Origin of the sequence: Xanthomonas sp. LF07-6 (genome assembly GCF_034105445.1) — a bacterium.
In the GTDB taxonomy this organism is placed as follows: Bacteria; Pseudomonadota; Gammaproteobacteria; order Xanthomonadales; family Xanthomonadaceae; genus Xanthomonas_A; species Xanthomonas_A sontii.
Genome location: NZ_JAXGGI010000001.1, coordinates 684,706 through 798,652, shown reverse-complemented (window position 1 = coordinate 798,652; position 113,947 = coordinate 684,706). Strand labels below are relative to the sequence as shown.

The following is a 113,947-nucleotide window of genomic DNA, read 5'->3' as shown; positions in this document are numbered from 1 at the left end:
GCCAACTCCGACGATCCCGGTTCCAAGAACGCCGGCGGCGATCTGGGCTGGGTGGAGAAGGGCGTGATGGTGAAGCCGTTCGAGGACGCGCTGTTCGCGATGAAGCCCGGCGAGATCGTCGGCCCGATCAAGAGCGAATTCGGCTATCACGTGATCCAGCTGCGCCAGGTCAAGGGCGGCGAAGGCAAGTCGTTCGAGCAGGTGCGCGACCAGCTCGCCAGCGAGCAGTTGAAGGCCGACGGCGAGAAGGCCTTCAGCGACCTGAGCGGCAAGCTGGTGGACCTGGTCTACAAGAACCCGACCGCGCTGGCTTCGGCGGCGAAGGAAGTGGGCCTGCCTGTGCAGACGCTGGGGCCGTTCTCGCGCGCCACCGCCAGCGGCATCGCCGCACAGCCGGCGGTGCTGCGCGCCGCGTTCTCCGACACCCTGGTGCAGGACGGCACGGTCAGCGACCCGATCAACCTGGGGCCGAACCACAGCGTGCTGATCCGCGTGACCCAGCACCAGCCGGAGCAGATCCAGCCACTGGCCAAGGTGCACGAACAGGTCGTGGCCGCGGTGCATGCCGACCGCACCGCCAAGGCGGCCGCTGCCAAGGCCGATGCGCTGCTGGAGCGTTTGCGCAAGGGCGAGACCCTGCAGGCCCTGGCCGGCGCGGAGAAGCTGCAGATCAACCCGATGCCGGGTCTGCCGCGCAACGTGCCGATGCCGAGCGCGCAGGCCAGCCAGGCGATCTTCAGCGCGCCGCAGCCGGCCGACGGCAAGCCCTCGGTGGGCAAGGTCGAGCTGCCTGCCGCGCCGGGCACCGTGGGCAAGCGCTATGCGTTGTTTGCGGTCACCAAGGTGACGCCGGGCGACCTGAGCAAGGTGCCGGCCGAGCAGCAGACGATGTTCCAGCAGCAGCTGGCGCGGATCGAAGGCGAGGCCGATGCCAAGGCCTACGTCGATGCGATGCGCAAGCACTTCAAGATCAGCGTGCAGGAATCGCAGCTGTAACCGCGGCTTCGACAGCGCAAAGCGGCACGCAACAGGCCCGGCATTGCCGGGCCTGTTGCGTTTCAGGTGCGTGGTTTATCGGCGTGTGCGATTTGCTGTGGGGGAGGCGCGCAACGTTGACGCAAGTGTGGACGTGCGCCTGCCGATGGCCGGCATGCCTTCAGTGGCGCGAATGGGCGGCAAGCGCGTTACGTCGCTACCTTGGTCGGCGCGATGCGCTGTCCCTGCTGGCGGCCATCGAAACAGAGTCTGTTGCCGATGGCGCGTGCGCGCAGTTGCGCTAGCTGCTGGACGTGGCGATACGCCTGCCTTCCAGGCGCTCATGCTGATCGTAGGTGCCCATCGGGCCGAGGAAACGGGTGGTCATCCCCGCAGCGTGGCTACACATCCGCGGACGTTGCAGCATGGGCCGGAGCTCGTCCCGCCGCAGCGGGAGTGCGATCAGTCCTCGTAGCTCAGCACCATGCCGGGACGCAGCACGCTGCGCGCGGACAGGCCGTTCTTCATCAGCAGCGCCTGCACGGTGATGCCGTAGCGCTTGGCGATGTTCCAGGCGGTGTCGCCGTCGCGCACGGTGTGCGTGTGGCGGGAGCGTGCGCCGGCGCGCGTGGCACGGTTCGGCGCGGGAGTGTCGTCGGCGCTGGCCACGGTGGCGACGACCGGGGCGTCGTCCTGCGCCGGCGGCGCGGTGTCCTGGGCCAGCACGGGGCCGCCCAGACTGCGCGGCGCCAGCACCGGCAGCGCGCGCTTGGTGCTGCGGCCACTGCCCAGGGCCGGGTTCAGCCGGGCGAGCTGATTGCCCTGCAGCGCCTGGCGCCGCGCCCATTCGTCCAGCGCCATGCCGGCGGGCAGGGTCTGCGCCTGCAGGATCGGCACGTCGCGGTCCAGCGAGGCCATCCATTCGTCGCGGGTCTGCGCCTGTTCCAGCACGCAGGCCAGCGCGTGCAGTTTCTCGACGTAGGCGTAGGTGACCGAGGACAGCCCGGGCAGCTTGTCCGGCTGCGCGTTCTGCGCGTTCATGCCGGCGCGGCGCATCGACTGCAGCACGCGGTATTCGCCGGCGTTGTAGGCCATGATCGCCAGGCGCCAGTCGCCGCCGAACATGCCGTGCAGGGTCTTCAGGTAGCGCACCGCGGCGCGGGTGGAGTCCACCGCGGACAGACGGCCGTCGTAACCGTTCTCCAGCGGGACATCGTGGTTGCGCGCGGTACCGGGGATGAACTGCCACAGGCCGGCGGGGCCGCTGCTGTTGCGCGCCGCCGGGCGGTAGCCGCTCTCCACGAACGGGATCAGCGCGAATTCGGTCGGCAGGTTGGCCGCACGCAGTTCGTCGACCACGTAGCCGAACAGCGGCAGGACGTCCTCGTCCTCGTCGGCCAGCCGCGACGGCGCGCGCGAGAACTGCTGCTGCCAGCGCGCATCGGTGGCGCCGGCGTCGCAGCGCGCATCGGCCAGGCCGTCGCGGAAGCGGGCGAGGATGTCGTGCCCGTTACGGGTGGTCGGCGGCGGCAGTGCCGCCGCGTCCGTCGGCAGGCCGTTCAGGCCAGCCACGGTCTGCTCGAGTGCCGCCGCAAGCGGGGTCGCCGCCGCCACGGGGGGCGCCGCCGACGCTATCGCCAGCGTCAGCGCCGCCGTCAACGCCAGCGCCCTCATGCGCGGAAATCGTCTTTCCAGCGCCTCAATTCGGCGAAGACTTCCACTTCGTCGGACACCCCCCGGCCGAGCCGGGCGCCGATCGCCTGCTGGATCGCCGCCGAAGCGGTGCGCAGGAACGGATTGGTCGCCAGTTCGCTGGCGAGAGTGACGGGAACGGTGGGGCGGGCAGCGTGACGCATGGCCTGGGCTTCCTGATGGCGCTGCCGCAGGGCAGCGTTGGTGGGATCGACCGTGACGGCGAATGCCGCATTGGCCAAGGTGTATTCGTGTCCGCAGCAGACCAGCGTCTGCCCCGGGAGGGCGGACAGGCGCTGCAGCGAACCCAACATCTGGGAGGGCGTACCTTCGAACATGCGCCCACAGCCCAGGCTGAACAGCGTATCGCCGCTGAACAGGTGGCCCTGGCCGACGTAGGCCAGGTGCGAGCGGGTATGGCCGGGGACGGCCAGGGTAGCGAACTGCCAGTCCAGCACCTTTACGACGTCGCCATCGCCGACCCGCTCGCACGAAAATCCGGCAATGCGCGGGTCGTCCGGCGCGTACACCGGCAGATCCGGCCAGCGTTCGCGCAAGGCGGCGACGCCACCGATATGGTCGTCGTGGTGATGGGTGAGCAGGATGGCGGCGGGTTGCAGCCCTTGGGCCGCGGCCTCCAGCACCGGCTCGGCCTGGCCTGGATCGACCAGCAACGCACGCCCGTCGTCCGTGGCGATCGCCCAGATGTAGTTATCCTGGAATGCGGGCAGGGCGATCAGTCGCATAGAATTGGCACCATGCCTGCCGTGTCGCTCCCTCGTCAAGCCAACGTCTCATCCTGGTTTGATACTGCCGGGGCGCAGGCGTTGCTGCAGGCCGAGCAGCCGCTGATCCTCGACGCCTTGCTCAAGCGCCCCGCGCAGCCCTGGCTGTGGCTGGCCCCGGTGCCGCTACCGCCCCCCGCGCGCGAGCTGCCGGGGCGGGGCGTGCGCCTGCACCGCAGCGCCTGCGGCTATGCCGGCGACCTGGTGTGCACGCTGCCACTGCCGCTGCCGTCGGAAAGCGTCAACGCCATCGTCCTGCAGCACGTGCTCGCCGCCGACGCGGCGGCGCTGCTGGAGGAATGCGAGCGCATCCTGATGCCGGGCGGGCGGCTGTGGCTGTTCGCGCTCAATGCGGTGAGCCCGTACCGGCTGCGCTGGCGCCGCCAGGGCCTGGTGGCGCGTCCGCCAGGTAGCTGGCGCGGCCTGCTCGAACAGGTCGGCCTGCCGAGCGTGGAGCAACTGCGCTATCTCGGGCCGGTGTGGCCGACCCGCGGCGGCGTCGGCCCGGCCACCTCCACCGCGCCGCTGCGCGCGGTCTGCCTGCTGCAGGCGGAAAAACGCACCGCCGCCGGCATCGGCCCCATTCCGCTGCGCGCGCCGGTCCGCTGGCGCGGCTCGGTCGCTTCCATCTGAACACGGAGTTTCATGAAGACTGTCGACATCCATACCGATGGCGCCTGCCTCGGCAATCCCGGCCCCGGCGGCTGGGCCGCGCTGCTGCGCTACAAGGGACTGGAGCGCGAGGTGGCCGGCGCCGAGGCGCACACCACCAACAACCGCATGGAGCTGATGGCCGCGATCATGGCGCTGGAGACGCTCAACGAGCCGTGCCAGATCGTGCTGCACACCGACTCGCAGTACGTGCGCCAGGGCATCACCGAATGGATGCCGGGCTGGGTGCGCCGGCATTGGAAGACCGCCGGCGGCGATCCGGTCAAGAACCGCGATCTGTGGGAGCGGCTGCATGCGGCCGCGCAGCGGCATACGATCGACTGGCGCTGGGTCAAGGGCCACAACGGCGATCCGGACAACGAGCGGGTCGACCAGCTGGCGCGCAACCAGGCCCTGCACGTGCGCGCCGGCGGCGCCGCCGTCGCGACCTGATCTTGTCTTCCTTTTCCGCTGCGAGTCCCATGCGTCAGATCATCCTCGATACCGAAACCACCGGCCTGGAATGGAAGAAGGGCAACCGTGTCGTCGAAATCGGCGCGGTGGAACTGCTCGAACGCCGCCCCAGCGGGCGCAACTTCCATCGCTACCTGCGCCCGGACTGCGATTTCGAACCCGGCGCGCAGGAAGTCACCGGCCTGACCCTGGATTTCCTTGCCGACAAGCCGGAATTCCACGAGGTGGTCGACGAATTCCTGGAGTTCATCGACGGCGCCGAGCTGATCATCCACAACGCCTCGTTCGACCTGGGCTTTCTGGATTACGAACTGTCGCGGCTGGGCGAGTCCTACGGCCGCATCCTCGATCGCGCCACGGTGATCGACACCCTGCTGCTGGCGCGCGAGCGCTTCCCCGGCCAGCGCAATTCGCTGGACGCGCTGTGCAAGCGGCTGGGCGTGGACAACTCGCACCGGCAACTGCACGGCGCGCTGCTCGATGCGCAGATCCTCAGCGACGTGTACATCGCGCTGACCTCCGGCCAGGAGGAAATCGGCTTCGCCCTGGCCGAGGACGGCGCCGCGCATGCGGCGGCGCAGGGTCCGGCATTCGACATGACCAGGCTGCTGCCGCGGCCGCGGGTGTTGCCGACGGCCTCGGAACTGGAAGCGCACCAGGCGCGGCTGGAGAAGCTGCGCAAGAAGGCCGGCCGCGCGCTGTGGGACGACGCCGAACCGGTCGTGGTGGACGCGGTGGCCGGCTGAAGGGCACCTCGAATGACGGTGGGACGTCTGTTGTAGAGCGGCGTCAGCCGCGACGGGGCGTTCCCGGTAAAGCCCTGTCGCGGCTGCAACTGCTCCTGCAGGGCAGCCTGGCCGGCTTGAGCGTTGAGAATGCAGTATCCAGCGGTGCCCTGACGTGGCTTGCGCGGCCGGAGCCGCCGCGCCGCACCGAATTCAGTGGCAGCGCACCAGGATCGCGGTGATGTTGTCCGAGCCGCCTTCGTCGAGCGCGGCGGCGACCAGCATGTCCACGCACTCCTGCGCGCTGCAGTCGTCGTGGCCCAGCGCGTTGGCCAGGCCGGCATCGTCCACTTCCTCGGTGAGCCCGTCGCTGCACAGCAGCAGGCGCATGCCCGGGCGCAGCTCGCCGGTCATCGTCGCCACGTTCAGGTGCTGCGGATCGGTGACGCCCAGCGCCTGGGTGACCACGTTGCGGTGCGGATGCGCGCGGGCCTGTTCGGCGGTGAGCGCGCCCTGCGCGATCAGTTCCTGCACGTAGCTGTGGTCCTGGCTGAGCTGGGCCAGCTTGCCGTCGCGCCACAGATAGGCGCGGCTGTCGCCGACCCAGGCGACCTCGAAGCGGTTGCCCTGGACCCGCGCCGCCACCACCGTGGTGCCCATCGGCAGGGTGTCGTTGCGGCGCTGCGAGGCGCGGATGATCTCCTCGTCGGCGATGCGGATGGCCTGCGCCAGGGCGGTGCCGCCGCGCACTTCGCGCACGATGGCCTCGCGCGCCAGCGCGCTGGCGACCTCGCCGCAGGCGTGTCCGCCCATGCCGTCGGCCACCAGCCACAACCCTAGTTCGTGGTCGCCGTAGTAGGTGTCCTCGTTGAGGTCGCGGCGCAGGCCGACGTGGGTGAGATGTCCGAATTCGATCATTGCGCGCCTGCGGCCGGCCGGTGTTTTCTGGGGTCGATGGGCATCATCGCGGTCGCGCGCGGATCAGGCAATCGCCGCGCGCAGCACGCAGCAGGCGGGGTTCATCGCCCCGCGGCGCCGGGGCGCTGGCGGGGGCTCGGCGCCTGGCCGCTTGTCCGCGCGCGGCGGGGACCGTATGATGCACGCCCCCGGTCCGCCGGGGACCACCCGGGAAGGTGGCAGAGTGGTTGAATGTACCTGACTCGAAATCAGGCAGGCGTTTATAGCGCCTCGGGGGTTCGAATCCCCCCCTTCCCGCCAGTTTCATCGCGCGCTCACCCTCCAGCGGTCGCAGAGTGTGATCGGTGCAGGAGTGGGGGGGTGAGAAGCCCCGCGGGTTCGACCCATCGGCGACAGCCGATGCGCACGGCGCAGCCGCCCGCAGGGCGAGGTGCAGCATGCACCGAGTGCATCCCCCCTTCCCGCCAGTTTTGCATGAGGCCCCGTCAGGGGCCTTTTGCTTTTTGGCGCTCGCGACAGTGTGCCGACGCTGGCTTAAGGCGTCGCCGTTACACTCTTCCTTCTCCTGTTTTTGGTGTCTGCCATGTCCGAAATCCTGGTGCCCGTGTCCTTCGGCGAATTGCTCGACAAGATCGCCATCCTGCAGATCAAGTCCGAGCGCATCGAAGATCCGGGCAAGCTGGCCAATGTGCGTGCCGAACTGTCGGCACTGGAAAAGACCTGGATGGCGCATCCGGCGGCCGGCGGCGACGTGGCGCGCCTGCGCGCGGAACTGAAGGCGGTCAACGAGCGCCTGTGGGTGATCGAGGACGAGATCCGGATCAAGGAGAAGGCGCAGGCCTTCGACGAGGAGTTCATCAAGCTGGCGCGCAGCGTGTACTACGAAAACGACGAACGCGCGCGGCTCAAGAAGGAAATCAACCTGGCCCTGGGCTCCAGCTACGTGGAAGAGAAGTCCTACCAGGACTACCGCAACGCCTCGGCGTGAGGGCAGAGTTCCGGGAGGCGTTGCCGCCTCCCGGAACGCGCCGCACCTCAGTTGCGTGCGACCACCAGGCCGGTCAGGCGCCGCACCAGCGGCAGCACCAGCAGCAGGGTGGGGAAGGCCACCAGCCAGGACAGCGCCCAGGCGCCGAGCCAGAGCGTGCCGACGCCGGGCGCCAGCCCGACGCTGCGCAGGGTGCTGATCATCGAGACGATGCAGGTCATCAGCACCGACAGCAGCAGCGGGGTCACCCAGGCGGCATGGCGCGGGGACAGCTTGCGGGAAAACAGCGGGGAACGTGACATTGCGGACTCTCCGTAAGCCGGTCGATCGAAGGCGCCACCCGCCAACGGCCTGCCAGGCCTGGGCGGGAAACAGCCCCGGACGGATCCGGCGCAGTTGGCGCGTTGATTGACGTAAACGCTTACGGCGGCTCCTGCGGGCCGGGTCGGCGGCAGGACGCGCGGTGATGGTAGAGCGGCGCCGCGGGCGCCGCAACCGGGCTCAGTGGCCGTGGTCGGCGCGATAGCGCTCGAATGCGGCGATCGCATCGTCCACCGCGATGAGCTCCATCACGCCGTCGAATTCGATCTTGCTGCCCCACTTCAACTGCGCGGCCGGCTTGCCCAGGTACTTGCGCGCGGCGGCGTCGTACTTGTCCACGCAGTAGCGGATGTCCGAATACGGGCCGCTGCGGCGCGGGTTGCTGGCCGCGTGCAGGCCCAGCACCTTGGTGCCCATGGCGTTGGCGATGTGCATGGGGCCGGAGTCGGGTGTCATCACCAATGCGGCGCGCTGCAGCAGCGCCGGCAGTTGCTTGAGCGTGTCGCGGCCGACCAGGTCGAGCACCGGCGTGCGCGCCGCCGCGACGATGGCGTCGGCGGTGCTGCGCTCCAGGTCGCTGCGGCCGCCGCACAGCACCACCCGCCAGCCCTGCGCGGCGGCATGGTCGGCCACCGCGGCGTAGCGCTCGGCATACCAGTTGCGACGCTGATGGCTGGAGCAAGGTGAGATCAGCAGCGCCGGACGGCCGTCCTCGGGCCATTGCGCACGCGCCCAGGCATGGGCGTCCTCGGGCACTGGCAGGTCCCAGCGCACCTCGGTCTGGCGCAGCCCCAGCGGCTCGCAGAAGCTGCCGATCGCCTCCAGTACGTGGATGCCGGGGCGGTCGGGGATGCGTTCGTTGACGAACAGGCCGTGCAGGTCCTTGGAGCGGCTGCGGTCGTAGCCGATGCGGCGGCGCGCCGGCACGAACGCCGACAGCACGTTGGCGCGCAACGCCACCTGCATCTGCAGCAGCGCGTCGAAGCCTTGCGCCGGCAGGGCGCGGCGCAAGGCGCGCATGCCGGCCAGGCCGCTGCGCTTGTCGTACGGGTGGAAGACCACGCCCGGCAGGCCGTCGAGCAGCTTGTGCCCGGCCTTGTCGATGATCCAGTGCAGTGCCGGCGCCTGCGGCCAGGCGCGTTGCAGGGTCCGTACCAGCGGCACCACGTGGGTCACGTCCCCCAGCGCCGACAGGCGCAACAGGCACAGCGAAGGGAGCGTTGCCGGCATGGTGTTGTTAGACTCGCTGGATGGTTGCATTCGACGCCACCGAAGCACTGACGCCGTACCGCGAGGGCCGCGGCTACGGGGCCATTCTGTTCGACCGCGAACGGCTGCGGCAAGCCGAGCCGGCGCTGTTTTCCGCCGCCGCCTGGGGCGAACGCGCCCGCCCGGTGGATGCCGGCGGCCGCGGCGGCGCCTGGTTCGTCGATGCCCCGTTCGGCAGCTGCGTGCTGCGCCAGTACCGCCGCGGCGGGCTGGTCGCCAAGCTGGTCCGCGACCGCTACCTGTGGACCGGCGCCGAGCGCACCCGCAGCTTCGCCGAATTCCGGCTGATGCGCGCGCTGATCGCGCGCAAGCTGCCGGTGCCGCGGCCGCTGGCGGCCTGTTATCTGCGCCAGGGGCTGCGTTACCGCGCGGCGATCCTGATGGAGCGGCTGGAGGGCGTGCGCTCGCTGGCCGATCGTGCGCATCTGGCCGGCCGCGGCGCGCCGTGGGAGGAGGCGGGACGGCTGATCGCGCGCTTCCATCGCGCCGGTCTCGACCACGCCGACCTCAATGCGCAGAACATCCTGTTCGATGGCAACGGCCGCGGCTGGCTGATCGACTTCGACCGCGGCGTGCTGCGCATTCCCGCCACCCGCTGGCGCGAGCGCAACCTCAAGCGGCTGCGCCGTTCGCTGCTGAAGCTGCGCGGCGAGCGCAGCGTCGATGCCGTGGAGAAGGACTACGCGCGCCTGCGCCGCGCCTACGACCTGGCCTGGGAGCGCGGCTGCTGATGACGGACTGGGCGCTGCGCTTCCAGGGCGTGGGCAATGCCTCGGCGGTGGCGCTGGGCTCGCCGATGGCCACCATCGAGCGCGACGGCCGGCCGTGGCTGACCATCGACTGTGGCGGCGAGGGCCTGACCGCCTATCAGGCGCACTACGGCGAGATGCCGCAGGCGCTGTTCGTCACCCATGTGCATCTGGACCACGTCGCCGGCTTCGAGCGGCTGTTCGTGGACAGCTATTTTTCCGAGCGTCGCGGCAGGGTGCGCCTGTACGTGCCGGCCACGGTGCTGCCGCTGCTGCACCGCCGCGTGGCCGACTACCCGAACGTGCTGGCCGAGGGTGGCGCCAACTTCTGGGATGCGTTCCAGCTGATCGCGGTGGGCGATGCGTTCTGGCACGAGGGCGTGCGCCTGGAGGTGTTCCCGGTGCGCCACCACTGGCCGGAGACCGCCTACGGCCTGCGCCTGCAGGGCGCGCTGGTGTGGAGCGGGGACACCCGGCCGATCCCGGAAATGCTGAACCGGTATGCCGACGACGGCGAACTGGTGGCCCACGACTGCGGTCTTCACGGCAACCCGTCGCATACTGGCGTGGACGACCTGGAGCGGGAGTACCCCGCAGAGCTGCTGCAACGAACCATGCTCTACCACTACGCCAGCGCCGAGGATGCCGAGGCCCTGCGCGCCCGCGGCCACCGCGTGGCGCGGCCGGGCGAGCGCGTGGCGCTGGCCGCGCCGCGCGCGCCGCAGGTGCCGGCGGGATGAACGCGCTGCCGCGCCCGCCGCTCGCGTCGGCGACGCCGGCGGACCGGCGCGGGCGGCCGTTGCGCGACCTGCGCCTGTCGGTGATCGAGGCCTGCAATTTCCGCTGCGGCTACTGCATGCCGGCCGACAAGGTGCCGGATGATTACGGCTTCGACGCCGCATCGCGGCTGTCGTTCGCGCAGCTGGAGACGGTGGCCCGCGCCTTCGTCCGCAACGGCGTCAACAAGCTGCGCCTGACCGGCGGCGAACCGCTGCTGCGCCGCGATCTGCCCGAGCTGGTGCGGCGGCTGGCGCGCATCCCCGGCGTGGACGATCTGGCCATGACCACCAACGGCGCGCTGCTGGCGCGGCATGCGCAGGCCTTGCGCGAGGCCGGCCTGCGCCGGGTCACGGTCAGCCTGGATGCGATCGAGCCGACGGTGTTCCGGAAGTTGTCCGGTGACCGTGGCGAGATCGCGCAGGTGCTGGAGGGCATCGACGCGGCGGTCGCGGCCGGGCTGGGGCCGGTCAAGCTCAATTGCGTGGTCCAGCGCGGCATCAACGACGACCAGGTGCTGCCATTGTTGGCGCATTTCCGCGGCAGCGGCCATGTGCTGCGCTTCATCGAATACATGGACGTGGGCACCTGCAACGCCTGGCGCCGCGAGCGGGTGGTGCCGGCCGCCGAGTTGCGTGACCGCATCGCCGCACGTTGGCCGCTGCAGGCGCTGGCGCCGCACTACCCGGGCGAGGTCGCCGCGCGCTACGCCTTTGCCGATGGCGGCGGCGAGATCGGCTTCGTGACCTCGGTCAGTGCGCCGTTCTGCGGCGATTGCCACCGCGCCCGGGTCTCGGCCGACGGCCATCTCTACACCTGTCTGTTCGCGGGCGAGGGCACCGATTTGCGGCCGGCGCTGGCGGGGGGCGAGGAGGCGCTGGCCGAACGCGTGCGTGCGCTGTGGGAGCGTCGCGACGATCGCTACAGCGAACTGCGCGGCGCGGCGACCGCCACGCGCGGCAAGCACGTCGAAATGTTCCTGATCGGCGGTTGAGCGATGGACGCCGCCGTGCAACGCGCGCTGGTCGCGCTGGAACTGGAATTGCTGGAGCCGGCGGTGCGTGCCTCGGCGGCGCGCGTGGCCGAACTGCTCGACGACGCCTTCGTCGAGTTTGGCGCCTCCGGTCGCCGCTTCGACAAGCCGGCAGTGCTGCAGGCGTTGGCGGCGGAGTCGGGCGCATTTCGCTACTGTGCCTTCGACATCGATGTGCAGCTGCTGGAACCGGAGTTGGCGCACCTGCGCTATCGCAGCGAGCGCAGCGGCGGTGGCGAACCGCTGCGACAGGCGCTGCGCAGTTCGCTTTGGCGGTATCGCGACGGCCAATGGCGCATGCTGTTCCACCAAGGCACGCCGATCCCCGGCGGCGCTTGAAGATCGCGCCGTGGGAGCGGCAGCGCAATCCATGACCAAGAAGACCTCCGCCACGTCCGCGCGCGCCGCCGCGCCGGCGCTGACCCATCTGGACCCGCAGGGATTGCCGACCATGGTCGACGTCTCCGCCAAGGCCGCCACCGCGCGTGTGGCGGTGGCCGAGGCGCAGGTGCGCTTCCCCGCCCGCGTGGCCGCGCAGTTGCGCGCCGACGCGTTGCGCAGCGCCAAGGGCGGCATCGTCGACACCGCGGTGATCGCCGGCACGATGGCGGTCAAGCGCACCCACGAACTGATTCCGTTCTGCCATGGGTTGCCGATCGACGGCTGCCGCTTCGCCATCGACTGGCGCTCGCCGCAGGTGCTGGGCATCGAATGCACGGTGCGCACCGTGCACCGCACCGGCGTGGAGATGGAGGCGCTGACCGGCGCCAGCGTCGCCGCGCTGACCGTCTACGACATGTGCAAGGCGCTGACCCACGCGATGACCATCGGCCCGGTGCGGCTGGTCGGCAAGCGTGGCGGCAAGCGCGACGTCGGGAGCGTGGCATGAGCGTCCAGGTGAGCGTGCTGTACTTCGCCAGCCTGCGCGAGGCCGCGGGCCTGGAACGCGAACAGGTGCATACCGATGCGCCGAACCTGCGCGCGCTGTATGCCGAACTCGATGCCCGCCATGGCCTGCGCTGGCCGCTGGATCGCTTGCGGGTGGCGGTGGACAGCGCCTTCGTCGGCTGGGACGAGGCGGTGCGCGACGGCAGCGAAGTGGTGTTCATCCCGCCGGTCTCGGGAGGCTGAGCCATGTCCACCGAACCGCGTTTCCGGCTGGCCGACCGACCGCTCGACATCGCCACGCTGCGCGCCCCGCTGGCGCACGCCCAGGCAGGCGCCTATGCCAGCTTCGAAGGCTGGGTGCGCGACCACAACGACGGCCGCGCGGTCGACGGCCTGCACTACGAGGCCTACGCCGCACTGGCCGAGGCCGAAGGCCAACGCATCGTCGACGAGGCCCTGGCCCGCTTCGCCATCCTCGACCTGCGCTGCGTACACCGCGTCGGCGAACTGGCGATCGGCGACCTGGCGGTGTGGGTGGGCGTTGTCGCTGCGCACCGCGGCGCCGCGTTCGACGCCTGCCGCTACGTCATCGACGAGGTCAAGGCGCGCGTGCCGATCTGGAAGCGCGAACGCTATCGCGACGGCGATGCTGGCTGGCTGCATCCGGAGGCGCAGGCGCCGCAACGCGAATAGCAGCGCGCGCGATCAGGCGTTGATCGTGTCTTCGTACAGAAGGGTGGTAACCCCGCCGGCTGACCGCGCCAGGCATAGCCTGCCACCGTGCGGATTTCTATGCCGTCGCCACGGCAGGAACGAATGACGCGCCGGGATGGCGGTTGCTTTCTGCAGGCGCAGCCGCTGCTTGCGATCTAGGTTGATCGTTCGTCGTCGAGAAGGGTGGTAACCCCGCCGGCTGACCTCGGCGCCCGCGTCGATCGATACCGTTGCTGCCTTCCGGCCCTGGCGGGGTTTTCGACCTAGCGTCGCGAGGGGCCGACGGGGCCACCATAGAGACGAAACCGCGCCGTGGCGCGGTCTTCTCCTCATCGAAACGCGCTACTTGCGGCAGAGCGTTTCAGCGGGGAGGTGCATTCGGAGTTGCCGAAGAAGTAGGCACGCTGCCCAGTCCCTCAATTCCAGACGCGGCAGAGCGTTCTTTGTCCCGCACTGCCGCGCGCATTGTAGCTGGTTGGTCTAGCTCCAGGCTAGTCTGCGCTGCGGTTGACCGGCCGCGCAGTGGGATGGGGCGACGAGGGGCAGAACTCGCCTCCTACCCGGTTCTCCTACCCTGTTCGAACGCGGGTGTTCGATCAAAGAGGCAGGCGCCTGATTGGCGCCTGCCCTTCATTCCGCGGCCTACCTATGTACGATCTCGGATAGCTGGACCTTTCAGGCCGGGTAGCTCTGGTTCGTGCCGCCAACCAAGGTTCCACCTTCCAAGCCCAGTCCCAGGCTGCGCTCGTTGGATGCGGTGCCTAGCGAACTGTCTTGGAATGCAATGCCCCATCGACAGTAATTGGCGCTCGATGGGTTGTTGATCCCGCCACCCCATAGATTCCCATGAGAATGCACCATGGACGAAGCGGAGCCGACAAAGCACCCCGATTGGGTTGTCAAGTCTCGGTTCGTGCTGCCATCCGAATTATAAGCGGATACATGGTTGCCGAATATCGAAACGCCAACGGCATTGTCGATATAGATTGGGCATCCCCTGTAGTACTGGAGGATGTTGCTATTGATGGAGATTTGCCATCCGCCGGCAACGCCTTCGAATTGCTGTACCTTCACGAATCCAAGATCGAAGCCATAACCTACGCCTGTGTTATGGTGAATGTTGATGAAATTTGGAACGCTGGATGCGTTCAGCGCTCTGATGAGGATGCTGTAATTAAATGCGCCATCGAGCATGTTGTCATGAATTTCTCCATGGGCCACGATGGACTTGGATTCAATCAGGATGCTGTTTTCGGCTTGTCCGCCGATATAGTTATCCGAGATGGTGAAACGCTCCGCGCTCCTGATCCTGATGCCGAAGCGAATGCCGGCATTTAATACCTTGGATACCGTTACGCCATTCGTGGTGACGTCGGTGGGTTCGCTGGGTCCGTAGCCTCCGATCCTGCAGTGCGAAATGTTGATATTGTCGTTGCGGGTGGAATTGGAGGTGGTATCCATGTAGATGCCACACTCGGTATCCTGCAATCCTTCGCGGTTGGCATCCCATATCCCATTGAAGTTGCAGCGATCGATCCAGATGTTGTAGCTGTCGCGCATGTAGATGTTGTTGCGGTTTCCTTCGAACCAGCAGTCTGTTATGCGTACATTCTGGCCGCTGAGGATTTGCAGGTGCGATCCCGTGGTGTTCCTGTTGGTGACGCTGGTCGACGTGCCAGGGACATACGTATTGCCGTTGTTGAACGAGTAGTAATGCCAGAAAAATACTCCCGATACCGTGACATTGCCGGCGCTCGCGGAAGTGCTCCCGACTTGCAGGGTGTCGCCGTACGTGTTCGTCCTGAGGATCCTGCAGTTCTCTGGCGTCGATCCGATCAAGTGGAGACCCGGTCGCGCGACGAGGGTGGCGCTGACTTTATAAACGCCATCCGGGAGATATACCTTGTTGGATGCATCCAGAGCGCGTTGAAACGCGGCAGTGTCATCGGTGGTGCTGTCTCCAACTGCACCGAAGTCTCTTACGCTGACGAATTCGGTGAGCTTGTTCATGACGCTGCGCGTAACCGAGCCCGCACCTGCCTGATTGAACGTGATGTTGGATGCGTCGATGTCTGCCATGGGATTTTCCTTCGATGGGAGGACGGCTGAATGATTGAATGCCTATCAGCTTCTTTTTTGCGTTTTCTTTTTTGGGGAGGGTTGGTGAGGTGTTGCTTCTAGGCTCGGCTCGCCGCTTTGCAATTGCGTAAATGGCGGCTTGTCGCCTGTGGTGCATTGCTTGGTGGACTTGGAGTTTCCATCTTGGCACTCCCGTCTCTCACGGATTGAGACGGTGATGGCCGCCGTGCTGCGCGTTCGGACTGGGACCAAGCACCCTGGTCTAGAAGGAACTATCGAAGAGCAGAATCTGCCAGCGAATGTCTGCGCGGTGCGGGCGTCCGATACGCTTCTGCTTGATGCGGGGCAGGGCGGTGTCAGCCCGCGTTCGACCTCGCCGGCGGCCGGCGATTGGACGTGCGTCTAAAGCCCATGGGGAGCCGCATCAGTCGAGAGGAGGGGCAGATGCGGTGCGGCCGGTGTCCGACAGCCTGCGCGTATGCCAAGCCGTAATGCAAAAAAACCCCTGCATGCGCAGGGGTTTGTTTACTTCGGAGAGAGGGGGGATTCATTCGGCATCTTGGATGCCTTGAGCTGCGCGCGGCTTCGCCGTGTCGGTCACTAGGTCAGCTTTAGAATCCCGGGGCTTTCATCCCCTCCCAGACGCACGCAAAACGCGCGCGACTGAGCCATCTCAACACTTTCAATCTGGCGGAGAGAGGGGGATTCGAACCCCCGAAGCGCGGTTTAGACGCTTACACACTTTCCAGGCGTGCTCCTTCAACCACTCGGACACCTCTCCGGGTCTTGCGCGGGCCATGCGGTCCGGGCAAGGGCGGGAATTCTAGCCGTCATGGCCGCCGTTCACAAGGCGAATCGCGGCTGCCGCGTGGACCGGCGTCACCTTTGCCCTGTTCATCGTCGCAGGCAGCCCTGCGCCAAAGGTCGGCGCGCGCGTGATTGCGGATGACCGGGCGACTGAACGATCGCGATGGCCCGGCGTGGCACAATGGCGGTTCAGATGAAGACGGTCGCCTGATGTCCTATCTCGTTCTCGCCCGCAAGTGGCGCCCCAAGCGTTTCGCCGAGCTGGTGGGGCAGGAGCATGTGGTCCGCGCGCTCACCAACGCGCTGGACAGCGGCCGGGTGCACCACGCCTTTCTGTTCACCGGCACCCGCGGCGTCGGCAAGACCACCATCGCGCGCATCTTCGCCAAGTCGCTGAACTGCGAGCAGGGCACCAGCGCCGACCCGTGCGGTCAGTGCGCGGCCTGCCTGGACATCGACGCCGGCCGCTACATCGACCTGCTGGAGATCGACGCCGCGTCCAACACCGGCGTGGACGACGTGCGCGAGGTGATCGAGAACGCGCAGTACATGCCCTCGCGCGGCAAGTTCAAGGTCTACCTGATCGACGAAGTGCACATGCTCTCCAAGGCGGCGTTCAACGCGCTGCTGAAGACCCTGGAAGAGCCGCCGGAGCACGTGAAGTTCCTGCTCGCCACCACCGACCCGCAGAAGCTGCCGGTGACGGTGCTGTCGCGCTGCCTGCAGTTCAACCTCAAGCGTCTGGACGAGGAGCAGATCCAGGGGCAGATGACCAAGATCCTGGCCGCCGAGCAGATCGAGGTGGATGCCTCGGCGATCGTGCAACTGGCCAAGGCCGCCGACGGCAGCCTGCGCGACGGCCTGTCGCTGCTCGACCAGGCCATCGCCTATGCCGGCGGCGCGCTGCGCGACGACGTGGTGCGGACCATGCTGGGCACGGTCGATCGCACCCAGGTCGGGGCGATGCTGGACGCGCTGGCCGATGCCGACGGGCAGCGGCTGCTGCAGGTGGTGGCCGGCCTGGCCGAGTTCTCGCCCGACTGGGGCGGGGTGCTGGAGGCGCTGGCCGAGGCCTTGCACCGCATCCAGGTGCGGCAACTGGTGCCGGGCGCAGCCATGCCCGCGCTGGACGGACTGGACCCGGCGCCGCTGGCCGAGCGCCTGCGTCCGGAGATCGTGCAGCTGTGGTACCAGATGGCGCTGAACGGGCGCCGCGACCTGTACCTGGCGCCGAGCCCGCGGGCCGGCTTCGAGATGGCGCTGCTGCGCATGCTGGCGTTCCGGCCGATGGGCGCCACGGTGCTGCCGGCCGGCACGACGACCGGCGCGGCCACCCCCACCCAGGGGCACGGCAATGCGACGGCGGCCGCTGCCAGTGCGCCTGCGGCGGCGATGGCGGCACCTGTCGCGGTGGCGGCCGCTGCCCCGGCGGCGCCTGCCGTTGCCGCGCCAGCGCAGGTTCCCGCTGCGCCCGTGGCGGCTGCGCCCAGTGCGGCGGCGGCCCCGCTCGATCCGCCATGGGATCCGCCGGCACCGCCGGCGGCACGCCCAGCGCCGTCCGCGCCCGTCGCGACGCCGGCGCCAGCGGTCGTTCCGGCCGCGGCTACGGCTGCGGCCGCCGAGCCGGAAATGGCGATGGTGCCGCCGCTGGCGCCGCCGCGCACCCACGCCGCCGTGTCCGATACGCCGCGCGCGCTGCACAGCGCCGAGGACTGGCTGGAACTGGTCGCCGATTGCGGCCTGAGCGGCCCCTCGCGGCAACTCGCCGCCAACGCCGCCTTCGTCAGCCATGCCGAGGGCGTGCTGCGGCTGTCGCTGTCGCCGGGCTTCGAGTATCTGCAGTCCGAGCGCTCGCTCGGCGAACTGGCCGCGGCGCTGGCCGATGCGCTTGGGCAGCGGCCGAAGATCGTCATCGAAAGCGGCATCGCGGTCGATGCCGAAACCCTGCATGAGCGCTCGCACCGGCAACGCGGCGAGCGCCAGAACGCGGCCGAGACCGCGTTCATGAACGACCCGGCGGTGCAGGCGCTGATCCAGCAGCAAGGCGCGCGGGTCGTCCCCGATTCCATCCGTCCCTACGATGAGTGAACCACGATGCGCGGCAATATCGCCCAACTGATGCAACAGGCGCAGAAGATGCAGGAAAACCTGCAGCGCGCCCAGGAAGAACTGGCCAAGCTGGAAGTCACCGGCAGCGCCGGCGGCGGCATGGTCAACGTGACCCTGACCGGCGCCAAGGAGTGCCGCAAGGTGCGGATCGATCCGAGCATCCTGGCCGACCAGGAAATGGCCGAGGACCTGATCGCCGCCGCCTTCAACGACGCCTCCAACAAGATCGATGCCGAATCCAAGGCGCGCATGGGCGCGGCCACCGCCGGCATGCCGATCCCGCCGGGCATGAAGCTGCCGTTCTGAGGGGCCGGGATTCGGGATTCGGGAGTGGGGATTCGCGGTGTCTCGCGAGTGCGCTGCCTTTCCTGCTTCGGTGAATTCCTCTTGCAGGAGCGGCTTCAGCCGCGACCGGTCAGGTCACGCCGTCGCGGCTGAAGCCGCTCCTATGAAAACATCGCGTGACAGCGATGTTTCTTTTACGAATCCCCAATCCCCACTCCCGAATCCCCAACCACAATGAGCTCGCCGCTGCTCGAACAACTGATCGATGCGTTCCGCGTGTTGCCTGGCGTCGGCCAGAAGACTGCGCAGCGCATGGCGTATCACGTGCTCGAGCGCGAGCGCGAAGGCGGGCAGCGCCTGGCCGAGCGGTTGCACGAGGCGATCGAGCGCATCGGCCATTGCGCGCAGTGCCGCGATTTCAGCGAGACCGAGGTCTGCGCGATCTGCGCCAGTCCCGCGCGTGACCGCCAGCAGTTGTGCGCGGTGGAGTCGCCGGCCGACCGGCTGGCGATCGAGCACGCCACCGGCTACCGCGGGCTGTACTTCATTCTGCAGGGCCGGCTGTCGCCGCTGGACGGCATCGGCCCGCGCGAGCTGGGCCTGGACCGGCTGGCCGCGCGGTTGGCGCAGGGCGAGGTGGCCGAACTGATCATCGCCACCAACTCCACCGTCGAAGGCGAGGCCACCGCGCATTACCTGGCGCAACTGGCGCGCCAGCATGGCGTGCGGCCGAGCCGGTTGGCGCAGGGCCTGCCGCTCGGCGGCGAGCTGGAGTACGTGGATCGCGGCACGCTGTCGCACGCCTTCGGCAGCCGCAGCGAAGTGCCGCGCACCGGCACCGGCGAGTAACCGCCGCACGCGGCTGCGGTGCGACGCCGAATTGGGCTATAACGGCGGCCCCTTCTTTCGTTCCGGGCGCGCTCCATGGACACCATCTTCGGCAAGATCATCCGTCGCGAAATTCCGGCCAACATCGTCTACGAGGACGACGCCGTGCTCGGCTTCAAGGACATCGCGCCGCAGGCGCCGGTGCATGTGCTCTTCATCCCCAAGCAGGTGGAGATTCCGACCCTGGACGACTTGGCGCCGGAGCAGGCGACCCTGGTCGGCCGGCTGGTGCTGGCCGCGGCCAGCTACGCGCGCGAGCAGGGCCTGGCCCAGGACGGCTACCGGGTGGTGATCAACTGCCGCGAGCACGCCGGGCAGACCGTGTTCCATCTGCACCTGCATCTGCTCGCCGGTGCGCCGCTGGGGCGCTTCGGTACGCCCTGAGCAGCGGCTGGCGCGAACGTGCAGGCATAAAAAAACGCCGCTGGATCAGCGGCGTTTTTCGTTGCGGCAGAAACGCAGGGCTTACCACCAGCCCCAGCGCGGGCCCCACGGACCCCACGGGCCGCCCCAGGGGCCGTACGGATAGGCGGGCACCACTTCGACCTGGCGCACCACCGGCCACAGGTACACCACGTCCGCGTCCATCTTCGGCAGGCGGTAGTCGTACTCGCCGATGCGGGTGTTGTCGTAGCCGGACACGTGGCCGATGAAGGTCACTTCGCGGCCGGGCTCGAACACCGCCGGGTCGTAGAAGCCGGCGCGGCAGGCGATGAAACGGCCATCGCTGGCGTCGGCGGCATCGCTGTCCGGACGGCCGCTGGCATTGAGCGGACGCGACAGCATCTGGAAGCAGGTCTGGCCCTGGCCGGGCGTGGTCTTGATGATCTTGCCGCCCCAGCGCACCGGCGCGCCGGCCTGCTGGCCGGCGACCGAGTCGCGCGGGCTGACGGGCGCGAACTGGCCCTGCAGCGGCTTGGGGGCGGTGGCGCAGGCGCCGAGCGCCAGCGCAGCGATCACGGGGAACAGCAGGCGAATCTTCATCGGGATGCTCCAGTGGGCGGACGGTGCCTGCGCAGGTCGCGCAACAATGAAGCGCTGTCCGAATCAGCGTCAGCGTAGCGCGCATCGGCGAAACGCCGGCTGAGCGGAATCAGGCTCGCATCGCCGGTTTCCCGCTGTACGCGCGCCGCCCACGCCAGGGCCGGTTCGTGCGGGTCGCGGCCCAGCCCGCGCCGGGCGTAGCGCCGGCCCAGCGCCCGCCATGCCCGCAGCAGCGGATCGCGTTCGCGCTCGCCGCGCGCCAGCCACCAGGCCATCGCACCCAGCAGCACCGCGGCGAATCCGGCGAACAGCGCCACCAGTTGCCCGGGTTCCAGGCGGGCGATGCCGAACTGGCTGAGCAGGCGCTGCTGGCGGTTGGCGTCGAAGGACAGCACCAGGTCGTTCCAGCCGCGTCGTGCCCAGTCGGCGAGGTCGCGCCAGCGCCAGTCGGCGCCGCCGCCCTGCGCGCCGGCATCGCTGCCCAGACGGTCCTCCAGGGTGTCGTAGATGCGTTCCGGCGCCACCGCCGCGGTCGGGTCCACCCGCACCCAGCCGCGTTGCGGCAGCCACACCTCGGCCCAGGCGTGCGCGTCCATGCGCCGCACCACCCAGTAGTCGCCGAACGCATTGCGGGTGCCGCCGGCATAACCGGTGACCACACGTGCAGGAATGCCGGCGCCGCGCATCAGCACCACGAACGCCGAACTGAAGTGCTGGCAGAACCCGGCCTTCTGCTGGAACAGGAACTCGTCCACGCCGTCGCGGCCGGGCAGCGGCGTCTCCAGGGTGTAGGCGAAGTCGCGGCGGATCCATTGCAGGGCGCGGGCGACGATCGCCGCATCGTCGGCGCCGGCCTGCTGCCGCCACTGCCGGGCCAGCGCCAGGGTGCGCGGGTTGTAGCCGGGCGGCAACGCCAGCGCGCGCTGCCGTTGCGCCGGCGCGAGATCGGCCTCCACCCGTTGCGGCAGCGCCGACCGCAGCCGCCAGCGGGTCAGCGCGCTGAGCGGGCGCTCGGTCTGCAGCACGGCGTCGGCCGTCAGCCGGGTGCCGGGCGGTGCCTGCCGCGGCAGGTCCAGGGCGACCAGTTGCCGGCGGTCGGTCGGTTCCACCTCGAGCTGGTAGTCCCAGCCGCCGGGTGCGAGCTGGATCGTGGGTGCCGGCGCGAAGGCGTTCTCGCGCTGCGCACGCCAGGTGCGGCCGTCGAAATCCCACAGCACCGGGCCGCGCCAGTAGCGCTGCGCCGGCGCCGGCACCGGGCCGAAGAACTGCACACGCAATGCGGGGGTGTCGTCGGCCAGTAGGTCCAGCCACTGCCCCGGACTCATTGTGTCCGACAGGCCGGGTCGGCCCAGCGCACGTTCCGGCACGCCCCACAGCGGCGAACCCAGGCGCGGGAACAGCCAGAACGCGGCCAGCGCCAGCGGCAGGCCCAGCGCCAGCAGGCGGCCGACGCCGCGCAGTTGCCCACGCAACGGGCGCCGCGCGCTGTGGCCTTCCTGGTCGGCCAGGCGCTGCATGCACAGCAGGGCCGCGATCACCGCGGCCAGCCCCAGCGCCATCGTCACCGGCCCCTGGTCGAGCAGGAAGGCGGCGAACGGCGCGAACAGGGCGAAGCCGAGCAGGCTGCGCGCATCGCGCAGGCTCTTCAGTTCCGAGGGCTTGATCGCCAGCATCGCCGCCAGCAGTGCGCAGCCGGTGTCGCGGCCGAAGCGCAGGCCGACCTGCCAGTACAGCGCCGCGAGCATGACTGCGACCAGGACCAGTCGCAGCAGCGCCGGCAGCGGCCGCCACGCCGAACTGGCGCCGATCAGCAGGGCGGACAGCGCGATCAGCCAGGCTAGGGTGCCGGGTAATTGCAGCAGCAGCGGCAGCAAGGCCAGCAGCGCCGCGCCCAGCGCCCAGGCGCGGCTGGCGGCGTGCAGTGCGGGCGAGTGTGGCTCAGTCATGCGGCAGCAGCGCCAACGCGCGCAGGCACAGATGCCGGTGCTGCGGGCCGCGGCCCGGCCCCAGCGCCGGCTGCCCGGGCAACAGCAGGCGGTAGCGGCGGCCGTCGCGTTCGGCTTCCTCGACCCAGCGCGCCAGCCGCGCGATGCGGCGTTCGTGCGGCAAGGCCGGCAGCGTGCGCCAGTCCAGTACCACGTCCACGCCGATCGGGCGTTCGTACTCGCGCACCAGCAGGGTGTCGCGGCGCGCCGAGTGCTTCCAGGCGATCGCCCGCGGTGCGTCGCCGGCCCGATACGGGCGCAGCTGGTGCAATTCCTCGCCGAGCGCGTGCAGGCGGGTCTGGGTCGGGGTGCCGGCGCCGGCCGGCAGCGGCGGACCGTCTGCCTCCGGTTGCGGGTAGACCAGCAGCGGGGCGTCCGGCCAGAACCAGGCCCAGGCGCGCAGCAGGCCCAGCGGCTGGGTGGTGGAGACCTGGATGCGTTGCAGGTCGAGCCAGCCGCGGCGCTCGGTGGGCACCTCCAGGTCGGCCTCGTTGCGATCGTCGCGGTGCAGGTCGAGGTAGGTGTGCGCGACGCCGTGGCGCACGCGCAGGCCGCGCCGTCGGCGCCCGTCGGCCGTTGCCAGCGCCAACCGCAGGCGCAGCGGTTGCCCGGCGGCGACCGGCTCGGCCGACAGCGCCTCCAGCCGCAGCCCGGACAACTGCAGGTGCGCGACGATGGCGCTGGCCATTGTCGCCGCGCCGAGCAGCATCGCCAGCAGCAGCGCCGGGTTGTTGTTGTAGTTCAGCGCGCCGAGCAGCATCGCCGCCAGCAGCAGCGCCAGGAAGCCGCCGAACGGCGTGGGCAGGATGTAGATGCGGCGCCGGTCCAACTGCACCGGCAGCGCTTCCGGCGCGCGCGGCGCGGCCAACTGCGCCAGTCGCTGCCGCCAGTCGCGCCGCCCGCTCGGCATCGGCGTCAGTCCACCGCGACGCTGTGCAGGATCGCCTTGGCCAGGGCCTGGCCGGAGGCCGATTCCTGCTCGGCCACCAGGCGGTGCTCGGCGACGGCCACGAACAGCGCCTGCACGTCCTCGGGCAGCACATGGCCGCGGCCGAGCAGCAGCGCATGCGCCTTGGCCGCGCGCAGCAGGGCGATGCCGGCGCGCGGCGACAGGCCCACCCGTACGCCCGGATGCTGGCGGCTGCGCGCCAGCAGCGCCTGCACGTAGCCGACCAGCGCCTCGCTGGCATGGATCTGCTCCACGCCCTGCCGCAGCGTGGCCATGTCGGCCTCGCCGAGCAGCGGCTGCGCCTGCGCGATCAGGTCGCGGCGGTCGCTGCCGCTGAGCAGTGCGCGTTCGGCCTCGGCGTTGGGATAGCCCAGCGCCAGCCGCAGCAGGAAGCGGTCCAGTTGCGAGTCGGGCAGCGGGAACGTGCCGGACAGGTCCACCGGGTTCTGCGTGGCGATCACGAAGAACGGCGACGGCAGCGGATGGGTGGTGCCGTCGAGGGTGACCTGCTGTTCGGCCATCGCTTCCAGCAGCGCACTCTGCGTGCGCGGCGGCGCGCGGTTGATCTCGTCGGCGAGCAGCACGTGGGTGAACACCGGGCCGGGATGGAACTGGAACTGGCGCGACTGCGCGTCGTACACCGACACGCCAAGCACATCGGCCGGCAACAGATCGGAGGTGAACTGCACGCGCTGGAAGCCCAGCCCCAGGCTCGCGGCCAGCGCATGCGCCAGGGTGGTCTTGCCCAGGCCGGGCAGATCCTCGATCAGCAGATGTCCGCCGGACAGCAGGGCGACAAACGCCATGCGCACCTGTTGCGGCTTGCCCAGGACCAGCGCGTTGACCTGCTGCTGGGCGCGCGTGAGCGCCTCGCGCAACGTATCGGTTAGCATTTCCGGCAAGCGGGGCGGAGTAGGCATCGCAGTCTCGCAACGGTTTCAAGGAGTGTACGGGCAATGCAAGGGGAACAACGTGCACGCAGCGTCTTCATCGTGCTGTGGACGCTCGTCACCGCCGCCAAACTGCTGGTCGCCGCGCGCCTGCCGTTGTTCGTGGACGAGGCATTCTATTGGCAGGAAGGCCAGCATCTGGCGCTGGCCTACTCGGACCTGCCCGGGCTGACCGCGTGGCTGGCGCGGCTGGGTGTGGCGCTCGGCGGCGACCACCTGCTGGCGCTGCGCGCGCCGTTCCTGCTGCTGGGCGCGGCCGTGCCGTGGCTGATCGCACGCATCGCCACGCGCTGGTTCGGCGCAGTGGCGGGCTGGCGCGCCGGCAGCCTGGCCTTGCTGATGCCGCTGTCCGGCACCCTGGGCATCCTGGCGCTGCCGGACGTGCCGATGGCGCTGGCGACGATCCTGTGCATCGACGCCACCGCGCGGCTGCAGCGCCAGACCGAGGCGCTGAGCGCGGTGGAGCTGGCGCTGGGCCTGGTCATCGGCGCGCTGAGCCATTACCGCTTCGTCGGCGTGATCGGCGTCGGCGCGATCGCGCTGCTGCTGATCCCGCAGGGCCGGCGCATGCTGCGCGATCCGCAGGTATGGGTCGCGCTGGCGCTGGGCATGGTCGCCTGGCTGCCGCTGCTGGCCTGGAACGCGGACAACGGCGAGGCCGGTCTCAAGTTCCAGCTGGTCGACCGCCATCCCTGGAGTTTCCAGCCCGCCGGCATCGCCTTCCTGCTGATCCAGTTGCTACTGGTCACGCCGCTGCTGGCGGTGGCGATGACCAAGGTGGCGCTGATGGCCACGCGCGGCGGCAGCAGCGGCACGCGCGTGCAGTGGCGGTATTTCGGCCTGCTCGGCGGGGTGTCCACGCTGGGCATCTTCCTGCTCGGGTTCTTCACCGACGCCGAGCGGGTCAGCTTCCACTGGCCGCTGCCGGGTTATCTGGCGCTGCTGATCGCCACGCCGGTGATCCTCAACGGCTGGAGCAAGCCGCTGCGCCGCGCCACCTGGCTGCTGGCCGGGCTGGGCCTGGTCGGTGCGTTCGGCTACTACCTGGCGGTGTCGGTGCCGGCGGTGCGCGAGCACACCGCCGGCGACAAGTACTACCCGCGCAACTTCGCCGGCTGGCGGCCGCTGGCCGGCGCGGTGCGGCGCGAACTGGCGAGCATGCCGCCCGGCACCCAGGTGCTGGCGGACAACTTCAAGGTCGGCGCCGAACTCGGCTTCGAACTGCGCGATCCCAACATCCAGGTGCTGCCGCATCCGTTGAACGACAAGCACGGGCGCAGCGCACAGCTGCAGCAGTGGGGTCTGCTCAGCGACGGCCACCGCGACGGTCCACGGCTGCTTGTGCTTTCGCCCAGCGACATGAAGTACCGGCTGCTGCTGCAGCGCTACCACGCGGTCTGCGACCTGGTCGGTCCGCTGCCGCCGCCGCGGGTGGTGTCCAGCGACCACGGCAGCCAGCGTTTCCTGCTGTTCGCGCTGCCGGCGCAGCGCGCGAGCGGGCCTTGCACCACGCCGGCGATGGCCTGGTTCAACACCCCGGACGTGGACGCCAGCGTCGGGCGTCGCTTCGACGTGTCCGGCTGGGCGTTCAAGGACGGGGTGGGGATCGACCGGATCGAGGTGCTGCTCGACGGCAAGGTCGCGGCGCAGGCGCACTACGGCGACGTCTACGACGTCACCAGGTTCTGGAAGATCTCCACGGATCCCAATCATCCGAACATCGGCTTCCGTGCCACCGTCGATGCCAGTGGCCTGGCACCGGGCACGCACTGGCTGGGCCTGCGCCTGCACGGCCGCGACGGCAGCGTCGAGGATTGGTGGGAACAACCGATCGTGCTGCGCCCGCACTGAGCTAGGATGGCGCGCCTTTCCACGCTGCCGCGCAGGACCGCACGCCGCCCATGTCCAGTTTCCCCTCCGATCGCCCCGCGGTCGCGCCGCGGATCGCGGTGCTGGTGCCGTGCCACAACGAAGCGGCCACCATCGGCCGGGTCGTGGCCGATTTCGCCACGCATCTGCCCGGCGCGCAGGTCCATGTGTTCGACAACAATTCCAGCGACGCCACCATCGCCCGTGCGCGTGCGGCCGGCGCGGTGGTGCGCGAGGTCGCGCTGCAGGGCAAGGGCAACGTGGTGCGGCGCCTGTTCGCCGACATCGAGGCCGACGTCTACGTGCTGGTCGACGGCGACGCGACCTACGACGCGGCGATGGCGCCGGCGCTGGTCGAGCGGCTGCTGCGCGACGGACTGGACATGGTGGTCGGCGCGCGCCGCAGCGACGAAGCGGCGGCGTACCGCGCCGGCCATCGCACCGGCAACGTGCTGCTGACCCGCTGCGTGGGCTTCCTGTTCGGGCGCAGCTTCGACGACATGCTGTCCGGCTACCGGGTGTTCTCGCGGCGCTACGTGAAGTCGTTTCCCGCGCATGCCGCCGGCTTCGAGACCGAGACCGAACTGGCGGTGCACGCGCTGCAACTGCGCATGCCGGTGGCGGAAGTCGACACTGCCTACGGCGCGCGTCCGGAAGGATCGCAGAGCAAGCTTCGCACCTGGCACGACGGCACCCGCATCCTGTTGACCATCCTGCGCCTGTTCAAGGCCGAGCGGCCCTTGCTGTTCTTCTCGCTCGGCTTCGGCGCCTGCGTGCTGCTGGCGCTGGCGCTGGCGGTGCCGCTGTTGCTGACCTATGCGCAGACCGGCCTGGTGCCGCGGTTTCCCACCGCGATCCTGTGTTCGGCGTTGGTGTTGCTGGGTGTGTTGCTGCTGGCCTGCGGGCTGATCCTGGACACGGTCACGCGCGGCCGCATCGAGGCCAAGCGCCTGGCTTACCTGGCGATCCCGGCCTGGCCGGCGGCGGACGCGCAGGGTGCGCATCATGGTGACGGCGCATGAGCACCACTGCTGCTGCGGCGCTGCCGCGCCCGACGCGCCGCCAGCGCCTGCTGGCCGCGCTGGATCGCCGCTTCGCCTTCCACAGCCGCGGCAATGTGATCGCGGCGGGTGTGGCGGTCGCGCTTTTGGGTGGGCTGCTGTCGCTGTGGCTGGGCCAGGACGCCAACTGGGACCTGCGCAACTACCACCTGTACAACGGCTACGCCGTCCTGCACGGCCGCCTCGGCATCGACCTGGCGCCGGCGCAGATGCAGAGCTACTTCAATCCGCTGCTGGACGTGCTGCATTACGCGCTGTTCGTCGGCCTGCCTGCGCCGCTGGCCGGGTTCGCGATGGGCGTGCTGCACGCACTGGCGTTCCTGCTGCTGGCCGGCATCGTCTGGCAGGTGCTGGACCCGCGGCTGGACCGTGCGCGGCTGGTGCCGTGGCTGGCGCTGGCCGGGCTGTGCAGCGCCGCGTTCCTGTCCGAGTTCGCCGGCACCATGGGCGACAACACCAGCGCGCTGCCGGTGTTGGGCGCGCTGCTCGCCGCACTGCACGCGCAACGCCGCCAGTATGCCGCGGGGCAGGGCGTGGCGCTGGGCTGGTGGGCGCTGGCCGGCGCCCTGCTCGGGCTGGCGATGGCCTGCAAGCTGACCAACGCCCTGTTCGCGCTGGCCCTGGGCGTGGCCGCGCTGGTCGCCGGCGGTCGCCCGCGGCAACGGATCGGCGGCGCCGCAGTGCTGACTACGGTGACGGTGCTCAGTTTCGCGCTGCTGGCCGGGCCGTGGCTGCTGCGGGTGTGGCAGACCTTCGGCAATCCGCTGTTCCCGCAGTTCAACAGCCACTTCATGGCGCCGCTGGCGCAGCCGGTGGCGGTCAGCGACACGCGCTGGTTGCCGAAGACGCTGTGGGAGTGGCTGACCTGGCCGCTGCAGTTCTCGCTGGCGCCGAACCGGGTCAGCGAGGTGCGCCTGCGGCAACTGGTGTGGCCGCTGCTGTATCTGCTGGGCCTGGTCGCGCTGCTGCGCTGGATGCTGCGGGGTTTGCGCGGCTCCGCGCCTGCGGAGGTGGTCGCGCCGGCGTGGCGCGCGGTGCTGGTGTTCGTGGTGGTCGCCTTCCTCGCCTGGCAGGCGGCCTTCAGCATCCAGCGCTACCTGGTGGTGCCGGAGTTGCTGGCGCCGTTGCTGCTGTGGGTGGGGCTGCGGCGGCTGCTGCCGGCGCGCATCGCTGCCCCGGCGGCGCGCTGGACGCTGATCGCCTGTGCGGCCTTTGCGCTGTACGGCTGGGGCGAATGGGGGCACGAGCGCTGGGCGCGCGAGGCGTTCCGGGTGCAGGCGCCGCCGATGCCGCAACCCGAGCGCAGCCTGGTGCTGCTGGTCGGCGATGCACCGGAGTCCTGGCGCGTTCCGTTCCTGCCCGGGCAGGCGGCTTACGCGTCGGTCGCCTCCAATTTCCCGGAAACGCCGGCCTACGCCGCGCGGGTCCGCGAGATGCTGGCGGCGCGCGGGCAGGGCTATGCGCTGTTGCCGGCGGAAGTGGATCGCAATGTCGAGCGCCTGCAGCGGCTCAATGCGGTGGCCGCGCGCCTGGGCCTGGATCGCGGCCCCGACTGCGCGTTGATGCGGCGCCTGGCGCGGCGCCCGGTGCGCGCCGGTGTGGAGGTGGATGCCGGTCGTTGTCGCTGGGTGCTGCTGCCGGAACGGGCCGTGGATGTCGCCGCCGCGGATCGCCAGACCCAGGCGCTGGCGGCGCAGCAACTGGCGCGCTACGGTCTGGCGCTGCAGCCGGGGTCCTGTCAGATCTACCAATCCTGGGTCGGGCAGGCGCGCTTCCCGTACCAGTGGTGCCGGCTGCAGTGAGCTAGGGCAGCACGAAGCCGGCCTCGCGCAGCAACTCGGACAGCGCGATCAACGGCAGGCCGATCAGCGCGGTGGGATCCTGGGTCTGGATCGCGCGGAACAGGCTGATGCCCAGGCCCTCGCACTTGAAGCTGCCGGCGCAGTCCAGCGGCTGTTCGGCGGCGACGTAGCGGGCGATGGCGTCGGCCTGCAGATCGCGGAACTGCACTTCGGTGAGGTCGCAGGCGTGCAGGGTGCGCGCGCCGCGCTGCAGGCACACCGCGGTGTGGAAGCGCACGCTGCGCCCGGACATGGCGGCCAGCTGCGCGTGTGCCGCGGCGACATTGCCGGGCTTGCCCAGCGGTTGGCCGTCCAGTTCGGCGACCTGGTCCGAGCCGATCACCCAGGCCTCCCCGGCAGTGGCCGCGACCGCCGCCGCCTTGGCTGCCGCCAGTCGCTGCGCCAGCGCCAGCGGCGCTTCGCCGGGCAGCGGGGTCTCGTCGACCTGCGGGCGCGCGCAGTCGAAGGGCAGGCGCAGCCGCTGCAGCAGTTCGCGGCGGTAGGTGGAGGTGGAAGCCAGGATCAGCGCGTGCATCGGCGGAAGGGCGGGCGGCGGCAGGCCGGGGCCGGCAGTCTGCGGCGGCCGGCGCGGACCGGCAAGGCGGTTCGGGGCCGGGCTGGCAGCGGCCCATGTGGCGGTTTGACAGCGGCCCCGGCAGTCCTTAACATTCTGCGGCTTATGTCCGCGAACGTGCCCGAACTGTTGGATGCCTGGCGGATGGTCGCAGCGCGCAGGGTCTTCGAAGACCGTCTGCCGCTCTCGGCGATGACCCGTCTGCAAGGCAGCCTGGCCGACACCGAAGGCGAATGCCGCTACACGCTGGAATTCGGCCGCGACGCTGTACTGCAAGTGTCCTATGTCGAACTGAAGATCGAAACCGAGCTGCCGCTGATTTGTCAGCGCAGCCTGCAGCGCTTCCTGCTGCCGGTGTCGAGCGTGCAGCGGCTGGGGCTGATCCGCAGCGAGGAAGAAGAAGCCGCGCTGCCGCCGGATCACGAGGCTCTGCTGGTGCCGGAAGACGGCATGCTGCGGCCGGCCGATCTGGTTGAGGACGAGCTGGTGCTGGCGGTGCCGTTGGTGCCGGTGGCGCCCGGAAGCGAGGCGGTCGATCGCGACTGGCCGGCGACCGAGGAAGAAACGAGCAAGGTCAACCCGTTCGCGGCGTTGGCGGCGCTGAAGAAACAGTAGCGGTCGGTCCGCCTGCCGCTGCCTGAGGTTGTTGCCGGACGCGCGCGTCCTGCGCGACGTAATGACGACAGATGTAAACGAACCGAGTTTGGAGCAATCCCATGGCTGTGCAGAAATCCCGTGTCACCCCGTCCCGCCGCGGCCAGCGCCGTTCGCACGACGCCCTCAGCGCCAAGCAGCTGTCGACCGATCCGACCAGCGGCGAGATCCACCTGCGCCACCACGTCACCGCCGACGGTTACTACCGTGGCAAGAAGGTGATCGCCACCAAGACCGCGCAGGTCGAAGAAGATTGATCCGTGCCCGTCCACCGCGCTGCGGTGGATGGAGTCACCCATCTTCACAGGCCGCGCCGCACCGGGGCGGCCTGCGTAACAGGCAACAGGAACCAGCATGAGCAAGCGGATCTATTCCAGGATCGCGGGCACCGGCAGCTATTTGCCTGAAAAAGTGTTGACCAACGACGATCTGTCGCACATGGTCGACACCAGCGACGAATGGATCCGCAGCCGTACCGGCATCCGCGAGCGGCACATCGCCGCCCCCGGCCAGACCGCCGGCGACCTGGGCTACGAGGCCGCGCTGAAGGCGATCGAAGCCGCCGGCATCGATGCCGCCGAACTCGACATGATCGTGGTCGGCACCACCACGCCGGACCTGATCTTCCCGTCCACCGCCTGCCTGATCCAGGCCCGCCTCGGCGTGGTCGGTTGCCCGGCGCTGGACGTCAACGCCGCCTGTTCCGGCTTCGTCTACGCGCTCAGCGTGGCCGACAAGTTCATCCGCAGCGGCGACGCCAAGACCGTGCTGGTCATCGGCACCGAAACCCTCAGCCGCATCGTCGATTGGACCGAGCGCACCACCTGCGTGCTGTTCGGCGACGGTGCCGGCGCGGTGGTCCTGCGCGCCGACGAAGACACGGGCATCCTCAGCACCCATCTGCATGCCGACGGCAGCAAGAAGGAGCTGCTGTGGAATCCGGTCGGCATCGCTACCGGGCTGGGCGACGGCACCGGCGACCCGGCCGCCGGCGGCATCCAGATGAAGGGCAGCGAGGTGTTCAAGTACGCGGTCAAGGCGCTGGACGCCGTGGTCGACGAGACCCTCGAGGCCAACGGCCTGGACAAGCACGACCTGGACTGGCTGATCCCGCACCAGGCCAACCTGCGCATCATCGAAGCCACCGCCAAGCGCCTGGAACTGCCGATGGAGCAGGTGGTGGTGACGGTGGACATCCACGGCAACACCTCCTCCGCCTCGGTGCCGATGGCGCTGGACGTGGCGGTGCGTTCGGGCCGCGTGCAGCGTGGCCAGTTGCTGCTGCTGGAAGCCTTCGGCGGCGGCTTCACCTGGGGCTCGGCGCTGCTGCGCTACTGAGCCTGTTTCCGCGCCCGGCGCCGTTGGCGGCGTCGTGGCGCGCGATCGCGATCCGATGCCGGGCGCCGTGCGTCGTCGCCACGACGCGCGGCAATGCGCTCGCCGAACCCAATTCTCATGACGCCAGCGCGTCCGGCGCGTGCATCGCGGTGCGTGGTCGCGCGCGGCCTGTGCCGCGATGCGTCCGTGTCTGTCTTCCTTTCGCGACATCACGCCGTACGCGAAAAGCGCGATTCGCCCAGCGTGTTCGCCTGTGGGTGCGCGCTTTTTGCGTTGTCGCCTGGGCGTCCAGCCGCGCCCATCGGACATGCCCCAAGTTCCGCCTCTCCGCGGTGACGCGCTGCCAGCACCCTTGCCCGCGCGCACGATCGCAACGCCTTGCGCTGGCGTGCGTCCCGCGCGTCACGTGTGCTGTCGGCCTGACACCGGGCGCCGCCGAGCGAGGCGCGACCGGCGGCAGGCGATGGGGCGGTCGCCATTTCACATACGCCCGGGTACAGACGCCCGGCCGGTTTCGCCCGTATCATCGCCGCTCGATTTTCGCAGGGCCGACCGCGTGACCGATTCCACACTCGCCTTCGTCTTCCCCGGCCAGGGTTCGCAATCGCTGGGCATGCTGGCCGAACTGGCCGAATTGCATCCGCAGCTGCGCGACAGCTTCGCCGAAGCCTCCGAGGGCGCCGGCGTGGACCTGTGGGCGCTGAGCCAGGGCGGCCCGGAAGAGATGCTCAACCGCACCGAGTACACCCAGCCGGCGCTGCTGGCCGCCAGCGTGGCGCTGTGGCGGCTGTGGCTGGCCGAGGGTGGGGCGCGTCCGGCGCAGCTGGCCGGGCACAGCCTGGGCGAATACAGCGCGCTGGTCGCCGCCGGCGCCCTGTCGCTGCACGACGGCGCGCACCTGGTGCGGCTGCGCGGGCAACTGATGCAGGACGCTGCGCCGGCCGGCGTGGGCGCCATGGCCGCCGTGCTCGGTGCCGAGGACGCGCTGGTCGAAGAGGTCTGCGCGCAGGCCGCGGGCAGCCAGGTGGTGGTGCCGGCCAACTACAACTCGCCGGGGCAGGTGGTGATCGGCGGCGATGCCGCGGCGGTCGACCGCGCCCTGGCGCTGCTGGCCGAGCGCGGCGTGCGCAAGGCGGTGAAGCTGGCGGTCAGCGTGCCGTCGCACACCCCGCTGATGCGCGAGGCGGCCAACCGCCTGGCCGAAGCGATGCGCGGGCTGGCCTGGCAGGCGCCGCAGCTGCCGGTGGTGCAGAACGCCGATGCGCAGGTGCACGAGGGCGTCGAGGCGATCCGCCAGGCGTTGGTCGAGCAGTTGTATCTGCCGGTGCGCTGGACCGGCTGCGTGCAGGCGCTGGCCGCCGGCGGCGCCACCCGCCTGGCCGAGTGCGGCCCGGGCAAGGTGCTGACCGGGCTGGTCAAGCGCATCGACAAGTCGCTCGACAGCCGCGCCCTGGGCACGCCCGCCGAGTTCGCCGGCGCGCGCGAGGCCTGGGCCTCCTGATCGCCGGTCGCCGCGCGGTGCGCCGTTCGCCCGCGCTGGTTTCCTTCCTTTCCCCCGGCGCCATGCGCCGTCCGTCTCCAAGGAAACGCAGATGAGCAAGCCATTGCAGGGCGAGATCGCGCTGGTCACCGGTGCCAGCCGCGGCATCGGTGCCGCCATCGCCGACGAACTGGCCGCGCAGGGCGCCACCGTCATCGGCACCGCCACCTCCGACGCCGGCGCGCAAGCGATCGGCGCGCGCCTGGCCGCCCACGGCGGCCACGGCCGTGCGCTGGACGTCACCGACGGCGCCGCGGTCGACGCGCTGATCGAGGCGATCGCCAAGGAATTCGGCCCGGTCTCGATCCTGGTCAACAACGCCGGCATCACCCGCGACAACCTGCTGATGCGGATGAAGGACGACGACTGGCAGGCGATCATCGACACCAACCTGACCAGCGTGTTCCGCACCTCCAAGGCGGTGCTGCGCGGCATGATGAAGGCGCGCAAGGGCCGCATCGTCAACATCGCCTCGGTGGTCGGCGTGACCGGCAATCCGGGCCAGGCCAACTACGCCGCGGCCAAGGCCGGCATCATCGCCTTCTCCAAGTCGATGGCCAAGGAAATCGGCTCGCGCGGCATCACCGTCAACGTGGTCGCGCCGGGCTTCATCGACACCGATATGACCAAGGCGCTGCCGGAAGCGCAGCGCACCGCGCTGCTGGAGCAGATCGCGCTCGGCCAGCTCGGCCAGCCGTCCGACATCGCCAACGCGGTGGCGTTCCTGGCCGGGCCCGGCGCCGGCTACATCACCGGCGAAACCCTGCACGTGAACGGCGGGATGTACATGCCGTGAGCCTGCGGCGCAGCGGACGCGCCTAAGTGGCTGATCGGCCGGCATTTGTGCAGTGCTGCAAGGGCCAGTCGGTTTCCACTACACTACCCAACGCGGCCATCGCAGCCCGATGGCGTTTTGTGAGTCCCTCACAGGAGCACCGCACATCCGTGTGCGGGGATCCTAAAACTCGAACCACCACTACTCCATCTGGAGCGATATCCCAATGAGCACCATCGAAGAACGCGTCAAGAAAATCGTCGTCGAACAACTCGGCGTCAAGGAAGAAGAAGTCACCAACAACGCATCGTTCGTCGATGACCTGGGTGCCGACTCGCTGGACACCGTCGAGCTGGTGATGGCCCTGGAAGAAGAGTTCGAGTGCGAGATCCCGGACGAAGAAGCCGAGAAGATCACCTCGGTGCAGCAGGCCATCGACTACGTCAAGGCGCACGTCAAGAGCTGAGGCTGCGTTCGCGATCGCCATCGGCGCCTGCGTGGGCCCGATGCGCGTGACAATCCCATGGGGCCGCGCATGCGGCCCTGTGTTTTTACAGCGTCAAGGCCGCGCGTATCGCGGTGAGGAGATTTCGCAATGAGCCGTCGTGTCGTCGTAACCGGCATGGGCCTGGTGTCGCCGTTGGGCAATGACCTGGCCAGCAGTTGGGAAGGGATCGTCAACGGACGCTCCGGCATCGGCCCGATCACCCAGATCGATGCGTCTCAGTTCACCACCAAGATCGCCGGCGAGATCAAGGATTTCGATCCGACCAAGTTCATCTCGTCCAAGGACGCGCGCAAGATGGACTCGTTCATCCATTACGGCGTCGGCGCCTCGTTCATGGCGCTGGACGATTCCGGCCTGGAGATCACCGAGGCCAATGCCGAACGCATCGGCGCGATCCTCGGCTCCGGCATCGGCGGCCTGCTCGGCATCGAGGAACAGACCGTCAAATTCCACGAGGGCGGCGCGCGCAAGATCTCGCCGTTCTACGTGCCCAGCACCATCATCAACATGCTGCCGGGCCAGGTGAGCCTGATCAAAGGGCTGAAGGGGCCGACCTTCTCCGCGGTCTCGGCCTGCGCCACCTCCAACCATTCCATCGGCACCGCGATGCGCATGATCCAGCACGGCGACGCCGACGTGATGCTGGCCGGCGGCGCCGAGCGCGGCTCCTCGCCGACCTCGGTGGGCGGCTTCTGCTCGATGAAGGCGATGTCCACCCGCAACGACGATCCCGCCGCCGCCTCGCGGCCGTGGGACAAGGAGCGCGACGGCTTCGTGCTCGGCGACGGCGCCGGCGTGCTGGTGCTGGAAGAGTACGAACACGCCAAGGCGCGCGGCGCGCGCATCTATGCCGAGCTGGTCGGTTTCGGCGCCAGCTCCGACGCTTTCCACATGACTGCCCCTAGCGAGGACGGCGAAGGTGCCGCGCGCAGCATGGTGGCGGCGATGAAGGACGCCAAGCTCAATCCGGACCAGATCGACTACCTCAACGCGCACGGCACCTCCACGCCGCTCGGCGACCTGGCCGAGACCCTGGCGATGAAGCGTGCGCTGGGCGATCACGCCTACAAGACCATGGTCAGCTCCACCAAGTCGATGACCGGCCACCTGCTCGGCGCCGCCGGCGGTGCCGAAGCGATCTTCTCGGTGATGGCGATCCACGCCGGCATCATCCCGCCGACCATCAACCTGCACGAGCCGGGGGAAGGCTGCGATCTGGACTACGTGCCGAACGTGGCGCGCGAGAAGAAGATCGACGTGGCGATGTCCAATGGGTTCGGCTTCGGCGGGACCAACGGGACGTTGGTGTTCAAGCGGGTCTGAGGGCCGGGAATCGGGAATAGGGAATCGGGAATCGTCACAGCCGGCGCCTCACTCCCATCGCGCGCGTCCATCTATCGGGCGGCGCGCGTGAGGTCGGCGCGCGTTGCTGTGGTATCGCTTGGAGCTTGTCTGGCGACGCCTCCCGTTCCCTGACGTTTCTTTCATTCTTCCAGCGGATCTTCGATGCTGCGTACCGTTCCCTTGCCGGCCGAGGTCGATCTGCTGGCGCTGCATCGCCTGGCGCCGCAGCGGTATCCGGTGTTGCTGGAATCGGCGGCGTCGGGCACGGCGCAGGGGCGCTGGGATCTGTTGCTGGTCGCCGACGGGCAGGGCCTGCGGCTGGATCGCGATGGGGGCACCCGCGCGCTGGATGGCACGGCGGTCGCCGGCGATTTCCTCGATGCGCTGGACACGCATTGGCAGGCCGAACGCTGCGAGCGCGACGAGCCGCGCTGGCCGTTCCGTGGCGGCTGGGCGCTGCTGCTGGACTACGAACTGGCCGCGCAGGTGGAGCCGGTGCTGCAGTTGCCGCCCTCCGCCGCGGCCACGCCTGCGGCGCTGGCCTTGCGTTGTCCCGCCGCGCTGCTGCGCGATCACGTCACCGGCGACTGCGTGGCGCTGGCCGAACCTGCGCATGCGGCGCTGCTGGACGCCGTACTCGCTGATCTGCAGGTGCTGCCCGCAGCCGCACCGGCGCCGGCGTGGCAGGCGCCGCTGGCGATCGAGGAAGACCCGCCGCAGCGCTTCGTCGACGGCGTGCGCCGCATCCTCGACTACCTGCGTGCCGGCGACGTGTTCCAGGTCAACCTGTCGCGGCGCTGGTCGGCGCGCTTCGCCGCGCCGCTGGCGCCGGCGGCGCTGTACGCGCAACTGCGCCGCGCCAACCCGGCACCGTTCGCCGGCCTGTTCGTCGGCCACGGCCGCGCCGTGGTCAGTTCCTCGCCGGAACGGCTGGTGTCGGTGCGCGGCGACGTGGTCGAGACCCGGCCGATCGCCGGCACCCGCGCACGCGCGCCGGGCGACGACGAGGCCGCGCGCATCCGCGAACTGGTCGGGCACCCCAAGGAGCGCGCCGAGCACGTGATGCTGATCGACCTGGAGCGCAACGACCTGGGGCGGATCTGCGCGCCGGGCAGTGTCGAGGTCGACGAACTGATGACCGTGGAGAGCTACGCCCACGTGCACCACATCGTCAGCAATGTGCGTGGCCGGCTGCGTGCGGGCACCACGCCGGGCGAGACGATCCGCGCCACCTTCCCGGGCGGCACCATCACCGGCTGCCCCAAGGTGCGCTGCATGCAGATCATCGCCGAGCTGGAGCAGACCCCGCGCGGCGCCTACACCGGCGCGTTCGGCTGGCTCAACCGCGACGGCGACATGGACCTGAACATCCTCATCCGCACCGCCGAGGTGGATGGCGCGCAGGTGCAGTTCCGCACCGGCGCCGGCATCGTGTTCGACTCGGACCCGGAGCGCGAGCTCGACGAGACCCGGGCCAAGGCGCGCGGCCTGCTGCGCGCGCTGGAGCCGTGAGCGGGGCCGCGCGATACCGGGCCATGCCGGCCGCGCGGTATCCTGCACGTCATTGAATTCGCTCCGAGGTGGTCGTGGCTTGGGCTAAACGCGGGTGTCTGACCCTGCTGGGGACATTGCTGGTGCTGGCGCTGCTGGTGGCCGCGGCCGGCGCTTGGTGGTGGCACAGCTATCGCGCCTTCGCCGAGCAACCGCTGCAGGCGAGCCAGCCCAGCGTGGAAGTGGCGCGCGGCGCCTCGCTCAACGGCGTGCTGCGCAAGCTGCGCGCCGCCGGCGTGACCCAGGGCAGCGACCTGCAGTGGCAGGTGCTGGCGCGCGAACTGGGCGTGGCCGGCAAGCTCAAGTTCGGCGAATACGCACTTCAGCCGGCACTGAGCCCGCGCGAGCTGCTGCTGCGCATGCGCAAGGGCCAGGTGATCCAGTACCGCTTCACCATCGTCGAAGGCTGGAACGTGCGCCAGCTGCGCAGCGCCTTGAACGCGGCCACGCCGCTGGTGCACACCACCGCCGACCTCAGCGACAGCGAACTGATGGCCAAGCTCGGCCAGCCCGGCCAGCACCCGGAAGGCCGCTTCCTGCCCGAGACCTACCTCTACCAGCGCGGCGACACCGATCTGCAACTGCTGCGTCGCGCGCATGCGGCGATGGACAAGGCCCTGGCCGAGGCCTGGGACGCGCGCGCCAAGGACCTGTCGTTGCAGTCGCCGGAGCAGGCGCTGATCCTGGCCTCGATCGTGGAGAAGGAAACCGGCCTGGCCGCCGAGCGCCCGCAGATCGCCGGCGTGTTCGTGCGCCGCCTGCAACTGGGCATGAAGCTGCAGACCGATCCGAGCGTGATCTACGGCATCGGCAGCGCCTACGATGGCAACATCCGCAAGCGCGACCTGGAGACCGATACGCCGTACAACACCTACACCCGCACCGGCCTGACCCCGACCCCGATCGCCATGCCCGGCCGCGACGCGCTGCGTGCCGCCACCAACCCGGCGCCGGGCGACAGCCTGTACTTCGTGGCCATCGGCGACGGCAGCGGCGCGCATGCGTTCTCCGCCAACTACGCCGAGCACAACGCGGCGGTGGCGCGCTACCTGCAGCGCCTGCGCCAGGCGCGCAGCGACGCGGCGGTGTCGCCATGAGCGAGGCCGTGCTGCGTCACCATCGCTTCGTCAGCCTGGAAGGCGGCGAGGGCGCCGGCAAGACCACCGCGATCAACGCGATCCGCGATGCGTTGCAGGCGCAGGGCCATGAAGTGGTGCTGACCCGCGAGCCGGGCGGCACGCCGTTGGCCGAACGCATCCGCGCGCTGCTGCTGGACAAGACCCCCGGCGAAGTCGCCGAGCCGCTGGCCGCCGAGACCGAACTGCTGCTGGTGTTCGCCGCGCGCGCGCAGCACGTGCGCGAGGTGATCCGCCCGGCGCTGCAGCGCGGCGCCTATGTGGTCAGCGACCGCTTCACCGATTCCAGCTACGCCTACCAGGGCGAAGGCCGCGGCCTGGATCGCGCCTGGATCGCCGACCTGGAGCGGCGCGCGGTCGGCCTGCAGCCGGGCCTGACCCTGCTGCTGGACCTGGACGTGCAGATCGGCCGCGCCCGCACCAGTGGCCGCGATCTGTGGCCGGACCGGATCGAGAGCGAGCAGGACGATTTCTTCCAGCGCGTGCGTGCCGGCTTCCGTCAGCGCGCCGCGCAGGATCCGCAGCGCTTCCGCGTCATCGACGCCAGCCAGCCGCCGCAGGCGGTCGCCCAGGCAGTCGCTGCCGCGCTGGCGGCGTGGGTGCAGCAGCAACAGGAGCCGACGCCATGAGCGACGTGCCGTTCGCGCCCTGGCAGCAGCGCGCCTACGACCAGACCGTGGCCGCGCTCGACGCCGGCCGCCTCGGCCACGGCCTGCTGATCTGCGGGCCGGAAGGCCTGGGCAAGCGTGCGGTGGCGCTGAAGCTGGCCGCGCACGTGCTCGGTCAGGGCGAGCCGGCCGCGGCGCTGCGCAGCGCGCAGTTGATCGCCGCCGGCACCCATCCGGACCTGCAACTGATTTCGTTCATCCCCAACCGCACCGGCGACAAGCTGCGCACCGAGATCGTCATCGAGCAGGTGCGCGAGATCTCGCAGAAGCTGGCGCTGACCCCGCAGTACGGCGTGGCCCAGGTGGTGGTGGTGGACCCGGCCGACGCGATCAACCGCGCCGCCTGCAATGCGTTGTTGAAGACGCTGGAAGAGCCGCAGCCCGGCCGCTATCTGTGGCTGATCAGCGCGCAGCCGGCGCGCCTGCCGGCGACCATCCGCAGCCGCTGCCAGCGCCTGGAGTTCAAGCTGCCGCCGGCCGACGAAGCGATCGCGTGGCTGCTGGCCCAGGACTTTCCCGAGAAGACCGCGCGCGAAGCGCTGGACGCCGCGCGCGGCCATCCCGGCCTGGCCGCGCAGTGGCTGCGCGAGGACGGATTGAAGCTGCGCCGGCAGGTGGCCGCGGACCTGGAACAGGTCGCCGCCGGCAAGCTCGGCGCGCTGGACGCCGCGCAGCGCTGGAGCGGCGACGCACTCGCCGAGCAGCGCCTGGGCCATGCCGCCGACCTGGCGCTGGCGCAGGCCTCGCAGGCCGGCTTGACCGACCCGGCGCGATTGCACAAGCTGGCCGCGTGGTTCGATGCCGCCAATCGCACCCGCGATCTGCTGCGGACCACCGTGCGCGCCGACCTGGCGATCGCGGAACTGTTGCTGGCCTGGCGCGATGGCGATCGCCCGGCCCGGAGAGGGGCACAACGATGAGCGCGATGAGCGGACGCCAGGGCATCCTGTCGCTGGCGGTGAAGGACAAGGCGGCGCTGTACAACGCCTACATGCCGTTCGTGAAGAACGGCGGCATCTTCGTGCCCACCCCCAAGCGCTACTTCCTCGGCGACGAGGTGTTCCTGCTGCTGACCCTGCCCGATTCCAGCGAGCGCCTGCCGGTGGCCGGCAAGGTGATCTGGGTGACCCCGGTCGGCGCCCAGGGCAACCGCGCCGCCGGCATCGGCGTGCAACTGCCGGACAACAGCGAAGGCGAGACCATCCGCACCAAGATCGAGACCCAGCTGGCCGGCATCCTCAACGCCGACAAGCCCACCCAGACCATGTAGCGGCCGCGCGGCGACGCCGCGCAACGGACCTCGCAAGGACCCATTGACGCCGCGCGCCACAGCCCTATAATGTGCGGCTCGCGACACGGGCGGTTAGCTCAGCGGTAGAGCATTGCCTTCACACGGCAAGGGTCGCAGGTTCGAACCCTGCACCGCCCACCACGAATTTGAGTGTCAACCAAAAGCCGGCCTAGTGCCGGCTTTTGCTTTGCTGCAACCTTCCTGCAAATTGATGAATTTTTGGGAGTGGTGCTGATGATCTGTCCGATGGCTGTCGATTGGGGTGATGTCGCCACATGGTTTAGCGGAGTTGCAGCCTTTTCTGCTGTGGTTGTTGCTCTAATGACTGGTAAAGAGGCTAGAAGGATCGCTCAGGAGGCTCGAAACGCAGCGGATGAAGCAGCGGCTGCGGAGCGTGCTAGGAGTAAAGCTGCCAGGCATGATCAGGCGGTGTGCTTGGCATTGGTCTTTCACCATGAGTTGTGGTTATTACATGGCCTGCTCTGCGACTATGCCGCTGCTCTGCGTGATGGAATCGAGCGCGCTGATAGAGATGAGCTTCTTCTGATCCTCATATGGCGCAAACCACAAGATTCCTTGACTCTACTCACGCGGATGGCTGAGTCGTTTGAGGTTTTTGAGCGTGACACAAGGGCACTACTTTTCACTGCATTGAGTGGATGGGTATCCATTCGTCAGGCTCCCAGCGCGGAAGATCTCCGGGGCGCTCCCATGGAAATAGTAAAAGCAGGTGCGATTTCTACGGCAAAGACGGCTGATGCCATTGCTACAGCTTGTGCCAGAGCAATACGGGCAATTTTGCCGTTGGCGCAAGAGGTCCGTCCTGAACTGACTGCTCCCTAAGCTGTAATTGCTATTTCAGCGTCGATTTTTATGTGGATAGATTTCGGCAAGCATTGCGCATTCTTTGGCCTGCGTAGCAGACAGATAGGCGGTTTCCTCCATCGCCTTGTAGTCTTCTAGCAACAGCATGACCACGGCTTGCTTGCGGCCACGCGTGATGATCACCGGCTCATGGTTTTTGATCACGCGGTCCATGATGCTCGCCAGAGAAGAACGTGCGGCGCTGTAGGAAATGATGTCCATCGTTGTACTCAGGGTTGTACAAGAATTTGTACGCTCGCTGGGAGGTCTATCAATGGACATTATCAAATTGCACTGATGGTGGCTGGCGATCTTCAGTCGAGCGGATGGTGCTGTATTTGAACGCGTTGGGCTCACAGCCCGCTCACGCCAGCGCTCGATACCGCAGGCATGCCCGAAGGTCCGCTTATCCTGCGTCAGGAAGGCAGCGCCACCGCCTCGTCTTCAAACCGGCGAATGCCCAGTTCGGCGAACAGGCCGGCCCAGCCGAGATCGGTCACGACGAATGCGCGCGAGCCGTCGACGCGGCGCAGCCAGTGTCGGGCCGTGAACTGATCGAGCAGGGCGGCGCCCAGGGCGCCGGCGAGGTGGTGGCGGCGTTCGGTCCAGTCCAGGCAGCGCCGGGCCTGGGCGCGGCGGCCTTGGGCAAGCTGTGGCAGATCCACGCCCATGCGCGCGAACCATGCCGCGCCTTCGGAAGAGACGGCGTAGCGTGTGGTGTCGTCGTCGCCGGTCAGCCAGGCGCGCTGTTCCAGTGCCTCGGTGATCGCCACGCCGAGACGCCCGGCGAGGTGGTCGTAGCAGCAGCGTGCCAGGCGCAGCGATTGGGCGTCGCGATGCGGGGTGCGGCGGCGTGATGTCTGTGGTGGCGCGAGAGTGGCCAGCGTCTCGAGCACGGTGGCGACGTGCGCGTTGGCCAGGCGGTAGTAGCGGTGGCGGCCCTGGACCTCGACCGCCAGCAGGCCGCCGTCCAGCAGCTTTGCCAGGTGCGCGCTGGCGGTCTGCGGGGTGACGCCGCCGGCGAAGGCCAGTTCGCCGGCCGGCAGTGCGCGTCCATCGACCAGCGCCATCAGCATGGCGGCGCGGGCCGGGTCGGCGATCAGGAACGCGGTCGCTGCCAGCTTAGGGTGTTCCAGATGCATCGTCACGCTCCCGATGGACGTGGTGATCATAGGACTGGCCGCGCCGCGACGTTTCGATGCGCGCCGAAACGATGTGCCTGGCGGATTCCTAGACTGCGCGGATTCCCATCGGAGCCTGCCGATGCAGACGAACGAAACGTCGCCGAACCCCACCGAGCGCGATGCGCACCTCGTGTTCGAACATTGGCATCGGCATGTGGTCGCGCGCGATCTGCCGGAGTTGATGGAGTTGTATGCGCCGGATGCGCGGTTGGAATCGCCCTTGGCCTATGTGGCGTCGGCGACGCGCCAGGACGGGCGGTTGCAGGGCCGCGATGCCATCGCCGCGTTCTTCGCCGCGTCCTTCGCCCAGCCCGAGAACGGCCTGGGCCGCTGGTACCGCAGCGGCCGCCGGCATGTGTCGGGGCGGCAATTGGTCTGGGAGTATCCGCGCGAAACCCCGCAGGGCGACCAGGTCGATCTGGTGGAGGTGATGGATCTGGACGCTGCCGGATTGATCGCCTGCCACCGCGTGTACTGGGGCTGGAAAGGCGTGCAGACGTTGCTAGCGGCGTTGGGCAAGCAGTCCTGAGCTTGCAGGTAGTCCTATCGCGCGGCAGCGAGTGGTTGCGCGTGCGCCGGCGTCGCCTCGATCTGGCACGCAACGCGGTGCCGCGTCAGTGGAAATCCCGGCTGCGGATATCCAGGCCGAGCAGCATGGGCGTCAGGTCTTCCAGGTGGGCGGCGATCAGGTGGCGGACCTTGCCTTCGGTCTCGACGCGACCGCGTACCAGCAGCAGCCGGGATTCGAGCAGGGCCTGGCGCTGGCGTTCGGCCAGGCGTCGCCACACCACCACGTTGACCAGGCCGTGCTCGTCCTCGAGGGTGACGAAGGTGACGCCGCTGGCGGTCTGCGGGCGCTGGCGCATGGTCACCAGGCCGGCGATGGCGACGGCGCTGGCATGCGGCAGTGCGTGCAGTTCGCCGGAGTGGCGGTAGCGGCGCGCGCGCAGTTGCGCGCGCAGCAGGCTCAGCGGATGCTTGCCCAGGGTAGTGCCGAGCGTCGCGTAGTCGGCGCGGATGTCTTCGCCCTGGCTGGGCAGCGGCAGCGCGACCTGTTGCTCGGGCGTCGCTGCGAGCGCTTCGAACAGGGGGCGCTGCGCTTCGACGCCGGCCACGGCCCAGCGAGCACGATGGCGATGGCCGGCCAGCGCTTTCAACGCGCCGGCGTCGGCGAGCGCGGCGCGCGCCTTGTCGTCGAGCGCGGCGCGGTGGCACAGGTCGGCGAGGTCGTGGAACGGGGCCTGCGCGCGCGCCTGCTGCAAACGCAGCGCGGCGTCCTCGGCCAGGCCGCGGACCATGCGCAGGCCCAGGCGGATCGCCGGCTGCACCTCGGGATCGGGGCTGTGCGCTTCCAGGCTGCATTCCCAGTCGCTGTAGCGCACGTCCACCGGCCGCACCTGCAGGCCGTGGCGGCGCGCGTCCTGCAGCAACTGGTCGGGGCTGTAGAAGCCCATCGGCCAGCTGTTGATCAGCGCGCAGGTGAAGGCGGCCGGTTCGTGGCACTTGAGCCAGCAGCTGGCGTAGGTGAGCAGGGCGAAACTGGCGGCGTGGCTTTCGGGAAAGCCGTAGCTGCCGAAGCCCTTGATCTGCTCGAACATGCGTCCGGCGAATTCGGCGGTGTAGTTCCTCTCCAGCATGCCCTGCAACAACTTGTCGCGATGCGGTTCCAGCCCGCCGTGGCGTTTCCAGGCCGCCATCGAACGGCGCAACTGATCGGCCTGGCCCGGCGTGTAGCCGGCGGCGACCACCGCGAGTTGCATCACCTGTTCCTGGAATAGCGGCACGCCAAGCGTGCGTTTGAAGACCTCGCGCAACTCGTCTGGCAGATCGTCGGTGGCCTCCTCGCCGCTGCGCCGGCGCAGATACGGATGCACCATGCCGCCCTGGATCGGGCCGGGGCGCACGATCGCCACCTGGATGACCAGGTCATAGAACTCTTTCGGCTGCAGCCGCGGCAGCATCGCCATCTGCGCGCGCGATTCGATCTGGAACACGCCGATGGTGTCGGCGCGTTGGATCATCGCGTAGGTCTGCGGGTCTTCGGCAGGGATGGTGGCGAGCGTGTAGTCGCAGCCGCGGTGTGCGCGCAGCAGGTCCAGGGTGCGCCGCAGCGCGCTGAGCATGCCCAGCGCGAGCACGTCGACCTTCATCAGCCCGACCAGTTCCAGGTCGTCCTTGTCCCACTGGATCACCGTGCGCTCGGCCATGGTCGCGTTCTCCACCGGCACCAGGGTGTGCAGCGCATGCTCGGAGATGACGAAGCCGCCGGGATGCTGCGAAAGGTGACGCGGGAAGCCGATCAGTTGGCCGGCGAGCACCAGCAGCCGGCGCATCACCGGCGTGTCCGGGTCGAAGCCGCGTTCGCGCAGCAGTTCCTGTGCCGACTCCACCGGATCGCGCTGGCCCAGCGCGGACGACAGCGCGTCGACGGTGTCGCTGGGCAGGCCCAGTGCGCGCGCCACGTCGCGCACCGCGCTGCGCGTGTGGTAGCTGATCGCCACCGCGGCCAGTGCGGCGCGCTCGCGGCCGTAGTGGCGGAAGATGTACTGGATCACTTCCTCGCGGCGCTCGTGCTCGAAATCGATGTCGATGTCCGGCCGCTCCTTGCGTTCCTCGGAGATGAAACGCTCGAACAACATGCCGATGCGGTCCGGATCGATCGCGGTGATGCCCAGCGCGTAGCACACCGCCGAGTTCGCCGCCGAGCCGCGGCCCTGGCACAGGATGTCCTTGGAGCGCGCGAAGCGCACCAGGTCGTAGACGGTGAGGAAGTAGGACTCGTACTTCAGCCGCTCGATCACGCCGAGTTCGTGTTCGATCAGGCGCCGCGCCTTGTCCGGCACGCCGTGCGGCCAGCGCTCGGCCGCGCCGCGTTCGGTGAGGATGCGCAGCCATTGCGTGGGCGTGTGCCCGGGGGGCACCAGTTCGTGCGGGTATTCGTACTGCAGTTGGCCGAGGTCGAACGTGCAGCGCTGGGCAATGCGCACGGTTTCGGCGAGCAGTTCCGGCGGATACAGCGTCGCCAGCGTGGCGCGCGGGCGCAGGTGGCGTTCGCCGTTGGGATACAGGTGGGCGCCGGCTTCGTGTAGCGGCAGGCGCTGGCGGATCGCGGTCAAGGTGTCCTGCAACGCGCGGCGGCCGCGCGCATGCATGTGCACGTCGCCACTGGCCACGGCCGGTAGCTGCAGCGCATGCGCCAACTGCAGGCGCGCCTGCAGCAGCGCGGCGTCGTCGGGACCGCGCAGCAGTTCCACCGCCAGCCAGAGCCGCTGCGGGAAGCGCGCCTGCAGCCAGACACCGTCCGCGGCGTCGTCGCCATCGCCGCGCGGCAGCCACAGGCACAGCAGGCCGGCGCCGTCGTCCGCGCTGGCCAGATCCTCGCGCAGCGCGCGGTAGCTGCCTTTGTCGGCGCGGCGCCGGGCCAGGGTGATCAGCCGGCACAGCCGCTGGTAGCCGTGCAGGGTCTCGGCCAGCAGCACCAGCTTGGGGCCGTGCTCGAATTGGATCTCGCTGCCGACGATGAGGTGCAGGCCCATGTCCCGGGCCGCCTGCCACGCGCGCACGATGCCGGCCAGGCTGCATTCGTCGGTGATCGCCAGGGCGCGGTAGCCATGGTGCAGCGCGCGCTCGCACAGTTCCCAGGGATGCGAGGCGCCGCGCTGGAAGCTGAAGTTGGACAGGCAATGCAGTTCGGCGTAGTCGGGCAGGGTGGAGTCCACAGGAGTGGACGGCACGCTGGCGGCGGGCGCGCTGGTTGGCGCAGGGGCAGGCGTCGGCAGCAGCCGCAGGCGCGGCGGCATGCGCGGATGCGGCGGGGTGTGGCTCATGCGAACCAGCCGTGCAGCATCAGTGCGTCCGGCGCGTCGGCCGGGGCGAAGGCCCAGGCGCGCTGGCCCTGGCGGGTGCGCACGACGTAGTAGTCGCGACGCACGTCGCCATCGTCCCACCAGCCGCTCTCGATGCGCTCCGGACCGGCCAGACGCTCGGGCGCGCGCTCGCGCAGCGGAATTGGCTGCTGCAGCAGCCAGCCGGGGCGTGGCGGTGCGTCGGCGGCGGGTGTGGCCGTGCTGCGCGCCGTGCTGGATTCGGCGCGCCAGGCCAGTTCCGGGCGATGGTCGGCGTGCGCGCGCAGGCCGTGCACGGCGTCGTCGCCCAGGCGCGCGCGCAGGCGTTCGCGCAGTTGCTCCCACGGCAGCGCCTGTTGCGCGCGCTCGTCGAACAGTTCGCGCGCAGCCGGCACGAACGGCGGCAGTTCGTCGGCATACAGGCGCAGCGCCTGCACCGATGCCGGCACGCTGGCCTGCTGCAGGCGCCCGCGCGCCAGTTCGAACAGCATCGCCGCATCGCGCTCGGCGGCGAGCAGGCCCACCGGCACCACGCTCGGTTCCAGATCCTCGTGTTCCAGCAGCAGGCGGAAGCGCTGCACGCCGCCGTCGCGTCCGGCCAGGAACGCGGCCAGGTCCTGGGTCAGGCGACGCAGCGGGAACAGCAGCGCTTGGTTGGATTCGGTGGCATAGCCCAGTTCCACGCGCGCATCGAAGCGGTCCGGCGGCAGGTAGTACTGCAGCGGCAGCGGCGCCTGCCCGCGCAGCGCATCCAGGTGCTGCAGCAGGGCCGGCGGATAGCGCCGCGCCAGCGCGGTGCGCGGCAGTGCGAACAGCTGCTGCAGGCGGCGCAGGCCCATCCGCGCGAAGCCCTCGGCCAGGGCCGGCGACAACCCGGCGCGGGCGATCGGCAACTGCCCCAGCGCGCGCTGCAGCGCGGCGTTGTCGAGCAGGGCGATGCCGTCGTGGGCATTGACCAGCGCGCGCGCGGCCAGCGGATGCGGCGCGACCACGATGCGGTGGCGGAAGCCCAGCGCGGTCAGTTCCTCGCGCAGTCGCGCCTCGAAACGCGGCCACGGCCCGAACAGGCCGAGGCTGGCTTCGATCTCAAGTAGCAGCGCGCCGGGGTAGTCGGTGCTGACCAGCGAACTGAAGCGGTACGCCCACGCCGCAAGGAACTGCTGGCTGCGGCGGCTTTCTTCGGCATCGTGCAGGGCGGTGGCGAAGCGATCGCACAGGGCCTGCGCGGTGACCAGCGATTGTCCGGGGCGCAGGCCGCGGGCGCGCGCGGCGGCGTTGACCGCCTTCAGCGTGCGCCGCTGCGGCGGACCGTCGAGCAGCGCCAGCGGTTCGTCCGGTGATGGCCAGCGGCGCAGGACGGTGTCCAGCGCCAGTTGCGGCAACAGGATGCAGGCCCAGCGCACGGCAGCGGCCTCACCCGGTCGCCAGGGCGGACAGCGCGATCGGCTGCGCCGGCGGCAGCCCGCCGCGGCACTTGAGCACGCGCAGTTGCGCCGGCGCGGCGTCGATGGCGATGCGCAGCGCGGCCGGCGACGGATTGGCGGCGGCCTTCAGCGGCCGGTAGGCGAAGCCCAGGGTGCGCCCGGTCTCGGCGGCCACCTGCAGCCGGCGCAGGGTCTTGTCGCCGGCCAGCCCCGGCCAGCACAGCACCGCCGCGCAACTGCCGGCGCGCAGGCACTGTTCGGCGGCCCAGGCCGCGTCGGCGCCGGCACGGACGATCTGCAGCTGCGCCAGCGCCACCCCGGCCTGCGCCCAGGCGGCGGGGTAGGGCAGGTAGGGCGGGTCGACCAGCACGATGCGACCACCGCCCTGCGACAGCCGCGCCAGCGTCGGCCACAGCAGCTGCAGTTCGCCGATGCCGTCGGCGGCGTGCAGCAGCTCGGTCAGCGCCATCTCCGGCCAGCCGCGCGCGGGCAGCACCGCGTCCAGCGCGGCGTGCCCGGTGGGCTGGGCGCTGGGCGGCAGCGCCGTCGGCTGGCCGCGCCAGACCAGGCGTTCGGCCAGCAGGCGGTCGAGGGCGACGACGGCGGCCATCAGCCGGGCCGGATCAGGCCGCAGTAATGCCCTTCGATGGCGAAGTCCTGCCCGTGAGCGACCACGATCGGCGCATAGGCGGGATTGCGCGGCAGCAGCGCGATGCCGTTGCCATCGGCGCGGTAGCGCTTGATGGTGAGCTCGCCGTCCAGCCGTGCCACCACGATCTGGCCGTTGTGCGCATCGGCGGCGCGGCGCACCCCGACCAGGTCGCCGTCGAGGATGCCGTCGTCGATCATCGAATCGCCCTGCACCCGCAGCAGGTAGTCCGGGCGCAGCGCGAACACCGCGCGGTCCAGGCGCAACTGCTGGTCCAGGCCGATGTCGGCACCGATCGGCGCGCCGGCGGCGACCCGACCCAGCACCGGCAACTGCAGCAGTTCGCTGCGGCTGCCGGCCTGCGCCGGGCGCAGGCTGCGCGCCTGCTGCGGCACCTGCTCCAGCAAGCCGGCCTCGACCAGCGCCTGCACGTGCTTGCGCGCGGCATTGCGCGAGGCGAAGCCGAAGCGTTCGGCGATCTCGGCCAGGCTCGGCGGCCGCCCGTCCTGCTCGGCGCAGGCATGGACGTAGGCGAGGATGGCGGCGCGCTGCGGGGACAGGGTGGTCATGGTGTACATTTGTACACCGAGGGCGCGGCCTTGGCGAGATGGGGCGCTGAACGCGTTCGGCGTCTCTCGGCGGTGTCAGCCGCGCCCAGCGCCATCCTCCGGCATCGCCCCGGTGTAGCGCGCCCGTGGCCGGATCAGCTTGCCCAGGGCCTGCTGCTCCAGGGCGTGGGCCAGCCAGCCGGCCTGGCGGGCGGCGGCGAACAGCACCAGGGCGTGCGCGGCGGGCAGGTCGTGGACGAAGCAGAGCGCGGCCAGCAGGCAGTCGATGTTCGGGCGCTGGCCGCTGCAGTCCTGGGCGGCGGCGATCACCGTTTCCACGTGCTGCATGCGCGCGCTGCCGGCGCTGCGTTCGCGCAGCAGGCGCAGCACTTCGGCCGCGCGCGGGTCGCCGTCGGGATACAGGGCGTGGTGGAAGCCGGGCAGGTCGTCGCCGCGCTGCCAGCGTTCGGCGATCAGGGCGGTGGCGCTGGGCGCGTCCTGGGCGTCGCGCAGCAGGGCGTGGGCGCGGGCGGTGGCGCCGCCGTGGCGCGGGCCGGACAGCGCGGCCAGGCCGGCGCTGACGGTGGCGTGCAGCGGCGCGCCAGTGGAGGCGACCACGCGGGCGGCGAAGGCGGAGACGTTGAGTTCGTGGTCGGCGCACAGCAGCAGCGCGGCGCGCACCAGTTCGGCGAAGTCGGCGTCGCCGGGACGCCAGTGGTCGGCGATCAGGCGATGCAGCGGGCGCGCGTCCGGCGCGGTGCCGACCAGCAGCGTGGCGTTCTGCCGCAGCAGGGTGGCGGCGATCTCGCGGCGCACACCGGGGGCGGCGTTGAGCGACTGGCGCAGGTCCAGGGCCAGCAGCGGGATGCAGGCCATGGCGCGTTCCAGCGGCGGCAGCGCGGCATGGCCGGCCAGCGGCGCCACTACCTCCGGCCAGGGCGCGACCGGGGCGCTGGCGAACGGGTCTTCGCCCTCCGAGCAGTCCCACAGCAGCCGCGCGACGTCCTCCAGGCTGGCGCCGGCGCGCACCATGGCCACCGCCGAGCGCCCGCGATAGTAGGGGCCGTCGGGGCGGATCAGCGAGATCCGCGTCTCCAGCACCGGCAGGCCGCGGTCCAGGCTCTGTGCGGCACCGCGCGCGGCGCCGCGGCCGGCGCGCTTGCGCTGCGCCAGCCGCTCCACTTCGGCCCGCAGGTAGGCGCGGCTGCGGTGGTCGGGACCGGCGCGCGAGCTGAGCAGGCCGCGGCTGACGTAGGCGTACAGGGTGGCGCTGCTGATGCCGAGCAGGGCGCAGGCCTGCGCGGCGGAGATCAGGTTGCGGTCGGGGCTGTCGGACATGAAGGGACGATAGGTTGATTCATTGAATCAAGATTGATCCATGCCGGCGAGAGTGCCAGATTGGCGCCCATCGCGGAACGCCCGGCGGGGCGCCACCGCCTCTTCGTCAGGAGCCGTCCATGTCCCTCGTTTCCCCCGGCGCCGGTTTCCGCGCCGCCCTGGCCGCCGAAGCGCCGTTGCAGGTGATCGGCGCGATCAACGCCAACCATGCGCTGCTGGCGCAGCGCGCCGGCTACAAGGCCATCTACCTGTCCGGCGGCGGCGTTGCCGCCGGCTCGCTGGGCCTGCCGGACCTGGGCATCAACACACTTGAAGACGTGCTGATCGACGTGCGTCGCATCACCGACGTGTGCCCGCTGCCGCTGCTGGTGGACATCGACACCGGCTTCGGGCCGAGCGCGTTCAACATCGAACGCACCATCAAGGCGCTGATCAAGGCCGGCGCGGCGGCCTGCCACATCGAGGACCAGGTCGGCGCCAAGCGCTGCGGTCACCGCCCGGGCAAGGAGATCGTCAGCCAGGGCGAGATGGTGGACCGGGTCAAGGCCGCGGCCGATGCCAAGACCGATCCGGACTTCTTCCTGATCGCGCGCACCGACGCGATCCAGACCGAGGGCGTGGACGCGGCGATCGAACGCGCCATCGCCTGCGTGGAGGCCGGCGCCGACGGCATCTTCGCCGAGGCCGCGTACGACCTGGACACCTACCGCCGTTTCGTCGACGCGGTGAAGGTGCCGGTGCTGGCCAACATCACCGAGTTCGGCAAGACCCCGCTGTTCACCCGCGACGAACTGGCGTCGGCCGGCGTGGCGATCCAGTTGTTCCCGCTGTCGGCGTTCCGCGCCGCCAACAAGGCCGCCGAGGACGTGTACACCGCGATCCGCCGCGACGGCCATCAGCAGGGAGTGCTGGAGCGCATGCAGACCCGCGAGGAGCTGTATGAGCGCATCGGCTACCACGCCTTCGAGCAGCGCCTGGATGCGCTGTTCGCCGGCAAGGGCGCATGATCGGCGGCGATTTTCCTGCCCGGGCCTGCCCATGAATACCCACGCCAGCGCTGCCTCGTTCCTGCGCAGCCGCATCGACCGCCGCCAGACCGCGCGGCAGCTGCTGCAGACCGAACTGGACAAGCTGTCCGAGGCCGAGCGCGAGGTGGTGGAGCGCTTCATCGCCAAGCGCCACGTGGCCCGCGACATCGTCACGCAGGCCGACCGCGACCGCTCGCTGGGCGAGCGCGTCGCCGACCGCGTCGCCGCGATCGGCGGCAGCTGGACGTTCATCATCGGCTTCTGCGTGGTGCTGCTGGGCTGGATCGTGCTCAACAGCCTGGTGCTGGCGCACGCCTTCGATCCGTATCCCTACATCCTGCTCAACCTGTGCCTGTCGTGCCTGGCCGCGATCCAGGCGCCGGTGATCATGATGAGCCAGAACCGCCAGGCGGCGGTGGACCGCCTGCATGCGCAGAACGACTACGAAGTGAACATCAAGGCCGAGCTGGAGATCCTGCAGGTGCACGAGAAGCTCAACCAGCTGCGCGAGCAGGACTGGGCGACGCTGGTGGATCAGCAGAACCGCCAGATCGCCATGCTGCAGCAACTGCTCGAGCGCGCCGGGGCCTGGCCACCGGCGCCGCACGCCCCCTGATCCACTGCGTCCATCCGACCGCAACACCGGGAGATTCGCCATGAACGACACCGCTCCGCAGACCGCCCCTACCTTCAAGCCGAAGAAATCGGTGGCCCTGTCCGGCACCGCCGCCGGCAACACCGCGCTGTGCACGGTGGGCCGCAGCGGCAACGATCTGCACTACCGCGGCTACGACATCCTGGACCTGGCGCGCAGCAGCCAGTTCGAGGAGATCGCCTACCTGCTGGTGCACGGCAAGCTGCCCAGCAACAGCGAGCTGCGCGGCTACAAGGCCAAGCTGCGCTCGCTGCGCGGCATCCCGGCCGCGGTCAAGGCCGCGCTGGAGCAGTTGCCGCCGTCGGCACATCCGATGGACGTGATGCGCACCGGCGTGTCGGTGCTGGGCTGCGTGCAGCCGGAGAAGGACGACCACAACCATCCCGGCGCGCGCGACATCGCCGACAAGCTGATGGCCAGCCTCGGTTCGATGCTGCTGTACTGGTACCACTACAGCCACAACGGCCGGCGCATCGAGGTGGAGACCGACGACGATTCGATCGGCGGGCATTTCCTGCGTCTGCTGCACGGCTTCAAGCCGCACGAGGAATGGGTGCAGGCGATGCACACCAGCCTGATCCTGTACGCCGAGCACGAGTTCAACGCCTCCACCTTCGCCTGCCGGGTCATCGCCGGCACCGGCAGCGACATGTACAGCGCCATCGCCGGCGGCATCGGCGCGCTGCGCGGGCCCAAGCACGGCGGTGCCAACGAGGTCGCCTTCGAGGTGCAGAAGCGCTACGACACCCCGGACGAGGCCGAGGCCGACATCCGCGCGCGGGTCGAGCGCAAGGAAGTGATCATCGGCTTCGGCCACCCGGTGTACACGGTGTCGGACCCGCGCAACCAGGTCATCAAGGACGTGGCGCGCGAACTGTCCGAGGCGCAGGGCAGCCGCAAGATGTACGACATCGCCGAGCGGCTGGAGACGGTGATGTGGGACATCAAGAAGATGTTCCCGAACCTGGACTGGTTCAGCGCGGTCAGCTACCACATGATGGGCGTGCCGACGGCGATGTTCACTCCGCTGTTCGTGATCGCCCGCACCGCCGGCTGGAGCGCGCACATCATCGAGCAGCGCGTCGACGGCAAGATCATCCGCCCCAGCGCGCACTACGTGGGGCCGGAGGATCAGGCGTTCGTGCCGATCGATCAGCGCAAGTGATGCGCCTGCACGCCTCGACCCCGAGTGACACTCCCCTCTCCCATCGGGAGAGGGGTCGGGGGTGAGGGCACGGGCGCAGCCTCGTGGTGTTGGGTTGCACAGGGCTTCGCTCGTACCTCATCCGCCCCTCATGAGGAATCGGATTGCACCAGGCTTCGCCTCTTACCCTCATCCGCCCTCATGAGGAGACTGAGTGCACTAGGCTTCGCTCGTACCCTCATCCGCCCGCATGAGGAATCGGATTTCACCAGGCTTCGCCCGTACCCTCATCCGCCCCTCATGAGGAATCGGATTGCACCAGGCTTCGCCCCGTACCCTCATCCGCCCCTTCGGGGCACCTTCTCCCGAAGGGAGAAGGGGTCCTGTCTTCGCTTTTTTTCTACTGTAGCCAGCCATGAACAGCCACTACCGTAAATCCCTTCCCGGCACCGCGCTGGACTACTTCGACGCGCAGGCCGCAGTCGATGCGATCAGCCCGGGCGCCTATGCCGGCCTGCCCTATGTGGCGCGGGTGTTCGCCGAGAACCTGGTGCGTCGCTGCGATCCAGATCTTCTGCAGGATGCCTTGCTGCAGTTGATCGAGCGCCGCCGCGACCTGGATTTTCCGTGGTTTCCGGCGCGGGTGGTGTGCCACGACATCCTCGGCCAGACCGCGCTGGTCGACCTGGCGGGACTGCGCGATGCCATCGCCGAGCAGGGCGGCGATCCGGCCAAGGTCAATCCGGTGGTGCCGGTGCAGTTGATCGTCGATCACTCGCTGGCGGTGGAGTGCGGCGGCGACGATCCGCAGGCCTTCGCCAAGAACCGCGCGATCGAGGATCGCCGCAACGAGGACCGCTTCCACTTCATCGACTGGAGCAAGCGCGCGTTCCGCAACGTGGACGTGATCCCGCCGGGCAACGGCATCATGCACCAGATCAACCTGGAGAAGATGTCGCCGGTGATCTACGTGCACGATGGCGTCGCCTTCCCCGATACCTGCGTGGGCACCGACAGCCACACTCCGCACGTGGATGCGCTGGGCGTGATCGCCATCGGCGTCGGCGGGCTGGAAGCGGAGAGCGTGATGCTCGGCCGCGCCTCGTGGATGCGCCTGCCGGACATCGTCGGCGTGGAGCTGAGCGGCCGGCCGCAGCCCGGCATCACCGCCACCGACGTGGTGCTGGCGCTGACCGAGTTCCTGCGCCAGGAGCGTGTGGTCGGCGCGTATCTGGAATTCCTCGGCGAAGGCGCCGCCGCGCTGACCATCGGCGACCGCGCCACCATCTCCAACATGTGCCCGGAATACGGTGCCACCGCGGCGATGTTCTACATCGACCAGCAGACGCTTGACTACCTGCGCCTGACCGGGCGCGAGGAAGCGCAGGTGGCGCTGGTGGAACAGTACGCGCGCATCACCGGGCTGTGGGCCGATGCGCTGGCCACCGCGCAGTACGAGCGCGTGCTGCGCTTCGACCTGTCGCAGGTGGTGCGCAACATGGCCGGCCCCAGCAACCCGCACAAGCGCGTGGCGACCACCGAACTGGCCGCGCGCGGCATCGCCGACGCCACCAAGCTGGCCGCCGGCCAGGCCGAGCAGGCGCAGGGGCGCATGCCCGACGGCGCGGTGATCATCGCTGCCATCACCAGTTGCACCAACACCTCCAACCCGCGCAACGTCATCGCCGCCGGCCTGCTGGCGCGCAATGCGCGCGCGCGCGGCCTGGCCCGCAAGCCATGGGTGAAGACCTCGCTGGCGCCCGGTTCCAAGGCGGTGCAGCTGTACCTGGAAGAGGCCGGCCTGCTGCCGGACCTGGAGGCGTTGGGCTTCGGCATCGTCGCCTTCGCCTGCACCACCTGCAACGGCATGAGCGGCGCGCTGGATCCGCGCATCCAGCAGGAGATCGTGGAGCGCGACCTGTACGCCACCGCGGTGCTGTCGGGCAACCGCAACTTCGACGGGCGCATCCATCCCTACGCCAAGCAGGCGTTCCTGGCCTCGCCGCCGCTGGTGATCGCCTACGCCATCGCCGGCACGGTGCGCTTCGACATCGAGAAGGACGTGCTGGGCACCGACGCCGACGGCCGCGAGGTGCGGCTGAAGGACATCTGGCCCAGCGACGCCGAGATCGATGCGGCGGTGCGCGCCGCGGTGAAGCCGGAGCAGTTCCGCCGCGTCTATGCGCCGATGTTCAACGTGCGCGTGGAGCAGGGCGCGCCGGTGGCGCCGCTGTACGCCTGGCGCCCGCGCAGCACCTACATCCGCCGCCCGCCGTACTGGGAAGGCGCGCTGGCCGGCGAGCGCACGCTGCGCGGCATGCGCGCGCTGGCGGTACTCGGCGACAACATCACCACCGACCACCTGTCGCCGTCCAACGCGATCCTGGCCGACAGCGCCGCCGGCGAATACCTGGCGCACATGGGCGTGCCGGAGGAGGACTTCAATTCCTACGCCACCCATCGTGGCGACCACCTCACCGCGCAGCGCGCCACCTTCGCCAACCCGAAGCTGATCAACGAAATGGCGGTGGTCGATGGCAAGGTGCAGCAGGGCTCGCTGACCCGGCTGGAGCCGGACGGGCAGGTGCTGCGCATGTGGGAGGCGATCGAGACCTACATGGCGCGCAAGCAGCCGCTGATCGTGATCGCCGGCGCCGACTACGGCCAGGGTTCCTCGCGCGACTGGGCGGCCAAGGGCGTGCGCCTGGCCGGGGTCGAGGCGATCGTGGCCGAGGGCTTCGAGCGCATCCACCGCACCAACCTGATCGGCATGGGCGTGCTGCCGCTGCAGTTCCTGCCGGGCACCACGCGCACGACCCTGGGCATCGACGGCAGCGAGACCTTCGACGTGGTCGGCGCGCGCACCCCGGGCGCCACGCTGATCCTGCGCATCGTGCGCAAGGACGGCGGCGTGGTGGAGGTGCCGGTGCTGTGCCGCCTGGACAGCAACGAGGAAGTGTCCATCTACGAGGCCGGCGGCGTGCTGCAGCGCTTCGCCCAGGATTTCCTCGAGGACGCCCGCAGCGCCTGAGCCGGCTGCCGCTGTCATCGGGCGCGTGCCATGCTGGCCGCGCCCGCCACCGCCGAGGAGACCGCCATGACCACGTCCGCCGCCACCACCGGAAACGTCCACCTGCATCGCGTGCTGCGCGCGCCGGCCGAACGCGTCTACCGCGCCTTCCTGGAGCCGGCGGCGCTGGCCAAATGGCTGCCGCCGCATGGCTTCGTCGCCACCGTGCATGCGCTGGACGCGCGGGTGGGCGGCAGCTTCCGGATGAGCTTCACCAACCTCGGCACCGGCACCAGCAGTGCCTTCGGCGGCACCTATCTGGAACTGGTGCCCGGCCAGCTGATCCGCCATACCGACCGCTTCGACAACCCGGACCTGCCCGGCGAGATGATCGTGACCGTGCGGCTGCGGCCGGTGGCCTGCGGCACCGCGCTGGAGATCGTGCAGGAGGGCATCCCGCCGCAGATCCCGGTGGAGTTCTGCCATCTCGGCTGGCAGGAGTCGCTGGCCCTGCTGACGCAACTGGTCGAACCCGAAATTCCCGATTCGCCCTGATCCGCCGTCTCTTCTTTTCGTACGCACCCCGGAACCGCCATGGCCCACGCTCCGCAACTCCGCATCCCCGCCACCTACATGCGCGGCGGCACCTCCAAGGGCATGTTCTTCCGCCTGCAGGACCTGCCCGCGGCGGCGCAGACGCCGGGCTCGGCGCGCGACGCGCTGCTGCAGCGGGTGATCGGCAGCCCCGATCCCTATGCCAAGCAGATCGACGGCATGGGCGGGGCCACCTCCAGCACCAGCAAGGCCGTGATCGTGGCGCCGAGCACGCGCCCGGACCACGACGTGGACTATCTGTTCGGCCAGGTGGCGATCGAGCGCGCCTTCGTGGACTGGAGCGGCAACTGCGGCAATCTGTCCGCCGCGGTGGGACCGTTCGCGATCGCCGCCGGGTTGGTGGATCCGGCGCGGATTCCGCGCGATGGCGTGGCCACGGTGCGGATCTGGCAGGCCAACATCGGCAAGACCATCGTCGCGCAGGTGCCGATGACCGACGGCGCGGTGCAGGAGACCGGCGATTTCGAGTTGGACGGGGTGACCTTCCCGGCGGCGGAGATCGCGCTGGAATTCCTCGACCCGGCCGCCGACGAGGACGGCGCCGGCGGCGCCATGTTCCCCACCGGCAACCTGGTCGACACGCTGGAGGTGCCCGGCGTCGGCAGCTTCCAGGCGACCCTGATCAACGCCGGCATTCCCACGATCTTCCTCGAGGCGCAGGCGCTGGGTTACCTGGGCACCGAACTGCAGGACGCGATCAACGGCGATGCGCAGGCGCTGCAGCGCTTCGAGACCATCCGCGCGTACGGCGCGCTGCGCATGGGCCTGATCGCCACCCTGGACGATGCGGCGACCCGCCAGCACACGCCCAAGGTCGCCTTCGTCGCGCCGCCGGCCGACTACACCGCTTCCAGCGGCAAGCCGGTGGCGGCTGCCGACATCGACCTGCTGGTGCGGGCGATGTCGATGGGCAAGCTGCACCACGCGATGATGGGCACCGCGGCGGTGGCGATCGGCACCGCCGCGGCGATCCCCGGCACCCTGGTCAACCGCGCCGCCGGCGGCGGCAAACGCACCGCGGTGCGCTTCGGTCACCCCTCGGGCACCTTGCGGGTCGGCGCCGAGGCGCGCCAGGTGGACGGCCAGTGGACCGTCACCAAGGCCTTGATGAGCCGCAGCGCGCGCGTGCTGATGGAAGGCTGGGTGCGGGTGCCGGAGACGCCGGCGGGCTGAGCTGGCAGGCCGTGCGCAGGCACAGCTCCGCACGGCGCTGCCAACGCTGGCGGGACCGCTCAACTGCAGTCCGCGTTGAGCGACGGGTAGGCCGTGTTGAGCAGCCACTTGCCCGCCGTGCCTTTCGCGCCTGGAGAGTTGGCGTACCAGAAGCAGACCTTGACCGGGGTGAACTCGGTCCACTCGGTGCAGATGTTGTTCTTGCCGACTGCGGTGCAGGTCCAGCCCGACGTGACGCCGACGGTGGCCGCATCGGCGATGTCCCTTTTGCCGCCGCTGGTGCCGCATTCGGCATGTGTGCCGGCTGCGCCACGCCAAGTGTCGAACGCGCCCTTGAAGGTCGCCCAGTTGGCGAAGGCCGATTTCCCAAGCTGGCTCTGGTCGCCGCTTTTCGGAAGCTGGCTCTGTGCATCGCGCATGTGCAGGCCGACATGGCCGCCCTGGCCGCCGGCAGCGCGGTTGGCGGTATCGGACGCGGCGCTGGCAATGATGTTGTCCTTGTCGGCGCAGGGGGTGAGGGCTTGGGCGGAGCAGGCGACCAGCGTCGCGCAGAACGCGGCGACGAGGGACAGGGATCGGGGTGTGAACATCGGGGTCTCTCCAGGGCAGCGCGGATGCGCGCTCTTCAGACGTCAGTAGCGGTCGCTGTGTGAAGCGGCGCGCGGTATGCGATGCGATTTCGTGCGGCCCGGGTGGACTTGCGGCAGCGTGATGGCCTTTTGCCGCTGGCCTTTCGGTCGCGGGCGCAGGACATGCGGTTTGGTGTGGGCGTTTGGAAGAGCGGCGTGGCATGGATGGAGCATCGTCGCGGCGGGTTGGTGCCACCCGTGCGCCAAAGCGGTCTGGAGCCTGAGGACTTCGCGCGTCGGGACTGAAGTCCCCCCCACAAGGCATCTCGCGGTTCCATGCTCCGCCGCCGCCGCCGCCGCCGCCGCCGCCGCCGCCGCCGCCGCCGTCGTCACCGGCGACTGCGACTGCGCGCTGTGCATGCCCTTGTGGGAGGGACTTCAGTCCCGACGCGACCAAAAGCGGCTGCGGCCATCCGAGAAGGGAAGCCGGCCCGGGCCGGCAGGCGAGCAGCCCCCGCATCAGCCCCGCTTTTGCCAATCCCGACTCCCCAATCCCAAATCCCCACCCCGGCAGATGACGCCAGCCGCCACAGCTTGTATATTTTGTGTTAATTATGCTGCGGCGCGGCAAGGACTCGGCGCGCTCCCGATCACGTCCACCCATCCCGGAGTTCCCATGTCTGCCAGTTGGTCGCTGCGCGCCAGTGCGCTTGCCGTTGCCGTCGTTTCCGCGCTTTCGTTCCCCGCCGCCGCCCAGCAGGCGGACAGCACCGACGGGGTCGCCCGTCTGGACACGATCAAGGTCACCGCCGAGCGCCGCGCCGAGGACTCCAAGGACGTGCCGGTGTCGGCCAGCGTGCTGCGCCCGGAATACCTGGACGCCATCGCCACCAGCGGCTCGGACGTGCGCGTGCTCGCCGGCAAGGCGCCCAGCCTCAACGTCGAGTCGTCCAACGGCCGCGTGTTCCCGCGCTTCTACATCCGCGGCTACGGCAACACCGACTTCAACACCTACGCCTCGCAGCCGGTGTCGCTGATCTATGACGACGTGGTCGCCGAGAACGCGTTCCTGAAGGGCTTCCCGATCTTCGACCTGCAGAGCCTGGAAGTGCTGCGCGGTCCGCAGGGCACGCTGTTCGGCCGCAACACCCCCGCCGGCGTGGTCAAGTTCAACTCGGTCAAGCCGACCATCGGCGCCAACGACGGCTACGCCAGCCTGTCCTACGGCACCTACGGCACCATGACCATGGAAACCGGCCTGAGCGTGGCCATGGGCGACAAGTGGGCCGCGCGCCTGTCGGCGCTGGGCCAGCGCCGCGGCGACTGGGTCGACAACACCATCGACAACCGCTCCTTCGAAGGCTACATGGACTCGGCGGTGCGCCTGCAGGTGCTGTTCCAGCCGGGCGAGGACTTCAGCGCGCTGTTCAACGCGCACGCGCGCCACCTCGACGGCACCGCGCGGCTGTTCCGCGCCAACATCTTCCAGCCGGGCACCAACCAGCTGGTCGCCGGCTTCGACCCGGACAAGGTGTCCATCGACGGCAAGAACACTCAGGAACTGCAGACCTACGGCGGCAGCGCCAACCTGACCTGGGACCTGGGCGACATCGTGCTGCACTCGATCACCGGCTACGAGGGCATCGGCAAGTACTACAGCCGCGGCGACATCGACGGCGGCTACGGCGCGGTGTTCGCGCCGCCGTCCGGCCCCGGGGTGATCCCGTTCCCGGTGGAGACCGCCGGCGGCATCAAGAACCTGGACCAGTACTCGCAGGAGCTGCGCGCCGAGTCGCAGTACACCGGACCGCTGAACTGGCAGGCCGGTCTGTACTACTTCCACGATTCGGTGGAAGGCGAGAACTACACCTACAACACCCTGGCCGGCGGCACCCTGTCCAGCTATCAGTTGACCCGCCAGCGCAACACCTCGTGGGCGGCGTTCGGCTCGCTGAACTACGCGGCCACCGAGCGCCTGAACCTGCGCGCCGGTATCCGCTACACCTACGACAAGAAGACCTTCGACGTGCTCGCGCTGGACCGCGTGACCCTGCAGCAGCCCTCCAGCGGCAGCACCGACAATTCCAAGGTCACCGGCGATCTCAGCGCCACCTACACCATCAACGACGACGTCAACGTCTATGCGCGCGCCGCCCGCGGCTTCCGCGGCGCCAGCTTCGGCGTGCCGTCGGCCACCGCGCCGCTGACCGTGGCCGCGCCGGAGACCGTGGATTCCTACGAGATCGGCATCAAGTCCGACCTGTTCGACAAGCGTGCGCGCCTGAGCTTCGACGTCTACGACTTCAAGGTGAAGAACCAGCAGCTGACCGCGGTCGGCGGCGCCTCCAACGACGTGCGCCTGCTCAACGCCAAGGCCTCCAAGGCGCGCGGCGCCGAGTTCGACTTCGAAGCGCTGCTGACCCAGAACCTGCGCATGACCCTGGGCGGCGCCTACAACTGGACCCGCATCGAGGATCCGACCCTGTCGGTGGGCGTGTGCCGCACCTGCACCGTGACCGATCCGATCAACGCCTCCGGCCGCGCGCTGATCGACGGCAACGTGCTGCCGCAGGCGGCCAAGTGGATGGGCAACGCGACCCTGCGCTACGGCATCCCGGTCGGCGACGACGCCGAGTTCTTCTTCTTCACCGACTGGTCCTACCGCAGCGAGATCAACTTCTTCCTGTACGACTCGCGCGAGTTCGTCGGCCAGCCGCTGCTCGAGGGCGGTGCCAAGATCGGCTACAACTGGGGCGCCGGCGCGTACGAAGTCTCGGTGTTCTGCCGCAACTGCACCAACCAGATCCGCGCCACCGGTGCGATCGACTTCAACAACCTCACCGGCTTCATCAACGATCCGCGCATCGTCGGCGCACAGTTCCGCGCCAACTTCTGATTCGCGGCCTCGCCGTCGCAACACCGACCGCCGGCTATCATGCCGGCGGTTCTTTTTTTGGGAGACGCGCATGCGCGTGCTGAAGCAATGGGCGGCGTCGGCGCTGCTGATCGCGGCCACCTGGGCGGCCGATGCGGTGGCGGCGCCAGCGCCAACGACGAGCGCACCGGTGCAGAAGGTGGTGGTGTCCACCGACGTCGGCGACGACATCGACGATGCATTCGCGCTGGCACTACTGTTGCGCAGCCCGGAGCTGCAGGTGCTGGGCATCGCTTCGGCCTGGGGTGACACCGGCCTGCGCGCACAACTGCTGCAGCGGCTGCTGCAGCAGGCCGGCCGCAGCGAGATTCCACTGGCGATCGGCCAGCGCACCGACAGCACGATTCCCTTCAGCCAAGCGCGCTGGGCAGCCAAGGGTACGCTGCCGCGCAAGGCGCCGGATGCGGCGCAGTTCATCCTGGACCAGGCGCGGCGGCATCCCGGCGAGGTCACTCTGCTGGTGCTCGGCCCGCTGACCGACGCGGCGCGCGCGCAGCAGCGCGACCCGGCCGGTTTCGCGCAACTCAAGCAGGTGGTGTTGATGGGCGGCTCGGTGCGCGCGGGCTACGGCAAGTCGCGCTACCGTCCGTCGAATCCGCCGGCGGCCGAGTACAACATTGCCGCCGACATCCCCGCTGCGCAACGCGTGTTCGGCGCCGGCGTGCCGATCGTGATGCTGCCGCTGGACGCCACCCAGGTGACCCTGGAGGAGCCGGAGCGGGTGGCGCTGTTCGCCCATGGCGAGCCGCTGACCGATGCGCTGGCGCAGCTCTACTACCAGTGGCGCGACACCGACCAGCCCTGGGCCAGCGCCACCCCGACCCTGTTCGACGTGGTGCCGGTGGCGCAGTTGCTCGACCCGGGCCTGTGCCCCACCGTGCCGCTGCGCATCCTGGTCGACGACAAGGGCTATACCCGTGAGACGCCGACAGCGGACGCGCCGGGCGCCGCGGCCAATGCGCAGGTCTGCCTGGCGCTGGACCGGCCGCGGCTGATCGCGCTGTACATGCGGCGGATGCTGCACTGACGTGTCGTCGCGACGAGCGGGGCAGTTGGCTGCTTCGTTGTTTTGCAGTCGGGACTGAAGTCCCTCCCACAAGAGGTCTCGTGCCGCCGGTGCTGTGGGTGTCGGCATGGCGCATGGGATTGCCCGCTGTGGGAGCAGCTTCATCGCGACAAGCGGAGCCACTGGCCGATCCGTTGCGCTGCAGTCGGGACTGAAGTCCCTCCCACAAGAGGCTCGCGCCCTCGGTGCTGTGGGGGTCGGCATGGCGCATGGGATTGCCCGCTGTGGAAGCAGCTTCATCGCGACAAGCGGAGCCAGTGGCTGATCCGTTGCGCTGCAGTCGGGACTGAAGTCCCTCCCACAAGAGGCTCGCGCCGTGGGTGCTGTCGGCATGGGCGATCGGATTGGCTCCCCTGTGGGAGGGACTTCAGTCCCGACGAGTGGAGCCATCGGCGCCTCCACTGCCGCCGCGCCGGGACCGAAGTCCCTCCCACATGACCTCGAGCGAAGGTGCGCGGGTACTCAGGGTAAGAGCGGCTTCGGCCGCGACGGGTGTTCCCGGGGCTACCTGTCGCGGCCGATGGCCCGAAGCCATGTAGAGCTGGGGGGGCTCCACGGCGGCCGGTGGCGCGGTTGCGGTACGTGCTTCCGCGCCGACGGTGGCCTGCCGCGCACACGCCGACGGATGGCGCACCTTCGCCTCTCCAGCCGTCGCGCCGGCGCTTTATACTCGCGCCACATTCACGGAGCGAACGCATGCACACGGATTCGAAGCGGCGCTGGGCGGGCCTGCGCGCAGGGTTGATGGGAACGTTCTTGCTGCTGGGCCTGGCGTTGGCGCTGGGCGGCTGCAAGCGCAACGAATCCGGGCAGCTGCCCGAGGCCAGCGGCGAGCCGGTGAAGGGGCAGAAGGAAGCGATGAAGGGCTTCGGCCTGGTCCGCGCCTATCCCGACCAGAAGAGCGACGGGCTGTCGCTGGCGCTGGAGTTCTCGCGGCCGCTGGTCGGCACCCAGGATTTCGACAAGCTGCTGCGCTTCGAGGAGAAGGTCGGCACCGACGAGAGCGCCTGGTCGCTGTCCGACGACGGCAAGACCCTGCGCTATCCCTACGTGGAGGCGGCCAAGGACTACACCGTGGTGATCTCGGCCGACCTGCTGGCCGCCGACGGCAGCCGCCTGGGCAAGCCGCTCAAGCAGAAGGTCTACACCGGCGAGCTGACCCCGGCGGTCGGCTTCGCCTCGCAGGGCAGCGTGCTGCCGGCGCGCGAGAGCCGCGGGCTGCCGGTGGTCTCGCTCAACGTGCCGGAAGTGGACGTGGAGTTCATGCGGGTCAAGGAGGGCGCGCTGCCGACGTTCTTCGCCCAGTACCAGCGCGGCGGCCGCCGCGGCACCTGGGAACTGGACAGCGACTACGGCGAGCACACCCCGATCTCGCAGATGGCCGACTCGGTCTACGTCAACCGCTTCGTGCTCGGCGGCGACAAGAACGAGCGCGCGCTGACCTACCTGCCGATCCAGGAAATCAAGGAGCTGCAGGCGCCGGGCCTGTACTTCGCGGTGCTGCGCCGCCCCGGCAAGTTCGACAACGAATACGACACCGCCTTTTTCACCGTCAGCGACATCGGCCTGCACGCGCGCGCCTACAAGGACAAGCTGTTCGTGCACACCGCCTCGCTGCAGAGCGGCGAGCCGCTGAAGAAGGTGGAGCTGCGCGTGCTCGGCGCCGACGGCGAGCTGTTCCTCAAGGGCCAGACCGACGACAACGGCAACGCGCTGCTGAACTACACGCTCGACGCCGGCCAGGTGCTGGTGGCGCGCAGCGGCACCGACCTGTCGATGCTGCCGTTCAACCAGCCGGCGCTGGACCTGAGCGAGTTCGCGGTGGCCGGGCGCGAGAACGCCTGGTTCGACGTGTTCGCCTGGTCCGGCCGCGACCTGTACCGCCCCGGCGAGACCGTGCGGGTGTCGGCGCTGCTGCGCGACAACGACGGCAAGCCGGTGCCGACCACCGGCAAGGGCGCACAGCCGGTGTTCCTGCGGCTCAAGCAGCCCGACGGCAAGATCTTCCGCGAGACCCGGCTGCAGCCGGGCGAGCAGGGCTACTTCAGTTTTGAGCAGCTGATCCCCGCCGATGCGCCGACCGGGCGCTGGCAGGTGGAGTTCCGCACCGACCCGAACAGCAAGGAAGCGGTGCAGGGCATGACCCTGCGCATCGAGGAGTTCCTGCCCGAGCGCATGAAGCTGGACCTGGACAGCGCGCAGAAGACGCTCAAGCCGGGCGAGCCGTTCAAGCTGCAGGCCACCGCCGCCTACCTGTACGGCGCGCCGGCGGCGGGCAACCGCTTCACCGCCAAGCTGGCGGTGGCGGTCGAGCAGCATCCGGTGGAGGCGCTGCCGGGCTACTTCTTCGGCGACCCGACGCTGCAGTTGCCGCGCGAGGCCAAGGACGTGGTCGATACCGAGTTCGGCGCCGACGGCAAGCTCAGCGAGGACCTGGCGCTGCCCGACGAGGCCAAGCCGACCAGCACCATCGCCGCGCTGGTCTCGGCCAGCGTGTACGAGACCGGCGGCCGCACCGTCACCCGCACGCTCAAGCGCGTGCTGTGGCCGGCGCCGGCGCTGGTCGGCGTGCGCCCGCTGTTCGACGACAAGGACGGTGCCGACGCCAACGCCAACGCGCGCTTCGAGCTGATGCGGGTGGATGCGCAGGGCAAGCCGCAGCCGGCCAAGGGGCTGAAGGTGACCCTGGTGCGCGAGCTGCGCGACTACCACTGGGCGTTCGCCGACAACCGCTGGGACTACGACTTCACCCGTCGCTTCGAGAACAAGCAGACGCTCACCGTCGATGCCGGCGCCAGCGCCGCCAAGTTCGATTTCCCGGTGGAGTGGGGCGAGTACCGGGTGGACGTGTTCGACCCGGCCACCGGCCTGACCACGCGCTATCCGTTCCATGCGGGCTGGAGCTGGAACGACGACAACCGCGGCCTCGATGCGCGTCCGGACAAGGTCAAGCTGGCGCTGGACAAGACCGGCTACAAGGCCGGCGACACGCTCAAGGTCACTCTGACCCCGCCGCACGCCGGCCCCGGCCTGCTGATGGTCGAGAGCGACCGCATGCTGTACGTGCAGGACATCGACGTGAAGCCGGGCAGCACGTTTGAGATCCCGGTGACCAAGGACTGGGAGCGCCACGACGTCTACGTCACCGCGCTGGTGTTCCGCGGCGGCTCGGCACCGAGCAAGATCACCCCGGCGCGCGCGGTCGGCGTGGCCTACGTGCCGATGGACCGCAAGGCCCGGCGCGTGGCGGTGGGCCTGGTCGCGCCCAAGCAGATGCGTCCGGAGCAGCCGCTGCCGGTGACGGTGAGCGTGCCGGAACTGGCCGGCAAGCAGGCGCACGTGACCATCTCCGCAGTGGACGTGGGCATCCTCAACATCACCCGCTTCCCGGTGCCCGACGCCAATGCGCAGTTCTTCGCGCAGCGGCGCCTGGGCGTGGATGCGTACGACATCTACGGCCGGGTCATCGAGAGCTTCGAGGGCGGCACCGGCAAGCTGCGCTTCGGCGGCGACATGGCGCTGGCGGCATTGCCGCAGGCCAAGCGGCCGACCGCGCGGGTGCAGACAGTGGACCTGTTCTCCGGTCCGGTGCAACTGGACGCCAAGGGCAACGCCCGCGTGCAACTGCCGGTGCCGGACTTCAACGGCACCCTGCGCGTGTCGGCGCTGGTCTATTCGGACGAGCGCTACGGCAACCGCGACGTGGAGACCCTGGTGCGCGCGCCGATCGTGGCCGAGGCCAGCATGCCGCGGGTGATGGCGCCGGGCGACCGCAGCACGGTGACCCTGGACGTGCAGAACTTCACCGGCCAGCCGGGCGAGTTCAAGGTGCGCGTGGACGGCGAAGGCCCGCTGGCGATCGCCGACAACGCACGCAGCGCCAAGCTGGGCAAGGACGGCAAGGCCACGCTGAGCTTCCCGCTGGTGGCGCAGGAGGGCTACACGGTGGCCAAGGTGCGGGTGCGGGTGGAAGGCAATGGCTATGCCGCCGACCGCCGCTACGACCTGCCGGTACGCGCGGCGTGGCCGTCGGTGCTGCGCACGCAGACCCGCGTGCTGGACACGCTGGCGCCGGTGACGCTGGGCGCCAGCGATGCCGAAGGCCTGATGGCCGGCTCGGTCAACGCGCGCATGCTGGTCAGCGCCTTGCCGCCGATTCCATTCGCCAGCGCCCTGCAGGGCGCGCTGGAATACCCCTACGGCTGCGCCGAGCAGACCACCAGCAAGGGCTACGCCGCGCTGCTGCTCGACGACGCCACCGCGCGCCTGCTCGGGGTCAAGGGCCTGGATGCGGCCACGCGCCGCGCGCGCATGGAAGGTGCGTTCGGGCGGCTGGCCTCGATGCAGGTGTCCAGCGGTCACTTCTCGATGTGGGGCGACGACGGCTACGTCAATCCGGGGCTGACCCCGTACATCGCCGAGTTCCTGCTCGACGCCAAGGACGCCGGTTTCGCGGTGCCCGACAACGTGCTGCAGAAGGCGTTGAACCGGCTCAGCGAGGACCTGCTGTCCGGCGGCAACAACTTCTACGGCCAGGACCGCCGCGAGAACCTGAAGTTCGCCAACCAGGCCTGGTCCGGCTACGTGCTGGCGCGGGTCAACCGCGCGCCGCTGGGCACGCTGCGCGCGCTGTACGACAACGACCGCAGCAAGGCGCTGACCGGCCTGTCGCTGGTGCACCTGGGCGTGGCGCTGTCGCTGCAGGGCGACAAGAAGCGTGGCGAGGCGGCGATCGCCGCCGGTTTCGCCAAGGACAGCGCCGACCGGCCGCGCTACTTCGGCGACTACGGCAGCGTGGTCCGCGACGACGCGCTGATGATCGCGCTGCTGCACGAGCGCGGCCTGGCCAAGCCCGAGTACGACGCGCGGGTGATGGCGCTGGGCCGCGAGCTGGACGCGCGCCGCCGCGGCGGCTGGCTGTGGCTGAGCACGCAGGAGCAGGTGGCGCTGGCGCGCATGGGCAAGGCCTTGCTCAACAGCCAGACCGCGCAGGTGTCCGGGCAGTTGAGCATCGGCGACAGCAGCGAGGCGATCGCCCCGGCCAAGGCCTTCGGCCGCCAGTTCGGCGAGGCCGAGCTGGCGCGCGGCGTGCACTTCGTGCCGCAGGGCCAGCCGCCGCTGTACGCCAGCCTGGAAATCGCCGGCGTGCCGCGCACCCCGCCGGCGGCCGACGACAGCACGCTGAAGGTGGAGCGCAGCTTCTACGGCACCGACGGCAAGCCGTGGACGCCGCAGCCGTTGAAGGAAGGCGAGGCGCTGATCGTGCGCGTCACCATCACCTCCGACACCAGCATGCCCGACGCGTTGCTGACCGACCTGCTGCCGGCCGGCCTGGAGATCGAGAACTTCAACCTGGGCGACGCCAAGCAGTGGGCCGACGTGGTGGTGGACGGTATCGAGATCAGCGACCGCTCCAACGCCGCCGACGTCAAGCACGAGGAGTTCCGCGACGACCGCTACGTGGCCGCGCTGAGCCTGTCGGCGGGCAGCAAGGCGCAGGTGTTCTACCTGGTGCGCGCGGTGACCCCGGGCACCTACACGGTGCCGCCGTCGCTGGTCGAGGACATGTACCGCCCCGACCTGCGCGGGGTGGGGCGCAGCAACCCCGGCACGATCAACGTCGTGCAGCCCTGACGAAAGCCCCCCTCTCCCTCCGGGAGAGGGGCCGGGGGTGAGGGTCCGACCGCCAGAGAACCCCACCAGCAACCCCGCACCAACTCCCCTCTCCCTTCGGGAGAGGGGCCGGGGGTGAGGGTCCGACCGCCAGGGAGCCCAACCAGCACGCCGCACCAAACTCCCCTCTCCCTTCGGGAGAGGGGCAGGGGGTGAGGGTCCGACCGCCAGAGAACCCCACCAGCAACCCCGCACCAGCCCCCAGGGGCCGGGGATGAAGGGACGCCGGCCAGCACTGTCAGCCAGAAGGGACGGCTACCATGACCGCCGCACCCAGCGCGCCGCCGCCGGCGCACGCCTGGTCCGCCGCTGCGTCCCCCTCTCGTTCCTGGAGCCAGTCATGCCCCCCGCATCCTCGCCGTCCGCTGCACCCCACCTGGACACCGTGGTGTTCGATCTCGGCGGTGTCCTGATCGACTGGAATCCGCGCCATCTGTACCGCCGCCTGTTCGACGACGAGGCGGCGATGGAAACCTTCCTGCGCGAGGTCTGCAGCCCGCAGTGGAACGAGCGTCAGGATGCCGGACGTCCATGGCAGGAGGCGGTGGCCGAACTGAGCGCGCTGCATCCGACGCATGCGCCGATGATCGCCGCCTACCACGCGCGCTGGCCGGAGATGCTGGGCGGCGCGCTGGACGCCACGGTGGCGGTGCTGGACGAACTGCGCGGGCAGGGCGTGCGGCTGTACGCGTTGACCAACTGGTCGCACGAGACCTTCCCGATCGCGCGCGAGCGCTACCCGTTCCTGCAGTGGTTCGAGGGCGTGCTGGTGTCGGGCGAGGAGCGCCTGGTCAAACCGGACCCGGCGATCTTCGCGCTGCTGTGCGAACGCTATGCGATCGACCCGGCGCGGGCGGTGTTCATCGACGACGCGCCGCGCAACGTGCACGCCGCCGCGGCCACCGGCATGCATGCGCTGCAGTTCCGCGACGCCGTCACCTTGCGTGAGGACCTGGTCGCGCTGGGCCTGCTGCCGCCGCGCGCGCCAGCGCCCTGATCCGCGCCGCGCCGTCGCCGCGCCCTGGCGATCACGGTGCCGGCGCCGTTGCGCCGGCAGCGATGCCATTGGCCGCTCCAAGCCCTGCGAGCGGCCGGCCGTTGGCCGATGCCGTACGAAACGCCGTGGCCACTGCCGCGCGGGCGCTGTCGCCAGGCTTTCCGCTGGCCGCCATCGCAGCGTCATATCCCTGGGATTAAATAACGAACTTTAAGTTACTTAATTCGGTCAACCAGGGGACATCGCCATGCAACCACTCACCCATCGGCGCCGCGTGCTGATCGTCTGCGCGCTCGCCGCCAGCTGCCAGGCCGCGCTCGCGCAGGACGCCGCGTCCACCACGGCGACGCTCGCTGCCGACGCCAGTGCCGTCGCGGCCGCCACCGCACCGGCCGTCGGCGACGCCACGCCCGACACCACGCCCAACGCCGCCGCCAGCGACGACGGCACCACCACGCTGTCCAGCGTGATGGTCACCGGCGTGCGCAAGGCCAATGCCGCCGCGATCGAGAGCAAGCGCGCGGCCACCAACATCACCGACGTGGTCAGCTCCACCGACGTGCGTGCGCTGCCGGACACCACCATCGTCGAGGCGCTGCGCCGCATCCCCGGCCTGTCGGTGCTGCCGGCCACCGACAACGAACATCCGCGCGACGAAGCCGCCACCCCGGTGCTGCGCGGCCTCGGCCCGTCCTACAACAACGTCACCATCGACGGCCTGACCGTGGCCTCGCCGGGCACGCCCAACGGCACGCTGGGCTCGATCACCCGCGGCGTGCGCCTGGACATCCTGCCGGCCTCGATGGTCAGCGAACTGCAGGTCATCAAGACCTTCACCCCGGACCTGGACCCGAACGCCACCGGCGGTGCGATCAATCTCAAGACCCGCAGCGCGTTCGAGAACGGCGGCAAGCCGTTCTTCACCGCCGAGGCCTCGCTGGGCCATGCCAACGACGTCGGCAAGCCGCGCGACCAGGACGACCCGGGCTATCGCCTGCTCGCCACCGGCAGCCGCACCTTCGGCAGCGAAGGGCAGTACGGCCTGACCCTGTCCGGCAACTACCAGACGCTGAGCAGCTACACCGAAACCCACATGACCACCGACACGGTGCACTACGGGTTCTACGACAACAGCGGCGTACTGCAGAGCGGCAACAACCTGGGCAACGGCTGGGCCGTGCCGCAGCAGGACAAGTACTGGTACGTGATGGACAAGCGCGACCGCTACGGCCTCACCGGCAAGTTCGAGGCGCGGTTGAGCGAATCCCTCCAGGCCTACGCCATGGCCGGCTACTACTATTTCCGCGACAACATGGAGCGCAACGAGGTCATCCTCGATCCGCGCAACCGCAACCGCGTCTACAACCAGACCGCCACCAGCGGCACCTACCCGGTCGGCGACGTGGAAGTGGGCTACTCCAACCAGATCACCACCACCCGCACCAAGCTCGGCCAGACCGGCTTCGAGTGGCGTCCGGACGACCGTCAGGTGCTGTCGGCGCGCGCGTCCTGGTCCGATGCCACCTATGCCGAACCGATCAAGATGATCAAGTACGTCACCGGCGCGCAGCGCCCGGCGGCGGTGCCCACCGGGCAGACCGGCGCCGGCGTCACCGTGGTGCCGACGGCGGCCTATGGCTTCAACTACGACACCTCCGCGCTCAACCAGCGTTTCCCGATGGCGGCGCAGGCGTACTACAACTACGACAACTACAGCCTGCTGTACTGGCGTCCGGACTACCAGCGCAATGCGCGCGACAAGGTGCTCACCGGGCGCCTGGACTACGCCTTCAACCGTGGCGAGATGGACCGCGGTTTCGGCTTCGGCGGCGGCCTGAGCTACACCCGCGACGAACCCGGTTTCGATATCTACCGCGTCGAATACCAGCCCAACCGCAGCGCGCCGCCGCTGAAGATCGCCGACGTGCTGGCGCCGTCCAATGCGCCGATGCGCTACCTGGGCCTGAACCTGATCGCGATCGATCCGGACAAGGCCAACCAGGTGCTGGGCGCCACGCCGTTGAGCGCGTTCAACCGCACCGACCAGAGCGCCTTCAGCAACCAGGACAACTTCAGCCATCGCGAGGAGATCTTCGGTGCCTACGGCCTGTTCGGCTATCGCGCCGACGATTTCGATGTGGAGGCCGGCCTGCACTACGACCATACCGACCAGTCCACCGTCGGCCGCCAGCGGCAACTGGACGCGGCCACCGGCAGCTACGTCTACGTCGATGCGCCGACCGAGTCGCGCTACGCCAAGGTGCTGCCGTCGGCGGTGATGACCTACCACGTCAACGACCGCCTCGACCTGCGCGCCGGCGCCAGCCGCACGCTCGGCCGTCCGCCCTACGACGCCTATGCCGCGCGCACTTCGATCGGCTTCGTCAACAGCAGCGACATGGGCAATCCCAACGCCCAGGGCGTGACCGTCACCATCGGCAATCCCGACATCAAGCCGCGCGTGTCCACCAATCTGGACCTGTCGCTGGAATGGCGCCTGCCCGACGACTTCGACGGCATGCTCGCCGCGGCGCTGTTCGACAAGCGCATCCAGGACGAGATCTTCACCCTCTCGCGCACCGACCAGTTCAGCTTCAACGGCACCACCTATTCCAACGTGCTGATCAGCACCCCGGCCAACGCCGCCAAGGCGCACGTGCGCGGCCTGGAATTGAGCGCGGTGTTCAACACCTTGTTCCCGGGCGTGCCGGCGCTGTCCGGCCTGGGCGCCAGCGCCAACCTGGCGCTGCTCGATGGCGGCATGGACGTGCCGTTCACCAGCGGCAGCGCGCCCAACCTGGTGCAGAGCCAGCGCACCGTCGATCGCCTGGTCGGGCAGCCGGACTACACCGCCAACGCCTCGCTGTTCTACACCGTCGGCGGCGTCGAACTGCGTGCGGCCTACAACCGCCAGGGCAAGGCGCTGCGCGCCATCGTCAGCAACATCGCCTGGCAGGATCTGTACTGGGCGCCGCGTTCGCAGCTGGACCTGTCGGCGACCTGGGCGGTGAGCAAGCAGCTCAGCGTGGTCGGCCAGATCAGCAATGTCACCCACAGCCGCCTCACCAGCTTCACCGGCCCCGGCGAGAACCTGCTGAAGGACAGTTATTCGATGCCGACCACCTACTGGCTCGGCCTGCGCTTCACCCCGTCGCTGTGACCGTTGCCGGAGACCTTCCATGAACCTGCTTTTCTCGCGCGGCGCGATCATTGCCGCACTGCTGACCGCGACGGCCCCGGCCATCGCCGCCATCGCCCCGATCCAGGCGCGCCTGGCCGCACCCGACGGCGGCATCTTCGTCGTCGCCCACCGCGGCTGCCACAATCCCGCGCCGGCGCATGGCTTCGCCGGGCATGCGCCGGAGAATTCGCTGCTGGGCCTGGAGCGCTGCGTGACGCTGGGCGTGGACATGCTCGAAACCGACATCCGCCGCGCCGGCGATGGCACCCTGGTAATGTTCCATGACGCCACCGTCGACCGCACCACCGACGGCACCGGCAAGGTCGCCGAACTGACCTGGCCGCAACTGTCGCGGTTGCGCCTGCGCGACGACGAGGGCGGCGCCGACGCGCCGCTCACCGACCAGCATCCAGTGACGCTGGCGCAGATGCTGGCCGCGGCCAAGGGCCGGATCATGCTCAACCTCGACGTCAAGGCGCCGATCTACGCCGAGGTGGTCGACGCGGTGCGCCGCGCCGGCATGGAGCGCCAGGTGGTGGTCAAGACCGAGGTCGGCGTCGCCAGCCAGGACCTGGCGTCGATGCCGCCGTTCGACCGGATCAACTTCACCCCGGTGCTGCTCAACCCGCCGGGCACCGACGACCTGGTGCAGACCGTGCGCACCCAGACCGACGGCAAGGTGCGGCCGGTGGCGATCGAACTGCCGCGGATGCGTCTGGCCCAGTTGCCGGCGGTGACAGCGCTGGCCAGGCAGCGACAGGTGCGGCTGCTGGTCAATACGCTGTGGGAAGGCTTCGTCGCCGACGTCGGCGGCGATGCCGATGCGGTGCGCGATCCGGAGGCGGTGTGGGGGCGGCTGTACCGCGCCGGCATCGGCGCCTTCCAGACCGACGAACCGGAAGCGCTGCTGCGCTATCGCGCGTCGCTGGAAAAGCCCTGACCGGCGCATGGCCGTTCAACTGTCCGTAATCGGTCGCTGCGCGACCGCTTGCGGACGCAGCGACCGCGCGCGCCGCGGTCGCGGCGCAACGGATTCAATGGGTTAGCGCGGTTCGCCGATTGGCATGCAGCCTGCTGTACAGCAGGCATGGATATCGCGAAATCCCCGAACCGTTCGTTCTGGCGCCACCGCCGCCGCTGGCTGATGGCAGCCGCTGCCGTGGCGATCGTGCTGGGCGTTGCGCTGCTCGGCAGCGGCCGCGCCACACCAAGGGTGGCGCGCAGCGAAGTGTGGGTCGATGCGGCCACGCGCGGCGAGATGCGTCGCGAGGTCCGCGCCAACGGCGTGCTGGTGCCGCGGCAGATCCGCTGGATCACCGCCGGGGCCCCGGCCACCGTGCAACAGCAACGGGTCGAGGCCGGCGCGCGCGTGCTGGCCGATACGCCGATCCTGCAACTGGTCAATCCGGAACTGGAGGCCGGCCTGGATCGCGCACGCGCCGCGCTGGCCGGCGCCGATGCCGACCTGGCCGCACTGCACGCCGCGTTGGCCTCGCAACTGCTCGACCAGCAGGCGCTGCAGGCGCAGGCCGAGTCCGAGTTGCAGATCGCGCAGATCAAGGCCAAGGCCTACCGGCGCGGCCACGACGGCGGCGCGATCTCGGCGATCGATCTCACACAAAGCCAGATCGTCGAGGCGCAGCAACGCGGCCGCGCCGACATCGAACGCAAACGCGTCGCCGCGTTCCGGCAGAACATGGCCGCGCAACTGCGTGCGGCACAGGCACGGCGCGAGCAGGCCGCCAGTGCGCTGGCCATCGCCACGCAACAGGCCGACTCGCTGCAGGTGCGTGCCGGCAGCGACGGCATCCTGCAGCAGGTGGACGTGGAGCCCGGCCAACGCGTCGAGGCCGGCGCGAAGCTGGCGCGGGTGGCGCGCCCGGACGACCTGCTGGCACGCCTGCAGGTGCCCGAACTCCTGGCCAAGGACGTGATCGAAGGCCTGCCGGTGGCGGTGGACACGCACAACGGCGTGGTCGGCGGGCAGGTGGCACGGATCGATCCGGCGGTGCGCAGCGGCAGCGTGGCGGTCGATGTGCGGCTGACGCCGCCGTTGCCGCCCGGCGTGCGCCCGGACCTGTCGGTGGACGGCCGCATCGTGCTCGGCACGCTGCGCGACGTGGTCAGCATCCCGCGCCCGGCGCTGGCCGTGCCCAACGCCGCCGGCAGCCTGTTCGTGCTGCGCGACGGCGGCGACACCGCGCAGCGCATCCGCGTGCGCTTCGGCGCCGCCTCCAGCGACCGTATCGAAGTCCGCGCCGGCCTGCGCGCCGGCGACCGCGTCGTGCTGTCCGACACCAGCCAGTGGAATGCCGACGCCACCTTGCGCTTACGCTAGCCTCACCAGGAGAGATCCCGCATGACCGCAGTTCCCGCACCATCCGCCGCGCCGCTGATCCACCTGCACGGGCTCAGCAAGGTGTTCCACACCGAGGAAGTGGAGACCCACGCCCTGGCCGAGATCGCACTGGACGTGGCGCCTGGCGATTTCGTCGCCATCACCGGCCCGTCCGGCTGCGGCAAGTCGACCCTGCTGTCGATCCTGGGCCTGCTCGATGCGCCCAGCGGCGGCACCTACCGGCTCAACGGCCGCAGCGTCGCCGAGCTGGACACGGTCGGTCGCGCGCGCATCCGCAACGCCGAGATCGGCTTCATCTTCCAGGCCTTCAACCTGATCGCCGACCTCACCGTGGAAGAGAACGTGGCGCTGCCGCTGACCTACCGCGAGGGCGCCCAGCGCAACCACATCCGCCAGCGCGTGCGCGAGGTGCTGGAGCTGGTCGGCATGCAGCATCGCCACAAGCACTATCCGGGGCAGTTGTCCGGCGGCCAGCAGCAGCGCGTGGCGGTGGCGCGCGCACTGGCCGGCAATCCGGCGATCCTGCTCGCCGACGAACCGACCGGCAACCTGGACAGCCGCAACGGCGAGTCGGTGATGCAGTTGCTCGAACAACTGCACGACAACGGCACCACCTTGTGCATGGTCACCCATGATCCGGCATTCGCGCGGCGCGCGCAGCGCATCGTGCACATGCTCGACGGCCGCATCGTCGACGAGGATACCTTCGAGCGGTTGCGCCACGAACAGGACGTGGCGCTGCCGGCGCGCGCTGCGGGGCAGGCACGATGAGCGCCGCCCTGCAGTGGGCCGAGATGCGGCAATCCTGGCGCACGCTCGCGCGCAGGCCGGGCTATCTGCTGCTGGCGGTGCTGACCCTGGCGCTGGGCGTGGCCACCACCACCGCGGTGTTCGCGCTGCTCGACCAGGCCTTGCTGAAGCCGCTGCCGTTCCCGCAGCCGGAGCGGCTGGTCACCCTCGGCCTGTCCAGCGACCCTGGCCGCAATGTCGCCGCACCCGGCTATTACCCGGTGTTGCGGCGCATGTCGAGCCTGCAGTCGGTGGGCATCGCGCGCGGGTTCCCGGTGCCGGCCAACGTCGCCCGCGGCGCTGCCAGCGAGGTGGTCGCGTCGATCAGTGCCGATGCCGGCTTCCTGCGCACGCTCGGCCTGCCGATGGCGGCCGGGCGCAACTTCAACGACGAGGAAAGCCGGCCCGGCGGGCCGCAGGCGGTGATCCTCAGCCATCGTTTCTGGCAGCGCTATTTCGATGGCGACCCGTCCGCGGTGGGACGCAACCTGCAGGTGGAAGGCAAGCCGGTGCAGATCGTCGGCGTGCTGCCGGCGGCCTTCCCCTGGGCCGAGCCGTTCGACCTGATCCGCAACATGCAGCCGGACCTGGCCGCGACCAACCTGTCCACCAACGAGATCGTGGTGGCGCGGTTGCGGCCCGGCATCAGCGTGGCCGCGGCGTCCGCGCAGACCGCGACGACGCTCCAGGCCTTGTTGCGCAACAGCCCGCACATGGACGCGTCGTGGTGGGCGTCGCTGCAGCGACGGCCGCCCAACGCGCTGCCGCTGCAGGACAGCCTATACGACGCCAACAGCGGCAACACGCTGTGGCTGTTCTTCGCCGCGGCTGCCTGCGTGCTGCTGATCGCCGCGATCAACCTCACCAGCCTGATGCTGCTGCGCGCGCTCGGGCGCAGCCACGACAGCGCGGTGCGTGCCGCGCTGGGCGCCTCGTGGCTACGCTTGAGCCTGCCGGCATTGGCCGAAGGCGTGCTGATCGGCGCGCTCGGCAGCCTGGCCGGCCTGGTGCTGGCCTGGCTGGGCCTACGTCTGCTCGGCGGCTGGGTGCCGCTGATGTGGATGCGCGGCGAGGCGCCGCATCTGAGCGGCGCCAGCGTGCTGTTCGCGCTGCTCGCCGGCGGTGCGACGGCGCTGTTGGCCGCAGCGCTGGGCATCGTCCGCGGCCGCCGCCGCAATCTGGTGACTGAACTGGCTGGCGGTGGGCGCGGCGGCTGGAGCCTGCAGGCCGGCCGCCTCGGCCGTGTCCTGGTGATCGCGCAGGTGGCCATCGCCGTGGTGCTGCTGATCGGCGCGGCCCTGTTCACCCGCACCCTGCAGAAACTGGCGGAGGTGCCCATGGGCTTCGAGAGCCGCTCGGCGGTGGTGTTCACCCTGGCGCCGGTGAAGGAGCGCTACGTCACCGCGGCCGATGCGGTGGAGCAGACCCGGCGCATCGTCGCGCGCTTGCAGCAGGTACCGGGCATCGACCGCGTGGGGGTGTCGACCAATCCGCCGACGGCGACGCGGTTGAGCTGGAGCGTCGAGATCGATGGCGCGCCGTCCGTCGACAGCCAGTACCGGTTGGCCACGCCGCAGTTCCTGGAGGTCTTCCGCATTCCCTTGCTGGCCGGGCGCGGGATTGCCGACAGCGATGTGGCCGGAGGCGAGCGGGTCTGCGTGGTCAGCGCCAGCTTCGCTGCGCGTTACCTGCACGGGCAGGCGCTCGGCAAGATCGTCAGCTTGCCCGACGACGGCGGCGACCAGCGCGTGTCGATGCGCGTGGTCGGCGTGGTCGGCGACGTGCGCCACACCAGCCCGGCCGAGCCACCGGAGCCGACCGTGTACCAGCCGCTGGCACAGATGAGCGAGCCGATGTGGCAGATCCTCCGCGGCTTCGGCGCGCTGACCTATGCGGTGCATCTGCGGGCCGGCGCACTGGGTGCCGACGAGCGCGCGCTGCGCGCGGCGATCGACGAAGTGGCGCCGCAGCAACCGATCGCCGATCTGCAGCCGATGCAGGCGCTGGTCGCCAGCACCACCGGCGAACAGAAGCTCAACCTGCTGCTGGTCGGCCTGTTCGCGGGGCTGGCGCTGTTGCTGGCCGCGGTCGGCCTGTATGCGGTGATGGCGGTGGCGGTGGCCGCGCGCCAGCACGAGTTCGGCGTGCGCGCCGCGCTCGGCGCACCGCCGGCGCGGCTGCGGCGGCAGGTGTTGGGCGAGGCCGGCGTGCAGATCGTGGTGGGCCTGCTGCTGGGCCTGGGCGTGGCGATGGCGCTGTCGCGGCTGCTGCAGCGGTATTTGTTCGAGGTGCGCGTGGCCGACCCGCTGGCGATCGGCGCGGTGCTGCTGGTGCTGGCCGCGGCCGGCCTGCTCGCCGCGCTGGCGCCGGCACGGCGCGCGGCGCGGGTGCCGCCGATGCAGGCCTTGCGCGCCGAATGATCGCCTCGTTTCTCGATGCGGCAGGCCGCTAGACTCTGCGCCATGACCGACGCCCGCACATCGCCCTTGCCGCGCATCCTCGTCGTCGACGACCAGGCCGACGTGCGCGAAGCCTTGCGCATGCTGCTCAAGAGCGCCGGCTACGGCATGGTCGGCGCCGAGTCGCCGGAGCTGGCGCTGGCCTGCCTGCGCGGCGACGCGTTCGCCGCGGTGCTGGTGGACATGAACTACGCCCGCGACACCACCTCCGGCGCCGAAGGCCTGGCCTTGATCGCGCAGATCGCCGCGCAGTGGCCGGGGCTGCCGGTGATCGCGATGACCGCCTGGGCCAGCATCGAACTGGCGGTGGCGGCGATGCGCGAGGGCGCGGTGGATTTCATCGAAAAGCCCTGGCAGAACGCGCGGGTCCTGGCGGTGCTGGAGAGCCGCATCGCATTGGATCGCAGCCGCCGCGCCGCGCAACGGCTCGGCGAGGCGCAGGCGCTGTTGCTGCAGGACGGCGCGGCCGGCTTCGTTGCCGAATCGGCACCGATGCAGCGCCTGGTCGAGGACCTGCTGCGCATCGCCGGCAGCGGCGCCAACGTGCTGCTGCTGGGCGAGAACGGCACTGGCAAGAGTCTGCTGGCGCAGTTGCTGCACCAGTGGTCGCCGCGCCGCACGCAGGCCTTCGTCAAGGTCAACATCGGCGGCCTGGCGCCGACCCTGTTCGAGGCCGAACTGTTCGGTCACGTGCGCGGCGCCTACACCGACGCGCGCCAGGACCGCGCCGGCCGTTTCGAACTGGCCGATGGCGGCACCCTGTTCCTGGACGAGATCGGCAACCTGCCGCTGCAGCAGCAGCCCAAGCTGCTGCGCGCGATCGAGGACGGCGAGTTCGAGCGGCTCGGCTCCTCGCGCACGCAACGGGTGGACGTGCGCATCGTCGCGGCGACCAATGCCGATCTGGAGGCGGACGTGGCGGCCGGACGCTTCCGCCAGGACCTGCTGTACCGGCTCAACACCTTCCAGGTGCGGGTGCCGCCGCTGCGCGAGCGCGGCGCCGACATCCTGCCGCTGGCGCGGCATTACCTCGCCGCCGCCTGCACCCGCTACCGGCGGCCGCTGCCGACGCTGGCGCGCGACGCCGAGCGCGCCCTGCTCGGTTACGCCTGGCCCGGCAATGTGCGTGAGCTGGCACATGCGATGGAGCGTGCGGCGCTGCTGGCCGACGGCAGTACCCTGGGCAGCGACGATCTGCGCCTGCAGCCGGCGACGAATGCCGCGCCGGCACTGTCGACGCAACTCACCCTGGAAGAAGCCGAGGCGCTGCTGCTGAAGCAGGCGCTGGCGCAGCACCAGGGCAATCTGCAGCGCACCGCCGACCAGCTCGGCATCACCCGGCAGAGCCTGTACCGGCGCCTGGGCAAGCACGGGCTGCGCAGCGATGACGCCGGCTGAGCGACAGCGCTTCCGGCCGCTGTGGCTGGTGGCGCCGGCCGCGCTGGCCTTGGTGCTGGTGCTCGCCGCCGGCGCGCCGCGGTGGCCCGAGGCGATCGTGCTGCTGCTGTGCGTGCTGCTGCTGACCATGGCGCTGTGGCGCTGGCAGCAGCGCGACGCCGGGCAGCGTCTGCGCACCCTCGGTGGCCTGCTGGACGCGCTGCGCGAGGGCGACTACAGCGTGCGGGCGGCGCAGGACGCGCGCGATGCCGACGGCCTGCTGGCGCGGTTCAACGCCCTGGCGCAGCGCCTGCAGGACGAACAGCGCGATTCGCACGAAAGCCTGCAACTGCTGAGCAAGACCCTGGCGGCGCTGGACGGGGCGGTGTTCGCGTTCGAACAGGACCAGCGCCTGCGCCTGATCAATCCGGCCGGCGAGCGCCTGCTCGGCGTCGCCGCCCAGCAGGCGATCGGGCAATCCGCGCAGGCATTGGGACTGGCCGCCCTGTTCGATGTGCCGTCGGGCAGCATCCAGGCGCATGCGTTCGCCGGACAGCAGGGGCGCTGGCAGATCGGCCACGCCGCCTTGCGCAGCCGCAGCCAGGCCGGGCGGCTGCTGCTGGTGCAGCCGATGGAGCGCGCACTGCGCGAGGAGGAGGCGCAGGCCTTCCGCCGCCTGCTGCGCGTGCTCAGTCACGAGATCAACAACTCGCTGACGCCGATCGCCTCGATCGCCGACACGCTCGCGCGGCTGCTGGCGGCCGCGCCGCAGGCGCTCGACGCCGAACTGCAGGCCGATCTGCACAACGGGCTGGGCATGATCGAACAGCGCAGCGCGGCGCTGCAGCGCTTCCTGGGCGGCTACGCGCGGTTGGCCAGGCTGCCCGCGCCGGTCCCGGCGCCAGTGGCGCTGGCGCCGCTGTGCGCGCGCGTGCAGCGGCTGCTGGACGATGCACGAGTGCAGGTCGAGGTCGCGCCGTCGCTGCATGCGTGCGCCGACGCCGACCAGCTCGAACAGGTGCTGATCAACCTGCTGCGCAACGCGCTGGAAGCCGGCGGCAGCGCGCCGGTGACGCTGCGCGCGAGTGCCGACGGCGCCAGCGTGTCGATCGAGGTGTGCGACGGCGGTGCCGGCCTGCCGCCCAGCGACAATCTGTTCGTGCCGTTCTTCACCACCAAGCCCGGCGGCTCGGGCATCGGCCTGGTGCTGTCGCGGCAGATCCTGGAAGCGCAGGGCGGCAGCCTGAGCCTGGAGGCCCGTACGGACGCGCAAGGCAGCGTGGCGACGCTGCGATTGCCGCTGGCGTAGTGGCAGAAGGAGCGCATTGTTGCTGGTGCCCCGGAGCAGTTGGGCACCCATCGTCGGCGATGCCGAACGGGCAGAGGATATCCCGCTCGCCGCGTCGCCACCGCAACAGGCAAAATGGCCGCTTCCATCGGGAGCCCGCATGCCACTGGACGACACCGCCGCCCCGCACGCCGCGCGGCGCCCCCGGCGCTGGACGCGCCTGCTGCCGTGGCTGCGCTGGGGCACGGTGGCGCTGCTGTCGAGTCTGTTGTTGCTGGACCTGGCGTTTCCGCTGCCGCTGCCGAAGTCGCGCGACACCTCGACCCTGGTGGTGGCCGCCGACGGCACCCCGCTGCGTGCTTTCGCCGACAGCAACGGCGTCTGGCGTTATCCGGCCACGCCGGACAGCGTCTCGCCGCTGTATCTGCAGGCGCTGCTGAACTACGAGGACCGCTGGTTCTGGCGGCATCCCGGGGTCAATCCCTGGGCGCTGCTGCGCGCGGCCAAGCAGTGGCTGTTCTCGCGCCACATCGTCTCCGGTGGTTCCACCCTGACCATGCAGGTGGCGCGCATCCTGATGCCGCCCGAGGTCAGTACGCGCACGCCGTGGGGCAAGGCCCAGCAGGCGCTGCGTGCGCTGCAGCTGGAAGCGCACCTGAGCAAGCGGCAGATCCTGCAGCTGTACCTGGAACGCGCGCCCTACGGCGGCACCATCGAAGGCGTGGAGGCGGCGAGCTGGGCCTACCTGGGCAAGCCGGCCGCGCGTCTGTCGCAGGCCGAGGCGGCGTTGCTGGCGGTACTGCCGCAGGCGCCGAGCCGGTTGCGTCCGGACCGGCATCCGGAGGCGGCGCGCGCGGCGCGCGACAAGGTGCTCGAACGCATGGTCGCGCTGCGCGTGTGGCCGCGCGCACAGGTCGACGATGCGCGCATCGAACCGGTGGTGGCGCGCTCGCTGCAGACGCCGCTGCACGCCGCGCTGCTGGCCGAGCGCCTGCGTCAGCAGCGCCCGCATGCCGCGCACATCGTCTCCACCCTCGACGCCGACCTGCAGCGCACCCTGGAGGACCGGGTCAGCGCCTACTTCTCGCAGTTGCCCGAGCGCACTTCCGCGGCCTTGCTGGTGGTGGACAATCGCGACCTGCAGGCGCGCGCCTACATCGGCTCGGTGCAGTTCGGCGACCGCCGCCGGCTCGGCGACGTGGACATGGTGCAGGCCTGGCGGTCGCCCGGCTCCACGCTCAAGCCGTTCCTGTACGGCATGGCCCTGGACGATGGCCTGATCCACTCCGAAAGCCTGCTGGTCGACGCGCCGCAGAGTTTCGGCGACTACCGCCCGGGCAATTTCGACGAAGCCTTCAACGGCCCGATCGGTGCGGCCAGCGCGCTGCGCCTGTCGCTCAACGTGCCGGCGGTGGATCTGCTCGACCGTGTCGGGCCGGCGCGCTTCGCCGCGCGCCTGAGCAACGCCGGCATCGGCCTGAAGTTCCCGCGCGGCAGTACCCCTAACCTGGCGCTGATCCTCGGCGGCACCGGCGCCAAGCTGGAGGAACTGGTCGGCGCCTTCGCCGCGCTCAACCGCGACGGCATCGCCGGCCACGTGCGCTACAGCGCAACCGACAAGCGCATCGAACGGCGCCTGATGTCGCCCGGCGCGGCCTGGATCGTGCGCGAGATGCTCGAGGCCAATCCGCGTCCGGGCTACGGCGTCGGCACCTTCGACGTCGGGACGCGCCCGCGGGTGGCCTGGAAGACCGGCACCAGCTACGGCTACCGCGATGCCTGGGCGATCGGCAGCACCCGCCGCTACACCGTCGGCGTGTGGGTTGGCCGTCCCGACGGCACGCCGCTGCCCGGCCAATACGGCGCGGTGACCGCCTTGCCGCTCATGTTCGAGACCATCGACAGCCTGCCGCGCCTGCGCGGCGACAACGCACCGAGGCCGATGCCGGCGACGGTGCAGCAGGTGGACGTGTGCTGGCCGCTGGGCATCGCCGCCGAGCAGACGCCGCCGGCGTTGTGCCAGCGCCGTTTCTCCGCCTATGCGCTGGACGGCGCCGTGCCGCCGACCTTCGCCGAGCGCGACGCGCGGCTGTGGAGCGCCGGCCGCGAGACCGTGCAGGTGGACGCGCACAGCGGCCTGCGCCTGTCGCCGGACTGCGCGCAACCGCATGAGGCGGTCACCCGCGATTTGGCGCGCTGGCCGGCGCTGCTGACGCCGTGGCTACACGCCAGCGAGCGCCAGGCCGGGCAATTGCCGGCGCTGTCACCGGACTGCCGCGACGACGGCCGCGGCCGCAGCGACGTATTGCGCATCGAAGGCCTCAACGACCGCGCCACCCTGGCACGCGCGCCGGGCAGCACCACGGTGCGTCTGCAGGTGCGCGCGCTGGGCACGAGCACGCCGGTGGACTGGCTGCTGGACGGTCGCTGGATCGCCCGCACCGAGGGCGCACGCACCTTCCAGCGCGACTTCGCCGACGCCGGCGACCACACCCTGACCGCCCTGGCCAGCAACGGCGCCTGGACCCAGGTACGGTTCCGGGTGCTGCGTTGAGCCGCGGTGGCGCGCGCTCGTAGAAGCCAACTGTCACGCAACGACGACGATCAGAGTAGGCGGATGATCAGACCTCGGAAGCAGTCGGGACTGAAGTCCCTCCCACATCGCTCCCGGACACCGATAACTGCGGTCCCTGTTGGGGTGACGGTCGCTTGGCTTTGGCTGTTGCTGTCGCTCTTGCTGTTGCTTTTGACTTGCCGGGTTCCCTTCCGAAGCGGCGGCCATCGCGGGGAAACACCCGAAGGGCGGCGCACATGGATGTGCGCCGTCCGCGGCAGGGGCAGGATGCCCCTTCCGCGGATCCCCGGGATGGATGCGGACCCGGAGCGCGTTAGCGCGGAGGGCGCGAGGCAGGGTGTGCTTGACCAGCCTTCGGCTGTGGTAAAGCGCTTCTTTTGGTTACTTTTCTTTGCACAAGCAAAGAAAAGTGACTCGCCGCAAGGCGAAAGCCTTTGCAGTTGCTTCAACTATGTGTGTCAGACCAGAAGGACAGTAGGAGCGGCTTCAGCCACGACAGGCGTCATCGAAACGGCCTGTCACGGCTGAAGCCGCTCCTACGAAAGCGCTTGAATGCGGAACCGGCTTACTTGCCGATCCAGCCTTCCAGCATGTCCGAGAACTCGTCGGCATGCTCTTCTTCCTGGGCCAGGATGTCTTCCAGGATGCGCTTGGTGGTGGTGTCCTTGTCGCCGACGAAATTGATCATCTCGCGGTAGCTGTCGATGGCGATGCGCTCGGCGATCAGATTCTCCTTGACCATGTCGCGCAGATCCTCGCCTTCCTTGTACTCGGCGTGCGAGCGCGCGGTCAGCGTGTCCGGATTGAGGTCCGGCTCGCCGCCCAACTGCACGATGCGCTCGGCCAGCTTGTGCGCGTGCGCCTGCTCCTGCTGCGCGTGTTCCAGGAACTCGGCCTTGACCGCGTCGGCGAGCATGCCGGCGGCCATGAAGTAGTGGCGGTAGTAGCGCAGCACGCACACGTACTCGGTGGCGAGCGCGTCGTTGAGCATCTTGATCACCGCCTCGCGGTCGGCGCTGTAGCTCTTGGTGATCGCGCCGTCTTCGATGCTCTGGCGGGCGTTGGCGCGCAGCGTGGCGGTGTCGGTGAGGCCGGCGGTGTGCTGCAGCGGCTTGGCATCGGTCTTCGGGGTGGCTGGCTTGTTGGACATGGCTGGCCGTTTCCTGTGGTGGGTAAGGGGATCAGTCGGGAAGGTGCTGCAGCACGTAGTCGGCGGCGGAGACCTTGAACTCGCCCGGCGCCTCGACGAACAGCGCCTGCACCACGCCGTCGTCGGCGTACAGCGCGAAGCGGCGCGCCCGCACGCCCATGCCGTAGCTGCTGGCGTCCAGTTCCAGGCCCAGCGCCTTGGCGAAGTCGCCATTGCCGTCGGACAGCATCTGCAGGCCGTCCGGCACCAGCTGGCTCTTGCCCCAGGCCTGCATCACGAACGGGTCGTTGACCGCCATGCAGTACACCTCGATGCCGCGCTTGCGGAACTCTTCGAAGTGCTCCACATAGCCGGGCAGGTGCTTCTCCGAACAGGTCGGGGTGAACGCGCCGGGCACCGCGAACAACAGCGCGCGGCGGCCGTCGAACAACGTGCGCGTGTCCACGGCTTCCACGCCGTCGCGGATGCGCTGCAGCACCACTTCGGGAATGCGTTCGCCGGTCTGGATGGGCATGTCGGGCTCCTTGGATGAACCGAGTCTAGAAACGGAAATGGGAAGGTGGCGTCAACGCCTTGAAAAGCGCCGCGGCAGGCCTATCTGACCGGCATGGACGGCGGGCCGGTCCCGCCGCCGCGAACCGTCCCCTCCGGGGTGTACCTCATTCACGTTTCAGGAGACCACGATGAGCATCGTCCGTTATCGCCAGTGGCCGGCCCAGGCCGCATTCCAGAACGAGATCAAGCAGGTGTTCGACCGCTTCTTCGACCCCAACGGCGGCACCGACGAATCGGCCGTCGTCACCGCGCAGTGGGTGCCGCGCGTGGACATCAAGGAGGAGCCGGAGCGCTTCGTGCTGTACGCCGACCTGCCGGGTATCGACCCGTCGGAGATCGAGGTGTCGATGGACAAGGGCATCCTCTCGATCAAGGGCGAGCGCAAGAGCGAATCGGCCGCCGACACCGAGCGCTTCTCGCGCATCGAGCGCCGCTACGGCAGCTTCCATCGCCGCTTCGCGCTGCCCGACAGCGCCGATCCGGACGGCATTTCCGCCACCGGCTACCATGGGGTGCTGGAAGTGCGCATCCCCAAGCGTCCGGCGAGCACGCCGCGCCGTATCCAGGTCGATACCGGGGCCACGATCGTGCAGTAAGCGCCTGCTCGCAGCGGCGTCGCCACCGCGACGCCGCGCCCTCGCCGCCGGCCGTAGAATGGCCGGGCGATGGCGCAGTGCATGCAACCGGCCCGTTGCCGCAAGGCGGCGGGCCGACTCTTTTTGAGGTGATGGATGGAATTCAAGGATTACTACGCGACCCTGGGCGTGGAACCCAGCGCCGGCGATGCCGAGATCAAGACCGCGTACCGGCGGCTGGCGCGCAAGTACCATCCCGACGTCAGCAAGGAGCCTGGGGCCGAAGAGAAGTTCAAGGCGATCAACGAGGCCTACGAGGCCTTGCGCGACCCGCCCAAGCGCGCCGCCTACGATCAGTTGCGCGCGCAGGGCTACCGGCCGGGCGAGGAGTTCCACGCGCCGCCGAACTACGGCGGCGCGCAGGGCTTCGACTTCGAGGAAGTGTTCGGCAACGGCGGCGCCGGCGGCGGCTTCAGCGATTTCTTCGAGAGTCTGTTCGCCCGCCAGCAGCGTGCCCGCCAGGGCGGCGCCGGCCCCGGTCCGGGACCGGGCGCGCCGCGCGGCGACACCCGCGCCAAGCTGGCGGTGCCGCTGGAGGCGGTGTACGCCGGTGACAGCGTGCGCATCACCATCAACGGCAAGCAGCTGGACGTGCGCGTCCCCAAGGGCGTGCGCCCCGGCCAGGTGATCCGGCTGGGCGGGCAGGGCAACGGCGGCAGCAATCTGCTGCTGGAGATCGAGTACGCCGCGCATCCGCAGTTCGAGGTGGACGGCCGCAACATCCTCTACACCCTGCAGGTGACGCCGTGGCAGGCGGCACTGGGTACCAGCATCAGCGTGCCGACCCTGGGCGGGGCGGTGGAACTGAAGATCCCGCCGGAGTCCGACGCCGGCCGCAAGCTGCGCCTGCGCGGCCGCGGCCTGCCCGGCACCCCGCCGGGCGACCAGATCGTCGAACTGGAAGTGCTGGCGCCGGCGCCGGAAACCGAAGCGCAGCGCAAGGCGTATCGCGGGCTGGCCAAGGCGTTTGGCGAGGCCGTGTGAAGTGAGGCGGGATTGGGGAGTCGGGATTGGGGATTCGCAAAAGCGGGCTCCCCTCGCGCTGTGGCGTCGTAGGAGCGGCTTCAGCCGCGACAGGCGTTACCGGTAACGCCCGTCGCGGCCGAAGCCCCTCCTACAAGGGGCGCCGAGTGCAATGCGGCCTCACGCTGCGCGCGCAAACGCCGCCCGGAAACCCGCCCTTACGACTCCCCACTCCCCAATCCCGATTCCCGGCTTTTAAGGCGCATCCTCGCCACTGAATACACGCTCGATCACCTCGTACAGCTCGTCCTCGGAGAACGGCTTGGTGATGTAGGCGCGGGCGCCCTGGCGCATGCCCCACATGCGGTCGGTGTCCTGGTCCTTGGTGGTGACCAGGATCACCGGGATGTTCTGCGTGGTCGGCTCGCGGCGCAGGGTGCGGGTGGCCTGGAAGCCGTTGAGGTTGGGCATCACCACGTCCATCAGCACCAGATCCGGCAAGGCCGCCTTGGCCGCTTCCACGCCGGCGGCGCCGTCGGTGGCGGTGATCGTTTCGTGCCCCAGTTTTTCGACGATGCGCTGGATGCCCAGCAACTGCGACGGTGAGTCGTCGACGATCAGGATGCGTGCCATGTAGTTCCCCCTAGGAGGCTCCGAGTGTAGAGGCAGCGGCGCGAAGGCGGAAAGCGTTGCGTGTCACAAAGCGTCGGCGTGGCTACACGCCCGCATCCAGCCGCACCACGGTACGCCCGAACGACTGCCCTGCCAGCATCGTCGCGAACACCTCCGGCAGGCCGGACAGGTCCACTTCGCGGGTGCAGATCGTCTCCAGGTGGCGCGGCTTCCAGTCGCTGCCCAGGTGCTGCCAGATGCGGTCGCGCAGGTCGCGGGCGGTGCCGGCCGAGCCGATGCCCAACAGCGACACCCCGCGCAGGATGAAGGGCATCACCGTCATGTCCAGCTCCGCGGTCGCGGCCAGCCCGGCGCTGGCGACGTTGCCGTACGGTGCCGTCTGCGCCAGCAGGCTGGTCAGCATCGCCCCGCCCACGTTGTCCAGGCCGCCGCCGAAGCGCACCGATTCCAGCGGCCGGCTGGTCTGCAGGGCCTCGCGGCCGAGCACCTGGGTGGCGCCCCAGGCCTTGAGCTGCTCGGCGCGGTCTGCCTTGCCGCTGACCGCATGCACCTCGAAGCCGGCGCGGCTGAAGATGTCGACCGCCAGCGAGCCGACCCCGCCGGTGGCGCCGGTCACGCACAGCGGGCCATGCGCCGGGGTCTGGCGGTTGTCGAGCAGGCGCAGCAGCGCCAGCGCCGCGGTGAAGCCGGCGGTGCCCAGCACCATGCTCTCGCGCAGGCTCAGCCCGGCCGGCAGCGGCACCACCCACTTCGACTCCAGGCGCACGTACTCGCTGTAGCCGCCGTCGCGGGTCTCGCTGAGGCCGCAGCCGGTGACCAGCACCGCGTCGCCTTCCTTGAACGCCGGGTCGCGGGAGGCGACCACGTGCCCGGCCACGTCGATGCCGCCGACCAGCGGGAAGCGGCGCAGGATCTTGCCCTGGCCGGTGCCGGCCAGCGCGTCCTTGAAGTTCACCGACGACCAGGCGGCGCGGATCACCACCTCGCCGTCGCTGAGCTGGTCCAGCGACAGCGGGGCGAGGCCGGCGTGGTAGCCGGTGGCGTCCTGGTGGATGCGGAAGGCGGAGAACTGGGCGGGAACGGACATGGAACACCTTGGTCGGCACGCAGGAATGCACCAAGATACCCTTTCGAAACGGCGGGTCTGCCCCATCTTGTAGAATCGGCGACTCATTATCCGGTGACCGGCGCGTGACCGACGCGGCGCCACCTTCCTTCTTGGAGCATGCATGGCCTGGAACACACCTGGCGGCAAGGGCGGAGACGGCCCCGACAATCACGGGCGCGGTCCCTGGCCGCCGCGTGGCGGCAATGGGGGAGGCAGGTGGGGCGGGTTGCCCGGTCCGTTGAAGGACCTGTTCGGCGATGGCGGCGGCATCGGTCGCTGGATCCTGGGTGCGGTGGTGCTGGTGCTGCTGTTCAGCAGCTTCCAGTTGATCGGCGAGCAGCAGCGCGGCGTGGTGCTGCGTTTCGGCCAGTTCTCGCGGATTCTGCAGCCTGGCCCGAACTTCAAGCTGCCGTGGCCGATCGAGACTGTGCGCAAGGTCGATGCCACCCGCATCAAGACCTTCGACAGCCAGTTGCCGGTGCTGACCGGCGACGAGAACATCGTCAACGTCTCGCTCAACGTGCAGTACCGGGTCGAGGACCCGCGCACCTACGTGTTCGGCGCGCGCAACGCCGACCTGGTGCTGGAGCAGGCCGCGCAGAGCGCGGTGCGCGAACAGATCGGCCGCTCGGATCTCAACACGGTGCTCAACAACCGCGGGCCGATGGCCGTGGCCGCGCGCGAGCGCCTGCAGGCCGCGCTGAAGGCCTATCACACCGGCCTGATCGTGACCGGCTTGACCCTGCCCGACGCGCGTCCGCCGGAGGAAGTGAAATCGGCCTTCGACGAGGTCAACGGCGCCCAGCAGGTCAAGGAGCGGCTGATCAACGAGGCCCAGGCCTACGCCGCCAAGGTGGTGCCGGAGGCGCGTGGCCAGGCCGCACGCACCCGCACCGTCGCCGAAGGCTACAAGGAAGCGGCGATTGCCCGCGCGCAGGGCGACGCCGAGCGCTTCACCCTGCTGCAGCAGCAGTACCAGAACGCGCCGGAGGTCACCCGCAAGCGGCTGTGGCTGGAGACGATCCAGCAGGTGCTGGCGGAGAACCGCAAGGTCATCGGCGGCGACGGCCGCCAGCTGATCTACGTGCCGATGCCGGCCGACAGCAAGGCGCCGGCCGCGGCGACGCCGCCGGCGCCGACCACGTCGCTGCCGACGGTGCCGCAGGAGGTGTTGATGCCGGCGTTGAACAGCAGTTCGGCCGAGAGTGTCCGCAACCCGGAGCGCACGCCGCGCCCGACCGGCCGTGAGGAGATCCAGCGATGAAACTGTCATTGTGGGCGGGCATTGCCGTCGTCGCGCTGTTTGCGCTGCTCAGCTCGGTGTTCGTGGTGCCCGAGGACAAGGCGGCGATGGTGCTGAACCTGGGCCGCGTGGTGCGTGCCGATCTCAAGCCGGGCCTGCACTTCAAGGTGCCGCTGGTGGAATCGGTGCGCATGTTCGACCGCCGTTTCCAGGTGATCGACACCAACCCGGCGCGCTACTTCACCGCCGAGCAGAAGGACGTCAGCGTCAGCTTCTTCGCCATCGGCTACATCTCCGACGTGCGCGCCTTCTACCGTGCCACCACCGGCGGCGACGAGAAGGTGGCCAACAGCCTGCTGGCGCCGATCATCACCGACTCGCTGCGCAACCAGATCAACTCGCGCACCCTGCAGCAGCTGGTGTCCGGCGACCGCAGCGAACTGATCGCCAAGCAGCTGGTGGCGATCAACGCGGCCAGCAAGACCCTGGGCATGCAGATCGTCGACCTGCGCATCAAGCAGATCGACCTGCCGACCGACAGCCAGGTGATCACCGACGTGTACGAACGCATGCGCGCGCAGCGCAAGCAGGAAGCAGCCAAGCTGCGCGCCGAAGGCGAGGAGCAGGCACTGACCATCCGCGCCCAGGCCGACCGCGAAAGCACGGTGCTGGTCGCCGAGGCCGAGCGCGACGCGCAGAAGCTGCGCGGCGAAGGCGATGCCGAGGCGGCGAGCGTCTACGGCAAGGCCGGCTCTGCCGACCCGTCGTTCTACGCCTTCTACCGCAGCCTGGAGGCCTACCGCGGCGCCATGGCCGACGGCAACGGCGTGATCGTGCTCGACAAGAACGATCCGTTCCTGCAGTACCTCAAGAGCGATCGCTGAGGGGTGGGATTGGGGAGTCGGGATTGGGGATTCGCAAAGGCGGGTCCCCGGTCTCTGACGGCGTGCAGGATGGCCGGTTGCAGACGCCGGTACCCGGCGCAGGAAGCCTTTGTGGGAGCGACTTCAGTCGCGACGGGCTTCACCGGGAAGGCTTGCGCCACTTCAGCCGCTCCTGAACGATCAAGCCGCTTCAGTGTCGACGCGGCCCGCCCATCCCCTCTTGCCGAGACCCCCATGCACGATCTGATCGCCGCGGTGTGCCTGGTCGTCGTCTTCGAAGGTCTGATCCTGTTGGTCGCGCCGGAGGCCTGGAAGCGGATGGTGCAGCAGATGCTGGCCATGCCGACCACGCAGTTGCGGATCGCTGGCGGCGTAGCTCTGGCGGTGGGATTGATGGCCTTGCTGTGGGTTCGCGCCTGACAGCATTCTGATCGTGCCCGATGGGCAGGTCGCTGAACGCGGCAGGGGAAGGGGTGGTGACCGCCACCCAAAACCCGGATAATGCACAAAAGCCGGCCGGGCCCGCTCCATGTGAGCGTCTCGACCGGCTTTTTCCGTGTATGGGTCCTGCCGCCGCCTGGACGCTCCCCGATGGAGCGGCCGCACCGGTGTCGGTCGGTCCCCGCACGGCCACCACATCCGCGTGGCCCCGACGGTCGCGCAGCAAACCAGGAGTTACCCAGCCATGGGTCAGTCAGTTGTCGTGCTCGGCGCCCAGTGGGGCGATGAAGGCAAAGGCAAGATCGTCGATCTGCTCACCGAGGAAATCGGTGCCGTCGTGCGTTTCCAGGGCGGCCACAATGCCGGCCACACCCTCGTCATCAACGGCAAGAAGACCGTCCTGCACCTGATCCCGTCCGGCATCCTGCGCGCCGACGCGCTGTGCCTGATCGGCAACGGCGTGGTGATCTCCCCGGCCGCGCTGCGCAAGGAAATCGAGGAGCTGGAGACCTCCGGCGTGGAAGTGCGGTCGCGCCTGAAGATCTCGCCGGCCGCGCCGCTGATCATGCCGTACCACATCGCCCTGGATCAGGCCCGCGAGAAGGCCGCCGGCGGCAAGGCCATCGGCACCACCGGCCGCGGCATCGGCCCGGCCTACGAAGACAAGGTGGCGCGCCGCGGCATCCGCGTCGCCGACCTGCATTACCCGCCGCAGCTGGAAGAGCTGCTGCGCACCGCGCTGGACTACCACAACTTCGTGCTGACCAAGTACCTGGGCGTGGAAGCGGTCGACTTCCAGAAGACCTTCGACGAAGCGCTGGCCTTCGGCGAGTACGTGCAGCCGATGAAGTCCGACGTGGCCGGCATCCTTCACGACCTGCGCAAGCAGGGCAAGCGCGTGCTGTTCGAAGGCGCGCAGGGTGCGCTGCTGGACATCGACCACGGCACCTATCCCTACGTCACCAGTTCCAACACCACCGTCGGCGGCGCACTGGCCGGCACCGGCGTGGGCGCGCAGGACATCGACTACGTGCTGGGCATCGCCAAGGCCTATGCCACCCGCGTCGGCGGCGGCCCGTTCCCGACCGAACTGGACGACGAGATCGGCCAGGGCATTCGCGACCGCGGTGCCGAGTACGGCGCCTCCACCGGCCGTCCGCGCCGCTGCGGCTGGATGGACATCGTCGCGCTGAAGCGCGCGGTGGCCATCAACGGCATCTCCGGCCTGTGCATCACCAAGCTCGACGTGCTCGACGGCATGGAGAAGCTGAAGGTGTGCATCGCCTACGAATACCGCGGCAAGCGCACCGAGTACGCGCCGCTGGACGCGCAGGGCTGGGAAGAGTGCACCCCGGTGTACCTGGAGTTCCCGGGCTGGAGCGAGAACACCCACGGCATCACCGTGTGGGACGAACTGCCGCCCGCCGCCCGCGCCTACCTGCGTGCGCTGGAGGAACTGGCCGGCTGCCCGATCTCGATCGTCTCCACCGGTCCGGACCGCGAGCACACCATGGTGCTGCAGGATCCGTTCGCCTGAGGCGGGCAGCACGCGACTCCTTCTCCCGCATGCGGGAGAAGGACGTGCCGAGTCTCCAGAGAGCCCCGCGACAGCGGGGCTTTTTATTTCGCGCCGCACACTGATACGCGTAATGCGGTGCGCCGTGCATGCACGTGGGAGGGACGGCTGACCGAGCAGCGTGCGCGCGCTTTCTGGTTGCTCGATGCAATCGGAGTTGCCGGAGTGCCGTTGCGGACACTGCAGTCCGCGTCCATCTGCGGCTGCCGCAAAGCTGCGCTAGCATTCCGCGCGGCGCCCGCATGCCGCCACTCGACAAGGACGACCGCCGATGTTCGCTGCACTGTTCGACACGCTGTTCCGCCGCACGCCCAGCCCCGACGCCTTCGCCAGGCTGTACACCGATGCCCTGCGCGCGCGGGGCTATCGCGAGGAGCTGGTCTATCAGCCCGACGCGTTCCGGCTGGTCGGCGGCAATGGCTACACCATCTATCTGCACAACGCCTATCAGGCCTACAGGACCGCGACGCGCAAAGGCCGCGCCGAGGCATTGCGCGCCTATGTGACGTCCTCGCTCAATGCGCAGGAAGAGAGTGGCCGGGAAAAGACATTCGACGAGGTGCGCGCGACGCTGATGCCGGTGATCCGCAATCGCGGCATGTTCGAGGAGCTGCGGCTGGAGCACTTGCTGGAGAAAGGCCTCGATGCGCCATTCCCATATGCATGGCGCGACATCGCCGAGGATTGCGTCGAGCTGCTGGCGCTGGATCTGCCGGATACGATCTCCACGCTATTACAGGGGCCGCGCGCGGCATGGGGGATCACCCTGGACGAAGGCCTGGCGATCGCCCGCGACAATCTGCGCGATGCAACCGCCGACCATTTCGTCGAAGTCGCGCCGGGCGTGTTCCGCGGCGCATGGCAGGATGCCTACGACACCAGCCGCGCGTTGCTGCCCGACGTGCTGTACCGCGTACCGGTGGCGGGCAATCCGCTGTTCATGCTGCCGGCGCGCGACTGCCTGCTGGTGGTGGGCGATCGCGACGCCGCCGCCATCGGCGCGATGCTGGAACTGAGCGTGGAAGCAGCCGCGCAGGGCCGCAACGTCTCCGCGCTGGTGTTCACTTACGACGAGGCACGCCGCATGGTGCCGTTCGCGCTGGCGTTGCCCGAGCATCGCCAGTGCCAGGCGGACCTGCGCCGGCTGCTGGACGCGCCTGCCTACGCCGATCAGAAGGCGGCGCTGGACAAGCTCCACAACGCGACCGACCAGGACATCTTCGTCGCATCGTTCAGCGTCTACCAGGAGCGCGACGACGGCGCGCGGCAGTTTTCGCTCTGCACCTGGACCAAGGGCGTCGATACCCTGCTGCCCAGAGCCGACCGGATCGCCCTGGTCGTCCCGCGCGACGACGCCGAGGAGGACGCGGTCGTCCTGGTGTCCTGGGACGAGGCTGTTGCCGCGTTTGGCGACCTGATGGAGCCCCAGCCGCCGCTGTATCCGCCGCGTTACCGCGTGCGGGCGTTTCCCGATGACGCGCAGCTCAGGCAACTGACGCCGCTGTGATGGGACTTGGGGGTTGGAGTTGGGGGGGGCATGGATGTGCTGCGCGCTCGGACCCTCACCCCCAACCCCTCTCCCGGTGGGAGAGGGGCTAGTTGCGGTCCCACGGGTAAAGGCGCGTGCAGGCGTAGCGTGAGTAACGTAGCTTCTTGCATGGGATGGAGCTCAAGAAATCGCCCGTATGGCCGATAGCCTTGCACGGGTCGGCGTTGTTGCACGCCGGCAACGGCATGCGTGGGACCGGAGTGCGACGATATCCGCCGCATTCACGGATCCGGCGTGTGCTGCGGCATCTTGGGGAGAACGGCAGTGCGCGGTCGCTTGATCTTGCAGTCGCTCAGGATGCTGCTGTGTGGGAGTGTGCTGGTGTCGTCCGCGGTGGCGCACGCGGCCGCGATGCAGCGGTGCGCACCGGCGCAGGCGTTGCCGGCCTGCGTGGCGGCGGTGCGTGCCGCAGACCCGGCGGCCGCGCTGCAGATGGGCATGCCGGCCTGGGACGCCGCGGCCGACAAGCAAGGCTCGATCGCGCTCGGCCTGGAACTGGTCGATGCGGCCGCCGCCGCGGGCCAGCCGAACAGGGTGGTCTCCATCGGCTCGGCGCTGCTCGCCCAGCCGTTGTCGCCGCAACAGCGGGTGCGCCTGTTCACGCAACTCAATGCCGAGATCTGGCGACCGCGCGACGCGCTCCGCATCGCGCAGCTCGAAGGCGAGATGCGGCGGCTGGAAACGGAGCTGCCGCACGACCCGCACATCGCCGAACTGTGGCGACTGCTGGCCCGCTCCTACTACAAGATGGGTGCGCAGGACGACGCCTTGCGGGTCGCCCGCATCGCATTGTCCAGAGTGCGTCGGCATCCGGATCCGGTGGAATACAAGGCCAACCAGACCGTGTTCCTGGTGTCGGCTCAGCAGGGGCGCATGCCCGATGCCATCGCCGCCCTGCTCGAGGCGGAGCGTGTGGTCAAGGCGCTGGGCAAGCCCGACGACGTCTCCATGCTGCACAACGCCACCGGCGTGTTCATTTATGCCCACGAATGGAAAAAGGCGATCGCCTACGGCCAGCGTGCGCTCGCTGCCTACGATGCGATGCCGTACAAGGACCTGACGCGCGCGGACATACTCAACAACCTGGGCACAGCCTATCAGGGCGCAAACGAACTGCAACGTGCCGAAGCGATCTACCGGCAGGCGTTGGCGGCGGGACGTGCCGATGGCAAGACGTCGCTGATCGGATTGCTGAACAACCTGGGCAACGTACTCGCGCTGCAGCATCGCCCGCGGGAGGCGTTGCCCTTGTTGCGCGAAGCGGCCGCGATGCTGGAGGGGGCGGCGCCAGGCGGCGATCATGGCGAGGGAGGCATCGTCTATTCCACGCTCGGCAACGTTCTGGCCGATCTCGGCCAACGCGACGCCGCGGCCGCCGCGTTCGAGCGCGCGCGGCAGATGTTCACGCAGTGGGACAACGTCCCCCGGCGGCTGGAAATGTACCCGCGCATGATCGACAACCTCGACGCACTCGGCCGCGACCGCGAGGCGCTTGCCCTCATGCGCGAGTACAAGGCGGTCAACGACAAGGCCGTGAACGTCGAATCCAAGACCCGTATCGCCGAGCTCGAATCGGCGGTGGACCTGGCGCGCAAGAACAGCGAACTGGCCGCACTTGCCCGCACCCGCGCCGCCGAACAGGCGGCGTATGCGCAACTGCAGGCGCGCGCGCAGCGCCAGCGCAGCGTGCTCTACGGTCTACTCGCCGCACTGCTGGCGCTGGCCGGCTTTTTCCTGCTCAAGGTGCGCGAAGGCCGCGCGCGTCGGCGCATCAACGCGGAACTGGCGCGCAAGAACGAGGAGATCCAGGCGCAGCACCGCGAACTGGAACAGCTCGCGGCCACCATCCGTCGCCAGAGCGAGGAAGACGCCCTCACCGGCCTGCGCAATCGCCGCTACGTCACCGCCTGGCTGCAGGCGCGCGAGGCTGCAGCGACGCCCGAGCGCACGCAGGAACCGCTGCTGATCGCCCTGCTGGACATCGACCACTTCAAACGCGTCAATGACCTGCACGGCCACGAAGGCGGCGACCACGCCCTGATACGACTGGGCGATCTGCTGCGCGAGTGCGCTCGCAGCTCGGACATCATCGCCCGCCGGGGCGGCGAAGAGTTCCTGTGGATCTGCCCCGGCGGCACCCTGGCCGACGCCCCGCGCCTGTTCCGCCGCCTGCGCGAGCGCCTGCAGGCCGACCCGCTGGTGCGCCCGACCGGCCGCATCGCCCTCACCGTGTCGATGGGCGTGAGCCTGTTTCCCGCCCACCCCGGTGGCGACTGGCCACTGAGCCTGCGCATCGCCGACGCCGCCCTGTACCGCGCCAAGCATGCCGGCCGCGATCGTTGGGTGGGGCTGACGTTGGACGGGGTGGCGGCCGATCTCGGCGCCGATGTGTCGCTGGAGACCCTGGAGGCGGAGGGGCTGCTGCGGCAGACCGAGGATGGGGGCGATGGAGTGGTGTTTCTTGTGGAGCAGGGGGTGGTGTGAGTTAGAGCTTGGAGGGATGCAAGATCAAAGCGGATCAAGCGACGAAATTTACCCAAAAAGGGTAAATAAATACCCATAATGGGAAGAAAATTGGCCATGTGGGTAGTAAGCTGCACCGCATGGTCAACAACCTGCTCAATCCCGCGGGCGTAGGCGAGGCGCTGCGCTCTTCCCGCGCGCTGACGCTGGGCCTGGCGGATGCCTTGTTCACTCGCACCCAGCAACGCGTGTTAGGCCTGTTGTACGGTCGGCCGCAGCGCAGCTTTGGTGTCGGCGAACTGATCGCCGCTGCCAGCGGCGGCTCGGGCGCCGTGCAGCGCGAACTGGCCAAGCTGGCCGACGCCGGCTTGCTGACGGTACAGCGCATCGGCAACCAGAAGCGCTACCAAGCCAATCCGCATTCGCCCATCCACGACGAGCTGCTCGGCATCGTGCAGAAGACCATCGGCCTGGCCGGCCCGCTCGGCGAGGCCTTGCAGCCCATCGCCGACGACATCGTGGCCGCCTTCGTCTACGGATCGGTCGCCAAGCGCAGCGACACCGCGCGCAGCGACATCGACCTGATGGTGATCTCCGATACGCTGGGCTATGCCGACCTGATGCGCGCGCTGGATGGCATGCAGGCGCGGCTGGGCCGCCCGGTCAATCCCACGCTGTACACGCGTGCCGATTACGCCAAGCGGTTGCGCGACGAAAACGCATTCCTGCAGCGGGTGCTGCAGCAACCCAAGATCTGGGTGATTGGAGGCATGGATGACCTCGCCACTTGAAAACCTGGCCGGCCCCGGCAAGCAACTCAGTGCCGAACCGACCGACCAACGCGAATTCGACGGCCTGATCCGCTCCGGCCTGGCCCGCCTGGGCGACGCCAAGAACGCCACGCTCGCCCTGGAAAGCCGCTTCGACCTGGCCTACAACGCTGCGCACGCACTGTGCCTGGCGGCACTGCGTGCCAAGGGCTACCGCGCCAACAACCGCTACATCGTGTTCCAGGTGTTGCCGCACACCTTGGGCCTGGGGCCGGAGGTGTGGCGGGTGCTGGACAAATGCCACCATCAGCGCAACGTCGCCGAGTACGAGGGCGAACTGGATGTGAGCGAGCGGCTGGTGCTGGATTTGATTGCGGCTTGCGATGCGGTGCGGGTGGCGCTTGGATTTGACGCATAGGTGAGTGCCGCCGCATTGAAACAACCATTCCTGCAAAAGCATCGCAATTGCTTGTAGGAACAAAAACCTTTATTCAATCTTGCATTGTCGATGGCGCACTTGCCACGACACAGCCAGCGCCTGCGAACTGATCATTCGTCGGCTACGACGACGCGCTCGCGCACACCCCGCAGCAGCAATGGCTGCAGCGCTTTGCGACCGGGCGCCGGTTTGCTCTCGTCGCCAACGATCTAGCCGCACAACTGCATGCCTGCGCGGCCGGGCACTTCGCGGCGCTGCTGCCGCGGTTCCCGCTGGAGGCGACCGCCGGCGGGGCGTTGGTCGAACTGCCAGAGGCGCCGCGCTGCGACGTCGAACGTAAGATCTGGCTGGTCGTGCATCCGGACGTGCGCCGCGCGCCGCGCGTGCAGCGGGTCGCCGAGGCCATCGCTGATGTAGCGCCACTAAGGGCTAGGTGATCCGGTAGTATTCACTGCGGATCGATATAAGCCGTCTAGTATTGAAAATTTTGATTCAGGATCAGTGATATAGATATAGCATCCCTTCATGCCGCGGCTCATTAAGGTTTTATAGGTATTCCGGATGATCCGATCCACGCGGTCACGGGCCTTGGGATCACGCTTGGATTGCAACTTGTATCCGCGGATAGAGCGGTCCTGCTTTGAACGCCTGCTTGGGTCGGTGAGCACCTGACCCTCGCGCCAAACCAGATCCGGTCCGATAATCACGCCCACGTAGTCCATTTCCAGCCCCTGGCAGGTGTGGATGCATCCGATTTGCTCGACCGAGTTCTCGGCGACAGCCCATAAGTCGCCATCGCTACCCAGGTTCCACTGAGCGCGATAGTCGTGTTCCAGGATTTCGATGTCCCATATATCCGGGTTTTTCTTGCCCTTCCAGTCCCAGCAGTAGCCAGCCACTACGCGGGATTTGTTGTTGAGCTTGTTCTTCTCGCGAATCAGGTTGTGCAGTTCAAACGGTGAATCGACGATGCGGAAGTCGAAGGTGTCGCGGTCGAAATCGGTGTTGGCGGTTTCGCGGATGCCGAGGAAGTTGTCCAGCCAAGCGATGTAGCCGTCCGAGCCGGCGCAGCGGAACTGCGAAGCGAGTTCTAGCTCCGTCACTTCGGCGCCAAGGTGCGCGGCCCAACGCCTTAGTTCGCCGGTGTGGCCGATGTCGGAGAGGGTGACAATCTGGTCGTCGTCGACGAAGAGGATGGTGCAATGGGCGCTGCGGATCAGCTCCATTACTTGGTTCTGGCCCTCGTTTCCGTAGAAGCCGCTCTTTTCGTTGAGTCGATGTGCTTCGTCCACGACCAGTACGTCGAAGGTGTCGGATTCAGCCCGATGGAATCCACCCGAGCCGGAGAATAGATTGGAGATTTCATATTTGCGGATATGGCCGGCCAACTTCTGCGCATACACAGCGCGCGGCGCCGCATTTTTGGAGACATACTTACTGTTTGCGCCGCGCTTGGTCAGCGCGACAAGCAGATTTACCGCCACCACAGACTTGCCTGTGCCAGGGCCACCTTTCACGATCACCACCTGCTTGCGCTCTGCGCTGGCCTGCGCGGCACGCGCCAGGCAGGTTTCGTAAACCAGCTTCTGTTCGTCGATCAGCACGAACTCCTGGTTTCCCTTGAGCATGCCGACCACGCTGTCGGCAAGCATCTTGGATGGGCGGATGCGGCCGTTCTCGATCTTGTAAAGCAATTCGCCGTTGTCGCCTTTGCGCACATGCTGGCGGATGAAGTCGCGCAGCTTTCGCTTCTCTTCTACCCCACGCAGGAACAGTGGTGCCTTGTCGGTGTAGGCGACGTAGCGCGGATCGTCGATAGTGCCGTCGCGGAAGTGGTTGTGCAGGTAGGCGCAAGGCCTTAGCTGGACGCCGCCTTCGTGTACCGCCTCGTTGAAGCCCTGCAGCAGGGCCGCATATGACCACGCCTGATAGGACGGGTGCGGGCCTTCGGTCTCGGTCGGCCCGCCGCGTTGCGCGCGGACGATGCCGTCCTTGTCGGTGACAGCGGAGGACGACCATTGCTTTAGTTCGACGATGATTGCGCGCGGCTCTTCGGCCTCGCCAAGCCCGCTCAGGATGAAATCGATACGCTTGGCGGTCTGCGGGATGCCGAACTCGATGCCCACCCCCATATCTGCGGGTAGGCTGTCGTCGCTGAGGACATCAGCCATCTGGGTCAGCGAGTGGCGCCAGGCGCGGAACTCGTTGTCCGGCGCGTAGCGCCCTGTCTTTTGAATGAAAGCGGTGGCGATGATGTCCTCGATCGCCTGCCGCTCAGAGTCGTGCAAGAAAGCGGCACGGGTGGACTGATATACGATCACGCTTTGTGTTCCCCTGAATCCCTTTCACAGCTCGACGGGACTTTGAACCGATGCGATGTGGCTGACAAGGCTTGATGTTTGCGCGCGCCCCCTCGTCAGCTTTGTCGCAACCAACTTGGAGCAATTCGTATACAAGGCCCAGCCTTTATATGTCGCTAGCACCGTGCATCAAAGTTGTTCGATAGGCGACTTGACGCGTTGCATTGTTAGTAGCAAAGTTACTAAACGGAGCCTCGAAACTCCGCAGACAGCGGCACCCACCTCCGATAAGCCGGTGGGTTTTTTGTGCCTGTACGTTTGCAGGTGCAACCGGCATGACGTCTGTGTCGGGAGGGCGGTGAATACAACACCCGAAAGGGAAATAAGCCCGCCGGCTGTCTGCGGTTTCGAGCCTCCCGACTTCCTTTCCGTCGCGTTGCGGCGGGTGGGCCACTTCATGGATGGAGGCGGCGACGATGTCGGACGGCAACGTGGATTTCGAGGCGACGGGTTATTTTCTGCCGGAAGAGAGTCAGTTCCGGCTGGTGCGGTTGGGCGAGCACATCCGGTTCCTGGCGAGGTTGGCTCGCCCGCGCAGTGCGGACGAGGAGCGGGAGATCGCGGCGATCGCGCGGACCGGCGAGTTGTCGGCGTGCATGGAGCTACTGGCCGAGCAGGTGGAACTGGTGCTGCGCGAGATCTCGTGGCCGGGACTTCCGCAGTCGTCTTACGCGCGGCAGCCACGGCGATAGCCGGTCTTTAAAGGTTTTTATCTTGCATTGGTGCCTCGCCCACCACCGTCAGTTCAGAGCGCGTGCGCCATCGGCCGTATCTGCTGTTCCTGTTCGCCCGGTGCGTGATACCGCAGTTCCTCGGTGCGTTCCGGCGAAAGCATGCGGTTGCCGATGCCCGGTTCGAGGCGTCCAGGGAAACCCCACACCGGCACGTCCATCAGCTCGCCGAAGGTGCGGTAGGCGGAGTTGCTGTTGACGGTCTTGCCGAAGACCTTGAAGCCGTAGTTCGGATAGTCGCGGTCCTGGGCGTTGAGTTCCGGCACGGCGCGCACCGCGGTATTCCAGCGCTCCAGGATCTCGTGCTTGTCGCCGGTGGCCACCGTGCGTGACGGTTGGTCGTCGCGGATGTAGGTGGTGCTGTCGACCTTTTCGCCGATGGAGCGGGCGTACGCAGGATCGTGCGGGTAGTGCCAGGCGCGCAGCGAGTGCCGGGTGGCGTCGGTGCCGATGGGGATGGCCTGGCCGGTCTGGCGATCGGTGGCCAGGCCGTGCAGTTCCGCCACGGCCTTGCCGTGTTCGTCGCGCAGTACCCAGAAGGCGTGGCCGGCGATGCCGATGACGCCGAGCGAGCGGGCTTCGATGGCGTAAGTGGGCATGGTCGTGTCCTTCCTTGGTCGCTGTGATGGCGCGGGGGTCAGAACCGCCGTGTCCTATTCGGGCTCACAGCGGCTACGTGGCGACGCAGCGATCCAACGCGGTCTTGAGATCCTGCATCGCCTTGTCGACGCCGAGGTCGACGAAGTAGGCGCCAGCGCCCTTGAGGGCGAGCTTGGCCTGGCTGGCGCCCGGTGGGCGCTCCAGGCGCAGGCGAAAGCCGCTGCGGTTCGCTTCGGGGAAGTCGCCCGATTCCAGGATGCCCTTGGCCGGGTCTTCGCGGGTGACCTTGGGCCAGGAGCTGCTCGTCTCCGACAGGGTGGCGATGCTGGATTCGGCGCAGTCGAACAGGCGCTGGTTGGGTAGGTCGGCCGGGACGCGCAGCACCGCCGAGGCCATGGGTGTCTTGCGGGCGGCGGCGGGCATGCTGCAGGCGCTGGCGACCAGCGCCAGGCCGGCGAATTGGGCGATGCGGTGCCATGGCGTCATGAGGACGTTCCCTGCGTGGGCGGTGGCGAGCTTCCTGCTCGGCGCATGCTGCCGGATGCGCTGGATGTTGCTGCGCGGTCAGCGCCGCGCGCGACGCCAGGCGATCAGGGCCACGGCAGCCAGGGCGGCGACGGTGCCGACGGCGGCGACCTGCGCCGCACGCTTGGCGCGTTGTTCGCGCAGGCGCAGGGCGTCGCCGCTGGCGTCGTCGGCGGACAGCGGCGAGCGGTACACGCTGTGCGCGGCGGCGCGGCCGGAGATGGCGGCACGGCGCGCGGGCGGGGTCGGGGCACCGTCGGTAGCGGTGTCGTCCACGGCGTGGACGGTGTCGGTGATCATGGTGGGTTGCATCCTCGGCGCTGCGTTCATGCGTGTCTGTCGATCGAGCGGTCGGTTGGTGGCTGACGCCCTATCTTTCCAAGCGCCACGTTAACGCGGCGCGGGGGAAAAGTAATGTGCAGGCGCCCCGGGTCCCGCTGGCGTTGGCTCAGCCGACCTGGCGGACCATCAGCAACACGCGGCTGCCGTAGGAATCGGCTTCCTGCACGGGCTGCCAGCCGTGGCGTGCGTACAGGCCGCCGTCCAAGTGCTCGGTCTGCAGGTACAGGGCGTCCAGGCCCAGGTCCGCGGCGTCTGCCAGGGCATGGGCGAGCAGTCGACCGGCGATGCCGCGCCCGCGATAGGCATCGGCGACGTACATGCCGCCCAGCCAGTACGGGTATTGCGGGAAGGCGTCCATTTCCCGGTCTTTCAGCTGCACCACGGCGATCGGCCGGGCGCCATCGAAGGCGGCCAGCCGCCGCGGCAGGCCATGCGCATCCGCGGCGCGCTGCAGTTGGCGCAGTTCGTCGTCCAGCGAGAAGCCGGCCTCGCGACCCCAGGCCGCGTGGTACCAGGCGGCGATCTGCGGCAGTTCCGGGGCGTGCCGGTCGAGATGACGGACGTTCATGCGTGCGAGCATTGCGGTGGTGCGGTAACAGGGAAGTGTAAGCGGGGAACGCGCTTGGACCAGGGCAGGGCTGCGCGGCAGCCGCGTCCGTGCGGGCTGTCGGCCTATCACGCATGCAATGGGACGCCACAAGCGGCTTGAACGGCAGCCACGTCCACCCGCGTCTCCACGCGCTCACGCCGGCAAGTTTGGCGATAATGCCGGACTGTTCCGTCAGGATCGCCGCATGACCGCTCTCACCGAACGTTACGCGCGCGCCGTGGACTACGCGCGCATCGCCCACGCCGGCCAGTTCCGCAAGGGCGGCACGGTGCCGTATCTGAGCCACGTGCTGGGCGTGTCGACGCTGGTGCTGGAGGCCGGCGGCGACGAGGACCAGGCGATCGCGGCGCTGCTGCACGACGTGGTGGAGGATTGCGGTTCCGGCCATGAGGGCGTGATCCGCGCGCAATTCGGCGAGGCGGTGGCGGACATGGTGATGGCGTGTACCGACGCCACGGCCGAGCGCAAGGCGGTGCCCGCGGACGTGCCGGCCAAGCGCCGCGACTGGCGCATCCGCAAGCAGGCGTACCTGGCGCACTTGGCCGAGGCCCCGGACGCGGTGCTGCTGGTGTCGGCCTGCGACAAGCTCTACAACGCGCGCAGCATCGTCGCCGACCTGGAAGACCCCGAGGTCGGCACCGCGGTGTTCGAGCGCTTCACCGCCGGCCGCGACGGCACGCTGTGGTACTACCAGGCGCTGCATGCGATCTATGCCGAACGCGGCGTGGCGGTGCTGCGCGCGTTCGCCAGTGCGGTGACGCGGATGCAGGCGCTGGCCGCGCGCGACGAGGATGCCGACACGCTGGTGGCGCCTGCGTTGAGCTGAGACTTGCGTCGCCGGCGAAGGCGCGCCGTTCTGCGTCGATAGCGGGCTGAACACGCCGCAGCAAAGTCGCCGCGACACGCCCATGGCAGCCGACCGGCTAAGCTTGCGCGCTCCTTCGCGTTGCCGGTCCTGCCCATGTCCACGCCTCCCGCTTTCGCCGCTTCCGGCTTCGTGCGCGTCCGTGGCGCGCGCGAGCACAACCTCAAGGATGTGGACGTGGAGCTGCCGCGCGATGCACTGGTGGTATTCACCGGCGTGTCTGGCTCAGGCAAATCGTCGCTGGCGTTCGGCACGCTGTTCGCCGAGGCGCAGCGGCGCTATCTGGATTCGATCTCGCCGTATGCGCGGCGCCTGATCGACCAAGCCGGCGTCGCCGACGTCGACGCCATCGACGGCCTGCCGCCGGCGGTGGCGCTGCAGCAGCATCGCGGTGCGCCGAGCACGCGCTCGTCGGTCGGTAGCGTCACCACCATCTCCAACTCGCTGCGCATGCTGTATTCGCGTGCCGGCACCTATCCGCCTGGGCAGGGCATCATCCATGCCGACGGCTTCTCGCCGAACACGCCGGCCGGCGCCTGCCCCACCTGCCATGGGCTGGGGCGCATCTACGACGCCACCGAGGCGTCGATGGTGCCGGACCGTTCGCTGAGCATCCGCGAGCGCGCGGTGGCGGCGTGGCCGCCGGCCTGGCACGGGCAGAACCTGCGCGACATCCTCACCACGCTCGGCCACGACGTCGACGTGCCGTGGGCGAAGCTGCCGAAGAAGACCCGCGACTGGATCCTGTACACCGACGAGCAACCGACCGTGCCGGTGTATCCGGGTTTCAGCCTGGCCGAGACCCAGCGTGCGCTCAAGCGCAAGCAGGAGCCGGCGTACATGGGCACCTTCAGCAGCGCGCGCCGTTATGTGCTGCACACCTTCGCCAGCACGCAGAGCGCGCTGATCAAGAAGCGTGTGGCGCAGTACCTGATCAGCACCGCATGCCCCAGTTGCGACGGCAAGCGGCTGCGCCGCGAGGCGCTGTCGGTGACCTTCGCCGGGCTGGATATCGGCGCACTGTCGCAGCGCCCGCTCGGCGAGGTGGCCGAGCTGCTGCGGCCCGCGGCTGAAGGCCGCATGCAGGGCCGATCGCGGCATCCGGAGCAGGCGCTGGCCGCGCAGCGCATCGCCCAGGACCTGCTGGCGCGGATCCAGGTGGTGGAGGCGTTGGGCCTGGGTTATCTGACCCTGGAGCGCAGCACGCCGACGCTGTCGCCCGGCGAACTGCAGCGGCTGCGCCTGGCCACGCAGATCCGCTCGCAACTGTTCGGCGTGGTCTACGTGATGGACGAGCCGTCGGCGGGCCTGCATCCGGCCGACACGCAGGCGTTGCTGGGTGCGCTGGACCAACTCAAGGGCGCTGGCAATTCGCTGTTCGTGGTCGAGCACGAGATCGACGTGATCCGTCATGCCGACTGGATCGTCGATGTCGGCCCCGGTGCCGGCGAGCACGGCGGGCAGGTGCTGTACAGCGGTCCGCCGGCGGGATTGGCGCAGGTGCAGGCCTCGTCCACGCGCCGCTACCTGTTCGCCGAACCGCACGCCGCCGCCCATGCGCCGCGCACGCCGGAGGCCTGGCTGCAGTTGCGCGAGGTCAGTCGCAACAACGTGGTCGCGCTGGACGTGGACATCCCGCTGGGCGTGTTCACCACGGTCACCGGCGTGTCCGGCTCGGGCAAATCCTCGCTGGTCAGCCAGGCGCTGGTGGAGTTGCTGGGTACGCAACTGGGGCAGGTGCCGGCCGAGGCGGAGGAGGAACTGGATCCGCTGGAGCGCGGTGCGCGTGTCGCCACCGATGGCTACATTGCCGGCGGCCTGGAACACGTGCGGCGATTGGTACAGGTGGACCAGGCGCCGATCGGGCGCACGCCGCGCTCCAACCTGGCGACCTACACCGGCCTGTTCGACCATGTGCGCAAGCGCTTTGCGGCCACGCCGGCAGCGCGCAAGCGCAAGTACGACGCCGGGCGTTTTTCGTTCAACGTCGCCAAGGGCCGTTGCGAGACCTGCGAAGGCGAGGGCGCGGTGAGCGTGGAACTGCTGTTCATGCCTAGCGTGTATGCGCCGTGCCCCACCTGCCATGGCGCGCGCTACAACGCCAAGACGCTGGAGATCGAACTGCGCGGCCAGAACATCGCACAGGTGCTGCGCATGACCGTGGCGCAGGCGCTGGATTTCTTTGCCGACGATGCGGCGATCGCGCGGCCGCTGCAGGTGCTGATGGAGGTGGGCCTGGGCTATCTGCGCCTGGGCCAGCCGGCCACCGAACTCTCCGGCGGCGAGGCGCAGCGGATCAAGCTGGCCAGCGAGCTGCAGCGCGCACAGCGCCGCGGCACCGTGTACGTGCTGGACGAACCCACCACCGGCCTGCATCCGGCCGACGTGGACACGCTGCTGCGGCAATTGCACGGGCTGGTGGAGGCGGGCAACACCGTGGTGGCGGTGGAGCACGACATGCGCGTGGCCGCGGCCAGCGACTGGATCATCGACATGGGGCCAGGCGCGGGCGGGGCGGGCGGCAAGGTCGTGGCGGCGGGCGTACCGGGAGTGGTGGCGACGCATGCAGGCAGCCGAACGGCGCCTTTCCTGGCTGCGGAATTGGCGGGGTAGGCGCGCGCGTCGCGGCGCGTGGTCTTCGTCAGTTCCGACACGGCGAGGGCATGCCGGAATGCACGAGGATGCAGTCGCAGCGAGCGAAGCCTGCCGGGTGCCTGACCCTGCAAAGCGTCGGGACTGAAGTCCCTCCCACAGTGCACCCGGGTAAGGCTCCGCACGGCTCTGCGGGAACGGCTCCGTGTAGTCTCAAAACCGCCTGGAGCCGCTCGCAATGAGGTCTCATGCCGCATCGCGCATCGCGCATCGCGCATTGTGACGCGACAGCCCGCAGTGCTGCCGACGTGAAACGCCGCCCACGTTGGCCACGCGCCGGCCACGGTGGCGACCGCGTGGCCGCCACCGCCAGCGGTTGCCGAGGCTGCGGCGATCAGCCCAGCAGTTCGAAGCTGGCCGTCAGCCCCGGTGCCTGCGCCGAGGGCGCGACCCACAGATCGAACTGGCCCGGTTCCACCGTCGGCTTGAGCGCCTGGCCCACGAACAGCAGATCCTCGCGGCGCAGCACGAAGTCCACGCTGGCGCTGCCGCCGGCCGGCACCGCGACCTTGCGGAAATCCTTCAGTTCGCGCACCGGGCGGGTGATGCTGGCGCTGCGGTCGCGGACGTACAGTTGCACCACTTCCTCGGCGTCGCGGTGGCCGCGGTTGTGGATGCGTGCGGCGATCTTCAGCGTGCCGCCGGCGGCCAGCCGCGACGTGCTCAAGGTCAGTTCGCCGTATTCGATGCGGCCATAGGTCAGGCCGTGGCCGAACGGGAACAGCGCGGTGTTGGAGATCGTGCGGTAGTGGGTGGTGAAGGGCGTCAGCGCGTTCGGGCGCGGATCCGGGCGACCGGTGGGCTTGTGCGCGTAGTAGTACGGCGACTGCCCGGATTCGTGCGGGAAGCTCACCGGCAGGCGCCCGGAGGGGCCGTGCACGCCGAGCAGGATGTCGGCCAGCGCCGGGCCGGAGGCCGAGCCGAGGAACCAGCTGACCAGGATCGCCGGCGCGTCCAGCACCGCGCCGTCGAGCACCAGCGCACGGCCATTGCTGAGCACCACCACCACCGGCGTGCCGGTGGCCGCCACGGCGGCCAGCAGCGACTGCTGCGCGCCGGGGATGCTGATGTCGGTGCGCGACTGCGCTTCGCCGGAGTAGCGCAGCGGTTCGCCGATCGCCAGGATCGCCACGTCGGCGGCGGTCGCCGCGGCCACCGCCGCCTGCACGCCGCCCGGCAGTGCGTGTTCGAACGCGCAGCCTTCCACCACCTGCAACGCGGCCGGATCGGCCAATTGCGCGCGCAGGGCCGTGGCCAGGTCGTTGCCGCTGTCGTCGCCGCCGAACAGCGTCCACGGTCCGGCGCTCTCCACCCAGTTGCTGGCCATCGGCCCGATCAGCGCGATGCGCTGGCCCTGGCGCTTGAGCGGCAGCAGTTCGCCCTCGTTCTTGAGCAGCACCACCGATTTGCGTGCGGCCTCGTGCGCCAGTGCCAGCGTCTCCGGGCGCCGCTGCCGCGCCTGCGCGCGCTCGGGCACGATGCGCAGGAACGGGTCGTCGAACAGGCCCAGCGCGGCCTTGAAGCGCAGCACGCGGCGCACCGCGTCGTCCAGCCGCGCCATCGGCACCGCACCGTCGGCGACCAGGCCAGGCAGGTGCTGCAGGTACAGCCCGCTCTGCATGCTGATGTCCACGCCGGCCAGGAACGCCAGCCGCGCCGCGTCGCGCGCATCGCGGGCGTAGCCGTGCGCGACCAGTTCCAGGTCGCCGGTGTAGTCGGAGACGACCAGGCCGCTGTAGTTCCACTCGCCGCGCAGGACCTGGCTCAGCAGCCAGGTGTTGGCGGTGGCGGGCACGCCGGACAGCTCGTTGAAGGAAGCCATGGTGGTCACCGCGCCGGCGCCGAAGGCGGCCTGGAACGGCGGGAAATACACCTCGCGCAGGGTGCGCTCGGAGATGTCGACGGTGTTGTAGTCCAGGCCGGCCTCGGCGGCGCCGTAGGCGGCGAAGTGCTTGGCGCAGGCGGCCAGCGCATCGGCATGGTCGATGCCCCCGCCCTGGAAGCCGCGCACGCGGGCCTCGGCGAAACGCCGGCCCAGCAGCACGTCCTCGCCGCTGCCTTCCACGCCGCGGCCCCAGCGCGCATCGCGGGCGATGTCGACCATCGGCGCGAAGGTCCAGTCGATGCCGACCGCGCTGGCTTCCAGTGCGGCGGCACGCGCGGTGCGTTGCGCCAGCTCCGGCTCGAAGCTGGCGGCTTCGCCCAGCGGCACCGGGAACACGGTGGTGAAGCCGTGGATCACATCGGCGGCGAACAGCATCGGGATCTTCAGCCGGCTCTCCAGCGCGGCCTGCTGCAGTTGCTGGTGCCAGCGCACGTTGGAGCCGTTGAAGATGCCGGTCAGGCGTCCGGCGCGCGCCGCGGCCAACTGGCCCTCGGCGGTGGGGCGCACGTTGACCGGATTGGCGGCGGCCGCCGCATCGGTCTGCTGCGCCGAACCGAACAGGGTGAGCTGCCCAGCCTTCTCTTCCGGCGTCATCCGCGCGATCAGCGCATCGATGAAGGCCGGCGTCTTCGCCGGCGCACGCGGCAGGGCCAGGCCCATCGGCACGTGCGACAGCAACGCGAACGAACCGGCGCCGAGCAACAGCCCGCGCCGCGTGGTACGAAACGTCATCGGCAAATCCCCTGTTTGGACCCCGATGGTCACGCTACCTCATCGGGAGCGAGAAGTTGTGATGCGGTGCACGATAATCGTGGGTCGGCAGGCGCGCTCCCTGGAACATCACCATGCAGCCGCGCGATCGCGATGGGGCGACCGGCAGGGGCGATGCCGTCGCCAATCTGGCGTAGACGTCGCGCTTGGCGCAGCCGCGCCTTGCTTGCTCAGCCCGCTACCAATCCAGCGTTTCCAGAAAGCGCGCGGCCTCGACGTCGCTGCCCAGATAGGCGGCCAGCGACGCGGCGACCGCGTTGCGGGCAGTGGCGCACAGCGCGGCGCTGTCGTCGAATGCGGCATCGCCGAGTTCGGCCATGGTGTTGGCCATGGTCGCCAGACCACCGAATGCGATCTCCAGGCTGGCGGCCAGCGGTCGGGGGCGCCATGCGCCGGCCCCGTGGAACGCGAACAGCACGCCGCCGCTGGCGGTGTCGAGGATGACAGGGTCCGCGCCCTGGTCCGCGATCACCAGCCAGTGGTCGCGCCAGGCGGCAATGGGCTTGCCGTCGATCGCGTTCCAGCGGTAGCCGGCCTGCAGCGCCCACAGCTTGCACAACGGCGGAATGTCGAGCGGGTTGCCGCCGAGTTGCAGCGACAGGCCGGTCGGGCCGGCCGTGGCGTCGCGGATGTCGCCCCATGGCCCCACCTGCGCATAGAAGTCGGCGAGCACCTGTGGCAGCGGCAGCGTGCCCTGCCAGTCGGATGCAGGTTGCGGACGCAGTTCGCCCCAGGAGGCGAGCAGCGTGCGGAGGGTGGCGTAGGACATCGGGCGTGTGGCGACAGTGGACCTGAGGCGCATTATGCCCGGCGCGTGTCGTGCGCCGGGTGCGTGATGCCGTGCCGGCAGTGCCTGCGTAGTGGAAGCAGGCGCGTGGCTGCCGGATCGCCAGGATCCGCTCCCGCTCTTGCTTCTGCGCCCAACCGGCGCGGGACATCATTCGCAGGAAATTCGGCTTGATCCAGCTCATCCGGTGGTAGCTGAACTCGCCGCCGAAGCGCTGGTGGTCCATGGCGAACTGCGCAATCGCAGGGCGATCCACCTGGTAGACATCGATCGCATCGGTGTCGAAGCACGACAGGATGTCACGACCCCGGCGCGGCCAGGTGAGCTGCAAGGCAGCGCAAGGAACGGGATGCAGCGTCGCGCAGCCTGCGTCGTCGCAGCAACGTCGTCGATCCGCTGCCGCGTCTCCCGTGCCGGCCGGATGCCGCGCGATGCGTTCGCCTGGATCGGGACGCCAGCCGTAACGCCTCCTGTCAGGGCTGAAGCCTCGACGGCAGGTGCGTTTGCGCGGAGATGCTTGCCGCCGTGAGAGCGGCGCTGACTTCCTTCGGGATCCAGTTGCCCGCCGGCGTCGTCGAAAGGCATGCCGTGCGGGACACGCAACGAGCAGGGCCGGTCCATGCAGCGCCCTGGGTGCTTTCGCGCGTGCGGCCGCACTGAATCACTCAGCCTGCGCTCGCCTCCAGACTCGCGCGCTGAGACCCGCACTGGCTACCCTGGTGCACCCCGTTCCTCGGAGCCCCCATGAGCCGACGTTCCGGCAGCGCCGATCTGCCCCTGCATGGCGGTCGCGTGCCGCACTGGCTGGGCGCGCGCATGACCCGGCTCGGCGCGGTGATGTGCCAGGCCATCGTGCACAGCTATGGCCGCGACGAATTGCTGCGGCGCCTAGCGCATCCGTTCTGGTTCCAGTCGCTGGGGGCGGTGATGGGCATGGACTGGCATTCCTCCGGCATCACCACCAGCGTGCTGGGCGCGCTCAAGCGCGGCCTGGCGCCGCTGTCCGGCGAACTGGGCATCCACGTGTGCGGCGGCCGTGGACGGCATTCGCGGGCCACGCCGGACGAGCTGCAGGCGGTGGGCGAGCGCACCGGCCTGGACGGCGCGGACCTGGCGCGGGTCAGCCGCCTGGTGGCCAAGGTCGACAGCGCCGCGGTGCAGGACGGCTTCGACCTGTACCTGCACGGTTTCATCGTCAGCGACGACGGGCGCTGGGTGGTGGTGCAGCAGGGCATGCACGGTGGGCGCAAGCAGGCACGCCGCTACCACTGGCTGTCGGAAGGCCTGAGCAGCTTCGTCGATGCACCGCATGCGGCGATCGACGGCCCGCGCCAGGGCCACATCGTCAATCTCGCCGATCATCGCGCCGCCGCCGCGCGTGCGGCGCAGGTGGAGCTGTTGCAGACGCTGGCACCGGAGCGCATCGCCCGCGAATACGCCGCGCTGGAGGCCGCGCAGACGCCGGCATCGGCCGCCACGGCGCCGACCCACGCCGCGCAGGGGCGGGGCGCCACCGCGCTGGCCGCCGATGCGCTGTTCGCGGAGACCGGCGACCTGTTCGCGCCGGCGGCCGCCACGGTGCCCGAGCGCCGGCCGGCCGACCTGCCGCATCTGTCGCTGCCCGACCACCACGACGTGCGCGGTAGCGACATCGTAGTGCGGCGACTGCACGGTGCGCTGGCCGCCGCTGCCGAATGCGGGCCGCGCGATTTCGCCGACCTGCTGCAGGTGCCGGGCGTTGGTGCGCGCACGGTGCGCGCGCTGGCGCTGGTGGCCGAGGTGCTGCACGGCGCGCCGTGCCGTTTCAGCGATCCGGCACGGTTCTCGCTGGCCCATGGCGGCAAGGACCGGCATCCGTTCCCGGTGCCGACGCGGGTCTACGACCACACCATCGGCGTGCTCAAGACGGCGGTGGCGCAGGCCAAGCTGGGCCGCGAAGAGAAACTGGACGCGATCCGCCGCCTGGACGCGCAGGCGCGCCTGCTCGAACCGGCCGCGCGCGGGCCGTCGGTGGACGACTACATCGCCGAAGAGCGCGCGCAATCGCATGCCTATGGCGGGCGCAGTGTGTTCGGCTGGGAGCCGGCGCCGGAGGCTGTGGCGGAGCGGCGCGCCGCACGCGCAAAGTAAGAGCTCGGCTAGTGGTCTGGGTACGACGCGATCGAACCGGCGGTCGGGTGTCGTGCAGGCGTCGACGGCGATTCGCCCGCGATGCGCGAGTCCATCTGCGCAACCGACCTCATTGCAGTCGGGACTGAAGTCCCTCCCACAAGCAGGGACTTGTGGTCAGCGCTGCCGTCGGCCCTTGCGCGGAAGATCACGGTTGCGCCTCTCCGGGAGTCCGCTGTCGTGCCATAGCGCTGGTCGGAGGAGCGGACGCGGTCTGATCGCGTGCCAGGTTCCTCCCGTTCGAGCGATCGCCCGTATCATGGCCGCCCCCGGCGCACGGTGTCGGTGGCTCCGAACGACGCGTACGCCGAAGGACGTTTTCCCCAGCATGTGGTCTGCCATCAGCAACTTCGGCGACGCGGCGATGACGCTGCCGCTCGGGCTCGTCTGCGCACTGTGGCTGGTGCTGGGTAGCGCGGGATGGCGTGCCGCGGCGACGTGGCTTGGCCTGCTGGCGAGCGCCGCCGCCCTGGTCGGGGCGACCAAGATTCTCTACGCCGGCTGTGGGGTGGAACTGCGCGCGCTGCAGTTCCGGGTGATCAGTGGACACACCATGCTCGCCGCCTGCGTATGGCCGATGGCCTGCATGCTGTGCCTGCGCGCCCGTCCGCGGCCGCGGCTGGCGATCGCCTGCGGTTTCGCCATCGCCAGCGTGATCGCCATTGCCCGCGTCTACGCGCGAGCGCACAGCTTGTCCGAGGTCGCTGCCGGTATGGTGGTCGGGGCCGCGACGACGGCGTGCTATCTGCAGTGGCGCGGTGCGCCGCAGCTGCCCGCGCGCCTGCGCATGTACGCCATCGTGTCGGTGGTCCTGGTCGGCGCGTTGATGTACGGACGACACGCGCCGATCCAGCATGCCATCCAGACCTATTGGCCGGCGTTGTGCGGTCGCGACAGCTGATGGCGCCGTCTTCCGCCTGCAGGCATATGCACGTGCGCTTCGCCTGTCGTATGCCTGCTCTTGACCTGCGCGTTGCTACACCCGGAGCCGATGGCCGTCGTGGCCGCTTTCAGGAGATGGATCGATGCCGGAGCAATCCACCACCACCCGTGCGCGCCGCGCCAAGCGCGAAGGCAAGGCCGGCACGACCCAGGCCGGCGAGTTCGTGCGCGAGGAAATCGACCGTGTGCGCGAGGGCAAGACCCAGGTGAAGTCGACCAAGCAGGCGATCGCCATCGGCCTGTCCAAGGCGCGCCGCGCCGGGGTCAAGACCGGCGCGTCGAAGACCGCGTCGAAAGCCACCAGGAAGAAGGTTGCGCAGGAAGAGGCCAAGGGCGGCAAGCAGGCCGAGCCGTCGCCAACGCGCTCGCGCGGCGCCAAGAAGGCGCTGAAGACCGCCAGCAAGGGCAAGAGCGCGACGCAGACCGTGGGCAGCCAGGCGCTGTCGACGCAGACCAAGCGCGCGGCGAAGAAGCGTAGCGTCAGCAGCCGCTCGGCCGCGGCGAAGAAGGCCGCGCAGACCAAGGGCGCGACGGTGCGCAAGAGCGCGGCCAAGAAGGCCGCGAAGACCCGGGCCAAACAGGCCGGCACGCGGACGGCCGCCGCGAAGAAGATCTCGGCGAAGACCGCTTCGGCCAGGAAGGCGCCGGCCAAGAAGGCCGCGAGCAAGAAGGCGGCGAGCAAGAAGGCGGCGAGCAAGACTTCTTCGGCAAAGAAGACTGCGACCAAGAAGACGGCCTCGAAGAAGACGGCATCCAGGAAGACAGCGTCGAAAAAGTCGACGGCGAAAACCTCGGTCGCGAGGAAGACGCCAGCGAAGAAGAGCGCATCCAGCAAGCGTAAGACCAGCAAGCGCGCAGGCAAGACATCGTCCGCGCGCACACGCAGTTCGCGCTCGAGCGGCTAGTCGCTCCATGGCGCGCGGCGGCGGATGCCACCGCCGCGCGTCGACGCATCCGCGATCGGCGCGACTCGCCGGGGTCTTACAGCTCGGTGTACTTGGTGATGCGGCCCTTGGCGCGCTCCACCGGATACTTGGCGGCGTTGGCCAGCATCTTGCGCTGCGCGGCGTCGATCGGATCGATCTCCAGCTTGTCGCACAACTGGACCAGATACAGCAGCACGTCGGCGATCTCGCTGCCGACCTGCTGCTTTTTTTCTGCAGACAGTTGCTTGCTCTGCGCATCGTCCAGCCACTGGAAGTGCTCCAGCAATTCCGCCGCTTCCACCGACAGCGCCGCGGCGAGATTGCGCGGACTGTGGAACTGACCCCAGTCGCGGGCGTCGGCGAAGGCGCGCTGGGCGGCCTGCAGGTCGTGGAGGCTGTCGGGCATGGCATCGGCTCGCAGTGGGGACGGCGCATGGTAAAGCAGCAATCACGCGCGCAGGCACTGCGGTCGCGACATCGGAC

Annotated in this window: 97 protein-coding genes, 3 tRNA genes, 1 other RNA gene and 1 pseudogene (1 of these 102 cut by a window edge); 69 read left to right on the top strand and 33 right to left on the bottom strand. The window is 69.4% G+C overall.

The annotated features are described in order from the left end of the window. Positions 1-996: the 3' portion of a peptidylprolyl isomerase gene (locus SLW56_RS03325; RefSeq protein ID WP_152237579.1), read on the top strand. The gene continues 993 nt to the left of window position 1, outside the view; only the last 996 of its 1,989 coding nucleotides appear in the window; its start codon lies beyond the left edge, outside the window; the stop codon is at positions 994-996. 441 nt (positions 997-1,437) lie between these two features. Here SLW56_RS03325 and SLW56_RS03320 read toward each other — a convergent pair whose 3' ends face one another. Further along, positions 1,438-2,649, bottom strand: coding sequence for a lytic transglycosylase domain-containing protein (locus SLW56_RS03320; protein ID WP_295965258.1), 1,212 nt, complete (start codon positions 2,647-2,649; stop codon positions 1,438-1,440). Then, entirely contained in the window at positions 2,646-3,413 is a 768-nt protein-coding gene (gene gloB / locus SLW56_RS03315) for a hydroxyacylglutathione hydrolase (protein ID WP_295908082.1), read from the bottom strand. The genes SLW56_RS03320 and gloB overlap by 4 nt, the downstream gene beginning before the upstream one ends. A 12-nt stretch (positions 3,414-3,425) precedes the next feature. Between gloB and SLW56_RS03310 the strand changes: the two genes are divergently transcribed. From SLW56_RS03310 to dnaQ, 3 genes are read left to right on the top strand one after another with little or no spacing between them, the layout of a single operon-like run. Then, complete coding sequence (locus SLW56_RS03310; protein WP_295908084.1) at positions 3,426-4,085, top strand: hypothetical protein; 660 nt, start codon at positions 3,426-3,428, stop codon at positions 4,083-4,085. A gap of 12 nt (positions 4,086-4,097) precedes the next feature. Next, positions 4,098-4,556, top strand: coding sequence for a ribonuclease HI (rnhA, locus tag SLW56_RS03305; RefSeq protein ID WP_295908087.1), 459 nt, complete (start codon positions 4,098-4,100; stop codon positions 4,554-4,556). A gap of 29 nt (positions 4,557-4,585) precedes the next feature. Next, positions 4,586-5,323: a DNA polymerase III subunit epsilon gene (dnaQ, locus tag SLW56_RS03300; protein ID WP_320694347.1), complete on the top strand. Its 738-nt coding sequence runs from the start codon at positions 4,586-4,588 to the stop codon at positions 5,321-5,323. 192 nt (positions 5,324-5,515) lie between these two features. Here dnaQ and SLW56_RS03295 read toward each other — a convergent pair whose 3' ends face one another. Continuing rightward, positions 5,516-6,220, bottom strand: coding sequence for a protein phosphatase 2C domain-containing protein (locus SLW56_RS03295; RefSeq protein ID WP_017907821.1), 705 nt, complete (start codon positions 6,218-6,220; stop codon positions 5,516-5,518). Between the two features lie 209 nt (positions 6,221-6,429). On the opposite strand from SLW56_RS03295, the gene SLW56_RS03290 reads away from it, so the two are divergent. Both SLW56_RS03290 and SLW56_RS03285 read left to right on the top strand, forming a co-directional pair. Further along, positions 6,430-6,520, top strand: a tRNA-Ser gene (locus SLW56_RS03290). Between the two features lie 283 nt (positions 6,521-6,803). Then, positions 6,804-7,208, top strand: a complete 405-nt coding sequence (locus tag SLW56_RS03285; RefSeq protein WP_017907820.1) for a DUF6165 family protein — start codon at positions 6,804-6,806, stop codon at positions 7,206-7,208. A 47-nt stretch (positions 7,209-7,255) separates the two neighbouring features. On the opposite strand, the gene SLW56_RS03280 is transcribed toward SLW56_RS03285, so the two are convergent. Both SLW56_RS03280 and SLW56_RS03275 read right to left on the bottom strand, forming a co-directional pair. After that, positions 7,256-7,510 (bottom strand): DUF2798 domain-containing protein, encoded by a 255-nt coding sequence (locus SLW56_RS03280; protein WP_043092951.1) that lies wholly within the window; start codon positions 7,508-7,510, stop codon positions 7,256-7,258. A gap of 199 nt (positions 7,511-7,709) precedes the next feature. Next, a complete protein-coding gene (locus SLW56_RS03275) occupies positions 7,710-8,759 on the bottom strand; it encodes a glycosyltransferase family 9 protein (protein WP_043092950.1) in 1,050 nt (349 codons plus the stop codon). A 20-nt stretch (positions 8,760-8,779) separates the two neighbouring features. On the opposite strand from SLW56_RS03275, the gene SLW56_RS03270 reads away from it, so the two are divergent. From SLW56_RS03270 to SLW56_RS03240, 7 genes are read left to right on the top strand one after another with little or no spacing between them, the layout of a single operon-like run. Then, positions 8,780-9,529 (top strand): 3-deoxy-D-manno-octulosonic acid kinase, encoded by a 750-nt coding sequence (locus SLW56_RS03270; RefSeq protein WP_295908095.1) that lies wholly within the window; start codon positions 8,780-8,782, stop codon positions 9,527-9,529. Beyond that, positions 9,529-10,287: an MBL fold metallo-hydrolase gene (locus tag SLW56_RS03265; protein WP_295908098.1), complete on the top strand. Its 759-nt coding sequence runs from the start codon at positions 9,529-9,531 to the stop codon at positions 10,285-10,287. Before SLW56_RS03270 ends, SLW56_RS03265 begins: the two co-directional genes overlap by 1 nt. After that, a complete protein-coding gene (gene moaA, locus SLW56_RS03260) occupies positions 10,284-11,318 on the top strand; it encodes a GTP 3',8-cyclase MoaA (protein ID WP_267093615.1) in 1,035 nt (344 codons plus the stop codon). Before SLW56_RS03265 ends, moaA begins: the two co-directional genes overlap by 4 nt. Positions 11,319-11,321: 3 nt before the next feature. Next, positions 11,322-11,696 (top strand): nuclear transport factor 2 family protein, encoded by a 375-nt coding sequence (locus SLW56_RS03255; protein ID WP_267093616.1) that lies wholly within the window; start codon positions 11,322-11,324, stop codon positions 11,694-11,696. A gap of 31 nt (positions 11,697-11,727) precedes the next feature. Beyond that, a complete protein-coding gene (gene moaC / locus SLW56_RS03250) occupies positions 11,728-12,246 on the top strand; it encodes a cyclic pyranopterin monophosphate synthase MoaC (protein ID WP_295908110.1) in 519 nt (172 codons plus the stop codon). Then, positions 12,243-12,488 (top strand): MoaD/ThiS family protein, encoded by a 246-nt coding sequence (locus tag SLW56_RS03245; protein ID WP_017908887.1) that lies wholly within the window; start codon positions 12,243-12,245, stop codon positions 12,486-12,488. Before moaC ends, SLW56_RS03245 begins: the two co-directional genes overlap by 4 nt. Positions 12,489-12,491: 3 nt before the next feature. Beyond that, positions 12,492-12,938, top strand: a complete 447-nt coding sequence (locus SLW56_RS03240; protein ID WP_017908886.1) for a molybdenum cofactor biosynthesis protein MoaE — start codon at positions 12,492-12,494, stop codon at positions 12,936-12,938. Between the two features lie 210 nt (positions 12,939-13,148). Here SLW56_RS03240 and ffs read toward each other — a convergent pair. The 3 genes from ffs to SLW56_RS03225 all read right to left on the bottom strand — a co-directional run bounded on the left by ffs (position 13,149) and on the right by SLW56_RS03225 (position 15,819). Continuing rightward, positions 13,149-13,245: signal recognition particle sRNA small type (gene ffs, locus SLW56_RS03235), an RNA gene on the bottom strand. 389 nt (positions 13,246-13,634) lie between these two features. Beyond that, positions 13,635-15,038, bottom strand: a complete 1,404-nt coding sequence (locus tag SLW56_RS03230; RefSeq protein ID WP_320694346.1) for a glycosyl hydrolase family 28-related protein — start codon at positions 15,036-15,038, stop codon at positions 13,635-13,637. A 688-nt stretch (positions 15,039-15,726) separates the two neighbouring features. Further along, positions 15,727-15,819 (bottom strand) — tRNA-Ser (locus tag SLW56_RS03225). Between the two features lie 236 nt (positions 15,820-16,055). Here SLW56_RS03225 and dnaX point away from each other — a divergent pair. The 4 genes from dnaX to SLW56_RS03205 all read left to right on the top strand — a co-directional run bounded on the left by dnaX (position 16,056) and on the right by SLW56_RS03205 (position 19,511). Next, entirely contained in the window at positions 16,056-17,933 is a 1,878-nt protein-coding gene (dnaX, locus tag SLW56_RS03220; protein WP_043095214.1) for a DNA polymerase III subunit gamma/tau, read from the top strand. Positions 17,934-17,939: 6 nt separating this feature from the next. Continuing rightward, the gene (locus SLW56_RS03215; RefSeq protein WP_017909282.1) at positions 17,940-18,260 is read left to right on the top strand and encodes a YbaB/EbfC family nucleoid-associated protein; all 321 of its coding nucleotides are present in this window, start codon (positions 17,940-17,942) and stop codon (positions 18,258-18,260) included. Between the two features lie 213 nt (positions 18,261-18,473). After that, positions 18,474-19,088, top strand: coding sequence for a recombination mediator RecR (recR, locus tag SLW56_RS03210; RefSeq protein ID WP_017909283.1), 615 nt, complete (start codon positions 18,474-18,476; stop codon positions 19,086-19,088). Between the two features lie 75 nt (positions 19,089-19,163). Then, entirely contained in the window at positions 19,164-19,511 is a 348-nt protein-coding gene (locus tag SLW56_RS03205) for a histidine triad nucleotide-binding protein (RefSeq protein WP_267084668.1), read from the top strand. Positions 19,512-19,592: 81 nt separating this feature from the next. Here the strand turns inward: SLW56_RS03205 and SLW56_RS03200 are convergent, their stop codons facing one another. Genes SLW56_RS03200 through SLW56_RS03185 form a run of 4 tightly spaced genes read right to left on the bottom strand, consistent with a single transcriptional unit; the run spans position 19,593 to position 23,965 of the window. After that, on the bottom strand, positions 19,593-20,111 hold the full coding sequence (locus tag SLW56_RS03200; RefSeq protein ID WP_017914772.1) for a Slp family lipoprotein: 519 nt from the start codon (positions 20,109-20,111) through the stop codon (positions 19,593-19,595). Continuing rightward, complete coding sequence (locus SLW56_RS03195) at positions 20,108-22,057, bottom strand: DUF3488 and transglutaminase-like domain-containing protein (RefSeq protein ID WP_320694345.1); 1,950 nt, start codon at positions 22,055-22,057, stop codon at positions 20,108-20,110. Before SLW56_RS03195 ends, SLW56_RS03200 begins: the two co-directional genes overlap by 4 nt. Next, complete coding sequence (locus tag SLW56_RS03190; protein WP_320694344.1) at positions 22,050-23,006, bottom strand: DUF58 domain-containing protein; 957 nt, start codon at positions 23,004-23,006, stop codon at positions 22,050-22,052. The genes SLW56_RS03195 and SLW56_RS03190 overlap by 8 nt, the downstream gene beginning before the upstream one ends. 5 nt (positions 23,007-23,011) lie before the next feature. After that, a complete protein-coding gene (locus SLW56_RS03185) occupies positions 23,012-23,965 on the bottom strand; it encodes a MoxR family ATPase (protein ID WP_026144543.1) in 954 nt (317 codons plus the stop codon). Positions 23,966-24,001: 36 nt separating this feature from the next. On the opposite strand from SLW56_RS03185, the gene SLW56_RS03180 reads away from it, so the two are divergent. The 3 genes from SLW56_RS03180 to SLW56_RS03170 are packed head-to-tail and all read left to right on the top strand — an operon-like array spanning position 24,002 to position 28,727. Next, positions 24,002-25,846 (top strand): glycosyltransferase family 39 protein, encoded by a 1,845-nt coding sequence (locus SLW56_RS03180; RefSeq protein WP_267103773.1) that lies wholly within the window; start codon positions 24,002-24,004, stop codon positions 25,844-25,846. Positions 25,847-25,896: 50 nt separating this feature from the next. Further along, entirely contained in the window at positions 25,897-26,886 is a 990-nt protein-coding gene (locus tag SLW56_RS03175; RefSeq protein WP_267103774.1) for a glycosyltransferase family 2 protein, read from the top strand. Then, positions 26,883-28,727 (top strand): glycosyltransferase 87 family protein, encoded by a 1,845-nt coding sequence (locus SLW56_RS03170; protein ID WP_267103775.1) that lies wholly within the window; start codon positions 26,883-26,885, stop codon positions 28,725-28,727. Before SLW56_RS03175 ends, SLW56_RS03170 begins: the two co-directional genes overlap by 4 nt. Position 28,728: 1 nt before the next feature. Here SLW56_RS03170 and SLW56_RS03165 read toward each other — a convergent pair whose 3' ends face one another. Next, a complete protein-coding gene (locus SLW56_RS03165) occupies positions 28,729-29,301 on the bottom strand; it encodes a Maf family nucleotide pyrophosphatase (protein WP_267084663.1) in 573 nt (190 codons plus the stop codon). A gap of 144 nt (positions 29,302-29,445) precedes the next feature. Here SLW56_RS03165 and SLW56_RS03160 point away from each other — a divergent pair, with 144 nt between their 5' ends. The 14 genes from SLW56_RS03160 to SLW56_RS03095 all read left to right on the top strand — a co-directional run bounded on the left by SLW56_RS03160 (position 29,446) and on the right by SLW56_RS03095 (position 40,988). Beyond that, on the top strand, positions 29,446-29,955 hold the full coding sequence (locus SLW56_RS03160; protein ID WP_010342480.1) for a YceD family protein: 510 nt from the start codon (positions 29,446-29,448) through the stop codon (positions 29,953-29,955). 101 nt (positions 29,956-30,056) lie between these two features. Next, positions 30,057-30,251 (top strand): 50S ribosomal protein L32, encoded by a 195-nt coding sequence (gene rpmF, locus SLW56_RS03155; protein ID WP_010342479.1) that lies wholly within the window; start codon positions 30,057-30,059, stop codon positions 30,249-30,251. 97 nt (positions 30,252-30,348) lie between these two features. Then, positions 30,349-31,332, top strand: a complete 984-nt coding sequence (locus SLW56_RS03150) for a beta-ketoacyl-ACP synthase III (protein WP_010342478.1) — start codon at positions 30,349-30,351, stop codon at positions 31,330-31,332. Positions 31,333-31,888: 556 nt separating this feature from the next. Continuing rightward, positions 31,889-32,833, top strand: a complete 945-nt coding sequence (gene fabD / locus SLW56_RS03145; protein WP_267093622.1) for an ACP S-malonyltransferase — start codon at positions 31,889-31,891, stop codon at positions 32,831-32,833. A 91-nt stretch (positions 32,834-32,924) separates the two neighbouring features. Beyond that, on the top strand, positions 32,925-33,668 hold the full coding sequence (fabG, locus tag SLW56_RS03140; protein ID WP_010342476.1) for a 3-oxoacyl-ACP reductase FabG: 744 nt from the start codon (positions 32,925-32,927) through the stop codon (positions 33,666-33,668). 205 nt (positions 33,669-33,873) lie between these two features. Further along, the gene (gene acpP / locus SLW56_RS03135) at positions 33,874-34,113 is read left to right on the top strand and encodes an acyl carrier protein (RefSeq protein ID WP_010342475.1); all 240 of its coding nucleotides are present in this window, start codon (positions 33,874-33,876) and stop codon (positions 34,111-34,113) included. A gap of 129 nt (positions 34,114-34,242) precedes the next feature. Beyond that, positions 34,243-35,478, top strand: a complete 1,236-nt coding sequence (gene fabF / locus SLW56_RS03130) for a beta-ketoacyl-ACP synthase II (protein WP_043091024.1) — start codon at positions 34,243-34,245, stop codon at positions 35,476-35,478. 183 nt (positions 35,479-35,661) lie between these two features. Beyond that, positions 35,662-37,011 (top strand): aminodeoxychorismate synthase component I, encoded by a 1,350-nt coding sequence (locus SLW56_RS03125; RefSeq protein WP_295842710.1) that lies wholly within the window; start codon positions 35,662-35,664, stop codon positions 37,009-37,011. 74 nt (positions 37,012-37,085) lie between these two features. Then, a complete protein-coding gene (mltG, locus tag SLW56_RS03120; RefSeq protein WP_295842712.1) occupies positions 37,086-38,147 on the top strand; it encodes an endolytic transglycosylase MltG in 1,062 nt (353 codons plus the stop codon). Then, the gene (gene tmk / locus SLW56_RS03115) at positions 38,144-38,815 is read left to right on the top strand and encodes a dTMP kinase (protein WP_017917512.1); all 672 of its coding nucleotides are present in this window, start codon (positions 38,144-38,146) and stop codon (positions 38,813-38,815) included. Before mltG ends, tmk begins: the two co-directional genes overlap by 4 nt. Beyond that, positions 38,812-39,774 (top strand): DNA polymerase III subunit delta', encoded by a 963-nt coding sequence (locus SLW56_RS03110; protein WP_017917513.1) that lies wholly within the window; start codon positions 38,812-38,814, stop codon positions 39,772-39,774. Before tmk ends, SLW56_RS03110 begins: the two co-directional genes overlap by 4 nt. Continuing rightward, positions 39,771-40,124, top strand: a complete 354-nt coding sequence (locus tag SLW56_RS03105; RefSeq protein ID WP_010342469.1) for a PilZ domain-containing protein — start codon at positions 39,771-39,773, stop codon at positions 40,122-40,124. Before SLW56_RS03110 ends, SLW56_RS03105 begins: the two co-directional genes overlap by 4 nt. Before the next feature lie 87 nt (positions 40,125-40,211). Continuing rightward, positions 40,212-40,286: transfer RNA gene (locus SLW56_RS03100), tRNA-Val, on the top strand. A gap of 9 nt (positions 40,287-40,295) precedes the next feature. Then, a complete protein-coding gene (locus SLW56_RS03095) occupies positions 40,296-40,988 on the top strand; it encodes a hypothetical protein (RefSeq protein WP_267093625.1) in 693 nt (230 codons plus the stop codon). Between the two features lie 15 nt (positions 40,989-41,003). On the opposite strand, the gene SLW56_RS03090 is transcribed toward SLW56_RS03095, so the two are convergent. Both SLW56_RS03090 and SLW56_RS03085 read right to left on the bottom strand, forming a co-directional pair. Next, on the bottom strand, positions 41,004-41,231 hold the full coding sequence (locus tag SLW56_RS03090; protein ID WP_267093626.1) for a type II toxin-antitoxin system Phd/YefM family antitoxin: 228 nt from the start codon (positions 41,229-41,231) through the stop codon (positions 41,004-41,006). A gap of 194 nt (positions 41,232-41,425) precedes the next feature. Next, entirely contained in the window at positions 41,426-42,181 is a 756-nt protein-coding gene (locus SLW56_RS03085) for a helix-turn-helix transcriptional regulator (RefSeq protein ID WP_320694343.1), read from the bottom strand. A gap of 91 nt (positions 42,182-42,272) precedes the next feature. Between SLW56_RS03085 and SLW56_RS03080 the strand changes: the two genes are divergently transcribed. Continuing rightward, positions 42,273-42,722, top strand: coding sequence for a nuclear transport factor 2 family protein (locus tag SLW56_RS03080; RefSeq protein ID WP_152239381.1), 450 nt, complete (start codon positions 42,273-42,275; stop codon positions 42,720-42,722). A gap of 85 nt (positions 42,723-42,807) precedes the next feature. On the opposite strand, the gene SLW56_RS03075 is transcribed toward SLW56_RS03080, so the two are convergent. The 5 genes from SLW56_RS03075 to SLW56_RS03055 form a co-directional block, all read right to left on the bottom strand. After that, positions 42,808-45,912, bottom strand: a complete 3,105-nt coding sequence (locus SLW56_RS03075; RefSeq protein ID WP_320694401.1) for an error-prone DNA polymerase — start codon at positions 45,910-45,912, stop codon at positions 42,808-42,810. 104 nt (positions 45,913-46,016) lie between these two features. Further along, positions 46,017-47,441 (bottom strand): DNA polymerase Y family protein, encoded by a 1,425-nt coding sequence (locus SLW56_RS03070; protein ID WP_320694342.1) that lies wholly within the window; start codon positions 47,439-47,441, stop codon positions 46,017-46,019. 10 nt (positions 47,442-47,451) lie between these two features. After that, complete coding sequence (gene imuA, locus SLW56_RS03065) at positions 47,452-48,072, bottom strand: translesion DNA synthesis-associated protein ImuA (RefSeq protein ID WP_320694341.1); 621 nt, start codon at positions 48,070-48,072, stop codon at positions 47,452-47,454. After that, positions 48,072-48,680 (bottom strand): transcriptional repressor LexA, encoded by a 609-nt coding sequence (gene lexA, locus SLW56_RS03060; RefSeq protein ID WP_320694340.1) that lies wholly within the window; start codon positions 48,678-48,680, stop codon positions 48,072-48,074. Before lexA ends, imuA begins: the two co-directional genes overlap by 1 nt. A gap of 75 nt (positions 48,681-48,755) precedes the next feature. Next, positions 48,756-49,997, bottom strand: coding sequence for a citrate synthase family protein (locus SLW56_RS03055; RefSeq protein WP_320694339.1), 1,242 nt, complete (start codon positions 49,995-49,997; stop codon positions 48,756-48,758). A gap of 119 nt (positions 49,998-50,116) precedes the next feature. Between SLW56_RS03055 and prpB the strand changes: the two genes are divergently transcribed. From prpB to prpF, 6 genes are all read left to right on the top strand, one after another. Continuing rightward, entirely contained in the window at positions 50,117-51,004 is an 888-nt protein-coding gene (gene prpB / locus SLW56_RS03050) for a methylisocitrate lyase (RefSeq protein WP_010342451.1), read from the top strand. 31 nt (positions 51,005-51,035) lie between these two features. Beyond that, on the top strand, positions 51,036-51,641 hold the full coding sequence (locus SLW56_RS03045) for a DUF1003 domain-containing protein (protein ID WP_152239387.1): 606 nt from the start codon (positions 51,036-51,038) through the stop codon (positions 51,639-51,641). 40 nt (positions 51,642-51,681) lie between these two features. Next, the gene (gene prpC, locus SLW56_RS03040; protein WP_320694338.1) at positions 51,682-52,845 is read left to right on the top strand and encodes a 2-methylcitrate synthase; all 1,164 of its coding nucleotides are present in this window, start codon (positions 51,682-51,684) and stop codon (positions 52,843-52,845) included. A gap of 394 nt (positions 52,846-53,239) precedes the next feature. Beyond that, positions 53,240-55,855, top strand: a complete 2,616-nt coding sequence (gene acnD, locus SLW56_RS03035; RefSeq protein WP_320694337.1) for a Fe/S-dependent 2-methylisocitrate dehydratase AcnD — start codon at positions 53,240-53,242, stop codon at positions 55,853-55,855. A gap of 66 nt (positions 55,856-55,921) precedes the next feature. Next, a complete protein-coding gene (locus SLW56_RS03030) occupies positions 55,922-56,389 on the top strand; it encodes an SRPBCC family protein (protein ID WP_320694336.1) in 468 nt (155 codons plus the stop codon). Between the two features lie 39 nt (positions 56,390-56,428). Next, the gene (prpF, locus tag SLW56_RS03025; protein ID WP_320694335.1) at positions 56,429-57,622 is read left to right on the top strand and encodes a 2-methylaconitate cis-trans isomerase PrpF; all 1,194 of its coding nucleotides are present in this window, start codon (positions 56,429-56,431) and stop codon (positions 57,620-57,622) included. A 59-nt stretch (positions 57,623-57,681) separates the two neighbouring features. Here prpF and SLW56_RS03020 read toward each other — a convergent pair whose 3' ends face one another. After that, entirely contained in the window at positions 57,682-58,212 is a 531-nt protein-coding gene (locus SLW56_RS03020; RefSeq protein WP_320694334.1) for a hypothetical protein, read from the bottom strand. Positions 58,213-58,867: 655 nt separating this feature from the next. Here SLW56_RS03020 and SLW56_RS03015 point away from each other — a divergent pair. The 12 genes from SLW56_RS03015 to pbpC all read left to right on the top strand — a co-directional run bounded on the left by SLW56_RS03015 (position 58,868) and on the right by pbpC (position 82,869). After that, positions 58,868-61,087: a TonB-dependent receptor gene (locus tag SLW56_RS03015; protein ID WP_017912164.1), complete on the top strand. Its 2,220-nt coding sequence runs from the start codon at positions 58,868-58,870 to the stop codon at positions 61,085-61,087. 76 nt (positions 61,088-61,163) lie between these two features. Further along, the gene (locus tag SLW56_RS03010) at positions 61,164-62,153 is read left to right on the top strand and encodes a nucleoside hydrolase (RefSeq protein WP_320694400.1); all 990 of its coding nucleotides are present in this window, start codon (positions 61,164-61,166) and stop codon (positions 62,151-62,153) included. 783 nt (positions 62,154-62,936) lie between these two features. Beyond that, positions 62,937-67,826 carry an alpha-2-macroglobulin gene (locus tag SLW56_RS03005; RefSeq protein WP_320694399.1) on the top strand — a complete coding sequence of 1,630 codons (4,890 nt, stop codon included), beginning with the start codon at positions 62,937-62,939 and terminating at the stop codon, positions 67,824-67,826. A 379-nt stretch (positions 67,827-68,205) separates the two neighbouring features. Continuing rightward, positions 68,206-68,862 carry an HAD family phosphatase gene (locus SLW56_RS03000; RefSeq protein ID WP_173003374.1) on the top strand — a complete coding sequence of 219 codons (657 nt, stop codon included), beginning with the start codon at positions 68,206-68,208 and terminating at the stop codon, positions 68,860-68,862. A 469-nt stretch (positions 68,863-69,331) separates the two neighbouring features. Beyond that, on the top strand, positions 69,332-72,022 hold the full coding sequence (locus SLW56_RS02995; protein WP_320694398.1) for a TonB-dependent receptor: 2,691 nt from the start codon (positions 69,332-69,334) through the stop codon (positions 72,020-72,022). A gap of 19 nt (positions 72,023-72,041) precedes the next feature. Then, positions 72,042-72,983 (top strand): glycerophosphodiester phosphodiesterase family protein, encoded by a 942-nt coding sequence (locus SLW56_RS02990; protein WP_320694333.1) that lies wholly within the window; start codon positions 72,042-72,044, stop codon positions 72,981-72,983. A gap of 147 nt (positions 72,984-73,130) precedes the next feature. Beyond that, positions 73,131-74,381 carry an efflux RND transporter periplasmic adaptor subunit gene (locus SLW56_RS02985; protein WP_320694332.1) on the top strand — a complete coding sequence of 417 codons (1,251 nt, stop codon included), beginning with the start codon at positions 73,131-73,133 and terminating at the stop codon, positions 74,379-74,381. A gap of 21 nt (positions 74,382-74,402) precedes the next feature. Continuing rightward, positions 74,403-75,173 (top strand): ABC transporter ATP-binding protein, encoded by a 771-nt coding sequence (locus tag SLW56_RS02980; protein WP_320694331.1) that lies wholly within the window; start codon positions 74,403-74,405, stop codon positions 75,171-75,173. Further along, positions 75,170-77,611 (top strand): ADOP family duplicated permease, encoded by a 2,442-nt coding sequence (locus tag SLW56_RS02975; RefSeq protein WP_295965227.1) that lies wholly within the window; start codon positions 75,170-75,172, stop codon positions 77,609-77,611. The genes SLW56_RS02980 and SLW56_RS02975 overlap by 4 nt, the downstream gene beginning before the upstream one ends. A 42-nt stretch (positions 77,612-77,653) precedes the next feature. Next, positions 77,654-79,048 (top strand): sigma-54 dependent transcriptional regulator, encoded by a 1,395-nt coding sequence (locus SLW56_RS02970; protein WP_152239399.1) that lies wholly within the window; start codon positions 77,654-77,656, stop codon positions 79,046-79,048. 796 nt (positions 79,049-79,844) lie between these two features. Then, the gene (locus SLW56_RS02965) at positions 79,845-80,336 is read left to right on the top strand and encodes an ATP-binding protein (protein WP_320694397.1); all 492 of its coding nucleotides are present in this window, start codon (positions 79,845-79,847) and stop codon (positions 80,334-80,336) included. A 139-nt stretch (positions 80,337-80,475) separates the two neighbouring features. Beyond that, positions 80,476-82,869, top strand: coding sequence for a penicillin-binding protein 1C (gene pbpC / locus SLW56_RS02960; RefSeq protein WP_320694330.1), 2,394 nt, complete (start codon positions 80,476-80,478; stop codon positions 82,867-82,869). A 586-nt stretch (positions 82,870-83,455) separates the two neighbouring features. On the opposite strand, the gene SLW56_RS02955 is transcribed toward pbpC, so the two are convergent. Both SLW56_RS02955 and SLW56_RS02950 read right to left on the bottom strand, forming a co-directional pair. Further along, complete coding sequence (locus SLW56_RS02955; RefSeq protein WP_017909166.1) at positions 83,456-84,040, bottom strand: ferritin-like domain-containing protein; 585 nt, start codon at positions 84,038-84,040, stop codon at positions 83,456-83,458. A 31-nt stretch (positions 84,041-84,071) separates the two neighbouring features. Next, positions 84,072-84,554, bottom strand: a complete 483-nt coding sequence (locus tag SLW56_RS02950) for a peroxiredoxin (protein WP_017909165.1) — start codon at positions 84,552-84,554, stop codon at positions 84,072-84,074. Between the two features lie 169 nt (positions 84,555-84,723). Between SLW56_RS02950 and SLW56_RS02945 the strand changes: the two genes are divergently transcribed. Together SLW56_RS02945 and SLW56_RS02940 are read left to right on the top strand one after the other, a co-directional pair. Beyond that, positions 84,724-85,191: an Hsp20/alpha crystallin family protein gene (locus tag SLW56_RS02945; protein WP_010341349.1), complete on the top strand. Its 468-nt coding sequence runs from the start codon at positions 84,724-84,726 to the stop codon at positions 85,189-85,191. Positions 85,192-85,326: 135 nt separating this feature from the next. Further along, positions 85,327-86,214, top strand: coding sequence for a DnaJ C-terminal domain-containing protein (locus SLW56_RS02940; RefSeq protein WP_148829409.1), 888 nt, complete (start codon positions 85,327-85,329; stop codon positions 86,212-86,214). A gap of 234 nt (positions 86,215-86,448) precedes the next feature. On the opposite strand, the gene pilH is transcribed toward SLW56_RS02940, so the two are convergent. Further along, positions 86,449-86,826: a twitching motility response regulator PilH gene (gene pilH, locus SLW56_RS02935; protein ID WP_010340114.1), complete on the bottom strand. Its 378-nt coding sequence runs from the start codon at positions 86,824-86,826 to the stop codon at positions 86,449-86,451. Between the two features lie 82 nt (positions 86,827-86,908). Continuing rightward, positions 86,909-87,913, bottom strand: coding sequence for an acryloyl-CoA reductase (locus tag SLW56_RS02930; protein ID WP_320694329.1), 1,005 nt, complete (start codon positions 87,911-87,913; stop codon positions 86,909-86,911). Positions 87,914-88,055: 142 nt separating this feature from the next. Between SLW56_RS02930 and hflK the strand changes: the two genes are divergently transcribed. From hflK to SLW56_RS02890, 8 genes are all read left to right on the top strand, one after another. Next, the gene (hflK, locus tag SLW56_RS02925) at positions 88,056-89,198 is read left to right on the top strand and encodes an FtsH protease activity modulator HflK (RefSeq protein WP_267113435.1); all 1,143 of its coding nucleotides are present in this window, start codon (positions 88,056-88,058) and stop codon (positions 89,196-89,198) included. After that, positions 89,195-90,061: a protease modulator HflC gene (locus SLW56_RS02920; RefSeq protein WP_026144397.1), complete on the top strand. Its 867-nt coding sequence runs from the start codon at positions 89,195-89,197 to the stop codon at positions 90,059-90,061. Before hflK ends, SLW56_RS02920 begins: the two co-directional genes overlap by 4 nt. 234 nt (positions 90,062-90,295) lie before the next feature. Beyond that, positions 90,296-90,481, top strand: a complete 186-nt coding sequence (locus SLW56_RS02915; protein ID WP_017912772.1) for a DUF2065 family protein — start codon at positions 90,296-90,298, stop codon at positions 90,479-90,481. 265 nt (positions 90,482-90,746) lie between these two features. Next, complete coding sequence (locus tag SLW56_RS02910; RefSeq protein ID WP_010340110.1) at positions 90,747-92,039, top strand: adenylosuccinate synthase; 1,293 nt, start codon at positions 90,747-90,749, stop codon at positions 92,037-92,039. 310 nt (positions 92,040-92,349) lie between these two features. After that, positions 92,350-93,585: a hypothetical protein gene (locus tag SLW56_RS02905; protein ID WP_320694328.1), complete on the top strand. Its 1,236-nt coding sequence runs from the start codon at positions 92,350-92,352 to the stop codon at positions 93,583-93,585. 363 nt (positions 93,586-93,948) lie between these two features. Continuing rightward, positions 93,949-96,111 carry a tetratricopeptide repeat-containing diguanylate cyclase gene (locus SLW56_RS02900; RefSeq protein WP_320694327.1) on the top strand — a complete coding sequence of 721 codons (2,163 nt, stop codon included), beginning with the start codon at positions 93,949-93,951 and terminating at the stop codon, positions 96,109-96,111. Positions 96,112-96,209: 98 nt separating this feature from the next. Beyond that, entirely contained in the window at positions 96,210-96,881 is a 672-nt protein-coding gene (locus SLW56_RS02895) for a transcriptional regulator (protein WP_320694326.1), read from the top strand. Then, on the top strand, positions 96,865-97,278 hold the full coding sequence (locus tag SLW56_RS02890) for a hypothetical protein (RefSeq protein WP_320694325.1): 414 nt from the start codon (positions 96,865-96,867) through the stop codon (positions 97,276-97,278). Before SLW56_RS02895 ends, SLW56_RS02890 begins: the two co-directional genes overlap by 17 nt. A 443-nt stretch (positions 97,279-97,721) precedes the next feature. On the opposite strand, the gene SLW56_RS02885 is transcribed toward SLW56_RS02890, so the two are convergent. Next, complete coding sequence (locus tag SLW56_RS02885; RefSeq protein WP_320694324.1) at positions 97,722-99,620, bottom strand: DUF2075 domain-containing protein; 1,899 nt, start codon at positions 99,618-99,620, stop codon at positions 97,722-97,724. Between the two features lie 455 nt (positions 99,621-100,075). On the opposite strand from SLW56_RS02885, the gene SLW56_RS02880 reads away from it, so the two are divergent. Then, the gene (locus SLW56_RS02880) at positions 100,076-100,351 is read left to right on the top strand and encodes a hypothetical protein (RefSeq protein ID WP_223875667.1); all 276 of its coding nucleotides are present in this window, start codon (positions 100,076-100,078) and stop codon (positions 100,349-100,351) included. Positions 100,352-100,404: 53 nt separating this feature from the next. Here the strand turns inward: SLW56_RS02880 and SLW56_RS02875 are convergent, their stop codons facing one another. The 4 genes from SLW56_RS02875 to SLW56_RS02860 form a co-directional block, all read right to left on the bottom strand. Continuing rightward, entirely contained in the window at positions 100,405-100,989 is a 585-nt protein-coding gene (locus tag SLW56_RS02875; RefSeq protein ID WP_320694323.1) for a hypothetical protein, read from the bottom strand. 73 nt (positions 100,990-101,062) lie between these two features. Continuing rightward, positions 101,063-101,476, bottom strand: coding sequence for a hypothetical protein (locus SLW56_RS02870; RefSeq protein ID WP_295920999.1), 414 nt, complete (start codon positions 101,474-101,476; stop codon positions 101,063-101,065). Between the two features lie 78 nt (positions 101,477-101,554). Beyond that, positions 101,555-101,815 (bottom strand): hypothetical protein, encoded by a 261-nt coding sequence (locus SLW56_RS02865; protein ID WP_320694322.1) that lies wholly within the window; start codon positions 101,813-101,815, stop codon positions 101,555-101,557. Between the two features lie 148 nt (positions 101,816-101,963). After that, positions 101,964-102,425 carry a GNAT family N-acetyltransferase gene (locus SLW56_RS02860; RefSeq protein WP_320694321.1) on the bottom strand — a complete coding sequence of 154 codons (462 nt, stop codon included), beginning with the start codon at positions 102,423-102,425 and terminating at the stop codon, positions 101,964-101,966. A gap of 226 nt (positions 102,426-102,651) precedes the next feature. Here SLW56_RS02860 and SLW56_RS02855 point away from each other — a divergent pair, with 226 nt between their 5' ends. After that, positions 102,652-103,293 carry an HD domain-containing protein gene (locus SLW56_RS02855; RefSeq protein ID WP_152237792.1) on the top strand — a complete coding sequence of 214 codons (642 nt, stop codon included), beginning with the start codon at positions 102,652-102,654 and terminating at the stop codon, positions 103,291-103,293. Positions 103,294-103,428: 135 nt separating this feature from the next. Continuing rightward, entirely contained in the window at positions 103,429-105,945 is a 2,517-nt protein-coding gene (locus SLW56_RS02850) for an excinuclease ABC subunit UvrA (protein ID WP_320694320.1), read from the top strand. A gap of 373 nt (positions 105,946-106,318) precedes the next feature. Here the strand turns inward: SLW56_RS02850 and SLW56_RS02845 are convergent, their stop codons facing one another. Together SLW56_RS02845 and SLW56_RS02840 are read right to left on the bottom strand one after the other, a co-directional pair. Further along, positions 106,319-108,601, bottom strand: coding sequence for a glycoside hydrolase family 3 N-terminal domain-containing protein (locus tag SLW56_RS02845; protein ID WP_320694319.1), 2,283 nt, complete (start codon positions 108,599-108,601; stop codon positions 106,319-106,321). 209 nt (positions 108,602-108,810) lie between these two features. Continuing rightward, complete coding sequence (locus SLW56_RS02840) at positions 108,811-109,782, bottom strand: DUF4291 family protein (protein WP_320694396.1); 972 nt, start codon at positions 109,780-109,782, stop codon at positions 108,811-108,813. Between the two features lie 389 nt (positions 109,783-110,171). On the opposite strand from SLW56_RS02840, the gene SLW56_RS02835 reads away from it, so the two are divergent. From SLW56_RS02835 to SLW56_RS02825, 3 genes and pseudogenes are all read left to right on the top strand, one after another. Beyond that, positions 110,172-111,557, top strand: coding sequence for a DUF763 domain-containing protein (locus SLW56_RS02835; RefSeq protein ID WP_295842823.1), 1,386 nt, complete (start codon positions 110,172-110,174; stop codon positions 111,555-111,557). Positions 111,558-111,855: 298 nt separating this feature from the next. After that, on the top strand, positions 111,856-112,497 hold the full coding sequence (locus tag SLW56_RS02830) for a phosphatase PAP2 family protein (protein WP_295908268.1): 642 nt from the start codon (positions 111,856-111,858) through the stop codon (positions 112,495-112,497). 124 nt (positions 112,498-112,621) lie between these two features. Beyond that, positions 112,622-113,137: pseudogene (locus SLW56_RS02825) on the top strand (DUF6496 domain-containing protein); the annotation flags it as partial. A gap of 382 nt (positions 113,138-113,519) precedes the next feature. On the opposite strand, the gene SLW56_RS02820 reads toward SLW56_RS02825, so the two are convergent. Further along, positions 113,520-113,870 carry a nucleotide pyrophosphohydrolase gene (locus tag SLW56_RS02820; RefSeq protein ID WP_150411117.1) on the bottom strand — a complete coding sequence of 117 codons (351 nt, stop codon included), beginning with the start codon at positions 113,868-113,870 and terminating at the stop codon, positions 113,520-113,522. Positions 113,871-113,947 lie beyond the last annotated feature (77 nt).

Coding starts and splice junctions, on each gene's coding strand:
- SLW56_RS03030 (WP_320694336.1), top strand. CDS start 55,922: ATGACCACGTCCGCCGCCACCACCGGAAACGTCCACCTGCATCGCGTG.
- SLW56_RS02965 (WP_320694397.1), top strand. CDS start 79,845: ATGATCGAACAGCGCAGCGCGGCGCTGCAGCGCTTCCTGGGCGGCTAC.
- SLW56_RS03240 (WP_017908886.1), top strand. CDS start 12,492: ATGTCCACCGAACCGCGTTTCCGGCTGGCCGACCGACCGCTCGACATC.
- SLW56_RS03270 (WP_295908095.1), top strand. CDS start 8,780: ATGGTTGCATTCGACGCCACCGAAGCACTGACGCCGTACCGCGAGGGC.
- SLW56_RS02955 (WP_017909166.1), bottom strand. CDS start 84,040: ATGTCCAACAAGCCAGCCACCCCGAAGACCGATGCCAAGCCGCTGCAG.
- SLW56_RS03005 (WP_320694399.1), top strand. CDS start 62,937: ATGGGAACGTTCTTGCTGCTGGGCCTGGCGTTGGCGCTGGGCGGCTGC.
- rnhA (WP_295908087.1), top strand. CDS start 4,098: ATGAAGACTGTCGACATCCATACCGATGGCGCCTGCCTCGGCAATCCC.
- SLW56_RS02890 (WP_320694325.1), top strand. CDS start 96,865: ATGACCTCGCCACTTGAAAACCTGGCCGGCCCCGGCAAGCAACTCAGT.
- SLW56_RS03110 (WP_017917513.1), top strand. CDS start 38,812: ATGAGCGACGTGCCGTTCGCGCCCTGGCAGCAGCGCGCCTACGACCAG.
- fabF (WP_043091024.1), top strand. CDS start 34,243: ATGAGCCGTCGTGTCGTCGTAACCGGCATGGGCCTGGTGTCGCCGTTG.
- pilH (WP_010340114.1), bottom strand. CDS start 86,826: ATGGCACGCATCCTGATCGTCGACGACTCACCGTCGCAGTTGCTGGGC.
- SLW56_RS02940 (WP_148829409.1), top strand. CDS start 85,327: ATGGAATTCAAGGATTACTACGCGACCCTGGGCGTGGAACCCAGCGCC.
- SLW56_RS02970 (WP_152239399.1), top strand. CDS start 77,654: ATGACCGACGCCCGCACATCGCCCTTGCCGCGCATCCTCGTCGTCGAC.
- SLW56_RS03245 (WP_017908887.1), top strand. CDS start 12,243: ATGAGCGTCCAGGTGAGCGTGCTGTACTTCGCCAGCCTGCGCGAGGCC.
- SLW56_RS02830 (WP_295908268.1), top strand. CDS start 111,856: ATGGCCGCCCCCGGCGCACGGTGTCGGTGGCTCCGAACGACGCGTACG.
- dnaQ (WP_320694347.1), top strand. CDS start 4,586: ATGCGTCAGATCATCCTCGATACCGAAACCACCGGCCTGGAATGGAAG.
- SLW56_RS02880 (WP_223875667.1), top strand. CDS start 100,076: ATGTCGGACGGCAACGTGGATTTCGAGGCGACGGGTTATTTTCTGCCG.
- SLW56_RS03000 (WP_173003374.1), top strand. CDS start 68,206: ATGCCCCCCGCATCCTCGCCGTCCGCTGCACCCCACCTGGACACCGTG.
- SLW56_RS03215 (WP_017909282.1), top strand. CDS start 17,940: ATGCGCGGCAATATCGCCCAACTGATGCAACAGGCGCAGAAGATGCAG.
- SLW56_RS02865 (WP_320694322.1), bottom strand. CDS start 101,815: ATGATCACCGACACCGTCCACGCCGTGGACGACACCGCTACCGACGGT.
- SLW56_RS02855 (WP_152237792.1), top strand. CDS start 102,652: ATGACCGCTCTCACCGAACGTTACGCGCGCGCCGTGGACTACGCGCGC.
- SLW56_RS02860 (WP_320694321.1), bottom strand. CDS start 102,425: ATGAACGTCCGTCATCTCGACCGGCACGCCCCGGAACTGCCGCAGATC.
- SLW56_RS02920 (WP_026144397.1), top strand. CDS start 89,195: ATGAAACTGTCATTGTGGGCGGGCATTGCCGTCGTCGCGCTGTTTGCG.
- SLW56_RS02950 (WP_017909165.1), bottom strand. CDS start 84,554: ATGCCCATCCAGACCGGCGAACGCATTCCCGAAGTGGTGCTGCAGCGC.
- acnD (WP_320694337.1), top strand. CDS start 53,240: ATGAACAGCCACTACCGTAAATCCCTTCCCGGCACCGCGCTGGACTAC.
- imuA (WP_320694341.1), bottom strand. CDS start 48,072: ATGGCCGCCGTCGTCGCCCTCGACCGCCTGCTGGCCGAACGCCTGGTC.
- SLW56_RS02875 (WP_320694323.1), bottom strand. CDS start 100,989: ATGCCCACTTACGCCATCGAAGCCCGCTCGCTCGGCGTCATCGGCATC.
- SLW56_RS03200 (WP_017914772.1), bottom strand. CDS start 20,111: ATGAAGATTCGCCTGCTGTTCCCCGTGATCGCTGCGCTGGCGCTCGGC.
- SLW56_RS03205 (WP_267084668.1), top strand. CDS start 19,164: ATGGACACCATCTTCGGCAAGATCATCCGTCGCGAAATTCCGGCCAAC.
- SLW56_RS02910 (WP_010340110.1), top strand. CDS start 90,747: ATGGGTCAGTCAGTTGTCGTGCTCGGCGCCCAGTGGGGCGATGAAGGC.
- SLW56_RS03175 (WP_267103774.1), top strand. CDS start 25,897: ATGTCCAGTTTCCCCTCCGATCGCCCCGCGGTCGCGCCGCGGATCGCG.
- SLW56_RS02820 (WP_150411117.1), bottom strand. CDS start 113,870: ATGCCCGACAGCCTCCACGACCTGCAGGCCGCCCAGCGCGCCTTCGCC.
- SLW56_RS03180 (WP_267103773.1), top strand. CDS start 24,002: ATGCAAGGGGAACAACGTGCACGCAGCGTCTTCATCGTGCTGTGGACG.
- moaA (WP_267093615.1), top strand. CDS start 10,284: ATGAACGCGCTGCCGCGCCCGCCGCTCGCGTCGGCGACGCCGGCGGAC.
- SLW56_RS02850 (WP_320694320.1), top strand. CDS start 103,429: ATGTCCACGCCTCCCGCTTTCGCCGCTTCCGGCTTCGTGCGCGTCCGT.
- SLW56_RS03195 (WP_320694345.1), bottom strand. CDS start 22,057: ATGACTGAGCCACACTCGCCCGCACTGCACGCCGCCAGCCGCGCCTGG.
- rpmF (WP_010342479.1), top strand. CDS start 30,057: ATGGCTGTGCAGAAATCCCGTGTCACCCCGTCCCGCCGCGGCCAGCGC.
- SLW56_RS02985 (WP_320694332.1), top strand. CDS start 73,131: ATGGATATCGCGAAATCCCCGAACCGTTCGTTCTGGCGCCACCGCCGC.
- lexA (WP_320694340.1), bottom strand. CDS start 48,680: ATGACCACCCTGTCCCCGCAGCGCGCCGCCATCCTCGCCTACGTCCAT.
- SLW56_RS03160 (WP_010342480.1), top strand. CDS start 29,446: ATGTCCGCGAACGTGCCCGAACTGTTGGATGCCTGGCGGATGGTCGCA.
- SLW56_RS03015 (WP_017912164.1), top strand. CDS start 58,868: ATGTCTGCCAGTTGGTCGCTGCGCGCCAGTGCGCTTGCCGTTGCCGTC.
- SLW56_RS02870 (WP_295920999.1), bottom strand. CDS start 101,476: ATGACGCCATGGCACCGCATCGCCCAATTCGCCGGCCTGGCGCTGGTC.
- SLW56_RS03285 (WP_017907820.1), top strand. CDS start 6,804: ATGTCCGAAATCCTGGTGCCCGTGTCCTTCGGCGAATTGCTCGACAAG.
- gloB (WP_295908082.1), bottom strand. CDS start 3,413: ATGCGACTGATCGCCCTGCCCGCATTCCAGGATAACTACATCTGGGCG.
- prpB (WP_010342451.1), top strand. CDS start 50,117: ATGTCCCTCGTTTCCCCCGGCGCCGGTTTCCGCGCCGCCCTGGCCGCC.
- prpF (WP_320694335.1), top strand. CDS start 56,429: ATGGCCCACGCTCCGCAACTCCGCATCCCCGCCACCTACATGCGCGGC.
- SLW56_RS03045 (WP_152239387.1), top strand. CDS start 51,036: ATGAATACCCACGCCAGCGCTGCCTCGTTCCTGCGCAGCCGCATCGAC.
- tmk (WP_017917512.1), top strand. CDS start 38,144: ATGAGCGAGGCCGTGCTGCGTCACCATCGCTTCGTCAGCCTGGAAGGC.
- hflK (WP_267113435.1), top strand. CDS start 88,056: ATGGCCTGGAACACACCTGGCGGCAAGGGCGGAGACGGCCCCGACAAT.
- SLW56_RS02995 (WP_320694398.1), top strand. CDS start 69,332: ATGGTCACCGGCGTGCGCAAGGCCAATGCCGCCGCGATCGAGAGCAAG.
- SLW56_RS03080 (WP_152239381.1), top strand. CDS start 42,273: ATGCAGACGAACGAAACGTCGCCGAACCCCACCGAGCGCGATGCGCAC.
- dnaX (WP_043095214.1), top strand. CDS start 16,056: ATGTCCTATCTCGTTCTCGCCCGCAAGTGGCGCCCCAAGCGTTTCGCC.
- SLW56_RS03310 (WP_295908084.1), top strand. CDS start 3,426: ATGCCTGCCGTGTCGCTCCCTCGTCAAGCCAACGTCTCATCCTGGTTT.
- acpP (WP_010342475.1), top strand. CDS start 33,874: ATGAGCACCATCGAAGAACGCGTCAAGAAAATCGTCGTCGAACAACTC.
- SLW56_RS02835 (WP_295842823.1), top strand. CDS start 110,172: ATGAGCCGACGTTCCGGCAGCGCCGATCTGCCCCTGCATGGCGGTCGC.
- SLW56_RS03280 (WP_043092951.1), bottom strand. CDS start 7,510: ATGTCACGTTCCCCGCTGTTTTCCCGCAAGCTGTCCCCGCGCCATGCC.
- SLW56_RS03150 (WP_010342478.1), top strand. CDS start 30,349: ATGAGCAAGCGGATCTATTCCAGGATCGCGGGCACCGGCAGCTATTTG.
- SLW56_RS03185 (WP_026144543.1), bottom strand. CDS start 23,965: ATGCCTACTCCGCCCCGCTTGCCGGAAATGCTAACCGATACGTTGCGC.
- SLW56_RS03125 (WP_295842710.1), top strand. CDS start 35,662: ATGCTGCGTACCGTTCCCTTGCCGGCCGAGGTCGATCTGCTGGCGCTG.
- prpC (WP_320694338.1), top strand. CDS start 51,682: ATGAACGACACCGCTCCGCAGACCGCCCCTACCTTCAAGCCGAAGAAA.
- recR (WP_017909283.1), top strand. CDS start 18,474: ATGAGCTCGCCGCTGCTCGAACAACTGATCGATGCGTTCCGCGTGTTG.
- SLW56_RS03230 (WP_320694346.1), bottom strand. CDS start 15,038: ATGGCAGACATCGACGCATCCAACATCACGTTCAATCAGGCAGGTGCG.
- fabG (WP_010342476.1), top strand. CDS start 32,925: ATGAGCAAGCCATTGCAGGGCGAGATCGCGCTGGTCACCGGTGCCAGC.
- SLW56_RS03090 (WP_267093626.1), bottom strand. CDS start 41,231: ATGGACATCATTTCCTACAGCGCCGCACGTTCTTCTCTGGCGAGCATC.
- SLW56_RS03295 (WP_017907821.1), bottom strand. CDS start 6,220: ATGATCGAATTCGGACATCTCACCCACGTCGGCCTGCGCCGCGACCTC.
- SLW56_RS03265 (WP_295908098.1), top strand. CDS start 9,529: ATGACGGACTGGGCGCTGCGCTTCCAGGGCGTGGGCAATGCCTCGGCG.
- SLW56_RS03320 (WP_295965258.1), bottom strand. CDS start 2,649: ATGAGGGCGCTGGCGTTGACGGCGGCGCTGACGCTGGCGATAGCGTCG.
- SLW56_RS03105 (WP_010342469.1), top strand. CDS start 39,771: ATGAGCGCGATGAGCGGACGCCAGGGCATCCTGTCGCTGGCGGTGAAG.
- SLW56_RS02980 (WP_320694331.1), top strand. CDS start 74,403: ATGACCGCAGTTCCCGCACCATCCGCCGCGCCGCTGATCCACCTGCAC.
- pbpC (WP_320694330.1), top strand. CDS start 80,476: ATGCCACTGGACGACACCGCCGCCCCGCACGCCGCGCGGCGCCCCCGG.
- SLW56_RS02930 (WP_320694329.1), bottom strand. CDS start 87,913: ATGTCCGTTCCCGCCCAGTTCTCCGCCTTCCGCATCCACCAGGACGCC.
- moaC (WP_295908110.1), top strand. CDS start 11,728: ATGACCAAGAAGACCTCCGCCACGTCCGCGCGCGCCGCCGCGCCGGCG.
- SLW56_RS03020 (WP_320694334.1), bottom strand. CDS start 58,212: ATGTTCACACCCCGATCCCTGTCCCTCGTCGCCGCGTTCTGCGCGACG.
- SLW56_RS03190 (WP_320694344.1), bottom strand. CDS start 23,006: ATGCCGAGCGGGCGGCGCGACTGGCGGCAGCGACTGGCGCAGTTGGCC.
- SLW56_RS02990 (WP_320694333.1), top strand. CDS start 72,042: ATGAACCTGCTTTTCTCGCGCGGCGCGATCATTGCCGCACTGCTGACC.
- SLW56_RS03165 (WP_267084663.1), bottom strand. CDS start 29,301: ATGCACGCGCTGATCCTGGCTTCCACCTCCACCTACCGCCGCGAACTG.
- SLW56_RS03275 (WP_043092950.1), bottom strand. CDS start 8,759: ATGCCGGCAACGCTCCCTTCGCTGTGCCTGTTGCGCCTGTCGGCGCTG.
- SLW56_RS02905 (WP_320694328.1), top strand. CDS start 92,350: ATGTTCGCTGCACTGTTCGACACGCTGTTCCGCCGCACGCCCAGCCCC.
- SLW56_RS03255 (WP_267093616.1), top strand. CDS start 11,322: ATGGACGCCGCCGTGCAACGCGCGCTGGTCGCGCTGGAACTGGAATTG.
- SLW56_RS02975 (WP_295965227.1), top strand. CDS start 75,170: ATGAGCGCCGCCCTGCAGTGGGCCGAGATGCGGCAATCCTGGCGCACG.
- SLW56_RS02945 (WP_010341349.1), top strand. CDS start 84,724: ATGAGCATCGTCCGTTATCGCCAGTGGCCGGCCCAGGCCGCATTCCAG.
- SLW56_RS02845 (WP_320694319.1), bottom strand. CDS start 108,601: ATGACGTTTCGTACCACGCGGCGCGGGCTGTTGCTCGGCGCCGGTTCG.
- SLW56_RS02915 (WP_017912772.1), top strand. CDS start 90,296: ATGCACGATCTGATCGCCGCGGTGTGCCTGGTCGTCGTCTTCGAAGGT.
- SLW56_RS03055 (WP_320694339.1), bottom strand. CDS start 49,997: ATGTCCGACAGCCCCGACCGCAACCTGATCTCCGCCGCGCAGGCCTGC.
- SLW56_RS03170 (WP_267103775.1), top strand. CDS start 26,883: ATGAGCACCACTGCTGCTGCGGCGCTGCCGCGCCCGACGCGCCGCCAG.
- SLW56_RS03085 (WP_320694343.1), bottom strand. CDS start 42,181: ATGATCACCACGTCCATCGGGAGCGTGACGATGCATCTGGAACACCCT.